Source organism: Ditibartonella apihabitans, assembly GCF_002007485.1.
Lineage (GTDB): Bacteria > Pseudomonadota > Alphaproteobacteria > Rhizobiales > Rhizobiaceae > Bartonella > Bartonella apihabitans.
The window spans coordinates 634386-749728 of the sequence record NZ_CP015820.1 but is presented as its reverse complement, the minus strand read 5'-3'; the positions used below and the strand labels follow the sequence as shown (position 1 = coordinate 749728).

The 115343-nt window shown below is 44.6% G+C and carries 86 protein-coding genes, 1 pseudogene and 1 riboswitch (2 of these 88 cut by a window edge); of the genes and pseudogenes, 46 read left to right on the top strand and 41 right to left on the bottom strand.

All coding sequences use genetic code 11. The annotated features are described in order from the left end of the window. From BBC0178_RS03315 to BBC0178_RS03270, 9 genes are all read left to right on the top strand, one after another. Window positions 1-563, top strand: partial view of a SulP family inorganic anion transporter gene (locus BBC0178_RS03315; RefSeq protein ID WP_078039202.1) — the final stretch only. Its footprint begins 1153 nt before the window's first position; only the last 563 of its 1716 coding nucleotides appear in the window; the start codon falls outside the window, past its left edge; it ends in the stop codon at window positions 561-563. A gap of 905 nt (window positions 564-1468) precedes the next feature. Next, window positions 1469-1927, top strand: a complete 459-nt coding sequence (locus tag BBC0178_RS03305) for a hypothetical protein (RefSeq protein WP_078039200.1) — start codon at window positions 1469-1471, stop codon at window positions 1925-1927. Then, window positions 1924-3510, top strand: a complete 1587-nt coding sequence (locus tag BBC0178_RS03300; RefSeq protein WP_078039199.1) for a hypothetical protein — start codon at window positions 1924-1926, stop codon at window positions 3508-3510. The genes BBC0178_RS03305 and BBC0178_RS03300 overlap by 4 nt, the downstream gene beginning before the upstream one ends. A gap of 15 nt (window positions 3511-3525) precedes the next feature. Further along, window positions 3526-5223, top strand: a complete 1698-nt coding sequence (locus BBC0178_RS03295) for a hypothetical protein (RefSeq protein WP_078039198.1) — start codon at window positions 3526-3528, stop codon at window positions 5221-5223. A gap of 300 nt (window positions 5224-5523) precedes the next feature. Next, a complete protein-coding gene (gene nhaA / locus BBC0178_RS03290; protein WP_078040334.1) occupies window positions 5524-6900 on the top strand; it encodes a Na+/H+ antiporter NhaA in 1377 nt (458 codons plus the stop codon). 313 nt (window positions 6901-7213) lie between these two features. After that, window positions 7214-8449, top strand: coding sequence for a putative DNA modification/repair radical SAM protein (locus tag BBC0178_RS03285; RefSeq protein WP_078039197.1), 1236 nt, complete (start codon window positions 7214-7216; stop codon window positions 8447-8449). Further along, window positions 8446-9921, top strand: a complete 1476-nt coding sequence (locus BBC0178_RS03280; RefSeq protein ID WP_078039196.1) for a UdgX family uracil-DNA binding protein — start codon at window positions 8446-8448, stop codon at window positions 9919-9921. Before BBC0178_RS03285 ends, BBC0178_RS03280 begins: the two co-directional genes overlap by 4 nt. 296 nt (window positions 9922-10217) lie before the next feature. Next, window positions 10218-10511 carry a hypothetical protein gene (locus BBC0178_RS03275; RefSeq protein ID WP_078039195.1) on the top strand — a complete coding sequence of 98 codons (294 nt, stop codon included), beginning with the start codon at window positions 10218-10220 and terminating at the stop codon, window positions 10509-10511. A gap of 559 nt (window positions 10512-11070) precedes the next feature. Continuing rightward, a complete protein-coding gene (locus BBC0178_RS03270; protein ID WP_078039194.1) occupies window positions 11071-11985 on the top strand; it encodes an NUDIX hydrolase in 915 nt (304 codons plus the stop codon). Between the two features lie 395 nt (window positions 11986-12380). Here BBC0178_RS03270 and nrdF read toward each other — a convergent pair whose 3' ends face one another. The 5 genes from nrdF to BBC0178_RS11810 all read right to left on the bottom strand — a co-directional run bounded on the left by nrdF (window position 12381) and on the right by BBC0178_RS11810 (window position 16381). Further along, window positions 12381-13349: a class 1b ribonucleoside-diphosphate reductase subunit beta gene (nrdF, locus tag BBC0178_RS03265; protein ID WP_078039193.1), complete on the bottom strand. Its 969-nt coding sequence runs from the start codon at window positions 13347-13349 to the stop codon at window positions 12381-12383. Window positions 13350-13361: 12 nt separating this feature from the next. Then, window positions 13362-15512 carry a class 1b ribonucleoside-diphosphate reductase subunit alpha gene (nrdE, locus tag BBC0178_RS03260; RefSeq protein WP_078039192.1) on the bottom strand — a complete coding sequence of 717 codons (2151 nt, stop codon included), beginning with the start codon at window positions 15510-15512 and terminating at the stop codon, window positions 13362-13364. Further along, window positions 15476-15892, bottom strand: a complete 417-nt coding sequence (gene nrdI / locus BBC0178_RS03255) for a class Ib ribonucleoside-diphosphate reductase assembly flavoprotein NrdI (RefSeq protein WP_078039191.1) — start codon at window positions 15890-15892, stop codon at window positions 15476-15478. The genes nrdE and nrdI overlap by 37 nt, the downstream gene beginning before the upstream one ends. Before the next feature lies 1 nt (window position 15893). Beyond that, window positions 15894-16115: a glutaredoxin-like protein NrdH gene (gene nrdH / locus BBC0178_RS03250; RefSeq protein ID WP_078040333.1), complete on the bottom strand. Its 222-nt coding sequence runs from the start codon at window positions 16113-16115 to the stop codon at window positions 15894-15896. A gap of 107 nt (window positions 16116-16222) precedes the next feature. Beyond that, a complete protein-coding gene (locus tag BBC0178_RS11810) occupies window positions 16223-16381 on the bottom strand; it encodes a hypothetical protein (protein ID WP_188317763.1) in 159 nt (52 codons plus the stop codon). Then, a riboswitch (cobalamin riboswitch) is annotated at window positions 16346-16528 on the bottom strand. (Overlaps the previous gene by 36 nt.) Before the next feature lie 293 nt (window positions 16529-16821). On the opposite strand from BBC0178_RS11810, the gene BBC0178_RS03245 reads away from it, so the two are divergent. Next, on the top strand, window positions 16822-18036 hold the full coding sequence (locus BBC0178_RS03245) for an MFS transporter (RefSeq protein ID WP_078039190.1): 1215 nt from the start codon (window positions 16822-16824) through the stop codon (window positions 18034-18036). Window positions 18037-18091: 55 nt separating this feature from the next. Here the strand turns inward: BBC0178_RS03245 and prmC are convergent, their stop codons facing one another. From prmC to secA, 4 genes are all read right to left on the bottom strand, one after another. Continuing rightward, window positions 18092-18943 carry a peptide chain release factor N(5)-glutamine methyltransferase gene (prmC, locus tag BBC0178_RS03240; RefSeq protein WP_078039188.1) on the bottom strand — a complete coding sequence of 284 codons (852 nt, stop codon included), beginning with the start codon at window positions 18941-18943 and terminating at the stop codon, window positions 18092-18094. A 2-nt stretch (window positions 18944-18945) separates the two neighbouring features. Then, a complete protein-coding gene (prfA, locus tag BBC0178_RS03235) occupies window positions 18946-20025 on the bottom strand; it encodes a peptide chain release factor 1 (RefSeq protein WP_078039187.1) in 1080 nt (359 codons plus the stop codon). Between the two features lie 193 nt (window positions 20026-20218). Then, window positions 20219-20638 carry a Fur family transcriptional regulator gene (locus BBC0178_RS03230; RefSeq protein WP_078040332.1) on the bottom strand — a complete coding sequence of 140 codons (420 nt, stop codon included), beginning with the start codon at window positions 20636-20638 and terminating at the stop codon, window positions 20219-20221. 300 nt (window positions 20639-20938) lie between these two features. Then, window positions 20939-23653: a preprotein translocase subunit SecA gene (gene secA, locus BBC0178_RS03225; protein WP_078039186.1), complete on the bottom strand. Its 2715-nt coding sequence runs from the start codon at window positions 23651-23653 to the stop codon at window positions 20939-20941. A 424-nt stretch (window positions 23654-24077) separates the two neighbouring features. Here secA and BBC0178_RS03220 point away from each other — a divergent pair, with 424 nt between their 5' ends. The 6 genes from BBC0178_RS03220 (at window position 24078) to BBC0178_RS03195 (ending at window position 29519) form a co-directional block, all read left to right on the top strand. Further along, entirely contained in the window at window positions 24078-25094 is a 1017-nt protein-coding gene (locus tag BBC0178_RS03220) for a peptidylprolyl isomerase (protein ID WP_078039185.1), read from the top strand. Window positions 25095-25192: 98 nt separating this feature from the next. Next, on the top strand, window positions 25193-26431 hold the full coding sequence (gene argJ, locus BBC0178_RS03215; RefSeq protein ID WP_078040331.1) for a bifunctional glutamate N-acetyltransferase/amino-acid acetyltransferase ArgJ: 1239 nt from the start codon (window positions 25193-25195) through the stop codon (window positions 26429-26431). Then, window positions 26400-27203: a GNAT family N-acetyltransferase gene (locus BBC0178_RS03210; protein WP_078039184.1), complete on the top strand. Its 804-nt coding sequence runs from the start codon at window positions 26400-26402 to the stop codon at window positions 27201-27203. The genes argJ and BBC0178_RS03210 overlap by 32 nt, the downstream gene beginning before the upstream one ends. After that, window positions 27200-27613, top strand: a complete 414-nt coding sequence (gene mutT / locus BBC0178_RS03205) for an 8-oxo-dGTP diphosphatase MutT (protein WP_077970681.1) — start codon at window positions 27200-27202, stop codon at window positions 27611-27613. The genes BBC0178_RS03210 and mutT overlap by 4 nt, the downstream gene beginning before the upstream one ends. 107 nt (window positions 27614-27720) lie before the next feature. Then, on the top strand, window positions 27721-27978 hold the full coding sequence (locus tag BBC0178_RS03200; RefSeq protein WP_077970680.1) for a hypothetical protein: 258 nt from the start codon (window positions 27721-27723) through the stop codon (window positions 27976-27978). A gap of 149 nt (window positions 27979-28127) precedes the next feature. Next, a complete protein-coding gene (locus BBC0178_RS03195; RefSeq protein ID WP_078039182.1) occupies window positions 28128-29519 on the top strand; it encodes an L-cystine transporter in 1392 nt (463 codons plus the stop codon). Window positions 29520-29637: 118 nt separating this feature from the next. On the opposite strand, the gene BBC0178_RS03190 is transcribed toward BBC0178_RS03195, so the two are convergent. Continuing rightward, window positions 29638-30519, bottom strand: a complete 882-nt coding sequence (locus tag BBC0178_RS03190) for a methyltransferase domain-containing protein (protein ID WP_077970675.1) — start codon at window positions 30517-30519, stop codon at window positions 29638-29640. Between the two features lie 216 nt (window positions 30520-30735). Between BBC0178_RS03190 and BBC0178_RS03185 the strand changes: the two genes are divergently transcribed. Genes BBC0178_RS03185 through BBC0178_RS03175 form a run of 3 tightly spaced genes read left to right on the top strand, consistent with a single transcriptional unit; the run spans window position 30736 to window position 32181 of the window. Beyond that, complete coding sequence (locus BBC0178_RS03185; RefSeq protein WP_078040330.1) at window positions 30736-31455, top strand: ComF family protein; 720 nt, start codon at window positions 30736-30738, stop codon at window positions 31453-31455. A gap of 43 nt (window positions 31456-31498) precedes the next feature. Further along, a complete protein-coding gene (gene grxC / locus BBC0178_RS03180; protein WP_078040329.1) occupies window positions 31499-31756 on the top strand; it encodes a glutaredoxin 3 in 258 nt (85 codons plus the stop codon). Further along, on the top strand, window positions 31756-32181 hold the full coding sequence (locus tag BBC0178_RS03175) for a DUF1178 family protein (RefSeq protein ID WP_078039181.1): 426 nt from the start codon (window positions 31756-31758) through the stop codon (window positions 32179-32181). Before grxC ends, BBC0178_RS03175 begins: the two co-directional genes overlap by 1 nt. A 38-nt stretch (window positions 32182-32219) precedes the next feature. Here BBC0178_RS03175 and ubiG read toward each other — a convergent pair whose 3' ends face one another. After that, window positions 32220-32966 carry a bifunctional 2-polyprenyl-6-hydroxyphenol methylase/3-demethylubiquinol 3-O-methyltransferase UbiG gene (gene ubiG, locus BBC0178_RS03170; protein WP_077970668.1) on the bottom strand — a complete coding sequence of 249 codons (747 nt, stop codon included), beginning with the start codon at window positions 32964-32966 and terminating at the stop codon, window positions 32220-32222. A gap of 182 nt (window positions 32967-33148) precedes the next feature. Between ubiG and BBC0178_RS03165 the strand changes: the two genes are divergently transcribed. Together BBC0178_RS03165 and ptsP are read left to right on the top strand one after the other, a co-directional pair. Then, on the top strand, window positions 33149-34402 hold the full coding sequence (locus BBC0178_RS03165; protein ID WP_077970667.1) for an aspartate kinase: 1254 nt from the start codon (window positions 33149-33151) through the stop codon (window positions 34400-34402). Window positions 34403-34503: 101 nt separating this feature from the next. Beyond that, window positions 34504-36771, top strand: coding sequence for a phosphoenolpyruvate--protein phosphotransferase (gene ptsP, locus BBC0178_RS03160; RefSeq protein ID WP_078039180.1), 2268 nt, complete (start codon window positions 34504-34506; stop codon window positions 36769-36771). A gap of 393 nt (window positions 36772-37164) precedes the next feature. Here ptsP and BBC0178_RS03155 read toward each other — a convergent pair whose 3' ends face one another. After that, window positions 37165-38544: an amino acid permease gene (locus BBC0178_RS03155; protein ID WP_078040328.1), complete on the bottom strand. Its 1380-nt coding sequence runs from the start codon at window positions 38542-38544 to the stop codon at window positions 37165-37167. Window positions 38545-38990: 446 nt separating this feature from the next. On the opposite strand from BBC0178_RS03155, the gene BBC0178_RS03150 reads away from it, so the two are divergent. The 7 genes from BBC0178_RS03150 (at window position 38991) to trhP (ending at window position 52022) form a co-directional block, all read left to right on the top strand. Then, window positions 38991-39797 carry an acid phosphatase gene (locus BBC0178_RS03150; RefSeq protein ID WP_078039179.1) on the top strand — a complete coding sequence of 269 codons (807 nt, stop codon included), beginning with the start codon at window positions 38991-38993 and terminating at the stop codon, window positions 39795-39797. 3 nt (window positions 39798-39800) lie between these two features. Further along, window positions 39801-41447 (top strand): phosphoethanolamine transferase, encoded by a 1647-nt coding sequence (locus BBC0178_RS03145; RefSeq protein WP_078039178.1) that lies wholly within the window; start codon window positions 39801-39803, stop codon window positions 41445-41447. A 3-nt stretch (window positions 41448-41450) separates the two neighbouring features. Beyond that, window positions 41451-42104: a response regulator transcription factor gene (locus BBC0178_RS03140; RefSeq protein WP_077970662.1), complete on the top strand. Its 654-nt coding sequence runs from the start codon at window positions 41451-41453 to the stop codon at window positions 42102-42104. Further along, entirely contained in the window at window positions 42098-43429 is a 1332-nt protein-coding gene (locus BBC0178_RS03135) for an ATP-binding protein (protein ID WP_078039177.1), read from the top strand. Before BBC0178_RS03140 ends, BBC0178_RS03135 begins: the two co-directional genes overlap by 7 nt. A gap of 498 nt (window positions 43430-43927) precedes the next feature. Further along, the gene (locus tag BBC0178_RS03130) at window positions 43928-49606 is read left to right on the top strand and encodes an autotransporter outer membrane beta-barrel domain-containing protein (protein ID WP_188317762.1); all 5679 of its coding nucleotides are present in this window, start codon (window positions 43928-43930) and stop codon (window positions 49604-49606) included. 191 nt (window positions 49607-49797) lie between these two features. Beyond that, on the top strand, window positions 49798-50298 hold the full coding sequence (locus tag BBC0178_RS03125; protein WP_078039175.1) for a hypothetical protein: 501 nt from the start codon (window positions 49798-49800) through the stop codon (window positions 50296-50298). Window positions 50299-50684: 386 nt separating this feature from the next. After that, window positions 50685-52022, top strand: coding sequence for a prephenate-dependent tRNA uridine(34) hydroxylase TrhP (gene trhP / locus BBC0178_RS03120; RefSeq protein WP_078039174.1), 1338 nt, complete (start codon window positions 50685-50687; stop codon window positions 52020-52022). A gap of 149 nt (window positions 52023-52171) precedes the next feature. Here trhP and guaA read toward each other — a convergent pair whose 3' ends face one another. From guaA to omp10, 7 genes are all read right to left on the bottom strand, one after another. Continuing rightward, window positions 52172-53731, bottom strand: a complete 1560-nt coding sequence (gene guaA / locus BBC0178_RS03115) for a glutamine-hydrolyzing GMP synthase (protein ID WP_078039173.1) — start codon at window positions 53729-53731, stop codon at window positions 52172-52174. Window positions 53732-53846: 115 nt separating this feature from the next. Next, complete coding sequence (locus BBC0178_RS03110; RefSeq protein ID WP_078039172.1) at window positions 53847-54476, bottom strand: 5'-methylthioadenosine/S-adenosylhomocysteine nucleosidase; 630 nt, start codon at window positions 54474-54476, stop codon at window positions 53847-53849. Between the two features lie 5 nt (window positions 54477-54481). Then, the gene (locus BBC0178_RS03105) at window positions 54482-55765 is read right to left on the bottom strand and encodes an RsmB/NOP family class I SAM-dependent RNA methyltransferase (RefSeq protein WP_078040327.1); all 1284 of its coding nucleotides are present in this window, start codon (window positions 55763-55765) and stop codon (window positions 54482-54484) included. Window positions 55766-56022: 257 nt separating this feature from the next. Beyond that, window positions 56023-56478, bottom strand: coding sequence for an NfeD family protein (locus tag BBC0178_RS03100; protein ID WP_078039171.1), 456 nt, complete (start codon window positions 56476-56478; stop codon window positions 56023-56025). Between the two features lie 112 nt (window positions 56479-56590). Then, window positions 56591-57616 (bottom strand): SPFH domain-containing protein, encoded by a 1026-nt coding sequence (locus BBC0178_RS03095; protein WP_078039170.1) that lies wholly within the window; start codon window positions 57614-57616, stop codon window positions 56591-56593. Window positions 57617-57758: 142 nt separating this feature from the next. Continuing rightward, window positions 57759-58754: a ferrochelatase gene (gene hemH, locus BBC0178_RS03090; RefSeq protein WP_078039169.1), complete on the bottom strand. Its 996-nt coding sequence runs from the start codon at window positions 58752-58754 to the stop codon at window positions 57759-57761. Between the two features lie 30 nt (window positions 58755-58784). Then, entirely contained in the window at window positions 58785-59159 is a 375-nt protein-coding gene (omp10, locus tag BBC0178_RS03085) for an outer membrane lipoprotein Omp10 (protein WP_077970639.1), read from the bottom strand. 265 nt (window positions 59160-59424) lie between these two features. On the opposite strand from omp10, the gene BBC0178_RS03080 reads away from it, so the two are divergent. From BBC0178_RS03080 to BBC0178_RS03055, 5 genes are all read left to right on the top strand, one after another. Continuing rightward, window positions 59425-60828 (top strand): sigma-54-dependent transcriptional regulator, encoded by a 1404-nt coding sequence (locus tag BBC0178_RS03080; protein ID WP_078040326.1) that lies wholly within the window; start codon window positions 59425-59427, stop codon window positions 60826-60828. A 1137-nt stretch (window positions 60829-61965) separates the two neighbouring features. Continuing rightward, entirely contained in the window at window positions 61966-63459 is a 1494-nt protein-coding gene (locus BBC0178_RS03075; protein ID WP_225868356.1) for a peptidoglycan L,D-endopeptidase MepK, read from the top strand. A 135-nt stretch (window positions 63460-63594) separates the two neighbouring features. Further along, window positions 63595-66081, top strand: coding sequence for a heavy metal translocating P-type ATPase (locus BBC0178_RS03070; protein ID WP_078039167.1), 2487 nt, complete (start codon window positions 63595-63597; stop codon window positions 66079-66081). A 423-nt stretch (window positions 66082-66504) separates the two neighbouring features. Beyond that, the gene (locus BBC0178_RS03060; RefSeq protein ID WP_078039165.1) at window positions 66505-67902 is read left to right on the top strand and encodes an FAD-binding oxidoreductase; all 1398 of its coding nucleotides are present in this window, start codon (window positions 66505-66507) and stop codon (window positions 67900-67902) included. Window positions 67903-68481: 579 nt separating this feature from the next. Then, a complete protein-coding gene (locus tag BBC0178_RS03055) occupies window positions 68482-69876 on the top strand; it encodes an FAD-binding oxidoreductase (RefSeq protein ID WP_078039164.1) in 1395 nt (464 codons plus the stop codon). On the opposite strand, the gene BBC0178_RS03050 is transcribed toward BBC0178_RS03055, so the two are convergent. Next, window positions 69842-70204 (bottom strand): DUF488 domain-containing protein, encoded by a 363-nt coding sequence (locus BBC0178_RS03050; RefSeq protein WP_078039163.1) that lies wholly within the window; start codon window positions 70202-70204, stop codon window positions 69842-69844. The genes BBC0178_RS03055 and BBC0178_RS03050 overlap by 35 nt on opposite strands. Window positions 70205-70918: 714 nt before the next feature. On the opposite strand from BBC0178_RS03050, the gene BBC0178_RS03040 reads away from it, so the two are divergent. Continuing rightward, the gene (locus BBC0178_RS03040; RefSeq protein ID WP_077970629.1) at window positions 70919-71227 is read left to right on the top strand and encodes a DUF485 domain-containing protein; all 309 of its coding nucleotides are present in this window, start codon (window positions 70919-70921) and stop codon (window positions 71225-71227) included. Beyond that, window positions 71224-72969, top strand: coding sequence for a cation acetate symporter (locus tag BBC0178_RS03035; RefSeq protein WP_078039161.1), 1746 nt, complete (start codon window positions 71224-71226; stop codon window positions 72967-72969). Before BBC0178_RS03040 ends, BBC0178_RS03035 begins: the two co-directional genes overlap by 4 nt. 184 nt (window positions 72970-73153) lie before the next feature. Here BBC0178_RS03035 and BBC0178_RS03030 read toward each other — a convergent pair whose 3' ends face one another. Continuing rightward, complete coding sequence (locus BBC0178_RS03030) at window positions 73154-74368, bottom strand: MFS transporter (RefSeq protein WP_078039160.1); 1215 nt, start codon at window positions 74366-74368, stop codon at window positions 73154-73156. Window positions 74369-74799: 431 nt separating this feature from the next. On the opposite strand from BBC0178_RS03030, the gene BBC0178_RS03025 reads away from it, so the two are divergent. Together BBC0178_RS03025 and guaB are read left to right on the top strand one after the other, a co-directional pair. Beyond that, window positions 74800-76371 (top strand): phospholipase D family protein, encoded by a 1572-nt coding sequence (locus BBC0178_RS03025; protein WP_078039159.1) that lies wholly within the window; start codon window positions 74800-74802, stop codon window positions 76369-76371. A gap of 643 nt (window positions 76372-77014) precedes the next feature. Next, a complete protein-coding gene (gene guaB, locus BBC0178_RS03015) occupies window positions 77015-78511 on the top strand; it encodes an IMP dehydrogenase (RefSeq protein ID WP_077970625.1) in 1497 nt (498 codons plus the stop codon). A 571-nt stretch (window positions 78512-79082) separates the two neighbouring features. Here the strand turns inward: guaB and BBC0178_RS03010 are convergent. Continuing rightward, window positions 79083-79997 (bottom strand): hydrogen peroxide-inducible genes activator, encoded by a 915-nt coding sequence (locus BBC0178_RS03010; protein WP_078039157.1) that lies wholly within the window; start codon window positions 79995-79997, stop codon window positions 79083-79085. A gap of 404 nt (window positions 79998-80401) precedes the next feature. Next, entirely contained in the window at window positions 80402-81271 is an 870-nt protein-coding gene (locus BBC0178_RS03005; protein WP_078039156.1) for a universal stress protein, read from the bottom strand. A 577-nt stretch (window positions 81272-81848) separates the two neighbouring features. Between BBC0178_RS03005 and BBC0178_RS03000 the strand changes: the two genes are divergently transcribed. After that, on the top strand, window positions 81849-83306 hold the full coding sequence (locus tag BBC0178_RS03000; protein WP_078039155.1) for a catalase: 1458 nt from the start codon (window positions 81849-81851) through the stop codon (window positions 83304-83306). Between the two features lie 62 nt (window positions 83307-83368). Here the strand turns inward: BBC0178_RS03000 and BBC0178_RS02995 are convergent, their stop codons facing one another. The 11 genes and pseudogenes from BBC0178_RS02995 to galU form a co-directional block, all read right to left on the bottom strand. Beyond that, window positions 83369-84448: an NAD(P)-dependent alcohol dehydrogenase gene (locus tag BBC0178_RS02995; RefSeq protein WP_078039154.1), complete on the bottom strand. Its 1080-nt coding sequence runs from the start codon at window positions 84446-84448 to the stop codon at window positions 83369-83371. 268 nt (window positions 84449-84716) lie between these two features. Further along, entirely contained in the window at window positions 84717-85568 is an 852-nt protein-coding gene (locus BBC0178_RS02990) for a dipeptide ABC transporter ATP-binding protein (protein ID WP_078039153.1), read from the bottom strand. Then, entirely contained in the window at window positions 85565-86407 is an 843-nt protein-coding gene (locus BBC0178_RS02985) for an ABC transporter ATP-binding protein (RefSeq protein ID WP_078039152.1), read from the bottom strand. The genes BBC0178_RS02990 and BBC0178_RS02985 overlap by 4 nt, the downstream gene beginning before the upstream one ends. A gap of 2 nt (window positions 86408-86409) precedes the next feature. Beyond that, complete coding sequence (locus tag BBC0178_RS02980; RefSeq protein ID WP_078039151.1) at window positions 86410-87312, bottom strand: ABC transporter permease subunit; 903 nt, start codon at window positions 87310-87312, stop codon at window positions 86410-86412. Next, complete coding sequence (locus tag BBC0178_RS02975; protein ID WP_077970608.1) at window positions 87312-88331, bottom strand: ABC transporter permease subunit; 1020 nt, start codon at window positions 88329-88331, stop codon at window positions 87312-87314. The genes BBC0178_RS02980 and BBC0178_RS02975 overlap by 1 nt, the downstream gene beginning before the upstream one ends. 62 nt (window positions 88332-88393) lie before the next feature. Further along, window positions 88394-89996: pseudogene (locus BBC0178_RS02970) on the bottom strand (ABC transporter substrate-binding protein). A gap of 147 nt (window positions 89997-90143) precedes the next feature. Further along, window positions 90144-91748 carry an ABC transporter substrate-binding protein gene (locus BBC0178_RS02965; RefSeq protein WP_077970604.1) on the bottom strand — a complete coding sequence of 535 codons (1605 nt, stop codon included), beginning with the start codon at window positions 91746-91748 and terminating at the stop codon, window positions 90144-90146. Between the two features lie 56 nt (window positions 91749-91804). Next, window positions 91805-92929 carry a M24 family metallopeptidase gene (locus BBC0178_RS02960; protein ID WP_225868337.1) on the bottom strand — a complete coding sequence of 375 codons (1125 nt, stop codon included), beginning with the start codon at window positions 92927-92929 and terminating at the stop codon, window positions 91805-91807. 371 nt (window positions 92930-93300) lie between these two features. Then, window positions 93301-94734 (bottom strand): aldehyde dehydrogenase, encoded by a 1434-nt coding sequence (aldA, locus tag BBC0178_RS02955; protein ID WP_078039150.1) that lies wholly within the window; start codon window positions 94732-94734, stop codon window positions 93301-93303. Window positions 94735-94994: 260 nt separating this feature from the next. After that, window positions 94995-95987, bottom strand: a complete 993-nt coding sequence (locus BBC0178_RS02950; RefSeq protein ID WP_077970600.1) for a KpsF/GutQ family sugar-phosphate isomerase — start codon at window positions 95985-95987, stop codon at window positions 94995-94997. A gap of 47 nt (window positions 95988-96034) precedes the next feature. Further along, window positions 96035-96916: a UTP--glucose-1-phosphate uridylyltransferase GalU gene (gene galU, locus BBC0178_RS02945; RefSeq protein ID WP_077970598.1), complete on the bottom strand. Its 882-nt coding sequence runs from the start codon at window positions 96914-96916 to the stop codon at window positions 96035-96037. A 295-nt stretch (window positions 96917-97211) separates the two neighbouring features. On the opposite strand from galU, the gene BBC0178_RS02940 reads away from it, so the two are divergent. Together BBC0178_RS02940 and BBC0178_RS02935 are read left to right on the top strand one after the other, a co-directional pair. Next, on the top strand, window positions 97212-98468 hold the full coding sequence (locus tag BBC0178_RS02940; protein WP_078039149.1) for a lytic murein transglycosylase: 1257 nt from the start codon (window positions 97212-97214) through the stop codon (window positions 98466-98468). 16 nt (window positions 98469-98484) lie between these two features. Beyond that, on the top strand, window positions 98485-99549 hold the full coding sequence (locus BBC0178_RS02935) for an SGNH/GDSL hydrolase family protein (RefSeq protein WP_078039148.1): 1065 nt from the start codon (window positions 98485-98487) through the stop codon (window positions 99547-99549). A 303-nt stretch (window positions 99550-99852) separates the two neighbouring features. Here BBC0178_RS02935 and BBC0178_RS02930 read toward each other — a convergent pair whose 3' ends face one another. The 4 genes from BBC0178_RS02930 to BBC0178_RS02915 all read right to left on the bottom strand — a co-directional run bounded on the left by BBC0178_RS02930 (window position 99853) and on the right by BBC0178_RS02915 (window position 105245). Next, window positions 99853-100275 carry a metallopeptidase family protein gene (locus tag BBC0178_RS02930; protein WP_078039147.1) on the bottom strand — a complete coding sequence of 141 codons (423 nt, stop codon included), beginning with the start codon at window positions 100273-100275 and terminating at the stop codon, window positions 99853-99855. Window positions 100276-100378: 103 nt separating this feature from the next. Beyond that, window positions 100379-100984, bottom strand: a complete 606-nt coding sequence (leuD, locus tag BBC0178_RS02925) for a 3-isopropylmalate dehydratase small subunit (RefSeq protein WP_078039146.1) — start codon at window positions 100982-100984, stop codon at window positions 100379-100381. A gap of 288 nt (window positions 100985-101272) precedes the next feature. After that, window positions 101273-103297, bottom strand: a complete 2025-nt coding sequence (locus BBC0178_RS02920) for a M3 family metallopeptidase (RefSeq protein ID WP_078040324.1) — start codon at window positions 103295-103297, stop codon at window positions 101273-101275. 448 nt (window positions 103298-103745) lie between these two features. Then, window positions 103746-105245 (bottom strand): ABC transporter substrate-binding protein, encoded by a 1500-nt coding sequence (locus BBC0178_RS02915; protein WP_078039145.1) that lies wholly within the window; start codon window positions 105243-105245, stop codon window positions 103746-103748. 783 nt (window positions 105246-106028) lie between these two features. Between BBC0178_RS02915 and mgtE the strand changes: the two genes are divergently transcribed. From mgtE to BBC0178_RS02895, 4 genes are all read left to right on the top strand, one after another. Then, entirely contained in the window at window positions 106029-107408 is a 1380-nt protein-coding gene (mgtE, locus tag BBC0178_RS02910; RefSeq protein WP_078039144.1) for a magnesium transporter, read from the top strand. Window positions 107409-107879: 471 nt separating this feature from the next. Then, the gene (gene typA / locus BBC0178_RS02905) at window positions 107880-109709 is read left to right on the top strand and encodes a translational GTPase TypA (protein ID WP_077970584.1); all 1830 of its coding nucleotides are present in this window, start codon (window positions 107880-107882) and stop codon (window positions 109707-109709) included. Between the two features lie 68 nt (window positions 109710-109777). Further along, window positions 109778-110305, top strand: a complete 528-nt coding sequence (gene ppa, locus BBC0178_RS02900; RefSeq protein WP_077970583.1) for an inorganic diphosphatase — start codon at window positions 109778-109780, stop codon at window positions 110303-110305. Window positions 110306-110867: 562 nt separating this feature from the next. Next, window positions 110868-112151, top strand: coding sequence for an MFS transporter (locus tag BBC0178_RS02895; RefSeq protein ID WP_078039143.1), 1284 nt, complete (start codon window positions 110868-110870; stop codon window positions 112149-112151). Between the two features lie 95 nt (window positions 112152-112246). On the opposite strand, the gene BBC0178_RS02890 is transcribed toward BBC0178_RS02895, so the two are convergent. Together BBC0178_RS02890 and BBC0178_RS02885 are read right to left on the bottom strand one after the other, a co-directional pair. Continuing rightward, a complete protein-coding gene (locus BBC0178_RS02890; RefSeq protein ID WP_078039142.1) occupies window positions 112247-112540 on the bottom strand; it encodes a YggT family protein in 294 nt (97 codons plus the stop codon). Between the two features lie 149 nt (window positions 112541-112689). Next, window positions 112690-114027, bottom strand: coding sequence for an MFS transporter (locus tag BBC0178_RS02885; protein ID WP_078039141.1), 1338 nt, complete (start codon window positions 114025-114027; stop codon window positions 112690-112692). Window positions 114028-114139: 112 nt separating this feature from the next. On the opposite strand from BBC0178_RS02885, the gene BBC0178_RS02880 reads away from it, so the two are divergent. Then, the gene (locus BBC0178_RS02880; RefSeq protein ID WP_075870258.1) at window positions 114140-114352 is read left to right on the top strand and encodes a heavy-metal-associated domain-containing protein; all 213 of its coding nucleotides are present in this window, start codon (window positions 114140-114142) and stop codon (window positions 114350-114352) included. A 28-nt stretch (window positions 114353-114380) separates the two neighbouring features. On the opposite strand, the gene BBC0178_RS02875 is transcribed toward BBC0178_RS02880, so the two are convergent. Continuing rightward, complete coding sequence (locus tag BBC0178_RS02875; RefSeq protein ID WP_078039140.1) at window positions 114381-114800, bottom strand: MerR family transcriptional regulator; 420 nt, start codon at window positions 114798-114800, stop codon at window positions 114381-114383. A gap of 200 nt (window positions 114801-115000) precedes the next feature. On the opposite strand from BBC0178_RS02875, the gene BBC0178_RS02870 reads away from it, so the two are divergent. Further along, window positions 115001-115343, top strand: partial view of a heavy metal translocating P-type ATPase gene (locus BBC0178_RS02870; RefSeq protein ID WP_078040323.1) — the beginning only. The gene runs 2096 nt beyond the window's last position; only the first 343 of its 2439 coding nucleotides appear in the window; its start codon is at window positions 115001-115003; its stop codon lies beyond the right edge, outside the window.

Sequence of the window (115343 nt, the reverse complement as noted above, 5' to 3'; positions counted from 1 at the left end):
TCAAAGCATCTGCGGGCGATGCTGTCGTCCTACTCGTATCGCTGTCATTAACAATTTTCCGCAACGTAACCGAAGCTATTATTATCGGTTTTGCTTTGGGTGCTTTATTATTTATCCACCGTATGTCGAAAGCCGCAAGTGTCACAGCTGATCGCCCGCTGGTTGCAGAAGACAGGGCGGATGGTACCAATACGTCAAATGCCCAGTTCGACAATGACTTGCAAAAAGACAGCCGAACCGTTGTCTACCATATTTCAGGCGCCTTCTTTTTTGGTGCGGCTGCCTCTATCGGCTCGGTTCTTGACCGGATTGGCGATAATTACCGAACCATGATTCTCGATTTCGCTCAGGTACCATTTCTTGATGCGACAGGTGCAAATACGATTGAAAGTCTTGCCGGAAAAGCAAAAAAACAAGGCATCACCCTCGTCATTTGCGGGGCCTCCGAACAGGTTCTGAAAGACCTTATGTCACATGGCATCAGACCACCTGCTGTCCATCTGGAAAAAAATCTGGGAAAAGCTGTTCATAAATATATGAAACGCGAAGCTGTTACCGCTTGACCGTGATTTTCAAACCTGCATTTCAAATTGATCGAATGCTGTATCAAAACAGAATGAGCTTTGTCGGCTTTAGTGTTTAGATTACGATGTTTTAATGCCCCGAGAATTTTAAAAAGAGCGGATTGATTAATCGGAAGTTTTTCGCAACAAATGCAATCATATTGATGGAATTTAAGATTTTAGCACATCAACAGAATTCAAGAAGTTTGGTCACAGGCAAAGCTCGGATATGTGCCGCTTTAATGGCAATAATAATAATCCTTAAAGAGCAGGTCATTTCTATCAGAAAGAAGCTCGATGACACGACAATGACAGACCGCGTGACAAGCTTGATCAAATCTTGATCAAATATTGTCTGCACCGCTGCAAATAATGATATTTCCCCGCCCCTTTTCCCTGCCAATTTCTTATTTTTACGTCAAAATCGGGAGAGAATAACCGTTGTAATTTCCTTACAGAAATACCGCCAATAAGGGTTTTATAATGTAAAGTTCCCGATATTTTCGAATATCACATGGTGCCGCCATGGAATTGTAGCCTCAAATTGGCCTATCATTGTCTCTGTCATCAGCCCGCTAACTACCATTTCCTAAATTCGAGGCCGACTTATATATTAGCAGATCAGATATACCCGCCTATGGCGTTGGCCCTTCTAAAAGACAAGCGGCCTTTCATAAGTCGAAACTGATATTATCAACAAGGATTTTATAGGGAATGCACGAAAATTGCTATCTACCGAAGCCGGTGACCGGTGAATTGACCGTTAGCAATAAAAAAAGAACAAGACTCTGTGGCTTCGTTATATTATGCATTGTTTATCCAGAATAAAGTCGCAATTTATTTCCATTATGGAAAAGAGAACAACGTGTGTTGTGTTTTAACCTTTGCAATCGAGGGGAAACGGGATGAGTGAACAAATCATTGACAAGGGAACCCGAAAGTCGCCTTGGCCAAAAATTATCATAAGCATCATTGTTCTGGCTATCATAGCGGGTGGTTTTGTTTTCTATCTCGCTCGTTCAGCACAAAAACACGTTGACAATTTTCTCAAAGAAAATGGCGTCAGCTTCAGTTCGCTTGATGTCAATTGGCGGCGTCATTTTACTATTCATGATGCCAAGATCAATTTTTCCAAAGATAGAAGTCTGCAGGCCGAGACAATCAAGGGTGAAGTCAATTTTTCCGGCAAAACCAGTAAAAAACTCGAACTTGAAAAAATCAGCTATTCGTTAGGTCAAAGCAAACTGTCTATTCCGGTTATGACTTTGGAAAACTTTGCGCTCAATGACTCAAAAACATCTGACAATCAATATTTTTTCGATATTCGAAATATTACAGCGAAAAAATTGTTGCTCCGAATGTGATCTGGACCGATGGAAAAGAAACAAATGGAGCAACCTATTCTTATAACAACGTTATTTTTGATGACATTGCGAAGGGTCTCGTCAAAAAGGTGACAGCCGATAGTATGTCCGGTGAATATCCATTAAGCAAAAAAAGTGCCTCCTCGGTAAATACAAAATTTGCCAAGACAGAATTCGGTAAGAGTGAAATAAACAACCTCGATCTCGGTTATCTGATTAGCTATTTTAACGAAGCTTCATCTGGCTCCAACGCGGAAAATCCGTTCAAGGATGTCGCAAATGGCTGGTCAATTCATGACATTATAATCAACCAACCAGACGAAGACGGAAACAACTCTCTGTCTACCGCCCAAACTATTTGGGGAACAAAACTGTCGTTGCGTCATCTACCTTTTTCATTGAGCAGTTTCATGGAAGAACTTGGCCAATCTGGTTCCATTGATAACGTCAAGGAAATAAAAGAGAACGAAATTTTTCTCAAGAGGCTCGCCATACTTTCGTCGGTCGGATTTATGGATATGGATGTTGAAGGAGTGTCTCAAAAATTTTCCGACCTAACTTCGAAGCAGAAAAATTTTTCTGTTACTTACCGGAATGGACGTGTGGATATTAGCCTGAATGGTTATGAAGCCAGCGGAGAAGACCTACGTGCTTTAGTAGTAGATAGTTTTTCAATAACGGACCTGCGTTCGGAGCAGTTGAATGACTTTATTGATGTTTTGAATCACGCCATTAGCTCGGGTAATGCCGATTATGATGCTCTTTATAAATCATTTTCGGAACCTCAATCTACGATATTCATGCCACAATTCAAAAATATCCATACATCCGGTGTTAAATTTTCCGACCCCTCATCCAAAAACAGTGAAGAGAATCTCTTTACATTGGGGGCATTTGACGCCACTGCCGATTTCGGCAAAGGAATTATACCGACATCTTTGAAAGCGGTAGTAAAAGATTTCGAGTACCCTGTTGAAAGTGATCGTGTAAAGGCAATGAATTTTATTTTATCCCCGTCTTACGATCCGCTAAAAGAGTCCAGTGTTTTGAAAGACCTCGGCTATAAAACGATCAAATTCAATGGGGCCTTTGATGCCAACTGGGATCGTGACAGCCAAAAAATTAATTTCAACAACACTCTAGGTTATCAGGACATGGCAACTGCGTCCCTCAAGGGCACACTTTCAAATGTCAGCCCGGAATTATTTTCAGACAATTTAGCGATGATAATAGCATCTGCTATGGTTATACACATAAATGATCTGCACCTGACGGCAAACGCTGATAACTTTCTTGAGCGTTATGCAAAATTTTATGATGCGAATACAGGCGAAAATTTTGCCAACAAACGCAGAGAGGCAGCTATCAAAGCCAGATTGGCAATTGCACTTTTCCTTGGTGCGGAAAATTCCCAAAAATCTGGCGAAGCAGTGCAAAACTTTTTAGAAAACGGTGGAACTATCAATGTCCATGCTGTAGCTAAATCAAAAGATGGTATCGGCATAGCCGATTTTGCGGCAATAAAGCAATTTCCTGCAACTTTAGTCGATAAAATAGACGTGAGTGCAGATACAACACATTAAGACTGGAAAAATGTAATGGCCAATTTCAGTGGCTGGTTAATAGCAACACTTAAACGCTGGTTAATTTATATCATTGGAGGCGTGGTCATTCTGGCCATATTGGGTGTCGGTGCCTTTTATATGGCCGCTCCATATCTGAACAGTTTTGTCAAAGACGAGATGACAAAACATGGTGTCAAAGCCGAACAATCAGAAGTGACCGTCGCTGGTAATGTAAACCTCAAAAATGTCACCTTACCCGTACCAGACGGTGTCTCTCTCAAAATAGGTTCTGTTTCCGGTCGCCCTCCTGTTGGCTTTGTCCCCGGTTCATTTACAATTTATGATATTGATTTGAAACGGGATAATATCCATGTCGTTGTGCCTGAAATGACATTGAGTGGTGTCACCCTCAAAGATAAGGATACATCTATCGCTTCCAACGTTTTACAAGCTTTGTTGCGCGTTGGTATATCGTCGGTCAATGCGCCGGATATAGAGGTATCCCTGTCCAATCCACAGGGTGAAACAGAAAAACTTGATATCAAGGGCTTCTGGCTTTCGAGTTTGAAGGCCGGCAATATCGGTTCTGTCGGCATTGCAGGCATGAGTACAAATGTCGGTTTGCCCAATTCCAATGTGAGCGAACACAATAACCTTCGGCTGATTGGCAAAAGCAATGCCTTGCAAGCGAGTGATATTGATCTTGCTTACACCTATGCAATTTTGGCCGGTAAAGTAAAACCGGACAAAATTGGTCGGACTATCTTCGGACCGGTCGAACTCGGCGATATTGCAATCGATGTCTTCGAGGGCACCAATCGCAATGCTCATTTTTCGCTCAACAAGTTTAAAACCGCCGGGCTAAAAATGCGTCCGATGGAAGCCGTGCCTGAAGATCTTGCACGTGCCTATCTGGAAGCTAAAAAGAGTGGTGATGAAAAGGGTGAAAAAGCGGCAAGGAATGAGTTGCTGGCAACGATAGTATCGGCAATTACGGCCATAGATGCCGAAGTTGAAAAAGCTGATATCGATTTACCAACAGTCAAAGCAAGCCTGAATTCGTTCGAACTCCAACCAAGAGAATGGAAACAAGCTGTTCCTGAAAGTTTGTTAGTGAAACTCGATGGTTTTTCATTAAACACCAGCGAAATGCCTCAGAAAAGTTTCGAAATGTTCAGGAATATGGGATTCAAAACACTGGATATCTCGGGAAAACTTGATTTCTCTTATAATTCCGGTCGTCAAACTCTTTCCCTTAATGATCTGTCATTTAACGCAGATGGCATTGGTTCAGGCGAAATGTCCGCAACAATTATCAATGCCGGTTCAGAACTCTTTTCGGGCGACAAACAAGCAATGCTTGATGCTGCAAACCAAATTGGCATCACTAAAGCGGATATGCGTTATTCCGATTTCGGCTTCATCGACAAATTGTTTACCTATCTTGCACAGAACTTGAACGACAATAAACACGATCTCAAGAAAGAACTTTATGACGATTTTTATGTGGTTATGACGAAGAGTCCGGCAATGCTTTTGAAAGATCACGAAGAAGCACAAAAGATATCAGCTGCTTTCGGTGCATTTGCAAAAAAACCGGGAACACTCAAAATATCAATCAAAGCCAAAGACGATAAAGGACTCACAGCAACAGATCTTGAAACAGCATTGCAAAATGATCTGGCAGGCGCGCTCAATAAAGTCGATCTTGTCGTAAAAAATGAAAATTAAATGGTGAAATATAATTATATAGAGAATTATCTAATGGATAATTCTCTATATATCGTGTCGTATTATTTCATATAATCAATCACACTCTTGTAAGAATCAAAATATATTTGAATTTCTCTCTTTAAGTTGGGCACTTTAGAAATTTTATCTACATATTAAAGCTTCAAATTTCGAACGCCATAAATAATATTGTTGGCTTGTATATTCTCCCTCGTTTGGATATAAAAATGTCGGGTGTCCGGTAAATTGTTTACGGGCAGGTTTCAAGCTGGTCGGGCCGCCAGCAAAAAGGAACTTGCCATGACAAATATGTCTCACCGCCTGCCGAACCGCGCATCTGTTTTTGCCGAAAAAATATTTTCAAGCTGTCGCAATCTACTTCATATCGAAGCTATGGCGGGCGTTGCTCTCGTTATTGCAACAATGGTTGCTCTCTTGCTTGCCAATTCAACTTATGCGACCGCTTACCAAAATTTCTGGCACCAAAAAATTTCAATAGAAGCCTTCGGATATTCCTTTTCCAAAGATCTGCACTTTCTGGTCAATGACGGCTTAATGACACTCTTTTTCCTTGTCGCAGGCATGGAGATAAGACGGGAAATCCATGATGGCGCATTGTCAAAATTCCGCCAGGCTTTGTTGCCTCTGGTTGCAGCTGTCGGCGGCGTTATCATGCCGGCGATTATTTATTTTTCTATCAATCATGGTCCGGAGACCAGCCACGGCTGGGCTGTCCCCACTGCAACCGACATAGCTTTTGCAATCGGGATTTTGGCACTTCTGGGCAAATCGGTTCCAAATAATTTAAGAATCGTTTTGCTTGCGCTCGCCACTATAGACGACATTATCGCCATTTTGATTATAGCGATTTTTTATTCTGGTAGTTTTGATCTTGCAGGCCTGCCCATTGCATGTCTTGCAATTATTATTCTCGTTTTTTTGCAATGGATAGGGATTAACTCGGCACTGGTTTATGTTCTTCCCGCCGCTCTCCTCTGGCTCGGACTTATGATATGCGGAATCCACCCTTCCCTTTCGGGCGTAATATTGGGATTATTGACACCGGCACTTAGCCCCCGCTCATTGATTGCGCCTGTTGATCGACTGTCTTACGCTTTGGAAATATTGAAAAATGAAAAGCCTGAAGACAGCGCTTCAACGCACCATTTTGCTCTTCTTGAAATACGAAAGAGCGAAGCTGCAATTGACGCTCCCGTATCCCGACTTGTTGCCGCCTTTAGTCCTTGGGTATTATTTGTCATTATGCCGCTCTTTGCGCTTGCCAATGCCGGTATCAATATTTCCAATGTCGACTTTAAAGATCATTTCTCCCTCATTATCATGGTTGGAACAGGACTTGGCCTTGCTATTGGTAAACCTTTGGGCATTTTCCTCATAAGTTTCCTGACTGTCCGTTTCGGGCTTTGCACTCTCCCTTCGGGAGTAAACTGCCGCGGAATGATTCTCGTCGGATTATTAGGGGGTATCGGTTTTACCATGGCGATTTTTACAGCCACTTTAGCCTTCAACGCTCCTCGACAATTGGAAGCGGCAAAATTCGCGATTCTATGTGGATCACTGATGTCTGCTATCTTCGGACTGGGCTACGGTTTATGGCTGAAATTTCTTGCACAACATAGGACGCGTAAACCGGATAAAGAACATTTCTTGCATTAAAACCTTCTTTGTGAGAACGATTTCTGCATAAAAAACTCGTCATGCTGCTCTTTAAATTTTTTACTCTCGAAAAATTGCCTTGTTATCGGTGTAAACGGGCCGGTCTCTCCAAAGTCTCTTTTGTTCAATGTCTCGCAATATCGTTACAAAGTGAAACACAATGCGAAACAGTCTGACCAATTGGAACAAAATTAACTGACTTGAATTTGCCCTCTGGAAAAATGTTGATTTGAGTTCACCGTGACTTCCTGTTTTTCCTTTACTTCCTCTACTTCACGTCTATATTCGTGCACAGAACAAATAGTGAACAAAAATGGTCAAAACGCTCAAACAAAAATTGGCAATTCTGGCAGATGCTGCCAAATATGATGCCTCCTGTGCATCAAGCGGTTCAACGCGTCAGTCGCCAACAAAAAGCGGCTTGGGGTCAACGGCGAATATGGGAATTTGCCATTCCTTCACGCCTGACGGGCGCTGCGTTTCGCTGTTAAAAATTCTACTCACCAATTTTTGTATCTTTGATTGTGCCTATTGTGTCAACCGCTCTTCAAGCAATGTCGAGCGGGCGCGTTTTAGTACCGATGAAGTGGTGTTTTTGACGCTCGAATTTTACCGCAGAAATTACATAGAAGGCTTGTTTCTTTCGTCCGGCATTATCCGTTCTCCGGACCACACAATGGAGGAATTGGTTAAAGTTGCCCGCGATTTGCGAACCATCCACCATTTCGGCGGCTATATCCATTTAAAAACCATTCCGGATGCTTCGGACGCGCTGATCAAAGAAGCCGGACGTTACGCAGATCGCTTGTCGATCAATGTCGAACTGCCAACAGAAAAAAGCATTAACCGCTTTGCTCCGCAAAAAAAGATCCTGACAATCAAGCAGGCTATGGCGAATGTTCGGATTGATATAGAAGCCTCCAAAGACGCGACATTACAGACGAAAAAAACGCAACGTTTCGCGCCCGCAGGGCAATCTACCCAAATGATCATCGGTGCCGACGATGCCAATGATGCGACAATACTGCAATCAAGCGCCGAGCTTTATTCGGGTTATCGGCTGAAACGCGTTTATTATTCGGCATTCAGTCCGATTCCGGATGCTTCAAACCTGCTTCCCGTCAAGCGCCCGCCGCTTTTAAGGGAACACCGGCTTTATCAAGCCGATTGGCTTTATCGGTTTTACGGCTTTGCAATGGAAGAGCTGACCGCGAAAACAAATGGTGGCATGCTTGATCTTGAATTTGACCCGAAACTCGCCTGGGCATTACAAAACCGGCATCTCTTTCCGGTTGACATCAATAAAGCCGACAAGGAAATGTTGTTACGTGTTCCCGGCCTTGGTGTGCGCAATGTTAAACGGATATTGGTAGCACGCCGGTTCAAGCGGCTCGATTTTTCAGATTTGAAAACCTTTCATATCAGCCTTCAAAAAATAAAGCCGTTTGTGACTGCCGAACGCTGGACGCCTAAAAACCTTCTCGACAGTTCACACCTTGCCGAGCGTTTTCGTGCGCGCCCCACTCAACTTGATCTTTTTTCATCATGAAAACGATTGTTTTGAAAAAGCAGGGAGATTTTGAAGAGTGGCGAACGATAGCGCGTTTGCTATTGCAGGAAGAAATGCGTCCGGAAGATGTTTTTTGGCATTACCATTCGGCCCCGACATTATTTGACAGCGAGCCCGCCTCTCCGCCTTCAGAAAAATATCAGCCTTCACAACGAAGCCAAGAATTTCTGGTGCCAAAGCAGTTCATCAATCTTGCGAAAAATGTCATCTGCCACGAAAGCGAAGATTCGTCGGCCCTTTTATACCGCCTTCTTTATCGCTTGCAGCACGATAAAACGGTTCTTGAAAAAATTTACGACATTGACACCGCCACAGCCCTATCACGGCAAAAAGCTGTTTGCCATGACATCCACCATATGCATGCATTTTTACGTTTCAAGGAAATTGCCAGCCTTGGCGACGACACATTCAGGCGTTGTTTTACCGCCTGGTATGAACCTCAACATTTCATTATTGCGGAAGCGATACCGTTTTTCTGTCGGCGTTTCAGCGACATGGATTGGCAAATTCTCACGCCGAAAGGCAGTGCATTCTATTTTAACAAAAGACTGTTTTTTGGCGAACCGATATTTAAAAAGCCACAAAATAAAGATGAAACCGAAGAACTCTGGAAAACCTACTTTTCCAGCATTTTCAATCCGGCAAGACTGAAAGTCAAAACCATGCAAAGTCATATGCCGAAAAAATACTGGAGCAACCTTCCGGAAGCGGAAATCATCGATAGTCTCGTTGATAATGCGGAAACGCGCATTGAAACAATGGAAAAACAACCGGTTCTGCCACCTCCGCTCTTTCATTCCCGTTTAACGGAAAGAAATGCCGAGAATGTCATTCGAACGAGTTTGAAGTCGCGGGCAACGCTTAAAACTTTGGATGATCTCAATAAAGGTATCAAATCATGCAAAAGTTGCCCATTGCATTGTTCATCAACGCAGGCTGTCTGTGGCGAAGGGCCTGAAAATGCTTCTCTAATGATTGTCGGAGAACAACCGGGCGATCGTGAAGATCTCGTTGGTCGGCCATTTATCGGTCCTGCAGGGCAAGTGTTTGACAAAGCTGCCCATAGGGTAGGACTAAAACGGGATGAGGTTTACATCACCAACGCTGTCAAACATTTCAAATATGAACTCAAAGGTCACAAGCGCCTTCATAAAAGAGCAGACAGGAGCGAGGTCGAGCATTGTCGCTGGTGGCTTTTGAAAGAAATCGACATCGTCAAACCGAAGCTTATCGTTGCCATGGGGAAAACCGCCCTGTTCTCACTCACAGATTTGAACGAGCCGTTAAGCGGTTTGGTGGGTAAAATAATCGAGACAGAAGAAAAAATTCCGGTGCTTGTCACTTTTCACCCGTCATATCTTCTCCGGATCAAATCGGAAGAATTGAAGAAACAAGAAACTACAAGGTTCGAACAAAGCTTGCAACTTGCGAAGGCAAAAATCAACTTTTGATAGGCCAGAAAAACGCCATCTAGCCCTTCTTGAAGCCACTTCACTAAAATCGTGATCCCGACTTGATAAACCTCTATTGGACGGGAATTAACAAATGTTAACTTATTGTTTTTGCTATATTTTACATTATCACTTTTCCGTGATTGATACATTTTAAAGTGATTTGAGATTGATTGCCGTGATGAAGATATAAGCGTTAGAGAGTTTGGAAAATATATCCAGATTGATCCAATTGCAATTAAAGCCGTTAGCCAAAGCTAAGGGCTCATAAAAACGGTGAATGAAATGAAAAATTAATGTTTATTGCGCTTGCAAGTTTATGTGGTGTAAGCAGCGCCTATGCCGGTGGTTATGCTTTTGACGATGGTTCACCGGTCAACACCTATGTCATCGGTTCTACTGCCCAATCCGGCATGAACAAAGGTTATACCGGCAATTCACGTGCTTATACACGTGCAAATGGATTTGGCGATGGTTCGGTCGAAGATAGCTATGTCATCGGTCACGCGCAAAAATCCGGTGAAGCAACGCATGGTGGATCTATCAACGAAGCCCATTTCGGCGATGGATCACCGGTAAATCACCATTAAAAGCATCGCGAAGTTATGTTTAACGAAAACCGGCTTTTGAGCCGGTTTTTTGTGTTCTCCCACAAGTTTTCCTGTTTCTGTATTCTAAAGCCACTGTTATCGCTACAGGGCCACTCACCAACTATTTTATCGACCATTTCCATTTAAAAACTGTGCTTTCCGGAATGGCAATACAATATTTTTCTACTTACCGGTTGCTAATATTAAATTTTCGTTTATGTTTTTAATCGGATTTTTCATTAACCGACTAACTAATAATTGTATCAACAACACCGAAACAGATAAAGCAAATTAGGAGTATTTTTAACCGAATATAAGAATTATTAAAAAGACTTTTTTATTTTTTTGAACGGGTATGAATTAGTATTTTTTATTTATAATTCAATTGAATTTTTTCTCGAATTTAGACTTGGCTGATCGGATTGCTGCGCTATATGGGCATGAAGATCAACTCTTTCCCTTGGTATCCCCGAGGGATTTCATCCAAACGAAATATTAGTTCGGATATGAAAACCGATTTATATTTTCGCATTCAATAAACTATAGATAAAAATCGAAAATGACGATCTTGACTACCCCATCAGCGCTTTCAAAAATCGAACTTATTGCCGTTATTACCGCAGTTACGAACGGTCAACCAAAAGTTATTACTGTAGGACCAGAACAAAAACTTCCATCCGGACCGTTGGAATTCGGGCAACAAAGCCTGGAGTCTTCTTTACGTGACTGGATAAATACAAAAACCGGTCATCCCGTCGGATTTCTCGAACAACTTTACACATTTTCCAATCGTTTGCCTATCTCTGCCGAGAACAGTACGCGAACAATATCCGTCAGCTATCTGGGCTTGGTGCGTGAGCAAGACGAGTTTTCTCCAAATGCCGAATGGCATGATTGGTACGAGCATTTTCCATGGGACGATTGCCGAAGTGGAAAACATCCATGTGTCGACGAAATTATAAAAGCGCTCAATGTTTGGGCCGAAAAAGATAAAGTCCATTGTGACTTCAAGAAACGCAGAATTTCTTTTCTTTTCGGATGTAACGGCTTTTCGTGGCACGAAGATTTCATTCTCCAAAGATATGAAATTCTATATGAAGCGGGTCTCATTGCCGAAGCTGGAGGCAATCTTTTTGCGGGAACGCCAATGTTTGCCGATGACCGTCGAATTTTAGCAACCGCTATTGGACGGCTCCGAAGGAAAATAAAATATAGAGCTGTGATCTTTGAACTGTTGCCGGAAAAGTTCACATTATTACAGCTACAAAAAACGGTAGAAGCGATTATAGGAAGGCGCCTTCATAAACCGAATTTTCGTCGTTTGACCGAACAACAGGGAATTATCGAAGAAGTAGGCGAACGCGAAACGCAAACAGGTGGTAGGCCGGCTAAACTCTATCGTTATCGTCAGGAAATTATTGAATCCTGTGTGGTCAACCTCTCGCGGTTTCCGATTGCCCGCTCCGGGAATTAAACTCACCATTATCCCGACCGATAACTATCCCGTTTTGATTTTGAACAAGCTCAGATGGGTATCCTTTAAACATGACCGGCGGAAGTTAATGGCTTTAGTGTCATCTTATCGCGGATGGTCCTTGCGTTTAACAAACGCCTATCTGTTCATGAATTGTTGAAGTACATCTGACGTTTCATGAGCAAAAACTCGTTGAAGATGACGCGGGGTTCATTTTTTTTCACCTGTTTTTCTGGCGAATAGTCTTCCATTACCGAGAAACCTCGTGCCTTTCAACGAAGCTTGAATTAAAATGGTTTGCGTTTTTTACCCCCTCACCTTATGACAAAAAAAGGGGAGCCTTCCCCCTCTTCTTTCGTTTTAACCGTCGATTTAAAAATGTATTAACAATCAATTCAAAAATCCCAGTCCGAATCTTCCGTGGCAACGGCTTTACCGATCACATAGGACGAACCGGAGCCTGAAAAAAAATCATGGTTTTCGTCTGCATTCGGTGAAAGAGCTGAAAGAATAGCAGGATTAACTTTGCAAATATCGGGAGGAAACAGAGGCTCGAATCCCAGATTCATTAGTGCCTTATTGGCATTATAATGCAAAAACACTTTCACTTCTTCGGTTAACCCCACCCCGTCATAAAGTTGTTCGGTGTATTTTGTTTCAATATCGTAAAGATCCATCAAAAGCCCATAGGTAAAATCCTTGATTTCATTCTGCTCGCTATGAGAAAGCTTGTTGAAGCCGATTTGAAACTTGTAACCGATATAGTAGCCGTGCACCGCCTCATCACGAATGATGAGCCTGATAAGATCGGCGGTATTGGTGAGTTTTGCCCGACTTGACCAATACATCGGTAAATAAAAGCCGGAATAGAACAAAAAACTTTCCAGAAAAACCGAGGCAATTTTTCGTTTCAAAGCGTCACTGCCATTATAATAATCAAGAACGAGCGTCGCTTTTTTCTGAAGAAAAGCATTCTCTTCAGACCAACGATAGGCTTCGTCAACATCTTTTGTGAGACAAAGGGTCGAAAATATCGACGAATAGGAGCGGGCGTGAACTGCTTCCATAAAAGCAATATTGGTAAGCACCGCTTCCTCGTGCGGCGTAATTGCATCCGGCAAAAGCGAAATGGCGCCTACAAAATTCTGCATTGTGTCAAGAAGAGTAAGTCCGGTAAAGACGCGAATGGTCAATTGCTGTTCTGCCGGTGTCAAACTCGCCCATGACGAGACATCATTGGAAAGCGGTACTTTTTCAGGAAGCCAGAAATTTCCTGTCAATCTGTTCCAGACTTCAAGGTCTTTTTCATCTTCAATTTTATTCCAGTTGATCGCCGGAATGGTTTTTAAATGGTTTGTTAGCATCGGAAATTATCCTTAAAGGCTACAGGAAACACAGGTTTCGACTTCGGTTCCGCTCAAGGCCTTTTGGCGTAGCCGCACATAATAGATGGTTTTGAGTTTTTTCTTCCACGCGTAAATTTGCGCTTTATTAATGTCGCGCGTCGTGGCGGTATCCGGAAAGAACAGCGTTAATGACAAGCCCTGATCGACATGTTGTCCGGCTGCGGCATAAGTATCAATGATTTTTTCCGGACCTATTTCATAAGCGTCCTGATAATATTCAAGATTATCATTGGTCATATAAGGTGCCGGATAATAGACCCGACCAATTTTTCCTTCTTTGCGTATTTCTATTTTTGCAACAATCGGGTGAATGGATGCTGTGGCATTATTGATATAGGAAATCGAGCCGGTGGGCGGAACCGCCTGTAAATAACGATTATAAAGCCCCCATTTTTTCACCGATTGCTCAAGCTCCTGCCAGTCTTTCACAGTAGGGATCGTGAAATGCCTATCAGCAAAAAGCTGTTTGATGCGTTGTGTTTCCGGCTCGAACTTTTGAGTGAGATATTTTTTAAACGCACGCCCATCAGCATAGGCTGATTGTTCAAAGCCTTGAAATGTTTTACCCTTTTCTTTGGCAATAAGGTTCGAGCTTCTCAACGCATGAAAGGCAATTGTATAAAAATAGAGATTGGTGAAATCGAGTGCTTCCGGAGAGCCATAATAAATGTGCTCTTTGGCAAGAAAGCCATGCAAATTCATTTGACCGAGGCCGATAGCATGCGCCTCGCGATTGCCCTTTTCAATGGATGGCACACAAACAATATCGCTCATTTCGGAAACCGCTGTTAAAGCCCGGACCGCTGTTTCAACTGTTTTGCCGAAATCGTTGGACTGGAAGGCTTTAGCGACATTGAGCGAGCCGAGATTGCACGAAATATCGTTACCGATGTGACGATAGCTCAAATCGGCATTCAATGTGCTCGGCTCATTGACCTGAAGAATTTCAGAGCAAAGATTGCTCATATTGATGCGTCCGGCAATGGGGTTGGCGCGATTGACCGCATCTTCGAACACGATATAGGGATAACCCGATTCAAACTGGATTTCGGCCAGAGTTTGGAAAAAATCACGAGCATTGATTTTTTTCTTGGTTATGCGCGGATCGTCAACGAATTTGCGATAATTTTCGCTCAAAGATATGTCGGATAAGGCTTTACCCGTGACTTTCTCTACATCATAGGGTGAGAAAAGGTACATATCCTCGTTATTGCGTGCAAGCTCGAAAGTAATATCGGGGATGACCACCCCAAGGGAAAGTGTTTTGATGCGGATTTTTTCGTCGGCATTTTCCCGCTTGGTATCCAGAAAGCGCATAATATCGGGGTGATGGGCACTTAAATAAACCGCCCCTGCCCCCTGTCTTGCACCCAATTGATTGGCGTAAGAAAACGCGTCTTCAAGAAGTTTCATAACCGGCACAATTCCGGACGACTGGTTTTGTATTTTCTTGATCGGTGCGCCTTGTTCCCTGATATTTGTAAGGCACAAAGCGACCCCACCACCGCGCTTGGACAATTGCAAAGAAGAATTGATTGCGCGACCGATCGACTCCATATTGTCTTCAACCCGCAGAAGAAAACAGGAAACAAGTTCTCCACGTTGTTTTTTACCAGCATTGAGAAATGTCGGCGTTGCCGGTTGAAAGCGGCCTGTCATCATTTCATCGACAAGCCTTTCGCAAAATTTTTTGTCGCCTGCAGCAAGTGTCAATGCCACCATAACGACACGATCTTCGTAACGTTCGAGATATCTTTTCCCGTCGAAAGTCTTCAGCGTGTAACTCGTATAATATTTGAAGGCACCCAAAAATGTGGGAAAGCGGAATTTGAACGCATAAGCACGTTTGAAAGCTTTTTTGATAAAAGCAAAATCATAACAATCAAAAACGGTTTTCTCGTAATATCCTTCACGCACGAGGTAATCGATCTTCTCTTCAAGATCATGAAAAAATACCGTATTCTGATTGACATGCTGCAAAAAATATTGCCGCACGGCTTCACGATCTTTATCGAACTGGATAAGCCCATTATCGTCAAAAAGATTGAGCATTGCATTTAATGAATGATAATTTTTGTCACTATCTAAAGTGTCTGTTTTTTCTGGGCTATCTGTTTCCATAATTTTCCTAATCCTTGTCTGACAAGGTTCACGTCTTCTGTTGTCCCCCTGAGCTCGAAACTATAAAGCCAGGGCACACGACACTTTTGAGAGATGACTTTTCCGGCAAGTGCATAAGCCCAGCCGAAATTACGATTGCCACCGGCAATAACGCCTTTAAGAAATTGCCGGTTCTCTTCATCATTGAGAAAATTGATGACGGTTTTGGGCACTGCTCCATCGCCTTTGGCACCGGCGTAAGTCGGTACCACCAGAACATAAGGTTCAAACACTTTGGGAATTGCTGTTTTTTTGAAAAGTCTTAAAGACGGTTCACCGATTTGTTGCACAAAATAATCGGTATTGCCCGTCGCGCTCGAATAATAAACAAGGAGTGCCATATCATTCGAGCCCGTTTATTTTATCAGGTTGGAAACCGGCCCAGTGATTGTTTCCGGCAATGACCACCGGCAACATTTTATATCCCAAACTTTCGATATAAGATAAGGCTTCCGCATCTTTGGAAATATCCACAATATCATAGGAAATATGTTTATTATCCAATGCTTTGTACGTTGCTTTGCATTGTACGCAAAATGGTCTGCTGTAAATTGTAATTGTCATGATTTTTCCTGATTTCTGGTTGCAAAATCCCGCCTGCTTTCTTGCTTGAGAAAGCAGCATAAGAGACGTTTTTTAAAAGTTGCGTCGATAAGGCGAACTTTATCCGGTCAGAAAAAATAATAGAGAATCTTGGACATAAAACTTCCTTCCCGAAGCAATGTGGGGGATATGGCAAAGCCCACATCCGTACAAAACTCGTCCGGAAAGGCCATAACCAGAACACCCCGTCTGTTGACATTCAATTCAAGGCAGGTCTCCTGGCTCATGGCTTGAAGCGCCAAAACCACCTTCCCGGGGTAACCCCAGTGGCATAAGGTTCTGACTTACCATTTACAGTTGCGGGGGCAGCTTCGGCTTTTTGATGAATTACCGAATTCCCTCTTAGCTCTTTCACCCGATTTTAAATCCGCGATTTCGAATCCCAAATTTCGAATCCCAAATTTCGAATCAAAGAGAACCTCAAACACTAGATGTAGTATCACTCACAAGAGTTTCGTCAATATGTTTTAAAAAAGCAAATCGGATTATGTACAATTTTTGAACCTGTTCCGAAAAAAGGATGAGGCAAATTTCCGTTTCAAAAAGTCACTTTTTGTTGACGGTCCAATTATATAAATTGAATTTAGATTTTTATGAAATTACACTAGAGCCACCCGCCGAAATAGCGGACATTTAATCGGGGGGAGGTAGATACTCGGAGTATAAAATGACTACCTCAACAGCCACAAAGGCTGAACCTGGTGTACAAAGCGGAACGACTTTATATAGACGCATAAGTGTGGCAATGTTTTTTGCCGGCTTTGCAACTTTTTCTCTTCTTTATTGCGTTCAGCCACTACTACCATCTTTCGCAAACCATTATCACATAACGCCAGCGAACAGTTCGTTGGCGCTTTCTATATCAACCGGCTTTCTGGCCTTTTCAATTCTCCTTTCAAGCGCCTTTTCCGAAGCGCTCGGCCGCCGCGGTTTAATGACCGCATCAATGATCGGTGCTTCTATTCTGAACATCGTCGCAGCGCTTGCAACAAGCTGGCATTGGCTGCTTGTCGCACGCGCACTGGAAGGCATTCTCCTAGGCGGTGTGCCAGCCGTTGCTATGGCCTATCTTGCCGAAGAAATTGCTCCACGAGGGTTCGGAAAAATTATGGGACTTTATGTCGGGGGTACGGCATTTGGCGGCATGATGGGCCGGGTTGGTATGGGCAGCCTCATCGAATGGTTCAACTGGCAGTGGGCATTGGCTATTATCGGCATTATTGACCTCATTGCAGCCATCGCTTTCTATTTCCTGTTGCCACCATCAAAGAACTTTGTTGCCGTACACGGCATCAATATCCATCATCATATCAGAGCATGGGTAGGACATATCGGTTCGATACGGTTGCTTTATATTTATCTCTTCATCGCTTTGGTGTTCGGTGATTTCGTTGCGATTTTGAACTATACAGGCTTTCGCATGAGCGGAGCGCCGTTCTTCCTTAGCCCGACTGAGGTCGGCTTCATCTTCTTGAGTTACGTTTCAGGTATTATCGTTTCACCGATTGCCGGAAATTTGACCAACAAATATCACCGTAGTTCTCTATTGTTCATTTCTGTTGCGATTCTGGCTTTAGGGCTGGTTTTGACACTGACCAATAGTCTGTTTTGGTTTATTGTCGGCATAATTTGTGTAACCATAGGCTTTTTCTCCGCCCATGCGGTGGCAAGCAGTTGGGTTGGCCGCATTGCCGTCGGAGCAAAGGGACATGCAACAGCACTTTACCTTCTGTTCTACTACATGGGATCAAGCTTCATCGGTGCATTTGGCGGCTGGTTCTGGTTCCATGGCGGCTGGGACATGGTCATTGCATTTACCGGTACGCTCGTCATCATCGCGTTCGGATTCTGCTATTTGTTACGGCGTCGTGAATTGGCCTGAATTATTCATTGTTGAGTAGCTGATCAAGTCAATGCAAAAAGCGTGAGTTTCAGGTTCAGGAAAACAACAAGGCGCGCAAAATACCATTCAGGTCTTTGCGCGTCTTTTTTAATTCAAAACCACTCTCTGAAAAAAGAGCAATCACGTCTTTTTCCTGACCTTTGCCAATTTCAACCGCAATCATTCCATGCGGTTTCAAAAATGGTCGGCCTTCTTTTGCGAGCTTCCGATAAAATTGGAGCCCGTCTTGCCCACCCGACAATGCCCTCAAGGGATCGTATTTTTTCACCTCGGTTGCAAGTGAACAAATTTGACTTTCCCGAATATAGGGCGGGTTCGATATAATCATATCGAACTTTCCTGAGAGACTAAAAAACCAGTCACTGTTTAAAGGCGTAAAACGGTCTGCTACTCCTGCATTTTTTGCGTTCAATGAAGCTGCTTCTAAGGCATTGTCACTGATGTCGACAGCCGTGGCCTTGAGCCCGTCAACATTTGCCAGAAGAGCAATGGCTATGGCGCCGGTTCCGGTTCCCATATCGACAATTCCGGCTTCGCCACATTGCCCGATTATGGCTTGAATTTCAGGTAACGCCAAATCGACAAGCGCTTCTGTATCGTCTCTTGGTTCGAGCGTATCAGCAGAAAGCTGAAACTCTATCCCGTAAAATTCCCGTTTTCCGATAATGCGGTAGACCGGTTTACCATTCAGCCGTTCAAAAATTGCCTTATCAAGCCGTTGCAAGGCTTCATCACTCACTTGAAGATCGGGATTGAGAATTTCATCTGTGCGGGTCGTTGATGTGACAAACTCGACCAGAAGACGTGCATCAAGATCGGCATTTTCCAGTTTTTTGTCGCGGAACAGTTTTCTTGTTTTTTTCAAAACATCGGAAAGACTTGCCATAATCAGCCGCTATTGCCCAGTTCCGCAAGCAAGGTCGCTTGATGATCGGCAATCAGCGCATCAATCAGCTCGTCAAGTTCGCCTTCCATGACCCTGTCAAGCTTATAGAGCGTAAGATTTATCCGGTGGTCTGTCACACGACCTTGCGGAAAGTTATAGGTTCTTATGCGCTCGGAGCGGTCACCGGAGCCAACCTGACTTTTACGGGAAGCAGAGCGTTCGGTATCTGCCTTTTGACGTTCCATATCATAAAGTCGGGCACGCAAAATCTGCATGGCACGCGCACGGTTTTGGTGTTGGGATTTTTCCGCCTGCACGACCATAATACCGGTCGGCAGGTGGGTGATACGCACGGCAGAATCGGTTGTATTGACGTGCTGGCCACCGGCGCCTGACGCCCGCATGGTATCAATCCTTATGTCTTCCGGCTTGATTTCAACGTCGATTTCTTCTGCTTCAGGTAAAACCGCGACGGTTGCTGCCGACGTATGAATGCGCCCGCCCGCTTCCGTTTCCGGAACACGTTGCACACGGTGCACACCGGACTCGAATTTCAGCCGCGAAAACACGCCCTTGCCCGTGACAGAAGCGATTATTTCCTTATATCCGCCAACATCACCTTCGCTTGCGGAAACCACTTCAACTTTCCAGCCATGCAAACTCGCATAACGTTCATACATACGAAAAAGATCACCCGCAAAGAGGGCAGCTTCCGACCCGCCGGTACCTGCACGTATTTCCAGAATGGCGCTTTTTTCATCGGCTGCATCTTTGGGCAGAAGTTCGATTTGAACATCATGTTCCAGTTTGGCAATTTTGGCTTTGATTTCGGGTAATTCTTCTTCTGCAAGGCTATGCATTTCGGAATCGATCGAATGATCTTTCAACATTGCCTCAAGATCGTCCTCTTCGTGATGAGCCTTATTGAGTTCACGTATCAGACCAACAATATGTTGCAATTCCGAATATTCCGAGGCGAGCTTCACATAGGTCTCGGCATCGGGATTATTTGCCATTTCGCTTTCGATCATCTCGAAATGTTTTTCGAGCTGATTCATACGCTCTTGCGGTAATGCAACCATATTTTTAAAAGCCTGTATGTTGATATGGACCAGTTTTCCCCGATCACCGATCAGAACCGGGCAAATGTGTGATAATGCAGCTCAAGCCGCTTGCCAATCTAAAAAGTGCTTATGTTAAATGGATAAAAAAATTACAAGCGCCTTTTTTGCGTTACCTATGTCTGATGGCTAGGACCGAAACCCGCGCGGGTCGTTATTTGTACTTGCGTTTTTTACCATAAAGTTCGAACCGATGGTGGATAATGTCATAACCCAATGAATGGGCGATTTCTTCCTGTAATTTTTCAATGAGGTCGGAGCGGAATTCGATAACCTCGCCGGTATCAATATCAATGAGATGGTCGTGATGCTCGCGGTTTTTCTGTTCGAAGCGTGACGGACCGCCTTCAAACTCGTGCCGTTCAATTGCACCAACTTCCTCAAGAGCCTTCATCGTACGATAGACAGTCGACAATGAAATTGTCGGGTCTTGTTCACTTGCACGTTTAAAAAGCTCGAAAGCATTGGGGTGATCGAGATTATTATTGAGAAGATCAAGAATAATACGCCGTTGCCTTGTTATTCTAAGGCCACTTTTACGTAATTCTTTTTCATAATCGGGTTTATCTTCCATCATATCTTTAGAACCGATAATTCAATCTTGTGCAAGGAAAAAGTAGAATTTTACATTCAAGATTATACCCCACACTTCAGTTTCAAGAAAGTAGATTACTTGTTAAAACTCTACATCAATAAAAACCTTGAGCATTGCTCGATCGTTTTGCCGGAAAACTTCCATGACAAAATAAAATGACCGCGCGAAATCACGTTGTTTATATTGACATCGAACATCTTTTGAATGCTGATATGCAGACTATACACTATCGTGATTTTAAGAATTGTCACAATAGCAACATCAGATCAATCAGGCGTGTCAAACAAAAGATCCGTGACAATGCTTGTATTTTTTGCCCGACCCGCACGGACAAAGTTCATTGCGCCCCACTTTGCCCCATGTGGTCGGATCTTTCGGATCACGTTTCGACGGTGCAACAACGGTATCACTTTCAGTACCTACCGAAATCATGCCTTCCGCATCGTCCTGACCGTTAAATTCCGGATGATCGGCATGCATTTCGGGAAGCGGAGCGGGCTCGGCCGGTTGTTCAACGATTTCAAACCGCATGAGTTTGGAAACAACGTCACGCCGCAAATTGGCAAGCATTGCCTGAAAGAGTTCGAAGGATTCAGTTTTATATTCGTTGAGCGGGTCGCGCTGGCCATAACCGCGGAATCCGACGACCGAACGCAAATGGTCAAGATTGACCAAATGTTCGCGCCATAATGTGTCAATGCTCTCAAGCAACATGGCTTTGCGGAAATAGGCCATAACTTCCGGGCCAAAGCGTTCTGCACGTTCCTTCGCACGCTCTTCCATGGCGTTCTTGACGCGTTCCAGTATCTGCTCTTCGGCAATACCTTCTTCCTTCGCCCAATCCTCGACGGGTAAATCAAGATTGAACAATTCACGCAATTTGTCACGTAGTCCGATCGCATCCCATTGTTCCGAATAGGTACCGTGCGGCACGTATTTTTCGACGAGATCCTCTATGACTTCATCGCGCATTTCGGCGATCATATCGGTAAGGTCTTTGGAATCCATAACTTCCATACGTTGTTCAAAAATAACCTTACGCTGGTCATTCATGACATCGTCATATTTCAGAAGGTTTTTACGAATTTCGTAGTTGCGCGCCTCAACCTTTTTCTGCGCTTTTTCGAGTGCCTTGTTAATCCACGGGTGGGTGATGGCCTCGCCTTCTTTCAGGCCGAGTTTCTGCAACATTCCATCCATGCGGTTGGAACCGAAAATGCGCATAAGATCGTCTTGCAATGACAGATAGAATTTTGACCGCCCGGGGTCACCCTGACGGCCGGAACGACCGCGCAACTGGTTATCAATACGTCGGCTTTCATGGCGTTCTGTCGCCAGAACGTAAAGGCCACCGGCGGCAAGCGCCTTTTCTTTCAATTTCGCAACATCTTCTTTGATTGCTGCAATTTTGGCATCGCGTTCGGGACCTTCAGGAACATCTTTCAATTCCTGTTCAACGCGCATATCGACATTGCCACCAAGCTGGATATCGGTACCGCGGCCGGCCATATTGGTGGCAATCGTAATTGCCCCCGGCACACCTGCTTGGGCAACAATATAAGCTTCCTGTTCGTGATAACGGGCATTCAATACATTAAAACCGGTAATACCATCTTTCCGCAGGCGATCAGCCAGATGTTCGGATTTTTCGATTGACGTAGTGCCAACCAGAATAGGCTGCCCGCGTTCGTGGGAGGCACGGATATCACGAACAATTGCCTGATATTTTTCTTCGACAGTGCGATAGACCTCGTCATTCTCGTCGATACGTTTGACCGGCAGATTGGTCGGAATTTCGATAACCTCGAGGCCATAAATATTGCCGAATTCTTCCGCTTCGGTTGCCGCAGTACCGGTCATACCGGCCAATTTGTCATACATGCGGAAATAGTTCTGGAAAGTGATTGAAGCAAGTGTCTGGTTTTCCGGCTGGATAGCGACATGTTCCTTGGCTTCCAAAGCCTGATGAAGCCCTTCCGAATAGCGGCGCCCCGGCATCATACGACCGGTAAATTCGTCAATGATCATGACTTCGCCGTTACGCACAATATAATCTTTGTCGCGCGTAAACAATTTATGGGCTTTCAACGCATTGTTGATGTGATGCACAATCTTGACATTTTCGATGTCATAAAGGCCATGGCCTTTTAACAGCCCTGCCTCGGCAAGCATTTTTTCAACTTTTTCTGTACCGACTTCGGTAAAAGTTGCCGTCTTCTGCTTTTCGTCGATTTCGTAATCTTCGGGCTTCAGCGGCGGAATAAAAGTATCAATCTGTTTATAGAAATCGGTACGATCTTCAAGCGGTCCGGAAATGATAAGCGGCGTTCTTGCTTCGTCAATCAGAATAGAATCAACTTCGTCGACAATCGCGTAGTGATGTCCTCGCTGAACCATCTGGCTACGATCAAATGTCATATTGTCACGCAGATAATCGAAGCCGAGTTCATTGTTGGTGCCATAGGTGATATCGCAGGCATAAGCAGCGCGACGCTGGTCGTTATCAAGGTCATGAACAATAACGCCGGTTGTGAGACCAAGAAAACCGTAAAGCTTCCCCATTGTTTCGGCATCACGTTTTGCCAGATAGTCGTTAACCGTGACAACGTGTACCCCTTTGCCTTCAAGAGCATTGAGATAGACCGGCAATGTCGCCATCAGGGTTTTACCTTCACCGGTACGCATTTCCGCAATACCGCGATTATTCAAAACGATACCGCCAATAAGCTGGACATCGAAGGGGCGCAACCCGAAAACCCGTTTAGAGGCTTCTCTTGCTGTTGCAAAGGCTTCTGGCAAGAGAGAATCAAGTGTTTCTCCCTCTTGTAATCTTTTACGGAATTCATCGGTTTTCTGCCGTAATTCACTGTCACTCAATGCCTGCATTTGCTCTTCAAGAGCATTGATCTCGGCAACTTTTGGCCGAAGAGACTTGATGCGACGTTCGAATGCCGAACCGAATATTTTGCGCGCAATGCCGCCTAAACTGACCATTTCTGGTCCTTTCCGATGTTAGTTGTTGGCGTTTATCAACGCCCGTTGAGTGACGTACACCCTTTAATCTTCAATGGCCGTCCATGCAACCGGAACCGGCTGACAAGTGCCGATGAAGTCTTGCAAAATTTAAACCCAATGTTCACGACAGAGATAGGTGTCGAGACATTTCCTGTCAACAGTAAGAGCACAGTTTGTCTGCCAATCAGACATAATAGAACAAAAGTAAAGGGGCTTTTTAACTTCGGTTGCAGTTCAAGCGTCAATAATGACGTAAAGAACAAATTTTCAACAGAAAAGATGTGAATTGCTGTGCCAAATTGCTAACATTTTTCCCAATTGTGAAAACTAAATGATATGACAGATCCCAGTTTAACCCTTTATTCCAGTCCAGAACGTAGTTGCGTTCTTAAGGAGACAGTTAATGAAATTCATTCCCGCCACATTTTTGCTGTCGTCGGCTCTGCTATTGAGCACCAGCCTAACATCAATAGCACAAAATGCTCCCCAATCCACGGCCGACAAGCAGGCTGCCACAGACTCTGCCCCCCAACCCAAGGTCCCTGATCCGGCAAGTGCACAACAAGCTGCCCCTGAAAAACCGGTTGATCCATCACATGTTATGGCTATTGTCGACGGAAAAAATATTACCGCTGGCGAACTCGATGCAATGGCAAATGATATTGATCCCGGACTTGCCCGCTTGAAAGACCAACAACGCCGGATCACAGTGTTGAAAATTTACATTGATATGAAAACACTGTCCGATGCAGCCGTTAAAGACGGTTTGGATAAGACACCTGAATACGAGAAACGTATGGATGTCATGCGAGACAATGTTCTCCAGCAACTTTATTTCAAGAGCTCGATTGTTGACAAAATAACCGATGACGATGTCAAAGCGCGTTATGAAAAAGAAATTGCCAGCCTGCCGAAAGAAGAAGAGGTTCATGCCCGCCACATTCTGGTAAAGTCCAAGAAAGAAGCTGAAGACATTATCAAGAGCTTGGAAAAGGGCGGTAAATTCGACGAAATTGCCAAGTCAAAATCCACCGACGGTTCAGCTGCTACAGGTGGCGATCTTGGCTACTTCACACGTGGACAAATGGTCAAGCCCTTTGAGGATGCCGCCTTTAATTTGAAAGTTGGCGAATATACAAAAACACCGGTTGAAAGCCCGTTCGGTTGGCACGTCATCAAGGTGGAAGATCGCCGCACCAAACAACCACCGGCATTGGCAGACGTCAAAGACGCTATTCGCAATATGATTGCGCGTGAACGTTATACCAAGTTGATCGCCGATCTGCGCACTAAAATGGATGTCAAATATCCTGACGAAGACGTTGCCAAGCTCATGACGAGTACAAAAAGCGGTAGCGCCGGTTTGCCTGAAGACCAGTCTCAGGAAGACGACCAGCCTCAGGAAGAAGAAGACCAATAAGTTTCACTTTGAAGACAATAATGCCGGACAAATGCCTTTTCAAACAGCTTGTCCGGCATTATTATTTTATTCTCTTCATTGTCATTCGGGGCATTTCTATGACCGTTAAAATTTCGCCGCTTGCACCAAAAACTTTTGCTAAATTGCCTCCGATAAAAGGTGTGCGTCTTCAAACGACTGAAGCCGGCATCAAATATAAAGGGCGCACCGATCTCCTTTTTATCATATTCGACGAAGCAGCCAATGTCGCCGGTGTGTTTACCCGTTCGAAATGTCCCTCGGCACCTGTTGATCATTGCAGGAAAATTCTTTCTCACGGGGTAGCGCGCGGCGTCGTCATAAATTCCGGCAATGCCAATGCCTTTACTGGCAAAAACGGTATTGCAACAACAGAGGCCACGGCGAAAGCTGCAGCCGATTGTCTTGGATCAAAACCGCAGGAAATCTATCTTGCCTCCACCGGTGTTATCGGTGAACCGATGGATGCTTCGCGTTTTACCGGTTTGCTACCCGAGATGGCAAAAAATGCCAAAGAAGACAAATGGCTTGATGCCGTTAAAGCAATCATGACAACGGATACCTTTCCGAAGCTTGCAACGCGGACGATCGATTTTGACGGGCATCCCGTCATTATCAATGGCATTGCCAAAGGTGCCGGCATGATCGCTCCGAATATGGGAACTATGCTGTCCTTTATCGTAACCGATGCACCTGTGGATGCTGCCATATTACAGGAAATATTGTCAGATAAAGTTCGCGACACATTCAATGCCATTACGGTTGATAGCGATACATCGACATCGGACACACTTCTCTTATTTGCAACAGGTACCGCGAATAAAGAAATCAAATCTCTCACGCAAAAAAATGACCCGCGTTATCAAGCGCTTGCCGAGGGCGTTTATGAAATTTTGCACGAACTTTCTTTGCAAGTCGTCACCGATGGTGAAGGTGCGCACCACCTGATCGAAGTCAGAGTTGAAGGCGCAACAACGAATGAAGCAGCCAAAACCATTGCCCGCTCCATCGCCAATTCGCCATTGGTAAAAACAGCGGTGGCAGGTGAAGACGCCAATTGGGGACGTGTGGTCATGGCTGTCGGTAAAGCCGGAGTCGAGGCTGATCGTGACCGATTGGCAATATGGTTCGGCCCCCATCGCTTGGCCGTTGATGGAGAACGTGATCCCCATTATAGTGAAGAAGAAGCCTCGAACTATATGAAAGGCACGCATATAGTCATTAAAGCCGATATCGGTTTGGGAAATGGCTGTGCAACAATATGGTCGTGTGATTTGACGAAAGAATATGTCGAGATTAATGGTGACTACAGAAGCTGATAATAGAGAACGCCGGAGCACAACTCTGGCCGAGATACGCAGACTTGAAGCACTCTCTGCCCGAGCCTGGCCTACAGAAAAAGAATTTTATGATGGTGTTTGGGCCTGCCGTTCGACAGAAAATATTCCCTCGGCTCGCATTAATTCGGTAACCCCGCTTGATCCTGACGATAACAAAAATCTCGAAAAAAGGGTTAAACATCTATGTTTTGATAACGGCGTCTATAAAAGGCCGTTGCGATTGACGCCGCTCGCGCCACTCGAACTTTTCGACGAACTCAAGCAAAATGGCTGGGCAAACTTTAAAGATGTGGCCGTGATGGTTCTTGAGCCAATCCCGCATATTTCAGGGTCGGATGTCAAACTTAAAGACATCAATATCGAAGACTATAGCAAATTGACTGTCAGCAACCACACACATGAAAACCGCTATGCTGAAATTTTTCTCAAGCTTCTGAAACGCATCAAAGGCAAACCCACATTTTACCAGCTTGAACGGGATAATCAGGTGATCGGCAATATCATTACTGTAAATGATTTCGGTCAAGTCGGTCTTATCGATTTTGCAATCGTGCCGAATTTGCGCGGCCGCGGGCTTGGTGGTTTGGCACTGCAAAGTCTGATCAGTACAATCAGACGTAAAACTGCCGACGTTCCCATTGAAAGACTTTGGCTACAGGTCGAGACTTTGAATAGTGCCGCCTGGCGCCTTTACACCGGTGCCGGTTTTAAAACAATTTACCATTATCAATATTGGAGACCAGGCGTTTGACCAATCTAAAAACGCTCCTCATCGTGGTTGCCTGTGCCTTGATCGATGAAGATAATAGGGTTTTGCTGGCCGAACGGCCGAAGGGTAAGTCACTCGCCGGACTATGGGAATTTCCCGGAGGCAAATTGGAACCCGGAGAAACGCCTGAACAGGCACTTATCCGCGAACTTGACGAAGAATTGGCAATTAAAGTGAAAGAGGATTGCCTTTCGCCCTTTACTTTTGCAAGCTATTCTTACGAAAAATTCCATTTACTGATGCCGCTTTATATTTGTCGGCGTTATCAGGGAATAGCAAGGGGAGCTGAGGGGCAAAATCTCAAATGGGTTCGGGCTGACGATCTTGATCATTATGAAATGCCTCCTGCTGACAAGCCGCTTATACCACTTTTAAAAGATTTGTTGCTTTAACCGGTTATTAACTTTGTTTAAGCCGGATTGTACCGGATTGAACCAGTGTTAAGTGGTTATTAACAGGTGACTTTTAGCATGTATCTCAGTTACTCTGGAGAAATATCATGCATCACCAAGAGTTTTCAAAATTAGATCATAATGACCTTACTCAATCAGCAGGGACGGGTGTTTTGCGTATCGTATTACTTTTCGGTTCTGTCGCTGTCGCACTTGGTCTCATCCTTGTACCAATGCTTGCAGATCGTAAGGATGCGGAATTCACCCAATCAATTTTTCAAAATAAAGTTGATTATTCTACAATGACAGGTTCAGTCAACCAATCGCCTATTCCTCAAATAGATGACGTAAAAAATCCTAATTAAAAGTCTGAAAGTAGGATAAAATAGCTTAAAAAGTTATTTTATTAAAATATTTTTCTTTGAGATAAGCGCCTTTGCCCCCTATATCGTCACTAAAGGGATAGTCCCTGCACTGTTGTGTTTTATACCGGATCAAAGGGCAGTTTTTTTACATGCTTATCGGATTTATTGCCAATCTCGTCATATTCATTCTGTTACTCATTGCACTTGCCAGAACGGCAAGAACAGGCTGGAGTCTTTCGCGTCGGGTTTTGATCGGGCTTGTTATTGGCGTCATCTTCGGAATCATATTGCAGTCCATTTACGGTCTTAACAATGCGCAATTAAAAAAATCCATCGAATGGTTTAATATTGTTGGCAACGGCTATGTCCTTCTTTTGCAAATGATCGTCATGCCGCTGGTATTCGCATCTATCCTTTCTGCGGTAGCGCGTCTTCATTCGGCTTCGTCACTTGGCAAAATCAGTACAATCACCATAGGCATACTTCTGTTTACCACATTGATTGCGGCTTTTGTCGGTGTGATGATGGTCAATCTCTTTGGTCTTTCGGCTGAAGGCCTCGTTCAGGGAAGTGCCGAAAGTGCGAGATTGAGTGCTATAGAGACCAATTACATGTCCAAAGTTGCCGATATGAGTGTTCCGCAACTCGTCCTTTCTTTCATACCCAAAAACCCGTTTGCCGATCTCACAGGTGCCAATCCTACATCCATTATCAGTGTCGTTATTTTCGCAGCATTTCTTGGTGCGGCAGCTATTCGCCTGATGAAAGACAATCCCGAAAAAGGAAAAGGCGTCATTTCGGCAATCGACACGTTGCAGGCCTGGGTCATGAAACTGGTTCGCCTTGTCATTCTGCTTACCCCCTATGGCGTTCTTGCTCTTATGACAAAGGTTGCAGCCACCTCCAATGCCGAGGATATTCTCAAATTACTGGCATTTATCGTCGCTTCCTATCTGGGGCTTGCAATTATGTTTTGCGTACACGGATTGCTGCTTGGACTTTCGGGCATTAATCCGCTGCGTTTCTTTTCTAAAGTTATGCCGGTATTAACATTCGCCTTTACCAGCAGGTCAAGTGCCGCCAGTATCCCCTTGAACATTGAAGCTTTGACCGAACGCATAGGCGTTCCGCAATCGATTGCCGGTTTTGCAGCATCTTTCGGTGCCACAATAGGTCAAAATGGTTGTGCCGGCCTCTATCCGGCAATGCTTGCCACCATGGTAGCACCGACTGTCGGCATCAATCCGCTTGATCCTGTCTGGATTGCGACACTCGTCGGTATCGTCACATTAAGCTCGATCGGCGTTGCGGGTGTTGGTGGTGGTGCAACCTTTGCAGCCCTTATTGTTTTGCCGACAATGGGCTTGCCGGTTACACTTGTTGCATTGCTCATCTCTATCGAGCCATTGATCGACATGGGACGCACGGCTTTGAATGTAAATGGTGCAATGACGGCCGCAACAATTACCAGCCAGATTTTACACGAAACCGATAAATCGGTTTTTGAATCCGACAATGATAAGGAACTGACCAATAGTTGAGGAAGCAAACTACCCGCCATAAAAACGGTTGCGCGCGAATTCCTCTTTATTGCCTAAGAAAAGCTGTACACGCTTAATCCAGTTTTTAAAGATAAATGAAAGTTTATCGAATGCGCTATCAATGGGCCGATTTATCTCCCAGAACATCAACAAGAGATATTGTTGCTGTTCCCGGACGAGCCGGTTTTTGCTGGCTTTTATCCGGAGCCCACCCCGAAAGCCAGATAAATGAAAAACTTGCACGGATACGGCCATCATTATCGCTAAAACGGTCCGCATAAATTTCGGCAACACGCTGAAAAAATCTCCTGCTTACCGGACGATGGGAACGACCGATCAGCGCATTCTGCATCCCCATAGCACGCAAATCATCAATAAGATGAAAAACCGTATCATAACGCACAGTCAAATTTTCCACGTCGCTCACCGGCATTGCAAAACCGGCTCTTTGAAGCAAGGCTCCGGCATCCCTAATATCAACGAACGGGTAGATCCTCGGGCTTGCTCCCCCGTAAAGCTCATTTTCAGCTTCAAGCATAGATTCCCGTAATTCGCCTAATGTCCCCGCTCCTGCCATAACCCCCAGAAAAAGGCCATCCGGTTTCAAACTGTTGCGAATCTGGGTCAGTACTCCGGGAACGTCATTCGTTATGCTAAGTGACAAAAGCGAAATAGCAAGATCATAAGCTCCGGCCGGCAAATCTATAATTTCCCGATCACGCCGCAAAAAAGCGTGTTTGCCATTCGTATAACGGTCGTCACTTTCAACACTATCGACACTAGAAACTTTTCCCGAATTGACGAGTGCTTCGGCTCCTGCTCCGGTATGTCCGAAAAGGTCTACAGCATGACTGAACTTCCGGTCAACCGTCTGCAACCTTTCCTGTAATTCCTCGGTAATACGTCTGAGTAAAAAATCGCCTTTATTACCGTAACGATTAAAAGCGCGGTTTCGGAACTGTTCAATTCTATTCTGGTCAAAAATAAGAAAATCTGTCATTATCTGCTATAGCGTGTTTTAGCCGTCATCAATTATTCTGGAAAGATTGACGGACCCGTCCGTAATCATTGATCAGAATAAACCCAAACAGGTCGTTTTAACAATATCCCGGGAATTTTCATTGCAAATGCAGTCATTTGTCTAAAAAGGTCAAAAAGATTGTTAAAGGCACAATATCTCGATCGGAAAACTTTGGTAAAATTCGGGGAACATGTCATGAATGTGCTGTTTCCTCCAACATGTCCGGGATGTGGTGCTTTTGTCGAAAAAAGCGGTACGATATGCGCAGAATGTTGGCAGAAATTACATTTCATAACCAAGCCTTATTGCCCTGTTATGGGAACGCCATTCACTTACGACCCCGGAGAAGGTTTTTTAAGCGGGGAAGCTTTGCAATCCCCTCCCCCGTTTCAACGTGCGCGCTCGGCCGTTGCCCATTTCGGACTTGCTCGCAGCCTTGTTGCACGGCTTAAATATGGAGACCGGACAGATCTTGCACCGTCCATGGCCGAATGGATGATCATTGCGGGCAAGGAACTTCTTGATGACGCCGATGTCATTGTGCCTATTCCTTTGCATTACCGCCGTTTTTTAAAACGTACATATAATCAGGCTACAGAGCTTTCCCGCCATATTGCCAAAAGAAGCGGAAAACCGTTGCAACCATTTCTTCTCAGACGGAGAAAGAACACCCGCCAGCAAGTGGGACTTCTCAGGAAAGCCCGTCAACGGAATATGATCGGCGCATTCCTTGTTCCGGAAAAGGAAAAAGCGAAAATCAAAGACAAACACGTTCTGCTTGTGGATGATGTCTTTACAACCGGTTCGACTGTCCGCTCGGCGACAAAGGCACTTCTGCGAGGAGGAGCCAAAAGCGTTGATGTCCTTACTTTTTCACGGGTATTGCCGGAATTATATGAAGATCCGACCTCTTGAGGAAAAATCGAAAGGCACTTATATAGCGACAATGGAGAAGAAAATGCCGCATGTAACGATTTACACCCGTCCCCACTGTCCTTATTGCGAGAGTGCTATCGAATTGTTGCAATCAAAAAACGTTCAGTATGAAGAAATTGATGGTTCCGGTGAAAGACGCGCAGAAATGGTAAAACGTGCACAGGGTCGCAATACTTTCCCGCAAATTTTTATTGGTGAAAGACATATTGGTGGTTGCGATGATCTTTATGAGCTTGAAAGAAGCGGCAAGCTCGACACACTTCTTTCCGGCGAAAAATAATGATCCGTTTTTCGCTTCATTGTGATCATGCTCACGAATTCGACGGTTGGTTCCGGAATAATGATGATTTTTTAAATCAGAAAAAAGCCGGCCTCATTCACTGTCCTATTTGCGACTCAAACGTCATAGATAAAACTTTGATGGCTCCTGCGGTTTCTACGTCCAAAAAACATGAACAGGTCGGAATGGGGCTTAATCAAGAGCAAAAAAGAATAATTGAAGAAATGCGCAAACTTACCCGTCAAGTGCGCAAAAATGCCGAATATGTCGGCGACCATTTTGCCGAGGAAGCAAGGCGTATTCATTTCAAGGAAGTTAAAGAACGTCCGATTTATGGCGAGGCGAGTTCGGAAGAGGTTTCATCGCTCGTTGATGACGGCATTCCGGTCATGCCGCTTGCACCTCTGCCGGAAGATGAAAACTGATCCTCCGGCAAATACCCGGTTATTTCCAAATTTTATGCTTATTTCAGCCGGCGGGCCAACAACATATAATTGACATCCGTATCTTTCGACCGGTTCCAGCTATCCTTGAAGGGATTATAGGTAATGCCCAATTTGTCTATCACTGTAAGGCCGGCAGTATTCAGCTTTTCTGTAATTTCGTCGGGCGTCAGAAACTTGTTATAATCGTGTGTTCCTTTCGGTAACCACCGTAAAATATATTCAGCTCCGATAATAGCCAGTCCCCACGATTTCAGTGTCCGGTTCAGTGTTGCAACAAACATAAGGCCTTGGGGTTTGACCATTCTGGCACTTTCTGACATGAAGAGATCAACATCGGAAACATGTTCAACCACTTCCATATTGAGGACAACGTCGAATTGTTCTCCGGCTTTTGCCAAATCTTCGGCTGTTGTAGCACGGTAATCTATAGTCAAGCCTGATTGAGTCGCGTGAAGTTTTGCCACTTCTATATTGGTGGTTGAAGCATCGGCACCCACGACATCGGCACCAAGACGCGCCATCGGTTCACAAAGAAGTCCACCACCACAACCAATATCAAGAAAACGTATTCCTTTTAAAGGTTCGGCATCCTTCGGATCGCGGTCGAAAGCCTCACAAACCTTTTCCTTGATATAGGAAAGGCGTGCCGGATTGAATTTATGGAGAGGGCGGAATTTTCCTTGTGGATTCCACCATTCTGCGGCAATGCGCGAAAAATGATCTACTTCTGCCTGATCTATCGTGGTACGTTGGGCTTCTGCCATAGGGGGCTCTCCTATAAGATTACATTTATGAGTTCTGTCTTAAATGGGGCAAAGTCAAGAGACAAACAAGTAAATATGTCAGTCTTGCGTAAATTCTCAATATTGGCTATGTCAGCATAGCCGTAAGGCCTATCGGCTCGGCGTTGGAACAGTTTTAAAAATTAGAGGCAAGAGTTGTTTAAATGGCGCGCATAGTCATGAAATTCGGTGGAACTTCCGTCGCCAATATCGAGCGCATCAAAAATGTTGCGCGCCACGTCAAACGTGAAGTTGATGCTGGCAATGAAGTTGCTGTCGTTGTCTCGGCAATGGCTGGTAAAACAAACGAGCTCGTCGGCTGGACACGTGAAGCCTCACCGATGCATGACGCCCGCGAATATGATGTCGTTGTCGCCTCGGGTGAACAGGTAACCGCCGGACTTCTGGCTATTACCCTGCAGTCCATGGGAATCAATGCGCGCTCATGGCTCGGTTGGCAAATTCCGATCGAGACAGATAATGCTCACGGTGCTGCACGCATTACAAAAATCGACGGTTCGCAATTAATCCAGCGTTTTAAAGAAGGACAAGTTGCTGTCATTGCGGGTTTTCAAGGCATCGGACCGGATAAACGCATTACCACACTTGGCCGCGGCGGGTCGGATACCAGCGCGGTTGCGATAGCTGCCGCCGTCAAAGCGGATAGATGCGATATCTATACCGATGTTGACGGGGTCTATACGACAGACCCGCGAATTGACCCCAAAGCGCGTCGTCTGCCGAAAGTAGCATTCGAGGAAATGCTGGAAATGGCTTCTCTTGGTGCCAAAGTTTTGCAGGTGCGCTCGGTCGAACTTGCAATGGTTCATAAAGTACGCACATTTGTGCGTTCGAGTTTCGAGGATCCCGATGCTCCGGGCATGGGGGACCCTATCAATCCACCCGGAACACTCATTTGCGACGAGGATGAAATCGTGGAACAACAGGTTGTCACAGGCATTGCTTTTGCCAAAGAAGAGGCACAAATTTCTTTACGCCGTTTGGCAGATCGACCGGGTATTTCGGCAGCAATATTCGGACCATTGGCCGAAGAACATGTTAATGTCGATATGATCGTACAGAATATTTCGGAAGACGGTTCCAAGACCGATATGACATTTACTGTACCGGCAACCGACATTGACAAAGCTGTTGCAACCCTCGAAGCCAACAAAAAAGAAATCGGCTTTGATGTTATCCAGTCGGAAACAGATCTCGCAAAGGTTTCAATCATCGGCATAGGTATGCGCAGTCACGCAGGAGTTGCTGCGACAGCATTCAAAGCATTGGCTGAAAAAGGTATCAATATCCGTGCGATCACGACATCTGAAATCAAGATTTCAATTTTGATCGACAATGCCTATACCGAATTGGCTGTACGAACCTTACATACGGTATATGGCTTGGATAAAGGCTAAGGGATAAACTTTCCGGTTTTTCTTGGGAATAATAAAGCGGGTTGACCTTTTAATATCATGAGCATGAGACTTAACTATCATAACGGGAGATATGATAAATTATGCGGGAGACCCATGTAGGCCCCAAAGTTATTCTGAAGCGGCTACGCGAGTTTATGGCACGTGCCATGGACTCGCAAGAACGACTTGACCTTATTGTTCGTGAAATCGCTCGCAATATGGACGCAGAGGTTTGCTCCTTCTATGTTTTGCGTTCCGACAATATGTTGGAACTTTATGCGACAGAAGGCCTAAATCCCGGCGCTGTCCACCTTTCGGAATTACGTTTGGGGCAAGGTCTGGTGGGAACCATTGCAGCCACTGCCCGTCCGCTCAATCTGACAGACGCAAGAAAACATCCGGCATTCGCCTATCTTCCCGAAACGGGTGAAGAAATCTATTCGTCATTTCTCGGTGTTCCAATCTTACGCGCCGGTCGCACCTTGGGTGTTCTTGTTGTCCAGAACCGCAATAAGCGTGGTTATAGTGACGAGGAAGTCGAAGCCCTCGAAACAGTTGCCATGGTTCTTGCAGAAATGGTTGCAGCAGGTGATCTACCGAGGCTTACCCGTCCCAATGTCGATGTTGACATGCGCCGCCCGTTCACACTTGTTGGCCAGTCACTCAACGAAGGCATCGGCCTTGGTCATATTGTTCTTCACGAACCGCGACTTGTCGTGACCAATCTGTTCAATGAAAACAGCAATGCGGAAATCGAGAAGCTCACAAAAGCGATCAACTCGTTACGTCTATCAATCGATGACATGCTTTCAAGAAGTGATGTAGCAAGTGAAGGCGAGCACCGCGAAATTCTTGAAACCTATCGTATGTTTGCCAATGACCGCGGCTGGATAAGGCGGCTTGAAGAAGCAATCAAAAACGGTTTGACTGCGGAAGCGGCAGTTGAAAAAGTTCAAAGTGATACACGTGCACGCATGGTTCACCTGACGGATCCCTATTTGCGTGAACGATTGTCAGACTTTGACGATCTCGCCAATCGCCTGCTTTATCAATTGATGGGGCGCACGCGCGAAACAATCAATGCCGATTTACCGACAGATTCAATTATTGTCGCCCGCTCGATGGGGGCGGCCGAATTATTGGATTATCCGCGGGAACGTATTCGTGGCCTTGTATTGGAAGATGGGGCCTCTACAAGCCACGTAGCTATTGTTGCGCGTGCCATGTCAATACCGGTTGTGGGGCAAGTCAAAGGGGTCGTGTCTCTATCGGAAAATGGCGACCCTGTAATAATTGACGGTGATGATGGCAAAGTTTACCTGCGCCCTGTACCGGATGTTGAAAGTGCTTTTGTTGAAAAAGCGCGGTTTCGTGCCCGTAAACAAAAACTCTATCGTGATTTGCGGGATGTGCCGGCCAATACCAAGGATGGCCGCCACATTACCTTGCTCATCAACGCCGGTCTCCTCGTCGATCTACCACAACTTGATGAATCGGGAGCGGAAGGCATTGGCCTTTTCCGCACTGAATTACAGTTCATGATTGCCTCGACATTTCCTCGCGCCCACGAGCAGGAAAAACTCTATCGCAATGTCTATAAGGAAATTGGCGACAAGCCGGTTACTTTCCGGACGCTCGATATCGGTGGAGACAAGGTGTTGCCCTATTTCCGTAGCAAAGGCAAAGAAGAAAACCCTGCCCTCGGCTGGCGTGCTATCCGCCTGACACTTGACAAACCCGCATTGATGAGAACGCAATTGCGCGCTTTGCTGAAAGCCTCCGGAGGACGGGAATTGCGCGTCATGCTGCCAATGGTGACAGAGGTCGGTGAAATATACCACACCCGCAAGCTTATCGACCGCGAGGTTGCTTATCTTACGCGTTTTGGTCATGCAATGCCAACGCGGCTGAAATTGGGCGCTATGGTTGAAGTACCGGCACTCTTGTTCCAGCTTGATGAACTCATGCGTGTTGTCGACTTTGTTTCCGTCGGCTCCAATGATCTTTTTCAATTTATGATGGCAATTGATCGGGGAAATTCTGAGATAGCCCATCGTTTTGATCAACTTTCTGCCCCGTTCCTACGCGCTTTACGCAAAATTATCGAAGCAGGTGAGCGCAATAACACGCCGGTGACCCTCTGCGGTGAAATGGCCGGTAAACCATTGCTTGCTTTGGCACTTTTGGGACTTGGCTTTACCCGCATTTCCATGACCCCGTCAGCCATCGGTCCAATCAAGGCCATGTTGCTCAGGCTTGATATCGGAGATTTACAAAAAGCTTTGCTCGCCGAACTGGAAAAAACGACCACCGCAACATTGCGATCCTGGCTGACGATTTATGCCGAAGCAAATAATATCGCGTTATAAATCCGAGATTTACCGGTCTATTTGATCTAAAGCCGTTTGCTATAGTCTATTATATTCTGCGGTTCTATACTGGCCGCCAATTGGTCGATTGACCGGTTCCCGCTATTGCAAGGCCGGTTGCGGTTCTTTTCGTCGCTTTATAGATTTTGAAAACGGGGTTGAACAAGTAAAGATTTTCAAGATATGTTGAAGAATTGTTCAGCACGATCTCAACTTTTAGCCTCTCTCGCTCACTTTGACTTACAAAAGCCTCATAATCCCCTTTTGCGATGGAGATTATGACAAAAACCTGTTTCTACCCGATAAATCTTTTGTCCTTCGAAATTTCCTCTTTGCCCTTACACCTTACAAAAAGACTTCTTGGCGGCTTGGAAACTGCTTCAAGTTTGAAGGTTATTTCAAGTCGGCATGTTTTGCTTCATTGCCTGTACGCTTCATAACAAAATAGCAGACCAACATTAATACAATCCATATGATACCGACGATGAGTGCAGGTGCTGTATCTTCAAAAAATCCGAGAAGCACAATGATAAAAATCATGAAAAGAATAGCAATGATTGGACCAACCGGCCAGAACGGAATTTGATAACGCAAGTTTTTCTGTTCGGCTTTTGACATTTTAAGTCGCATACAAACTTGTGAAAGCAAAATCATCAGCCAGACAAAGACTGTCGCAAATGTTGCCATAGCAGCGATCAGGAAAAACAGTTTGTCATGGACAAAATAATTGAGCACCACGCCAATAACCAACACACAGAACATTGCTAAAACCGACAACACCGGAATTCCGCTTTTTGAAACAAAATTGAGTTTTTTAGGGGCATGTCCATCTTCGGCAAGGCCATGCAACATGCGGCCCGCACCGTATAAGTCGCTGTTGATGGCAGAAATTGCAGCAGTTATCACAACAATATTGAGGATATTGGCCGCATATTTGATACCAAGACTTTCAAAAATCGTAACAAAGGGGCTGCCTTCAAGGCCAATCTTGTTCCAGGGATAAAGCGACATCAAAATAGCAAGCGTTGCTACATAGAAAAACAGGATACGGAATGGAATAGCATTGATTGCCTTTGGAATATTCCGGTCGGCATCTTTCACTTCGACAGCCATAAGGCCGATAATTTCAATTCCACCGAAAGCGAACACAACCACACTGAAAGAAGCAATAAAACCTTCCCAGCCATTTGGCATAAAGCCGCCATTGCTCCAAAGATTATGAATACCGGTTGCTTCATGTGTTGCTGTACCGAAGCCGAATAACATAATTCCGAAACCGGCAATGATCATGGCTATAATGGCTCCGATTTTGACGACGGATAGCCAAAATTCCATTTCACCATAAATTTTGACAGCGGTGAGGTTCAAACCGGTTATGACAAGAGTGATACCGAGCGTCCATAACCAAGGCGAAACCTCGGGAAACCAGAACCCCATATAAGTTGCAAAAGCGGTAATATCGGCAAGACAAACGAGTACCATTTCAAAAACATAGGTCCAGCCAGTAAGAAAACCGGAAAACGGGTTCATATAATTGGAGGCATAACGGCCAAATGAACCGGGAAGTGGATTGTGAAGAACCATTTCACCCAGCGCCCGCATGACCATGAAAGCCATAACACCTGAAATGCAATAAGCCAGAAGGACACTGGGACCTGCTACTTTAATGGCTCCGGCCGAGCCATAAAATAATCCCGTGCCGATAGCAGAACCAAGAGCTATAAAAAACACATGCCGCTTGCTCAGGCCTTTTTTCAGTGAACTGTTCTGCATTTCCCGTCTCTCCATGGCGCTATATTGAATGTGTTAGGCAAAAGATGATGAATATTCAAGAAAGAAAGAAAACGATTATGCGATGGTAACAAGATAATGAAAATACCGGTCCGAATAATATTGCCTCTATGACAGCTTGGAAAACCGCTACGGCGTTTTCTGGAACTTTCATTTAATCTAAAAAACCGATCTTCTAACCATTATAAAACTCGCTAACAATTTGTCTTTTTTCTAAAATCGACAAAAGCTCGCAAATAAATGAAATTCTTTAAGAGATAAAATCGGATAAAATGACCGAATTTCGCTTGTTTTATTGGGAAAATATCCGGAATTACGGCCATCTCGGGGGATCGAGCCTTTCCATTTTTTCAATCCAAAGTTTTTTTGCCATTCAGGATACTGTCAGTTTTAGCGCTTAGATAGCAGATCAAACAAGGATTCTGCGAATGCGCAAAACTCGAAAACTGACAATTGCCGTTCTTGGCTGTGCAACATTGTTTTGCAGTGGTTATTATTTGAGCGGGAACGGCTATCTGAACCGTTATGGCGAGCAACGGATGATGCTTGACGTCACCCCTCCTCCCTTTGGAAGTGCCGAGCAACAACGCGATGAAAAAATTTTTTTGAAAACCCGTAACTATACAGGCAGTGCACGTTGGAAACAGGCAATAAACGACGCTAAAGCAACTCAAGCAGAGCTTATTCAAAGCTTTAGCTGCGCGACGGGCCACCAATTAGACCCGAAAAATATGCCGAATTTTGTCAAGCTTTTTACCAAAATCGATGAAGACGCAGAAAGACTGACACGACAATCCAAGAAAGAATTCAAGATTCCTCGTCCTTATATCGCTTATGGAGGCGCTTCTTGCGCGAGACCTTCAGGTTACGATTATCCGTCCGGTCACGCCATGGAAGGATGGACAGTTGCACGCTTGCTGGTTGAATTTTTCCCTGAAAGACGCGCAGCCATTTTCACCCGTGCGCGCAGTTTTGCTGAAAGCCGCGTTATTTGCGGCGTCCATAGTGTCAGTGCCGTGGAAGTTGACGAACATTATTCGGAAAGACTTTTCGAACGCTTGAAAAAACTTAAGACCTTCCAAAATGATCTGTCCATTACACAAAGTGAAATGGAAAAACTGAAAGAATGGTCTGACAAAAACGGCAAATGCGAAAAATTTCCGGCCGAATATGTCAAACCGTTTTCTATCAGAACGTCTTTTTCCTATTCCTATCCCGCTCATGTTGTGAGGTGACACATGTTTCGCACCATTTTGAAATATCGCCTTGCAATCAGTAGCGTGGCTCTATCAATTATCGTTGCATTTTACATGCTTCTGATTTTTAACCGCACGTTCTGGCAACATGTTTTACAGGCCTTCAATTATGATTTTGCGCCGATTATGGCAATTGCTGTCGGTGTTGCCTGTTTGTTTATTGCACTCACGGTAACTTTTTCGGTTAAATATCTTATCAAGCCGGTTTTTATAATTTTCATTATGGTGGGAAGTATCGCAAGCTGGTTTACGGATGAATTCGGAACAATTATCGACCGCGATATGATTGCCAATGCTGTAGAGACCACTTCGGCAGAAGCGTCCAACCTGCTTACACCCGCATTTTTCCTCCATCTTGTATTAACCGGCATTGTTCCTTGCTTGCTTATATTGTGGATAAAAATCAAACATTTTCCACTCATAAAGAAGGTACTTGTCAATCTCTCGATTATTGTCCCCTGCTTGTTGATCGCCGTTTTTTGCACGTTGATTACATCACGTCAGTTGATTTCAACATTACGCGAGCACAATGAAATAGTGCGTATTGTCAACCCTATTCTTCCTATCGGTCATGCTGTAAAATATGTGACCCGCAGGGAACATGCGAAAATACGTGTTTTCAAACAAGTAGGGCTTGATGCCAAAGTAGTGCCATTCGAACCGCAAAACAATCGTCCGCGCGTTACCATTGTGGTTGCCGGCGAAACAGCACGGGCAGAGGATTTTTCGCTGCAAGGCTATGATAAAGAAACCAATCCGGAATTAAAAAAGCGGGATATAATCTATTTCCCGAACACCACTTCATGTGGTACCGCGACAGCACAATCGCTTCCATGCATGTTTTCACCCTTTCCTCGCAAGGAGTTCTCGATAGCTCGCGCTATATCAACCAATAGTCTTCCGGATATTTTGAAAAACGCCGGAATTAACGTCGAATGGTGGGAAAATAACACCGGTAGCAAAGGTGTTGCAGACCGCGTCAACAACGTATCTTTCTATGGGCTTAAAGATCCCGAATTCTGCATTGAAGGCGAATGTCAGGACGGCATTATGCTCGAAAAACTCGGGCAATGGCTTGATAATATTGACCATGACAGCGTGTTGTTTATCCACCAATTAGGTAGTCACGGTCCTGCCTATTTCGAACGTTATCCGGAAAAATTCAGACATTTTCGGCCAGACTGCAGAAAGACTGTCTTCAGCGAGTGCAAGCCGGAAGAAATCCGCAATGCTTATGACAACACTATTCTCTATACCGATTATTTTTTGAGCCAGATTATCGATGCGTTAAACCAGCGCGCGGGCAAATTCGATTCTGCTATGATCTATATGTCCGACCATGGCGAATCTCTGGGCGAAAACGGTTTATATTTACACGGTATGCCTTATTCGATTGCACCGAAAGAGCAGACACATATTCCATTTATTTTGTGGATGTCCTCGCCCTTTGCAAAGACGATGAACCTCGATTTGGGATGTATACGCAAAGATGCCGAATCTAAACAAATGTCACACGACAATCTTTTCCCTTCCGTCTTGACCATGATGAATGTTAAAACAACATTAAAGGATGACCGGCTTGATCTCTTCAGATCATGCCAATCCAGTCAGATAGCCTTGGAAAAATAAAACATGCGCGTATTGCTGATTGAAGATGACAAATCGCTCGGACGCGCGGTGCGTGACCACCTCGTTAACCAGAACAACGCGATCGACTGGGCGGAAAATCTTGAAGATGCCTATGCAGCCGTTTCGACCACGCGTTATGATTTTATATTGCTTGATTTACGTCTACCGGATGGAAGCGGACTGGATTTTCTGAAAAATATCCGAACGAAAAATTTAACGTCGCCTGTGGTAATATTGACCGCGCACGACCAGATTAGCGAACGGATAGAAGGTCTGAATAGCGGTGCTGATGATTATATTGTCAAACCGTTCGACCTTTATGAACTCACCGCCCGAATTGGTGCTGTCGCCCGCAGAACAAATGGTCTTTCAAAATCGGAAATAAAAATCGGCTCTATGACTTTGGACATGGAAAATAAACGGATTTTTATTGACGATAAAGAAGTCGAGTTAAGTTCCCGTGAATGGGCCATTATCGAACATATGGCGAGCCACCCGAATATGCTTGTCACCAAAGCACAGATTGAAGATACAATCTATGCATTCGGTTCGGAAGTCGAAAGCAATACAGTTGAAGTCTATATAAGTCGTTTACGCAAGAAAATCGGTAAAGACCGCATCAAGACACATCATGGTCGCGGGTATAGTCTATGTTGAATTTCAAGCAGAAGGAGAAAAGTCTCACACGGCGGGTTATCGTTTCAGCGACCTGTGCCAATCTGGTTTTCTGGGTTATTGCTTGTCTCATGGCAGCTTTTGTCATGTATGAGGAATATGGGGAATCTTTCGATGGCACACTGCAGGTAACCGCCGAACGTCTTCTTCCTCTCGCTTTGGAAGATGTGCGCGACAATGACAAAGATTCCGACCTTCTCGTTAGAACAGACAATCACTCGACACCGGCGGAATACACAACATATCAGGTCCTTGACCGCGATGGAAAAATGGTCATGCGTTCGGAAGATGCGCCTGCTAATCCCTATGGAGTACCTCTCAAAACCGGTTTTTTTAAAACAAAAAAATGGCGGGTCTATTCCCTCGTCAGTCAGGATGGGGATTATCTCATTCAGGTTGCCGACCGACTTTCCGAAAGGCGGGAAGCCGCCCGCGAGGCTATGACGGCAATGCTCATACCTGCTTTACTTCTCATCCCGCTCAGTATGCTTGCAATCGGTTTTATTGTTCGCAACCAATTGCGTCCGATAAAGAAACTGAGTGAAACGATTGCCAAAAAAGACACGGGCAATATGCAGGCCATACGCTCGCAATCCATGCCGGAAGAATTTCAGCCCATTATTGGTTCGGTCAATAGTCTTTTGGAGAAATTGAAATCGGCGCTCGAGGCAGAACGATCTTTCACATCTAATAGTGCGCATGAAATACGAACACCTATCGCGGCGGCTTTGGCGCATACACAGGTTCTTATCGAAGAAACCCCCAAACGTTATCATAGAAGAGCAAAAGAAGTGGAAAATGCTCTACAACGTTTACGTCGTTTGAGTGAAAAACTGCTTCAGCTTGCTCGTGCAGACACCCAACTCGGAACGAGTGAAAAACTTGTCGATCTCATCCCCTTTATTGATGCCGTGGTTGAGGATTTCAACCGTGCCAATCTGACAAAAGGAAGGCTTGTCACACACTATAATACCGATGTTCTCGACAAACATCTTAATGGAGATGCTTTCGGCGTTATTGTGCGCAATTTACTTGAAAACGCATTGAATTATAGTTCGGAAGGTTCATCTGTCGATATAACAATCAATCGGGACAATATTATCATATCCAATGATTGCCCTGTTGTTCCCCTTTCCAAACTGAAATTGTTGAGCCAACGTTTCTACCGTGGAGACAATCATAAAGAAGGCTCCGGCCTTGGCTTGTCTATTGTTGAAGCTTTGGAGAAAACTATGCCGATCAAAATTACCTATCGGTCTCCAAGAACCGGAAGCTCACAAGGTTTCGAAGTAACAATCGATCTCTGAGAAAAATAGCGGAGCATCGCTATCAATCTATTGAAAAACTACTGCCAATATGGATATAAGCGACAAGTTGCCGAAGTTTTTTCATTGACGATGAGTATATCATCAATGACGGGCATTTTGCTTCTATCTTTTGCACTGTGGAACGGGGATTTTTTACGTCAAACACTCTCTGTTTTTGAATTTCGAGGTCTGCTCTTTCGTTATTTCTTAAAATAATTCTCTTACCTTATCCCTTTTAATCTTGTTTAAAACTTTGATATTTTGGTTCATTTTATTGAATATTGAATTCGTAAAATATATAAAAATTACGGTTTTTTAGGAAAAGCCGAATTTGTGATACGTCTATTTCAAGTTTCACAATCCGTGATGAACATTCAATATCTATCCATCCGGGACGCATTTCCAATACCCACTTTAGTATGAGCGTCTAAGTATCTGGAAATAAAAAATTCAATCAAAACACTGTTCCAGTAAGACTGTATAATGAAGGAACTGGTGATGATAAACTTTCGTAGCCGTAAAAAGAAATATACCTCCTTTTCTTTTAAAGCCATCATCATTTGCGGCACTGCGAGCTTTTCATTCTGTTCCGGCACTTTTCCTCTTTATGCGAATTCGGTTTGCAATGTTGGATCTGACTGGTCAGGCGGAGAGGCAGCTATTGATAATACATGCACTGTTACAAGTGAAACATTCAATCCGCAAAAAAGTGATAACTATGTAGGCGCAGCGCTGGTTTCCGGAGCCGGAAACAAACTTGACATCAAAGGCGATCTTTCTTCGCTCGCACAAGGAAAACGCGGTGTAAGTGAGGAACTGAACCGGCTTGGAGATCTTGATAGCAGTACAAATGGCAAAACCCATCTTTCAATGGGAGCCAAGAATGAAATCAAGACGATAACGGATAGTGGCGGACAAATTTCTACAATAAATGTTTATCCGGATCAATCTTTCGAAGTTTCGGACTGGGGAGATGCGAAATATCTAACGCCCGAACAAGTTGATGATAATCAATATATCAGCGCCGGTTTTGGCAAAGCTGAAAATGGTGGAGAGTTAACCGTTGATCTGGAGAATTTCAAAGGAAACGGTTTTTTAAACCCCAAAAAAACCGTTTATCTCGCTCTTAAGAATTCGAATTTGACATGGGCAGATGGAGAAGGCAGTGTTGTAAACTGGGCATCGAAAAATTCATTTGAATCCCGCGCTTATACTTTAAACAAAGATGCCATTGTCCGTGAAATTTCAGTTCCTGTTTTTCCTTATTCATTCACCGGGTATGATGGAACAACCCGTGTAATTAGAAATGTCGAGGAGCTAAAAGCCTACAATCGGGAACTCGTCAACGCTTTGCAAGATAAGAGGTTTCCCGAGCTGAAAACCCAACAGGCTTACGATAATGCATTCGCTGCTGCACAACCGACATTCATATCAGTGCCTATAACAAGTCTTGGATCCACAATACCTGACAATGATAAAATTTTCGAAGATCAAGGCAATACCCGTGCTATGTATGCGAGTAACGGGGGAAAAATTGTTGTTACTTCGACGGGTCAAATTGATGTCGGCTTTGACCCGGCAACGATGTCGGGAGCACTCGTTGCAGAAGGGGGGAGTGAAGTTTTAATCGAAAAAGGCGGAATTGTTTCGGCACGCGGAAATTCTGCTGTTATTCTGGGTTCAAACCGCGACCCTAACGACGAGAACAGCACTCATACGACTGGCAACAATTACGGTGTCATCAATTCCGGATTTCGTGAATCGGTTGTACATGAGACAAACGTCAATAATAGTCAAAATGACAAAGAATTTTATTCAGGTTCGGCTGTAGAGGCATTTTACGGTGGCACATTTCATAATGCAGGAATAATAAATGTTGCTGTCAGCCGTTCGAGTGAACAATCAACTGCATATAGCAACGGAATTTATCTTCATAACTCCGGCATTGCAACGAATGACGGCATTATCAATGTTGGCGTTAACAATGACGGCCTGCCGGGAAAAGTTGCCGGAGTTGCCATAGACTCGCTTTATTCAAGTTTCACCAACAATTCTTCGGGAACTATTTATATCGGCAGGGCCGCTCAATATAGCAATACCGATATTGTGAGTGATACAACGAACGCCAATAATACCCAATTTTACGGCATTATGGCTTCAAGTAATGCAACAGCGACAAATAATGGCTCCATTATTATCGGTAAAAACATGCAAAACGCGGCCGCTATGGCTGCCGATATCCCGATTGAAGCTGAAGACTATCACGCTCTCAAACTGGTCAATAATGGTACGATAGAGATAAATGGTGCAGCAGTCCCGACGAATGGCAGCGCTACGGCACGCAACTACGGGATGAAGGTTGTTAACAACGGTACAATCGTAAAAAACGGCAACAATATTATCAATAATGTCATCAATAATGGAACGATCAAACTTAACGGGATTAATGGTGTTGGTGTTTACGTTCTTTCAACAAAAGTGCAACAAACAGGTATTAATGATGCAACCGCAACATTGACCAGCACCAGTCATGTGGTTGTTTCGAGCTCCACACAAACTGACAAATTGATACGCAATTACGGCGTATGGGTCGAAGGACATCCTGATGACACGCACCGTGCAAGGGCTTTTATTGATGGTTCCATCGACCTTACCGGTGATGGTGCTGTAGGGGTTTACGTTCGTGATGGCGGTTACGCAAGCGTAACAGAAAATGCAAATCCGACTTTTGTAACGGGTAAGCGACAAATCGCGTTTTATGTCTATGGCGCAGGAAGCCAGATTGAAAATGGCGCCAGGAACATGGAAGTGAATGCGGATCAATCCAATCTATTCCGGATGGATGGAGGTGCCAGCTTTTATGGCCATGGCGAGAATTTGACGGCATCCGGAGAAGATAGCGTCATTATTGAAGGTTCCGGTACGGATATCAATGGGAGCCAAACAACGATCGAAACCAGAGATGCTCATCTTACCGTTAATAAGAAGGGAGCTGCTGCTGTTTTTATTAATGGTGGTGCCATAGGCCAAATCAGTGCTGAAGATCAACTTGAACGTAAAATTTATCTTACCGGAGAGGGAGCAATTGGCGGCATCGTGGACGGCCGTTACCATTTGATCGATTCAAGCTATACAAATGAAGAATATAGTTCAACAAAACTCACCAATTATGCGGATATCACAACCAACGCCAAGAACGTGACCGGTTTCATCACGCGCAACAGTGCCCTTCTGGTCAATCGCGGCACCATTGACATGACAAACGGCACTAATGCTACCGGAATCCATGTGATTGAAGGTGGGCGTCTGGAAAATTATAAAAATATTAGCGTCGCCAATGGAATCGGACTCCATATTGAAGGATTGGCCGGCAGAGACACGCAGGCAAACATTGTTAACACCGGCAAGATAACTGTTAATGATGGAATTGCCGGTATTTACCTCGAGAAAAACGCTTTTGTGAACGCTTCCGGAAATCAGGGGGAAATCAATGTCTTCGGAAGCGCCCACGGTGTTTTGTTAAATTCGGATGCCAAAGGGATAATATTGGGCGGTGACAAGATAACGGTCGGAGCCGGTACAGGGAACGGGGTTGAGAATAATATTAGTTCGACAGAGCCTGATTTTGCGGCAGCTATAGCTTTCAACGGCTCTGTTATCAATGTGGGAGGGAGCGGCTCCGGTATACGCACAGCAGTCGGTCTTGTAACAGGTTATGTTGATGAAAGTGAAACATTACGTGCTTCCACGGTGACAATCAATGTTGCAGCCAATGGTGTTGGCTATGATTTCCGCAATGCACAATTGAATGGCCCTATTTTAAATTCCAATGCCATTATAGGGTCTGGTTACACAATCAATGTCACCGGGAACGCAACCGGTATACGCACCAATACAACAGGGATTGTAAAAAACTATGCAACTGTGACGATGGATAATAATGCCACCGGCTCCGGCTGGTTGGCAGGAACCTCTTCATTATCTGAAAATGCCGGAACAATCCAATCCGATACTGAAAATGCCCTGTTGGTCAATTTAACGAATAGGTCATCAAATTCGCCTGACGGAACCAAATTTATCAATAGCGGGCGTTTACTTGCAAAAGCCGATGACGTGCTGGCCGTCAAAGGCAGTCAAAATGGCGATACACTTGTTTTTACAAACCCTTTGTCCGAGGTGCGGGGGCTTGTACAGGCTGGCGATGGAAAAGATAATCTCATATGGTCGGGCGGCATTTGGTCTGGCGGATTCGATATGGGCGGAGGTGATGGCGATCAGGCGACCATTGCTAATATAGCTGATACCGGTAACTTCAAACATGCATTGGCCGGCAATGGAAACGACAAAGAACTTACCCTTTCTCGTAGTATTATTAAAGGTGGTTCATTTACTGCCGATGATCTCGCACGGGGTGTCAACTTCGGCGATAATTGGAGGAAAATAAAACTTGCCGACGGCGCAAAACTTACATTAACCGATGATATAAAAAGTAGAGATAATCTTGATTTTCTCATTGAGAACAATAGCGTATTGGCTATCAACCAGAATGATTATCAAGGAAATAACTCTGCTCCCACCATCTTTAGCGAAAGCGCGTTAAGAGCTTCCTCGAAGGTTAGTCTTACCAATGGCGGTATAATCGATATGGTAAGCAGGAGTAATGACAATATTATAGACAAACTGATTGTCAAAGGTGATTATATCGGAAACAATGGTGGAATTCGCCTTAACAGCGATCTTAATGGCGACGGCGCCGCTTCTGACCGGCTTGTCATTGACGGCGGAACCGCTTCGGGAAAAACGAAACTTTATATCGATGATTTAATTGTCGGCAGGTTAAGTAAAAAAACCGCATATGAGGGCATAAAAGTCGTTGACGCAATCAATGGCGCAACAACCGGAGAAGACAGCTTTGTTATCGGTTGCGGCTGGGGACGTGGATATCAACGTGATGACGGCGTCATGGCTGTTGCCGGTTCCGACACTGCTTATGCCTATTTGCTCAAGCGTGGAGCGGCAAAAAAATCCGGTAACCGCGATGTTTATGGGGACGATGAATTCACTTATGACTGGTATCTTCGTTCGCCGGAAGACACCGACGACGCGGGTGAAGGAAATAGTGGCACAGGTGGCGGTGATGCAGGTGGTGAAACCTTGCCTACGAAACCTTCTTATGGTCCTTCGGTTCCGCTCTATGAAGCTTATCCTCAAGTGCTCACAAGTCTCAATCGTTTGTCTACCTTGCAGCAACGAGTTGGTAACCGCTTTTGGACGGATGGAACCGATAATACGGTGAATGAAGTTCATCTTTCCGATCAAGCCTCAACGCTTATTGAACATAGCGGTTTTTGGGGCCGCATGGAGGGAAGCACAGGCAAAGTAACCCCCTCACATTCGCCGACAGATGAACATTATGATCTTGATCTATGGCGCATGCAAAGCGGGATTGATGGTGCACTCGTCGAAAATGCCAACGGAATCCTGATAGGATCTTTGAGCGGTCATTTCGGTCGTGCAGAAGCCTCTGTGCGCTCCGATGACGGGCATGGCAAAGTCGAGGCGGAAGGGTATGGTATAGGGGCTGCAGCCACATGGTATGGCTTCAATGGCAGCTATGTCGATTTACAATCGCAAGCCACCTGGTATGAAACCGATTTCAATTCCAAGAATTTTACCCGTTCGGATACAAAAAACGAAAACGGTTTCGGCTACGCTCTTTCGGCAGAGGCCGGTCATCGGTTAAAATTGACGGAAACATGGGATATAACACCGCAAATCCAACTTTCTTATTCGTCAATAGATTTTGACAGTTTTCGCGATGGCTTAAGCACAAAAGTATCTCTGAAAGATGGTGACAGTCTGGAAGGCCGTGCCGGTGTCGCTTTCAGCAGAGATAAAACGTGGATATCCGATAGCGGAGACCGGCGTCGCACACTCCTATATGGCATCGGCAACCTTTATTACGAGTTTCTTGATGGAACGAAAGTGGATGTTTCCGGCACTTCGTTCCGGAATGAAAATGAAGATTTTCAGGCCGGACTTGGGTTGGGTGGCAGTTATAATTGGAATAACGATAATTGGTCACTTTATGGCGAAACAAATATACGCGGTGCGTTCAAAAATGTCAGCGATAATTACAGCTTTGGCGGCACAGTAGGTTTAAGAATTAAATTCTGAGTTTGAGGAGGGATTGTTCTTCATCCATGCGATGGGGAATAATCCTTCAAAACCATTCCGGTTGAAAAACCGAAAACCTCAATTGTCGTGAATGCAACGACCCCGTTCATTCTCTTTTTGTCCAAACACTGGACTTTTTATCTTCCGACATAACTATTCGTTTATTCGTTCAAACAATGGAGCAATATTCCATGTCTTTATGGGTAGAGGTTAACGATAAAATGCAACATGGCTATCGCTATGAACGCGTGTGTGAAGAGGGAAAAAACTTTTCAGCCGATTTTGAACCGCAGTTAACCCCTAGCCAAATGTTGGAAATGGGCGTTTTCGGCGGAAAATATATGACCGATTGCAGAAACGAGTTTCCTTCAAACTGGTTTCAAAACGCAAAACTATCGCCGGAAGGCAAACGGGCTGACATGAATTATTATGGTGTATTGGCCGGTAAGCCCCTTTCCTACTGGAAGGCTAAAGGCTGGATTTATGACAATGATCCGCGCGGCTGGTTCCAGTGGTATTGCCGTTATTATTCGGGCCGCCGTATCGAAGGCGAAGACGAGCGGCAGATCAAACGTTGGAAACAGATGCGCCGCCATCTCGCCCAGCTCAGAAAAAATTGTGACCCCGATGATTTTTTCTGTCGTCCGCGCCAGCGTCAGGCACTTCTGCAATGGGCCTATTTTTGTGATTAAGGATTACTTCAATCCTGCTTCGATCAAATTGGCTGTCTACGCCATGGCCACCAACTTGGACACCTTAGCCGCGGCCGTCTATGGGATGGAATGATAATTTCTGCATGGATAAAAAGTTTGATCGTGATAGCGCATATTTTCTTAACCCGCACACTTTTACCCATGCATTTTTACCCTCGCAGTTTAACAGCTGCATTTTTACCCACATGTTTTAAATTATATTCTTTAAAATTCTGCATGCTGTTTACTCTCGCTTCAACCTTCAATTCCGGTAAAACCGGATGTTGTAATGAAGATTAATCTTCTGAAATTATGTTTTCTGAAAGGTTGAACGGATAGGCCAGTTCTGCTAAACAACAGCTCAATTTTCAAGGCTCTTTCAATCAATGTCAAAACTTCATAAAACCGAATTGTTAAGTCCTGCGGGCACATTGAAATCTATGCGTTACGCTTTTGCCTATGGCGCGGATGCGGTTTATGCAGGCCAGCCCCGCTACAGCTTGCGGGTACGCAATAATGAATTCAATCATGAAGAAAATTTGAAAATAGGCATTGACGAAGCCCATTCCGAGGGCAAAAAATTCTATGTTGTTGTCAACATTGCCCCCCACAACAGCAAGCTTAAAAGTTTTGTGAGTGAATTAAAACCTGTTATCGACATGAATCCTGATGCTCTCATCATGTCAGATCCGGGATTGATTATGATGGTGCGGGAAAATTTTCCCGATGTCGATATTCACCTTTCGGTACAATCGAATGCTGTGAATTGGGCAACCGTCAAGTTCTGGAAAAGCATGGGATTGACACGCGTCATTCTCTCAAGGGAATTGTCACTGAAGGAAATTGAAGAAATCCGTGAAAACGTTCCCGACATCGAGTTGGAAGTCTTTGTTCATGGTGCATTATGCATGGCCTATTCGGGGCGTTGCCTTCTCTCGGGCTACATCAACCACCGCGATGCCAATCAGGGAACATGTACGAATGCCTGCCGCTGGAAATATGGTGTCGAAGAAGGCGTCGAGAATGAACTGGGCGAAATTGTCAAAGTTGAAGAGACGGTAAGCGCGGAAATTCAGCCCGATCTTGGCGAAGGGCCAACCACCGACAAGGTATTTGTGCTTCATGAAGCGAATCGTCCGGAAGCCGAAATGACCGCGTTTGAAGACGAACACGGCACATATATCATGAATTCAAAAGACCTTCGCGCGGTTCAATATGTCGAAAAACTTATCAACATCGGTGTCAATTCGTTAAAAATCGAGGGGCGCACCAAATCGCATTATTATGTTGCCCGTACTGCACAAGTTTACCGCAAGGCGATTGATGATGCTCTGGCCGGACGCCCCTTTGACGACAATTTGATGGTGGTTCTGGAATCCCTTGCCCACCGCGGTTATACCGAAGGCTTTTTGCAACGCCATAAACATAAAGAATACCAGAATTATGCTACCGGCTCATCGCTTCCCGGCCGTCAGCAATTTGTTGGCGAATTTAGCGGAAAACGCGTGAACGGACTTGCGGAAGTTGCTGTCAAAAACCGCTTTGAATTGAATGACAAAGTGGAAATGATGACGCCGGATGGCAATATCAATTTTACAATAAAATCACTGAAAAATAAAAAGAACGAAGACATTACTGTAGCACCCGGTGACGGGCATATTGTCTACATTCCCATCCCTGAAGATGTTCAATTGAATTATGCTTTATTGATGCGGTATGTTTGAAGTTGCCCGATAAAACAACCTTCCTGAATTTATCATTCAAACCTGAAACCGCTCAATAAAGTCACTTTAACAATATAACTTAAGAAAATGCCATTGAAGAAATCTGTTCTTCAATGGCATTTACAATATTCTCGAATATTCAGTTTATTTTATTCCCACTCGATGGTTCCCGGTGGTTTCGACGTAATATCATAGACGACGCGATTGATGCCGCGCACTTCGTTAATAATGCGATTTGCAGCTTGTGCCAGAAAATCCATATCGTAACGATAAAAGTCGGCTGTCATTCCGTCGACCGATGTCACAGCTCTTAACGCACAAACATATTCATATGTTCGCCCGTCACCCATGACACCCACCGTTTGTACCGGAAGGAGAACAGCAAAAGCTTGCCAGATTTTATCATAAAGGCCGGCTTTACGAATTTCATCAAGATAAACGGCATCCGCCTCACGCAAAATATCGAGTTTTTCTCTCGTCACTCCACCGGGGCAACGAATAGCAAGGCCGGGACCGGGGAAAGGATGACGCCCGATAAACTTTTCCGGCAAGCCAAGTTCACGCCCCAGAGTGCGAACTTCATCTTTGAACAGTTCGCGTAACGGTTCGACCAGTTTCATATTCATGCGTTCCGGCAAGCCGCCAACATTGTGATGGCTTTTGATCGTGACCGAGGGACCACCCGAGAATGACACGCTCTCAATCACATCCGGATAAAGTGTGCCCTGTGCTAAAAATTCCGCACCACCAAGCTTTTTGGCTTCTTTTTCAAAAACTTCGATAAACAGGCGGCCGATAATCTTGCGCTTCTTTTCGGGGTCGCTCACCCCTTCAAGCGCATTGATAAAAAGATCGGATGCGTCAACATGAACAAGCGGAATATTATAGGTCTCGCGAAACATCGAGACGACCTCTTCAGCTTCATTTTTGCGCATCAAACCATGATCGACAAAAATGCATGTCAACTGATTGCCAATGGCTTCATGAATAAGCACCGCCGCAACGGACGAATCAACCCCGCCTGAAAGGCCGCAGATAACGCGCCCCTTCCCCACCTGCCGGCGAATGGCAGAAATGGCCTGTTCGCGATAGGTTTTCATAGACCAGTCGCCTTTGATACCGGCGATATTGTGGACGAAATTCTGCAAAAGACGTGCGCCATCCAAGGTATGAACAACTTCCGGATGGAATTGCACGGCATAAAAATGGCGTTTTTCATCAGAAATCGCAGCAAAAGGCGCACCTTTCGAGGTGCCGATAACTTTGAAGCCTTCCGGCAAAGCAGTGACCCTGTCACCATGGCTCATCCAGACCTGATGATGGGTTCCTTTTTCCCATATGCCTTGAAAGAGAGCACTATCTGCTTCAACGGTAAGATCTGCGCGCCCGAACTCGCGTTCATGCCCCGCTTCGACTTTGCCGCCAAGTTGTGCGCACATTGTCTGTTCGCCATAACAGATACCAAGAACAGGAATCCCTGCATCGAATATCTCTTGCGGTGCTCTCGGAGACCCTATATCAACGGTTGAATGGGGAGAACCGGAAAGAATAACCGCTTTCGGCTTGATACGCTTGAAAGCGTCTGCAGCAGACTGGAACGGTACGATTTCGGAATAGACACCGGCTTCACGCACACGGCGTGCAATAAGCTGGGTTACTTGCGAACCGAAATCTATAATCAGAATTGTGTCAGGATGTGTTGTGCTCATAGAAAGCCTTTAAAGAGTCTTTTTAAGAAATGCAATCGGGTGATAGATGACAAAACAGTTTTTAAACCGCAAAGCTTGCAAAATAACGGCTCGTTATTTTGATAGCCCGTCAATTTCATTTTTCCGGATGTTCCAGCACCTTATCAAGCAGCATCAAAGCATTTGCCAGTTTTTCATCAACAATATGCAAATATTGGCGCCAATCCATTGCATGTTCCAGCTCCTTTTGACCATCGGAGATACCGCGCAATCCGAATAAAGGAACATTGAATGTCTGGCAGCTTCGCAATACGGCATAGGTTTCCATATCAACCATATCGGTTTCGATAGTTTTATAACCATCACCGGAAACAACATCGCCGCCGGTCGATAGGCTTGCAGACGGGAAATCGGGTATCAATGTCGGCATTTTCACAGTTGCGGGCAGATCAACAAAAGGCGTTACCCCCTTTTCAACACCCAGTACCGTTGCATCCATATCGCGCCAGCTCACAGATGACACCTGATAAACTTCTGTTTGTTTGAGCTTTTGTGAGCCACTCGAACCGAGCGAGACAACAAGATCGGGCAAGCGATTCTCGTTTTTCATAGCACTTAAAATTTTTGTCGTATTGATCGCGGCCTCGATCGGCCCCACGCCAATAATGTGCGGTTTAATGAGCTTTTTGAGGTGCTCGCCATATTCCAGTTCGGTTGCCATCAGAAAAAGAACCGATTTTCCACCCCACATGCTTGACCTCGTCATTATGTTTAACGTTTTTCAAGAACCGATATAAAAAAGCCGTCTGTATCTGTACTTGCCGGAGATAAAACCAGCCCATGTTCAGGAAATACCGGCCTTGGTGCATCTTTCCCGAAATGTTGCTGCCACAAATTTTTCATGTCGATTTCTTTGAATTGCGAATTTTCCTTGAGAAAAGCCGCTATTTGTTTGTCATTTTCGGAAGAAAGCAGCGAACATGTAATATAGACGAGATGACCGCCAACTTTAAGATAAGGTAAGGTCGCGTTCAAAACGGTTTTCTGTTCTGCAATACGGCGTTCAAGCTGGCCTTCTGTCAAGCGCCATTTGGCATCCGGACGGCGGCGCCATGTTCCCGTACCTGTGCAAGGTGCATCAAGCAGCACAATATCCATTTGACCTCTCAATGCGTCGAGTTCGCTTATATTGACGTGCGGTTGAACATTGCGCACACCGGAGCGACGCAGACGTTCAAAAATCGGAGCAAGACGGGCTTTTTCCGCGTCATAACAGTGAATTTGACCACGGTTTTCCATATCCGCCGCCATAGCCAATGTTTTTCCACCAGCGCCCGCACAATAGTCAAGCACTTGCATACCGACTTTTGCTCCGGCAAGTCTTGCGACGATTTGCGATCCGAGATCCTGCACTTCAAAATAGCCTTTTTGGAAGGCCGGCTCTGCCTGCACATTAGGGTGCCGTTTCAATTTCTCGATCGGTGGAATGCGTAAAGCGATATCAAACCATGAGACCGGTTTGGCACCTGTTCCCGCAAGTTCGCGCATAATCTTTTCGGGTTTTGCCTTCAAGCGGTTCACACGTAAATCAAGTGGTGGGCGTTTTGCCAATGCGACAGCTTCATCAAGCCAATGGGAGCCGAAAATATCCTGAAATAGAGGAACACACCATTGCGGCAGGTTTCCCCGAATATAATCGGGCGCTTCGTCAATATTTTTGGTGAGCCACATATTGCGGCTATGTTCACCCAATGGTTCCGGTGCAAAACGGTCTCCATCAAGACTACGCGCAAGTTCATCAAGCGAAAGCCCGCCATCTTCCAACAATGCACCAAAGGCTGTGTCATGAGGATCATCGCTATCCATGCGCCATTCAAGTAAATAACGTTCCCGCAAGGCGTCATAAACAATATTGCCGATTGCAGCCCTGTCACCGGCGCCAGCAAATCTATGCGAAAGCCCCCAATCTTTAAGTGCTTCCGCAGCCGGACGCCGACGCGATTTGATATCCTGCAATACTTCAATTGCCGCCTGAAGGCGCCCACCCAGTCGCATAGTTTTTTCAATTCCTGCTTGATGTTCCAGCACAGGGAATAAACGAATTTATTAAAAAGGAAAACCGTTCACGAAAAAAAAAGATCACGTTGATAGCTTTATTTATCACAGTTTAAAAAATGAAATCCGAAAGCTTTGTCGGAAAAGAGGAGAGCCTGACCGGTCGAAAATGAAGCCCATCAAAAAATGTTCGGCATTGACAAGGTTTTATCAGAAAAACACATCAAAGACAGGCGGATCACAACGTGGCCTTGAATTCAGGCCTTTTCAATTGTGAAAACACCATTATCGAAGGCAACCACTTTGACTTCCGTACCTTCAGGAAGATCAGGCCCTTTGATGCGCCATATCGTATCATCAATACGGACGCGCCCTTTGCCATCCCGAACGGGTTCCTCAAGAACAACTATTTTGCCAATGATCTGGTCGGTTCTCCTGTTTAATAATGGCTCGTCGGTTTCGCGATCGCGGCGAAAAAAATTACGACCTATCAACACCATGATGATAGAAAATATCAGGAAAAAGATGACTTCAACTTCCCAGTGTGCAATCCATGGCAAGTTATAAAGAAGCAAAGAAACAAGTGCCGTTAAAAGAGCCCCGAGACCGAACCAGACAAAAAATACGCCTGGGAAAATGAGTTCAAGAAGGAGCAGGATAAATCCTAAAACCACCCAGTTCCATGCTCCCAAGGTCATCAATAAATCAAACATCCTTGTTCCTTCTGAAGGCCAGCTTTTAACGCTCGTTCTATGAAGTAATGCTCACTCTATGAAGCTTGGCAGCTTGTCTAAAAATTCAACCTTTTACAAGCGATGAAACTCCTTAGGGTTTTACCATATGCCGACTGGTCAAAACCGCTTGCTTAAGCCTCATATAACAACCACGAGAGAAAACATCGTCTCCTGTCCTGCTTTCAACTTTATTTTTCTCTTGTGAGGAACCGAAAACTTCTTTTGCAATGGCACCGATGCCACCAAGAGAGCCGATAAGCGATGAAGCTTCCATTGGCATCAACACAACCTTCTGGTTATTGGCTGTACCAATAGAGGCAAGGGCATCGGTATATTTTTGCGCAACAAAATAATTGATTGCCTGAACATTTCCCTTCGCAATGGCTTCGGACAAAACCAATGTTGCTTTTGCCTCTGCTTCTGCCAGACGTTCACGTGCTTCTGCCTGCCGATAGGCGGCTTCCCGCTTTCCCTCTGCTTCCAGAATCTGTGCCTGTTTGAAACCTTCCGCCCGCAAAATATTGGCATTGCGGTCCCCTTCGGCTTCAAGAACTTGTGCGCGCTTGTCGCGTTCGGCTTTCATCTGCCGGCCCATAGCGTCGACCAGATCACGCGGCGGCTGGATATCTTTTATTTCAATTCGGGTCATCTTCAAGCCCCATGGATGGGCTGCTTCATCAACCACATGCAAAAGCTTTTCATTGATCGTATTGCGGTTGGATAAAAGCTCGTCAAGATCCATTGAACCGACAACAGTACGAATATTCGTCATATTGAGGTTTAAGACCGCATAATTCAAATCCGATACCTGATAGGCGGATTGGGCAGCATTCAGCACTTGGAAAAACGCCACTGCATCAACCGAAACAGTTGCGTTATCGCGGGTAATGACTTCCTGAGTGGGAATATCAAGCACCTGCTCCTTCATATTGACGCGCGCGCCTATGCGGTCAAAAAACGGAACAATCAAATTAAGTCCCGGCATCAAGGTTTTGGTATAGCGGCCGAAACGTTCAACTGTATATTGATAGCCCTGCGGAACCTGCTTGATACCCGCAAACAATGTTGCAACAACCAGCACAACCAACAACAATAAGGCGATATTAAAACCGAACACATTCTTCTCCCTTAAAAAATATCGAGATCAGTATTCGTATCGTTACAGTTTTATTTGCCAGCGGAAAGCTACAAACAGCGATGGAAGGCAGCTTTCCCCCGTTTAATGATCAATGCAAAATTTTTTTAATTTCAGCAATAGTTCAAATCCAGCCCTGAAGCTCTCTTTTTACAAGATGGGCGATGACTTTCATGCCGTCTTCACTGTCATTCAGGCAGGGAATATGGACAAAATTCACTCCGCCATTTTCTTTGAATGTCTTTTGCGCTTCATGGCCCATTTCATCGACTGTTTCCAAACAATCAACGACAAAACCCGGATTGAAGACTGCGATAGATTTGACGCCTTCTTTCGCAAGTTTTTCAACGGTCGCGGCTGTATAAGGCTGCAGCCATTCCTCAGGGCCAAAGCGTGATTGGAAGGACATAATGAGCTTGTTCTCATCCATTCCAAGGCGTTTACGCAAAGCTTCCGTTGTGCGCACGCACTCTTCCGGATAAGGGTCACCCCTTTTTGCGTAGGATTGAGGAATACCGTGATAGGACGCAATGATTTTTTCCGGAACAAATTCGAGCGTCTTCAAATGTGTCTCGACCGAATGGGCGAGCGCATCAATATAAACCGGATCATCGCTATAGGGCGGAACAGAGCGTATAGCCGGTTGATAACGACGTTTTTCAAGGCTTGCGAATACTGCGTCGAGTACCGTCGCCGTTGTTGTTGCAGAATATTGAGGGTAAAGAGGGAAAAACAGAACTTTTTCGCACCCCTTCTCGATCATAGTGCCGAGCACCTCGTCAATCGAAGGCTTGCCATAGCGCATGGCCCAATAGACCTCGACATTCGTCTCATCAAGGAGCGGACCGAGCTTTTCAGCTTGAGCACGTGTATAAGTGCGCAAAGGCGACTCGTTCAATTCATAATTCCAGATACGCTTATAAAGTGCACCGGACTTTTTCGGTCGTACATTGAGAACAATTCCATAAAGAATCGGGTACCATAAAATGCGTGGCCATTCTATTACCCGTCGATCTGACAAAAATTCACGCAAATATTTGCGAACATTTGTTGAATCGGTACCTTCTGGCGTTCCCAGATTAATCAGGAGAACGCCAACCTTACTTTTTTGATCTGCCATAAAATTCCAGTCTGGTCTTTCCGTTTTTTATTAAATTTTTCTGTTTAAAGAAAATTGCGAACCGCTGCTCTTGGTGCACAAGAGCTGCATCGAGTTGTTCGATATTGCGCAATTGACGCGTGAAACAGTTCCGCGCACGATGGAGCGCATCTCGATTTCAACAAGTTGCGGATTACTGAAACGATAATTTCCTTCTGAAAGCTTTTCTTTTGTATCGGACGAACGCGTCTCGAAGATACCGTTTCTGAACGACGATACGACACCATTTTTATCGACCCACTGGCCATCAATTCCTGTCGGAATATTCTGCACCGAAGGACGCTGGCCATAATTTTGTGAAAGATTACAAGCGGCAAGGGCAAAAGCCATTGCAGTAAGACAAAGAGTGGACGCAATAGGTTTCATCAGGTTTGCTCCAAAAAACCGACATCAAGCGGCAAAAAAACAACTGATAACAGCTGTATCAACATGTTATAGCTCAATCAATATGTCGCTTTTGATGGAAATCAACGGAAAAGCTTTTTTTTTGGAAAAAATTCTCTTTTCTGTTGCATGTAATCATCAGATTGATAGTAGTCTGACGCTTGCGGGGCAAACGAGGTACACCTATGTTTTGCAACCAAACGCCTATCTATGCGTTTTCGTCCTCACAAAGGAGATGATGAAAGCAATGATGGGTCCTATACTAGTAGCAGCCGAAGACTATGGTAAACGAGCCAACACTTCTTCCATTCTTCGTGCTCTCGGATATCGTGTAATTGAAGCAGAAAATGGATTACGCACACTCGATTTGTTGCGTAAACGCCGTAATATTTCATTTGCATTGGTCGATTTGATGATGAGTGACCTTGGCGGAACCGATCTCATTTCAACAATCCGCGTTACCGGATTTGCCGCCCCACTCGTTGTCATGTCCGATGTAGAAAATGAGGAACTCCTTCAGAAAAGTCTGAAGGCGGGTGCCGTTGATTATCTCGTTTATCCGATTACATCACTAAGATTGAGTGTGACACTCGGCAATCTCTCAATCAACAATACCTATGAGCGTGAAGTGCATTATATTCGTCGCCAACAGGAAAACCACTTGCGGTTCTCTGACCTTTACGCAAATAGTGAAGCAATGAAAGAGCCTTTTGAACGGGCAAAACAAGCTGCTTTATCGACTAAAAATCTTCTCATCGAAGGAGAAAAAGGAACCGGTAGAGAGACACTTGCCCGCGTTATCCACCACGAAAGCCCTTACGCAACCGGTAAATTTGTTCGTATCCAATGTGTGCCGATTTCTGATCCCCTGCAGGACGCAAAAAAGTGGGAAACCAAGATTCTGCCGCATATCAACGCGATTGACCATGGAACAATTTGTCTTTGCGAGATCGATCGTCTTGAAATTAATCAGCAGAGACGCTGGGTTGATTTTCTCAAGAAACGCAAGGAAACTGAAAAAGGTGAAGAGCCCAAGTTCCGTTTGACAACTATTTCAACGTCACGGCTTCAGGGGCTTGTCGAAGACGGTCTGTTTTTGAAGGAATTCTATGATCTGTTGAGAGAATGTCACGTAATTATTCCCCCGCTTCGCGAACGGCGTGACGATTTTGCCGATATTGCGCAGCGTGCCATTGAACATATTGTCGTTGAAAGTGGGCAGCCGCATGTTCACGGGGTGGCAGGTTCTGCACTTTCGCTTTTATTGCAGCATGATTGGCCAGGGAATGTTGGTGAACTGGAAAATGTGCTTTTTCGCGCTGTATTGCTGAGCCAAGGGCCACTTTTGACAATTCGTGACTTCCCGCAACTAACCGGAAATCAGCTTGCCGATTTCAGAAGCAATGCACCGGTAGAAATAGCCGAAAAAAATGATCGTTATTCCGTTCATCTAATTGATGATAACGGTCAGGTGCGTGCTTATAATGAACTTGAACGGGAAATCATTGAACGCACAGTGAACCACTATCGTGGACGCATGAGCGAAGCGGCCCGTCGCCTCGGGATCGGTCGTTCAACACTTTACCGCAAGCTTGATGAATATCATGCTGAAAGTCGGAAAGAGACCGAGACATTGCGTCGAGCAAGTTGAAAACGGGCAAGCTGAAAATAAGACTAAATAAGACTGGCCGGAAAAGGTCGGCACCGCATAATTTTAATGCGGCATGATGATTTGGTGGTGACAAATATCTTTGTCACCACTTTTTATTTGTTTTTCATTGACGACAAAACGCAAGAACCAAAATTGCACTCGTAGTTTGCTAACCTCAATCGATTTTTTCTATTTTTCTGTATAAGCGAAAGAACCGCCCGCCCCCTTCGTTCTCCCGCTTATATAACAAAACGAAACTGCCTTTTTTATCAAAACGAAACTACGTTTTCGATTTCCAACACGGAAGCACCCGAATTCGGCACTTTTCCCTCATGCTGTGTTTAAATGCAAAATAAAATCCGCTTTTCACACAGCCGATTGTTAAAACCAGGCGATTGTTAAAACTGGCCGACTGTTGAATGTGCCGATTGATGGATATGGATTGACGATTTTTCTATTGGACGAATTCTCTATTATTTGTGCTCCAGAAAACAACCAAAAGAGATAAAATTAAAATTTCATTTGCAAGTTCTGGTTGGAATATCCGTTAGAGCATATTTACAATGATAATCTGTTCTGCATCGGCCGCTTTTATGATATATTATTTGCACACTATTGTCAGGACATGTCGCGATTATCATTGCTTTCCAACGCCGTCATATCGCCCCCGTCAAGGCATCTCAAAGGCATCTCCAAGGCATCTCATTGTCTCCACATAGATCAAAAAACGAGGATTTTGACTTGTCTTGGGACGCTTCAATCCCAATATTAAAAATGAACCGGCAGAGGTGCTGCTCGAGAATGTGTCAATAAAAAGAAAAAATTAACCGTAGTAACAAAAAGTTACTGAGTTTGTTATAAAAGTTCTCTTCTGTGGCATTTTTGCCATGGTATGGTCGTATTTGATTAGCAGGATAAAATTGCTAGCTCATAATAAAGCTGCTGTTAACCATTCTGGATTATACTTTGATAACTATAAAGCCTAATTCAGGTGGCCCTGAGGCGAGACGATCAAACAATAGAAGTTTGGTTATTGCGCCAATTGGCGGGATAACAAGACAGGTTTTACGAATGGTGGTTGACGGATTGAGAAAATCATTTTGGACATTTCGTCGTTTGTCATTGGCCTTTGTGGCAATGGGCACAGCTCTGTCCTTTATGTTAGCACCTGTATCGGCGAAAGCCGAGACGAGGTCTTTGAAGCTCTATTACGTCCATACCGGTGAAAAAGCCGAAATTGTTTTTAAACGCGATGGCAAATATGATCAGGCCGGTTTGAAGCGGCTGAACGTGTTCTTGCGTGACTGGCGGCGTAATGAACCAACAAATATGGATCCGCGTTTGTTTGATCTTATCTGGTCTGTTTATCGCACCAGCGGGTCGCGCGAATATATTAATGTTGTTTCCGCCTATCGCTCGCCTGCAACAAACAATATGTTACGTTCTCGTTCGGCCAATAGTGGCGTTGCCAAAAACAGCCAACACACTCTTGGTCATGCCATGGACTTCTATCTACCGGATGTCAATCTCGCCAAATTGCGTGCTATCGGATTAAAGCAGCAGGTTGGCGGTGTCGGCTATTATCCGCGTTCAGGTTCGCCTTTCGTCCACATGGATGTGGGCAATGTACGCCATTGGCCGCGTATGAGCCGCAGCGAGTTGATGGCATTATTTCCTGATGGCAAGACTATGTATATACCAAGTGACGGCAAACCGCTTTCTGGATATAATGAGGCGAAAGCCGAGTGGCTCGCCCGTCGCGGGGCACCGGTTGTCTATGCCAGTGCATCACCTGCCCCTCAAAAACGTGGGTTTCTCAGCAGTCTTTTCGGGCGTAAAAATTCGCAAGAACAGTCAACCGAACAACCTGTGCGTGTTCAACCGAGTGCTCCGGTCGTAGCCGAAGAGCCAAAGACAACCACAGTGGTTTCATTACCCAAAAAGGACGCACCGCTTCCCGAATCTTCGCCTTTGCGCGGCAAGGGCATGAAACCGACAGACGAAGACGAGGAAGAGACCAACGAAGCACCGGTTATGGCTTATGCTAATGTACCGGTACCGACCTTCAAACCGGATGAAGGTGAAGATAATGAGACGACAGTCAAATTGGCATCGGTTCCTTTGCCGGAATCAAGACCTTTGCGGCAGGATGAGGCTGATAAAGTTGCCCTTGCTATTGCCAATAATGGGGGCGAGACCGGAAAGTTGTCTGACAAAGTTCCGGGTGACGATTTGACGGCATTGATCGAAGCAAATGAAATCATCGCTGTACCGGATGACGATTATGAAGAAGACGATGATTATGCCGATGCAGATGATGCCCAATCTCCGGACGAGTCAACTGTTGCAGCGCTTGAAACAAATAAATCTGCAGAAGCACCCAAAACTGCTCCGAAAGTCGACCGCCCCGATGAAGAAGACGTGAAAAACATTATTTCGGAAAATGAAAATAGAATACCGGCTTCTTTAACAAATTCGGATATGCTCGCTCCCGATGAGGAATTGCGTAAAGTACCGAATGTGGTCTTTGTTTCCGGTCTGGAGAAAAAGCAGGAAGTTTCGCGGGTTGCAGAACTCAGAGGTCGTGCAATCGACTTCCACGCTGTAGCACGTATCAACGACACATATTGATTTTAGTCGTCGTAAATATTTGATCTTTTATCAAGGCCTTATCCGGTTCACTCCGGATAAGGTTTTTTCATCTATTTTTTCTCTTGACCTTCCCATAAGGGGAACCATTATCTCTTGATGTGAAAGGTGCGTTTCATGACAACAACTTCACAAACGGAAAAAACCGGTCAATCTCCGGCAAATGATAATTTTCATATCGAGCTTGATATTGAAGGGATGACTTGTGCATCTTGTGTTCGCCACGTCGAAAAAGCGCTCAAAAAAGTTGAAGGCGTAGACAATGCTGTCGTCAATCTGGCAACAGAAAAAGCGGACGTTACGAGCAAAAATAAACTCGGTATCGACGAGCTTGTGCAAGCGGTCGAGAAAGCCGGTTATGAAGTAGGTTACCAGCCGGTTGACCTTGATATTGAAGGTATGAGTTGCGCTTCTTGTGTGCGGCGCGTTGAAAAGGCACTGCTTTCGGTAGACGGGGTAAAGACTGCTGTTGTTAATCTCGCAACAAACCGTGCCCATGTCGAGATGCTTAAAAATGTTGCGACAATTGATGCGCTGGAGAAAGCTGTTGCAAAAGCCGGTTATGGTGCAAAGCCCGTCAATAATCATAAGCAAGTCGACAGACAAGCCATTGAAGCGCATAAACTTGGCCGCTCTCTGGTTATAGCTCTTATTCTCACCATTCCGGTTTTCGTTCTCGAAATGGGCGGCCATATCATACCGCCGTTCCATCATTTTGTCATGACGACGATTGGTATGTTCCCCTCCCGCCTCGTCGAATTTATTTTGACAACACTTGTGCTCTTCGGCCCCGGTTGGCGTTTTTTCAAATCCGGCATCCCCAATCTCTTTCGTGCCACTCCGGATATGAACTCTCTTGTTGCTGTCGGCTCCTTTGCTGCATGGTCCTATTCCACTGTTGCGACCTTCGCCGGCGCTTATATGCCGGAAGGAACCAATAATGTTTATTTCGAGGCGGCAGCCGTTATTGTTACTTTAATTCTGCTCGGCCGTTATCTTGAAGCAGGTGCACGTGGACGCACCAGTGAAGCCATCCGTATGCTTGCCGGTTTGAAACCGAAAACAGCACATGTTTTAAGAAACAATGAAGAAACAGATGTTGCGCTTGATGATGTTGCTGTCGGCGACATTATTGTGATGCGGCCGGGAGAAAAATTCCCTGTTGACGGTTCTGTCACAAGTGGCAACTCGAATGTTGATGAATCCATGATGACGGGCGAACCTTTACCTGTTGCCAAGAAAGAAGGCGACAATGTTTATGGCGGAACTGTCAATGGCAATGGCTCCTTGACATTTCGTGCTGAAAAGATCGGTGGCGATACACTTATTGCACAAATCCAGAAAATGGTCGAAGACGCACAAAGTGCAAAACTACCCATTCAGGCTTTGGTCGATAAGGTAACAGGCTGGTTTGTCCCTGCGGTTTTTGCAGCCGCAATTGTTACGTTTTTTATCTGGTTTTTCGTCGGCCCTGCTCCACAATTTCCACATGCTCTTATTGCCGGTGTGTCGGTACTCATCATCGCTTGCCCCTGTGCAATGGGTCTTGCAACGCCGACATCTATTATGGTGGGCACAGGTCGGGCAGCCACTCTCGGTATTTTGTTCCGTCGCGGTGATGCATTACAAACATTACGTGATACCGATATTGTTGCTTTTGACAAAACCGGCACACTGACGGTCGGTAAACCGGTTTTGCATAAAATAATCACAGCCGAGGGATTTGATGAAAAACAAACATTGGCAGATGTTGCAGCGGTAGAACTTCGCTCCGAACACCCGATTGGCGAGGCTTTGAATGAAGCTGCAAAAAAAGCCGGAATATCCCTTTCGACTGTTGAAGAATTCTATTCCAAACCCGGATTTGGTATTTCCGGCAAAGTTAATGGAAGAGAAGTCATTATCGGAGCCGACCGTTATATGAACGAGATAAATGTCGATATCTCCGGCTTTGCCAAAGATGCCGAGATTTTCGGCAATGAAGGCATGACGCCATTTTATGCCGCGATAGACAATAAGGCGGCTGCAATTTTTGCTGTTGAAGACCCGGTCAAACAAAATTCGGGGAAAACGATAGCCGAACTTCAAAACATGGGCATCGCAACAGCGCTCGTCACAGGAGATAATCGTAACACAGCAAAAACAATCGGCTCAAAACTCGGTATTTCAGAAATCGTCGCAGAAGTGCTTCCGGCAGGAAAAGTGGATGCTGTGAAAAAAATACGCGGGTCTGAACGGCAGGTCGCCTTTGTTGGTGATGGCATCAATGATGCGCCGGCACTTGCGGCTGCCGATACCGGTATCGCCATTGGAACCGGTGCCGATGTCGCTATTGAAAGCGCGGATGTTGTATTGATGTCGGGCGATCCGACAGGCGTTGTCAATGCGATTGCCATTTCAAAAGCAACAATCCGCAACATCAAGCAGAATTTGTTCTGGGCATTCGGTTATAATGTTTTACTCATTCCTGTTGCTGCCGGAATTTTCTATCCGGTCTGGGGCGTACAATTGTCGCCAATGCTATCTGCCGCAGCAATGGCAATTTCAAGTGTCTTTGTGCTTTCCAATGCATTGCGTTTGAAACGTTTCAAACCCCGTTTATAGGCTAACGGTGTTTTCGGCAACCTTATTAGATCAGGTCAATCTTCGCCGCTCATCATATTGAATGAAGAGTTTTAAAGTGGATTGATCAGAGGTCAGAGCATTCACAAAAAGCATGGAGATAGATGTGAATTAAGTCTGTCACTCGCATCCTCTTTGAACAGCCAAAATAATCATGCTGGAATGACGGGTGAAGTTGACATTCACCAAAACATTTTGTCATCGAACCGGTGTGCATTAACAGAAACGATTTCACAATGGATAAACAAATGCGCTCATTGAATTTGAATAAATTTTCAATCCTTTGAAAAAATTTTCGCAGAAGACCGAAATCAATCATAATATTTTGAAATAACATTGCAATTTCTTGCGCTTGGCGCGAAAGTGGCAAAAGAAAATTGCCCACCCAAAGAGAAAGTAAAAAGAATGGCAAAACACTGCGATGAAGCGACAATAGATCGTGTTTGTGAAGAATTGAAAGCGGCTTTCGGAGACCGGTTCAGCCGCAATCTTTCTGTCCGTCAGGCTCATTCCCATAATGTGACCGCCCTTTATCAACAAACTCCTAATGGCGTTGTCTATGCGACCAACAAAGACGATGTTGTAAAAATCGTAAAGATTTGCGCCAAGCACAAAATGCCGATTATTCCCTTCGGTGCCGGAAGTTCCATTGAGGGGCAGCTTAATGCGCCTAAAGGTGGCATCAGCATCGATTTTTCAAAAATGGATCAGGTTGTTTCTTTTTCACCTGAAGATATGACGATAACTGTCCAGCCCGGAATTACCCGCGAAACCTTAAATAGCTGGTTGCGCGACAGTGGTCTGTTCTTCCCGATCGACCCCGGTGCCGATGCATCTATTGGTGGCATGGCCTCGACACGTGCATCCGGAACCAATGCCGTGCGCTATGGCACGATGAGAGAAGCTGTTTTAAGTGCCGAAGCGGTTATGGCAGACGGGAGAATTATCCGCACGGCAAGCCGCGCAAAAAAATCGGCCGCCGGCTATGACCTGACCCGTCTTCTTGTCGGTTCTGAAGGAACACTCGGCATTTTTACCGAAATTACTTTGCGTCTGCATCCGGTTCCGGAAGTGGTTTCGTGTGGCGCTTGCACTTTTCCGACTGTAACCGATGCCTGCAATGCTGTTATTGAGTCAATTCAATGTGCCATTCCCTTCGCACGTGTCGAACTTCTTGATGAGTTCATGACAAAAGCCTGCAATGCCTATTCGGGATTGAAACTTGATCCCCTTCCAACGCTTTGTGTCGAATTTCATGGCGATAAAACCAGCGTTGCCGCACAAGTTTCACTGTTTGGTGAAATAGCAGCAAGCCATGGATCAAAAGATTTCAAACATTCGACCGATCCTGACAAACGCGCCGAACTCTGGAAAGCACGCCACGAAGCCTTCTGGGCAGCGCAGGCAAGCCTGCCGGATTGCGATGTATTTTCCACTGATGCCTGTGTGCCTATTTCAAGGCTTGCCGATTGTGTGGGTGAGACACAAAAAGATCTTCAGGAGCACCACCTTATCGGGCCAATGGTCGGTCATGTCGGTGATGGAAACTTCCATGTTCTTCTCGGCTATCACAAAGGTAATAAAGAAGAAGAAAAGAAGGTCTATGAATTTTCCGAAAGATTGTCCGAACGGGCAATTTCGATGGATGGAACATGCACAGGTGAACATGGCATCGGGCAAAGAAAAGCAAAATATTTGCGGCTCGAACTTGGCGATGCTGTCGATTACATGAGAGCTATCAAAAAAGCTCTCGACCCTGACAATATTCTCAACCCCGGAAAATATGGATTTGAAGACTATTGATAATCAATGGTGAAGCGGCTGTCCAACCAATAACTTTGAAACGATCGTTATAGCGTCACTTCACTCCGATATATCTGTTACAAATTGATCTGTCATCGGCTGCCTGTTTTTATGAAATGGGCAGCTTTTTTATTTCCTGAGGTTATTTTTGTTTTTCGGATTTTATTCCGGTTTGTTTATTTTCTTGAAACTTACAATCCGCATAACGCAATATCTAAACCGCTTTTAAAACGCGTTCCTGCGTTTAATTGCTCAAGTAATCTCTGCTTTTAATTTCTTGAATGATAACAAAACGATTTTTTTCAGAGGAACATGTTTCGACCCGCCATTGGTGAAAATGCGATAATCGAGACCCGTTGATGTCCGTTACCCTTAACATGTGTATTTTTCTGGAATAATGGTATTCCACATTTTTCGTTTTTTTATAAAATCATTCTAATATAAAAATTAAAAACAACAAATATATTATAATGAATTGACATAATACATTTATTTTACGAATATTTTTATTGAAAAATAACTCTCAATCGTGCCAACATTTTAAATCAGCTATCCAATACAGGGAGAGGAGTGTAGAGAATGGCTAGATTAGATCAGAAGACCGTAGATCAAGTGTGTAAAGAATTGGAAACGGCCTTTGGCAATCGTTTCAGCAACAATCTTTCAGTTCGTGATACCCACTCGCACAATGAAACAAAATTACGACACGAAGTGCCTGATGGCGTTGTTTATGCATTGTCAAAAGATGATGTGGTCAAGACGGTCAAAATTTGCGCCCGTCATAAAATGCCGATTATCGGTTTTGGCGTGGGAAGCTCGCTTGAAGGGCAATTGAATGCTCCCGTAGGTGGTATCAGTATCGATTTTTCAAAAATGGATCAGGTTGTATCTTTTTCGCCGGAAGATATGACAATTACAGTACAACCGGGTATTACGCGAGAAAAATTGAACAGTTGGTTGCGTGATAGCGGTTTGTTTTTTCCGATTGACCCCGGTGCAAACGCATCAATCGGGGGGATGGCGGCTACACGCGCATCAGGTACCAGCGCTGTTCGTTACGGAACAATGAGAGAGGCGGTTTTATGTGCAGAGGCTGTCATGGCCGACGGCCGCCTCATCCGCACTGCAAGTAGAGCCAAAAAATCTGCCGCCGGTTATGATCTGACACGGCTCCTCGTTGGCTCGGAAGGCACACTCGGGCTTTTTACCGAACTCACAATAAGGCTGCATCCGATACCTGAAGTCGTTTCGAGCGGCATTTGCACTTTTGCAACAATTGGAGACGCATGTAATACAGTCATCGAGTCCATCCAGTGTGCTATACCCTTTGCACGTGTCGAATTGATGGATGAATTTATGGTCAAGGCATGTAACGCCTATTCCGGTTTGAGCCTGGAGCCACGCCCGACGCTTTGCGTCGAGTTCCATGGCGATGAGGCAGGCGTTGCAAGCCAGGCCGCCACTTTCAGCGAGATCGCTGCGGCCCATGGTTCGAACAATTTCCAGCAATCGACCGATCCGGAAAAACGTGCTCAACTTTGGAAAGCCCGTCATAGCGCGTTATGGGCTGCCGAAGCGAGCCTACCTGACTGCGACGTATTTTCTACAGATGCCTGTGTGCCTATTTCACGTCTTGCCGATTGCGTTACGGAAACGCAAAAAGACTTGAAGGAACACAATCTGATCGGTCCAATCATCGGCCATGTCGGTGACGGTAATTTCCATGTTTTTGTCGGTTACCCGAAAGATAACGAGAGGGAAGAAAAACGCATCTATGAATTTACCGAAAGGCTGTCAGAACGGGCCATATCAATGGGCGGCACTTGCACAGGTGAACATGGTATAGGACAACGCAAGATAAAATATTTGCGTATGGAACTTGGAGATGCTGTCGATTTCATGTGGACAATCAAACAGGCTCTCGACCCTGACAATATTCTCAATCCCGGGAAATACGGTTTTCCAGATAATTGAGAAGTACAACCGCATTGTTATGTTCTTCGTCATGCGCTGCATATAATAAAGTTACATGCGCGTGTTTCTTCAGGGAAGAAAGAAAAAGTTCTATTGCATCCGATTGTGTATTGAGTTCTGCAATATAGCGGCTTTTGAATTCTTCCCATTTTCTGACATCATGGTTGAACCAATGACGTAAATCATTGCTCGGAGCCAATTCCTTTTGCCAATCATCAATATGGGCTTTCTCTTTAGAAAGCCCTCTTGGCCAAAGACGATCGCTTAGAACCCGCCACCCGTCATCTCCCGAATATGGTTCATAAACCCGTTTGATTGCTATCTTCATTCTGTGTCATCCCAGTCGTTTTATAAATCCGGAAGTTCAAACCAGTACATTTCCAATGGCAAATGTCATTTTCTATAAATGTCATTTTTTCTATAGAACATTTTACATCGTTTCACGCTATGCATATTTCTTAAAAATAGATCAATTGATGATGACAATTCTTTTAGGTTTGGGATGGTCTTTGAAACTGCGGTATTTTCCTCTTTTTATAGAACGACGGATGACTTTGACCGCTTTTTTAAAAGAACATTTTCAATAATAAAAACAATGTGTTAAAACAGTTATACGAAAAGTTGAATAATGAATACTAATAAAAAACCGAATTACGTTAGTGCCTATATTGACATAAGAGCATATTTGAATAATTCTTTTTAATAGAACGAAAGGGATTAAGAGGAGGCCTTAAGTTCGTTTCACTTATATACGTAAAAAACAGGTATACGTGAAAAAATGGGAGATTTTGTTACCTGAGCTTAAAATATTTTTGTAAAAATTATAATGGTTCACTGTCTCTATTAAAAATAGAGATAGTATTTATTTATCTAGAACGTGGATGAATGCGGTTAAAGCATTCAGTTTTCGTTTTGAATATTCATTAATAGCCATAGCGAGTAAGTGTTATGGCGAGTAACAGTTATAGCAAGTAACAGCTATGACAAGTAACAATGTCTACCTGACCTTGAAAAACTTTCCTGTCACGGAGGAGGAGCCGTTATGGATAAAGAAACTATTGCCCGAATTGAGGCGAACCCCGCTTATATAACGTTGAGAAAAAAGCGTAATAGGCTTGGTGGTGTTCTTACTGTTATTGCCCTGATTGTTTATTATGGCTGGATTGCACTCATCGCCTTTGACAAGCAATTTCTGAGTTTACGCATTGGTACCGGCGTTACAACGATAGCCATCCCGATTGGCATCGGCGTGATTGTGGTCATGGTTCTGTTGACTGCAATCTATATTCTGATCGCAAATAGCAGTTATGACCATTATACCGACGAGATTAAAAAGGAGGTGAAGAAATGAGCCTCTTTTATTTTTATAAAAAACCGGTTGTTTCAGCGATCAATGTGGCTGTTTTTTCTCTTCTCACCGGAATGAACGCAAAGGCTGATGCGATTGGCGGCGAGCTTCCAAAACAAGCCACGAACTGGTCGGCAATTATCATGTTTTTTGTATTTGTTGCCCTGACTCTCTGGATTACCAAATGGGCTGCAAACAGAACCCGGTCACGAGCCGATTTTTATACAGCGGGCGGAGGTATAACCGGCTTCCAGAACGGTTTAGCCATTGCCGGTGACTTTATGTCTGCCGCTTCCTTTCTCGGAATTTCGGCTATGGTCATGAGCGTCGGTTATGACGGTTTGATCTATGCTGTCGGCTTTCTTGTTGGTTGGCCTATCGTGATGTTTCTTATCGCGGAAAGGCTACGTAACCTTGGTCGCTTCAATTTTGCCGATGTTGCGGGGTTCCGTTTTGCCACTGTTCCTATACGTATCTTTGCAGCCTGCGGGACACTCGCTGTTGTTGCTTTTTATCTGATTGCACAAATGGTTGGTGCCGGCCAGCTTATCAAACTTCTGTTCGGGCTGGATTATCTTTACGCCGTTGTTCTCGTCGGTGTTTTGATGATGATCTATGTGCTTTTTGGTGGCATGACGGCGACAACATGGGTGCAGATTATCAAAGCCGTATTGCTTCTTATCGGTGTCACCTTCATGGCGTTTATGATCTTGTTGAAATTCAATTTCAGCTTTGAAAATTTCTTTCAGGCGGCCGTCAATGTCAAAGCGACATTGTTTGCCCAAAAAAACGCTGTTGACGCCACTTCGCCTGAAGCGATTGCTGCCGGACAATCCATTATGGCTCCCGGCGGTTTTATAAAGGATCCGATTTCGGCTATTTCCTTCGGTATGGCATTGATGTTTGGTACCGCCGGCCTTCCCCATATTCTGATGCGTTTTTTCACTGTTCCGAATGCAAAAGAGGCAAGAAAGTCGGTTTTGTGGGCAACTGTCTGGAACGGATATTTCTATATCGTTATCTTTATCATCGGTTTTGGTGCTATTGCACTTGTCCTCTCCGACCCGATACTTTCAGCGCCCCTTTCAAGTGGTGCAGGAGCGGCGAATATGGCCGCAGTCATGGTCGGAAAGGCGGTCGGCGGAAATATGTTCTACGGTTTTATCTCGGCAGTTGCTTTTGCGACTATTCTGGCTGTCGTTGCCGGTCTCACCCTTTCGGGTGCAACAGCAATATCCCATGACATTTTCAATATGGTTTTGAAAAAAGGAGCTGCAACGAGTGACTTGGAACTACGTATCTCCCGTATTGCTACGGTCATCATCGGCATCGTCGCTATCCTGCTTGGCATTGTGTTCGAGCAACAGAATGTGGCATTTATGGTGGCGCTTGCTTTTGCTATTGCCGCATCAGCAAATTTCCCTGTGCTTTTGCTCTCCATTCTGTGGAAAAAATGCACAACACGAGGTGCGGTCATCGGAGGTTTTCTTGGTTTGATATCTTCCGTGGGGCTGACAATTGTCTCGCCGGCCGTGTGGGTTTCAACATTCGGTTTCTCGCCGGAGTCAGTCCTCTTCCCCTACACATCACCAGCGCTCTTTTCCATGATTTTAGGCTTTGGCGGTGTTTGGTTATTTTCAATAACCGACAAGTCCAGTCGAGCACAGGAAGATCGTGCCGGTTTCCCTGCCCAGCAAATCCGTTCTGAAACGGGCATCGGAGCGTCAGTTGCCTCCGACCATTAAAACGGTTTCTGTTTAACCGGATTGTATAAATAAAATCCGGTTTGGAAGAACATCCTGTACTCAAGAAAAAGGCGGTCCCGAACCGCCTTTTTCTAACAGTGTTAGTGTTTGAATTCATCATTCGCCGTTTTCTCGGCACGTTTCAAGCTGTGGCTATAAACATATTTCCGATATTTGTGTGGTTTCACGCCTTTTCACGTTTTTGATAAACTCTCAGGTTTACGACAACTGCAAAGAGAATAATGAGGGCGGTCACAAAAAAGACCGGTCGAACGCCGAACCACCCACCAATAAAACCACCGCAAACAGGCCCCAGAACCTGCCCCACATATTGCGACGAAACAGAAAGCCCCAGAACTGCCCCCACAGCATAATCCGGCACGATATGACGCAAAATAGCAGTGACACAGGGAATTAGACCACCAAGTGCCAGACCGAGCAGAAACCGCAGCACAACCAACATCCATGCGGTTTCAACAAATGCTTGTGGCACGACAAGAATTGTCGATAAAATCATCGCCCCGACCAACATTTTCCAATGACCGACACGATCTGCGAGCCGCCCGACCAAACTTGCCGATAATGCGCTTCCTAATGCTGTCATTGACATAACAAGCCCTGCCCAGAAAGTTACACTCGCACCTCCTCTCGACAGAGTATTGACGTAAATTGTTATAATCGGCTCGATTGACAGATTGGCAAATGTTAGAAGCGCTCCGGTTAGCAACATTGCACAAACACTGTGATTAAAGAGACTTCGCGTGAGCATGCCCTTGTCTTTTTTACGACGCCGGTCAACAAAAACCTTATGATTTTCACTGATCGCAAATGTCGTAACGATAAAAGTTATAAAAATCAGAATACCGATAGCGACAAAACATGTTCTTATGCCAATATAATTCGGCAAAATACCGCCAATCAAAGGGCCGATAAAATTGCCCGCCATAACACCGGACGAAATAACGCCCAATGCCCATCCGGTTTTATCTTTCGGCGTTTGTGTGGCCGCAAGAATAGCCGCTCCCGAAGCGTAACCTCCAGCGAGCCCCGTCAACAATCGCAATAAAACCAATTGTGAAATGCTTGTAACAAAGCCCATCAATCCGATCGAGATTGCCATTCCGAAACTTGCACGAACCAACATGAGCTTACGTCCGTAACGGTCGCCCAAACGCCCCCACAAAGGCGCAACAAGAGCCGCGGAAAAAAACGTTGCGGCATAGGCGATGCCTGACCATTCCGAAATGGCTTTTGTGTCGCTCACTCCGATTTCTTCAACAAAAAGTGGCAAAAAGGGCAAAAGAACAGTCATTCCGACAATCGTCGTAAAAGCACCAAAAGCCGATATGACGAGATTTCGCCGCCAATAAGGCGACAATTCCTCCGTTTGCTCAACCATTTGCTCACCAATAGAATATTTTTATGCCGATATGTTTTGCAACTTTTATAAGATAAGAACAATTGGCAATATCGGGTGAATTCATTTCCGTTTTGTCATCCATTCCTGTCGTTCATCCACCGTTTGCCGGTTCCTTGATTTTCATCCATTATTTTATGAAAAAATGAAAATCGAATTATTTCTTCGGTTCAATAGCAATTTTTGCTTCCAGATTGAAAGACACTTTTCGAAGGCCGTTATGTCGAAACGGACATGTCTTCTCCATCTCTCCTCCAAGAGGATAGCAAGGTTATTTCGCGTTACTATATGTCTTTTATAATGCCTCGAAGCGTTTCAACATTTTTTTAAAATTGTTAATTCAGGAAATGAATAGACGACTTTGAGCGATTATATTAGATTACCTTGTTTTCTGAAATAAGAGAGCCTTTTCTTTGAATATTCTACATTTCGCAATCGTCATTGTTATCGTCTTTGCGTTGGCCTCTATGCTGGCTGTCTATGCTTATGGGCGCTTTGCCAAAAGTGCGCGCGGCGAAAATTCTTTTGCGTTGAAGATAGATGGGAAAAGCACGAAGATAGACCTGAAAATTGAAGATTTGGCCAAACGTGAAAACGGATTAGGTGTTGAAAAAGACGGTTTGTCGCTTTTCATCAGTAATCTTGATGCTTTTGCCGGTCGCGCTGTCGGAACCGAGCTTGCCGGTCGCAGTCTCGATCTCATGTATTATATCTGGGATGATGACCTGACAGGCCGTCTTCTTTTGAAAGAAGTGATGGATGCTGCCGATAGAGGTGTGCGCGTTCGTATGTTGCTTGACGATATTAATGCACAGGGGCGTGATCCTGCCTATGTTGCGCTTGATAAACATCCGAACATAGAAATACGCATGTTCAATCCCGGACGGGCGAGAAACGGTGGTTTGAGACGCGGTCTTGAAATGATGTTACGTGCATTGACAGTCACCCGCAGAATGCACAACAAAGCTTTTATCATTGATGGCCGCATCGCTTTTGTAGGCGGGCGTAATATTGCCGATGCCTATTTTGGTGCAGGCAAGGCCTCCAATTTTCGCGACCTTGATTTGATGCTTGTCGGCCCTTCGGTCAAAAAGGTTGAAACGATTTTCGATTCATTCTGGAACAGTGCCGTGGCATTGCCCATCCATGCCTTGGCCGTTCCCAAAAAAGCCCGCGATATCAATTATTGGAAAAACAAACTCACGCAATTTCATGACTCGGAAAACGCAAAACCTTATCTTGACTATGTCCGCGCCCATATGAATTTCGAGCATTTTATCAAACCGCAACATAAGCTTTTTCCGGTTGTTGCGGTTGATGTTGTTTCCGACCCTCCTGAAAAAGCTCTGGGACATAGACCGGAAAACTGGTTAATGACGGTATTTTCGCCATTAATTGATAGTGCAAAAACCGAGTTGCAGATAACATCGCCCTATTTTGTTCCCGGAAAAGCCGGAACCGAACGGCTTTGCACGCTCGTCAGAAATGGTGCCGATGTCCGCATCCTTACCAATTCATTGGCAGCTACCGATGTCGCAGCGGTCCACGGCGGATATGCGCCTTATCGCAAGCCACTTCTTAAAGGCGGCGCAAAACTCTACGAGCTGAAACCCAATGGTGGCCCGCATCGCTTGCGTCTGTTCGGTTCACGTCGCGCAAGCCTTCACACCAAAGCGTTTCTGATCGACGGTAAAACAGCTTTTATCGGTTCTTTCAATTTTGACCCGCGTTCGGCTTCGCTGAACACAGAGATGGGAATATTGTTTGAATGCCCTCCTATTTCCGAAAGGTTGAACAAACTTTTTGTCGAAGAAACAACCGAGGAAATGAGCTATCATCTTCATCTTGATAGCAAAAACCGGATTTACTGGAATTATGTTGAAGATGAAAAGCCATGTACTGCGAAGCGTGAACCGGAAAGCCCCATATGGCGGCGCGCTTTTGCAAAATTGATTAGTTGGTTGCCTATCCAGTCCCAATTGTAAGAAAAATAATCTGCGCGACAAATTCCTGATTTATTAAACAAGGCTTGAAACCGACAAGTTTGTCTTGCTTGAACGTTGACACTTCGAGAAGTGCAACAAAAAGCATCACGAACGGATAACAGTCTTCCAATAATTTTCGGGAAATCTTGCGCTTTAATGAGGTGCGCATCACGCTATTCAATATGCAAAATATTTTGCCAGTCCTTCCATTACATCGGGACCATCTGATCTTAACCTTTCTCCACAAGACCGCCCATCAGGTCTCTTGTCGCTTACCGCATAAACAACCTTATGGTGACGGGAGTTAAGAGCCTCAATATGGTCTTCCACCCTCAACTTTGTCGAGTTCACGCGTGCTTCATCAATAAACTGCTTTTGTTCAACAACGTCGATAAGCTCGCCATGATAACCTTAAAAATGAAAAGAGAAGCCCGATAGATCACAACTTTTTTTCGTGAGGTAATATGCCGGTCTGACTGATAAAATTCGGGAAATTTATAAATAAACGTTAAAAAAAATATGATTACTCTTTTCAATTTTAATCCCGCGTGGTACAAACCAGCGCCAATCCATAAGAAGCAATACGAATATGCCGCGGTACTTTTGTTCCAGCGGCGCGTTCGTTTTAAAAGGAATATTGGACATGGCAAAAATCATCGAAACAGCTACAGGTAGAGAAGCACTGACATTTGACGATGTGCTTTTACAGCCTGCCCATTCTGAAGTTATGCCGGGACAGGTCGATCTTAAAACGACCGTTGCAACCGACATAGTCTTGAACATGCCGCTTTTATCGGCGGCAATGGATACGGTAACCGAGTCGAGATTGGCGATCGCCATGGCACAATCTGGCGGGATGGGCGTTATCCACCGCAATATGACACCGTCAGAACAGGCTGAAGAGGTCCGTCAGGTCAAGAAATTCGAATCCGGTATGGTTGTCAACCCCGTCACCATCGGGCCCGAAGCCACCTTGGAAGAAGCCAAAGCGCTTATGGCAGCACACGGCATTTCCGGCATTCCTGTTGTTGAAAATGGCGAGAAAGGCCCCGGCCGCCTTGTCGGTATTCTGACCAATCGTGATGTTCGTTTTGCTTCCGATCCAAAACAGAAAATTTACGAATTGATGACACGGGAAAATCTCGTGACTGTGCGTGAAAATGTTCAACATGACGAAGCTAAAAGACTCCTTCATCAAAACCGCATTGAAAAGCTTCTGGTTGTTGATAATGAAGGGCGTTGCGTTGGTTTAATCACCGTCAAAGATATCGAAAAGTCACGCCTCAATCCGAATGCAGCGAAAGATGCGCACGGGCGTTTGCGTGTCGGGGCAGCAAGTACCGTTGGTCACGATGGTATGGAACGCGCAGAGCGGCTTATCGATGCCGGTGTCGATATTCTGGTGATTGATACTGCTCATGGTCATTCACAGCGTGTACTTGATGCTGTTAAAGAAATCAAAAAGATTGCCGGTTCAACAGCTATTATGGCCGGTAATGTCGCAACACCGGAAGCGACGCAAGCGCTTATCGATTGCGGAGCTGATGCAGTGAAAGTCGGCATTGGGCCAGGTTCCATTTGCACAACCCGTATTGTAGCCGGTGTCGGCGTTCCGCAACTTTCCGCTATTATGGGAGCTGTCGAAGTTGCCGATAAAGCCGGCATTCCGATCATTGCCGATGGCGGTATCAAATATTCGGGCGACCTTGCCAAAGCTTTGGCAGCAGGTGCCCGCGCTGTCATGATTGGTTCACTCCTTGCCGGCACGGAAGAAAGCCCCGGTGAAGTTTATCTTTATAAAGGTCGTTCGTTCAAAGCATATCGTGGCATGGGATCCGTTGGCGCAATGGCTCGCGGTTCGGCCGACCGTTATTTTCAGGCAGATGTGAAAGACGAATTAAAACTTGTACCCGAAGGTATTGAAGGTCAGGTTGCTTATAAAGGTCCAGCCGCCTCTGTTCTTCACCAATTGGCTGGCGGCCTGCGCGCATCAATGGGATATCTCGGTGCGCCTAACCTCGAAGAATTCCGCAAAAAAGCGACATTTGTTCGCATTACCAATGCGGGTCTTAACGAAAGCCACACCCATAATGTGTCGATTACTCGTGAAAGCCCGAATTATCCAAGTGCGATTTTGTAATTGACGTTTTTTAAAATGTAATCCCCCTTGTCTGTCTGAAATGCCGACAAGGGGGATTTCAACTTCGGTTCGGCCGAGCAATCTGTCTGACCACTTCCTCTGATTTCTTCTTGTCTTTTTAAAAAGCGGCTGATGGTTGAAGGCTACGAGCTTGATCGTTCATGAGACACAGAACGAAATCATGGAAAATTGATTTTAAGCGTTCATCCTGAACAGACAGCTATTTCAAATCCAATTGATGAAACATAGGCTATGCTTTTGTCTGTCGAGCTTCACCGAAACAGATGTGAATCTTGAAACGGATAGTCTCAATCTTCTACGTAATCCGGACAAATCCGTTTGACCGTTTTGGCGAGGCCTTAAAGCCAAAGTCCCTAGCACCTGACGTCATTTAAAAAAAGCGGATTTATTTTGCTAATCGGGCTTGCTCCCTTTTAACAGGAAAATTCCCGTTTCAATTTAATTTGTGATTACTTTCTAACAGACAAAAGCGGTTATGCTGCAACGCCCTCAAGTTTTCACTTTGAAAAGGAGAGGTTTTTCATAATCAAACAAGGTTTTCCCGCGAGCATCACAAGATAAAATTTCTTGCCTGATCAAGAATCGGGATGGCCATTGACTTTAGAATATCAGCCAACAACTTGAAGTCCTTGCTCCGGCGCGAACGTCTTCTCCAGAAGAGGCAAATGTGGCGCTGCGGCGTCTCGCCTTCGAAAGCGACAACGCTGATATTATCCAACCGTGCTTCCGTCGAAACAGCAATTTGGGGAATAATCGTTATACCAATACCATTGGCAACAAGTTGCATCAAAGTCGTCAAAGATGAGGCTGTGATATCATGTCGATATTTTTTGGTCTGGCACGCTTCGAGCGTTTGATCGCGCAGACAGTGCCCTTCCTCCAGCAACAACAATTTCCCGGTATCGACATCTCCCTCCCGAACATTTTTATAGACAGATTGCGGGTCGTCCCGCGGCAAAGCATAATAAAAATTATCGTCGAAAATCGGTTCGGAGACAAATTCTCCATCTTCAACTGGCGTTGCCGCCACGATCGCGTCTATATGACCATTGCGCAGCAATTCAACAAGCCTCTCGGTCTTTGCTTCCTGAATTTGAAGTGCCAAAGAAGGATATAAATGACGCACTTTCGGCAGAACCGACGGCAATATATAAGGTGCGACCGTCGGAATAATACCAAGTTTGATCGGATAGCTTAGCGGCGATTCATGCGCCGCAACAATATCCCCCAAGACAGATAATCTTGCCAGAATATCATTGATGATCGGGAGAAAATTGCAACCAAGTGGCGTCAATATAATGCGCTTGGATGTCCGTTCAAAAAGCGGCGATCCCGCTAATTTTTCCATTTCAGCAATTTGCACGGAGAGTGCGGGTTGTGAAATGCCCAATTTTTCGGATGCCTCTCCGAAATGACCCGTATTGGCTAAAATCTGAAAATAACGAAGCTGTCTTATGGTAAACATGATAATTTTTTCTTATACAATTTAAAACAAAAAGCAATTGGATTTTATTCTATTCATTGCATAATAATACTAATGTTCTGAAAAAGAACCGGGCAGTGCCTTGCCGGAGGGTTGACTGCCAATTACAGAGATTGAGAGCTTGCTGTCTAATTTTCGTACCGAATTTTTTCGGTTAGGGAATATAGCGAGCGCTCAATCTGTAACTGTGTCATTTTTTCTTTGGTCATCTTGTAAGAGAGATGATCTTTGGAGGCCGAAACATTTCCCCCTATGTTTCGGCTTCCTGTCTTTTTATGAACTGCTGCTCCAAATACCATGCGTTCACTGGTTCATGTGCTCCCTACCTAAGGCAAAACAGCGTTCGTTAGGAGTATTTTTCAAGCTAATGTTATTCTTGGATTCATTTATCTAACAATAAGTATTGGAACTTTTATTTTCTGTATAAGTATTTTATGCACCGAACCAAATAGCATATTTCTAATTTTTGATTCCGTAAACGCATTAATGATAATAAGATCTATGTTATTTTCATAAGCAATATTATTTAGAATTTCTTCATTGAAGTCTTCATTAACCGCCAATAATGACAAGGCAATATTTTCTTGTTTTGACACTTTTTCGATATAATCAATATCTTTCTCTACCAATTGGAAATTGTTTTGTGAAACCGCAATCATAACCGGTTTATCAAAAATACTATGATAACGTTTAAGATAATCAACAACCAAATTGAGACCGAAATTTTCATCATAAAGCAACAGTGCTTTTTTGATCGGCCTTACCTCTATTGACGCCGCCAAAACCGGCTTCCGGGCAGCACGTACGATTGTTTCGAAATTATTACCTACTTTGCTATATCCGTCATTGTTAGACGTTTGCTGACCTTGCTTGCCGATGATGATCAATGAAGACGTTTTGCCGTAAAAGCCGATTGCATCAGCAAGGCTGTCATAGCGCAATCTGGTATCAACAATAACTTTCTCACGTCTTTCAATGTAGGATTTCGCATTATCAAGTACGGTTTGCCCCAATTCCTGCATCAATCGAGCATAGCTCGCCGTCTCGTCCCGAACTTTATCGGCAAAATCGGATAGAAAACGATTATCAATATCCTTGGCAATCTCGTCCGGAACTAAAACATCATCAGACATTTTATCAAGAACATTCAGCAATCGGACAGGCACATTGAATGTCCGGGAAGCCCAGATTGCGAGGTCGCAAACCGATTTCCAATAAATTGAAGAGTCAACCAGGGCAAGTATCGGCTGTTCCATAAAGTTCCCCGTTTTCTTGTCAATCGAATATAGAATAAATTTTATGAAAATAAATCATATAGATAGCTATCAAATTACCGTTTTTCCAACTATCTATTGTTATCAGCAATGATATTATTCGTACAATAAAATTAAAATTTTATTGTAAAAACAAATCAAAAATATATATTTTATTATGGTATATTAATTTTAAATTCTTGTAAAATCATATTTTTTTGAAAAAATTATTATTAATCGTTTTATCAATTCCAATTGATAGTTGAACGTACTGTCTATACTTGTAAAAACTGTTATCGAGAAAGCGCGATCTTTCGAAACACGCGTCGTGAAACACTGCTATCTCCTGTAAATATATGAACTAACCGCTTTTTTCCCTCTTAAAAAAGCGTCCCCCCTCGTCTTTTGCAAGTACATGAAATTGAACGTTGTCAACGCATCCATAAATTACGCCAATAACGATGCGTTCTGTCATAATTTTTCCTAATAGGAATTTAAACAAATTAAAATTAGAATTAATTTAAATTTGCCCTATCTTCTTTGGTGAGACGATTTGAACATTCACAGACTGGAGGCTTTCATGAGTGAGCGGATTACATTAACGACAACAGCAGGTGCCGCTGTACCTGATAATCAGAATTCTATTACGGCTGGTCCTCGTGGCCCGGTATTGATTCAGGATTATCAATTATTGGAAAAATTGGCGCATCAAAATCGGGAACGTATCCCGGAGCGCACTGTCCATGCCAAGGGTGTCGGTGCACATGGTGTATTGAAGATTACCGGCGACATTACCCGCTACACAAAAGCCGCCGTTTTCAAACCTGGAACGGAAACGCCGATGCTCGGCCGTTTTTCTACTGTTGCCGGAGAGCGCGGCGCAGCAGATGCGGAACGTGACGTTCGTGGTTTTGCGCTGAAATTCTATACATCCGAAGGAAACTGGGATCTCGTTGGCAATAACACTCCGGTGTTTTTCGTTCGAGATGCTTATAAGTTTCCCGATTTCATTCATACGCAAAAGCGCCATCCGCGGACAAACTTGCGTTCGAACACTGCCCAATGGGATTTCTGGTCGCTTTCTCCGGAAAGTCTGCATCAGGTCACTATTCTGATGTCCGACCGCGGATTACCGATTGATACCATGCATATGAACGGCTATGGCTCGCATACTTATTCATTGTGGAACGACAAAGGCGAACGCTTCTGGGTCAAGTTCCACTTCAAGACGATGCAGGGGCATAAGTTCTATACCAATGCCGAAGCCACGGAACTCGTAGGAAAGACGCGTGAAAGCTCACAAGAGGCACTCTACAATGCTATCGAAAGTGGCAACTTCCCGCGCTGGAAAGTTCAGGTTCAGATTATGCCTGAAGCAGATGCGGACAAAACACCTTATAACCCGTTCGATCTGACAAAAGTCTGGCCTCATAAAGATTATCCGCCAATGGATATCGGTATTATGGAATTAAACCGTAATCCTGACGATTATTTTGCAGAAATCGAAGAGGCTGCTTTTTCGCCTTCCAACATCGTTCCCGGCATCGGTTATTCTCCCGATAAAATGTTGCAGGCTCGTATCTTCTCTTATGCAGATGCGCATCGTTATCGTTTAGGCACGCATTATGAACAAATTCCGGTAAACAAACCCGTTTGCCCTGTTCATAACTACCATCGTGACGGGCAAATGAACACATATGGCGGTCATTCCACCAATAATGTCGATGCGTATTACGAACCGAATTCCTTCAATGGACCGGTTGAAGACAAATCGGCACAAGAGCCGCCGTTAAAAATTACCGGTGACGCTTATCGTTACGATCATCGGGCTGGTAATGACGATTACAGTCAGGTAACGGCACTGTTCAATCTGTTCGATCAGGACCAGAAAAACCGGCTTTTCTCCAACATTGCCGATGCAATGGAAGGCGTTCCTGATTTCATCATCGAGCGTCAACTTGGACACTTTGAAAAAGTCCATCCTGACTATGCAGCAGGCGTACGTGCTGCCATAAAGCGTAAAAAAGAAAGCAAATAATTTCCATGCATTGAAAAAGCGGGCTTTTCAGCCCGCTTTTTTATAACTTATCCCGAACTTGTTCAGGCGCCTGTTTTGATAGCGATTTTCATGACCCCGTCGCGCTGATGGGCAAACAGATCATAAGCCTTTTCTATATCATCCAATTTAAAAGTATGTGTCACGAGCGAGCGTAAATCAACGCTGCCATTTTCAACAACATTCATTAAACGGCGCATACGTTCTTTACCACCGGGGCAAAGACCACTCACAATATCAATATCTCCGAGACCTGCGCGATAACCTGCGAGCGGTATTTTCAGGTCATTGGAATAAACTCCGAGACTGGACAATGTGCCACCGGGGCGAAGAACATTAAGGCAAGACTCGAAAGTCGGTTGTGTCCCTAAAGCTTCAATAGCGACATCAACGCCACGCCCATCTGTCAGGCGCATGATTTCTTCAACGGCATTGCAGGCTTTGAAATCGACAACATGGGTGGCACCGAGCTTTTTAGCCATTTCCATACGTGCCGACACAGTATCTACGCCAATAATTGTTGTTGCACCGCATAATTTTGCACCGGCAACAGCACACAAGCCGATCGGTCCCAATGCCCAGACAACAACAATATCACCGATTTTAACTCCCCCACGTTCGGCACCGGAAAAACCGGTCGACATAATGTCAGGGCACATCAATACCTGTTCATCGGTGAGATTGTCGGGAATGGCGCACAGATTTGCTGCCGCATCATTGACGCGTAAAAATTCGGCTTGTGCACCGTCAATAGTGTTACCGAATTTCCAACCGCCCATCGCTTCAAAGCCATGTTTCGTATGCGGGCCATCTTGCGAACCGCATCCGCACATACATGCATTCGAAATACCACTCGGTGTAATGGCACCGGCAATAACACGTTGCCCCTCACGAAAACCTTTGACTTCTGAACCGAGCTTTTCAATAATACCAACCGGTTCATGCCCAATCGTCAAACCTTTTTCGACCGGATATTCGCCTTTTAAAATGTGGATATCGGTTCCACAAATCGTCGTTGTTGTAATACGGATCAAAGCGTCCAACGGACCAATATCCGGAACGGGTTTATCTTCCAGAACAATCCGGTTTTTTTCTACAAATACTGCTGCTTTCATTTTTGCCATAATGCACCACCTTTCAGCTTCAATTACAGAACCTTCTAACGTGGAGATTATACTAAATTTTTTATAAAATTTAAATTATATTTTTAATTTATTTAACGATTTTAGATTTTTTATAATAATTATAATTACAAAATTGAAAAATTATTTTAAATATATTATTTATGGGTTAATTTCATATTTTTCATAGTACGAGTATAATTATTTTTAACTAAATAATATACTAAATTATATAAATATAATATATATTTAAAATAGTATAAATGAATTATCAAAATGAATTAATAGCGTTTTGAACATTATTTTTCTTTTCAATTCGTGCACGTATAGCCTCTACACTGGCTATTGGTGTGGCTGCAAAAAGTTTTTTAGTATAATCATGCTCGGGATGGGAAAAAATTCTGTCTCTTGTGCCATATTCGACAATTTCCCCAAAATACATGACCATGACTGTGTTGGCGATATAGCGCACGACCGACAGATCGTGACTGATAAAAACATATGTAAGGCCGAATTCCTCCTGTAGATCGGCAAGCAAATTGAGCACCTGAGCCTGAACGGACAAATCAAGCGCTGAAACCGGCTCGTCAAGAACAACTATTTTCGGGCGAAGCATTAAAGAACGCGCAATTGCAATGCGCTGCCTCTGACCACCTGAAAACATATGAGGATATCGATAGTAATGTATTTCCGAAAGCCCCACTCTCTCGAGCATTTGCTTTGCTTGCTGCTCACGTTCTTTGGCCGACAATGTTGTGTTCAACAATAAGGGTTCGGTGAGAGCATCGCCGATTTTTTGTCTGGGATTGAGTGATCCATAAGGATTTTGAAATACGATCTGCACCTTCCGGCGCATCGTTGTTGTTACTTTTTTTTGCGCAATATCAATATTTTCCCCGTCAATGACGAGCTCGCCGCTCGTTTGCGGATCAATCAGGCTCAGAATCCGGGCTAAAGTCGATTTTCCGCATCCGGATTCGCCGACGACAGCCAAGGTTTTTCCACGTTCGACACCAAACGAAACATGATTGACAGCATGTAAAATTTTTCTTTTTCCGAGCAAACCGCCGGAAATGGGATAATCACGTACGATATCTTTAGCTTCTATTATGAAATCGCTCATAAAGCATCTCCGTGCGTGTGCATAAAATCTGCAACCGTTACAAGTCGATTGCCATGGGCATTTTCCGGAAGGGCTGCCAGAAGAGCTTTGGTATAGGCATTTTTTGGCGTTTCGAACAAGGAAAGCACGTCGGCCTCTTCCATTTTTTCTCCCTTATACTGCACCACAACGCGATCTGCCGTTTCAGCAACAACGCCCATATCATGGGTGATAAGAATAACGCCCATATTCTGGCTTTTTTGGAGATCCAAAATAAGATCGAGAATCTGCTTCTGTATAGTAACGTCAAGTGCAGTTGTCGGCTCGTCGGCAATCAGTAATTTCGGGTTACATGCAATTGCCATGGCAATCATAATTCGTTGGCATTGACCGCCGGATAATTGATGAGGAAAACTCTTCAATCTGCGTTCGGGCTCGGTCAACCCGACAAGGTGGAACAGTTCGATAATTTTCTCAATCCGTTGTTTACGACCGAGCTTAAGATGGGCTTTCAGTACTTCTTCAAGCTGATAACCTACTGTAAAACAGGGATTGAGGCTTGCTATCGGTTCCTGAAAAATCATTGAAATTTCATTGCCGATGATCCGGCGTCTTTCATGATCGGTAAGCTTCATAAGATCGATATTTCCAAACATCATCTTGTCGGCACTAATCTTGGCACTTTTTGGCAATAGCCCCATGACAGCCAACATGCTCACCGATTTACCGGAGCCGGATTCACCAACAATTGCAAGTATTTCGCCATCATTTACGGTGATGTCTATGCCTTTGACTGCATAAAAAGGCCCGCTTGCGGTTTCGAAATATACACTAAGATTACGGATTTCGAGTAACGCCATCTTCAGCTCCTTTTCAATTTCGGATCGAGTGCGTCACGTAAGCCATCCCCCATGAGGTTGATTGCCAAAACAAGTACCAATATTGCAAGACCGGGAAATGTAACAATCCACCATGCGCTTGAAATAAATTCACGCGCATCGGCCAACATTGTTCCCCATTCCGGTGTGGGCGCTTGCGCCCCCATACCAAGGAACCCCAAGGCAGCTACATCAAGAATGGCATTCGAAAAAGAAAACGTTCCCTGTACGATAATGGGAGCCATACAATTCGGGAGAATGGTCTTGAACATCAAACGACCGCGGCCAGCACCTGCAAGTTTTGCGGCAATGACATATTCACGATTTTTTTCCGAAAGGACTGCAGCGCGTGCAAGGCGGACAAAATGCGGCTGGAGCGCAACCGCCGTTGCAATAATTGCACCTTGCAAACCATAACCGACGATACTCACGAGCACCAAAGCCAGAAGGAGCGAAGGAAATGCAAGGATGATATCCATAATACGCATGATGATGACTTCAATCATGCCTCCTATATAACCGGCAATAACGCCGACGACGATACCGACGATCATAGCTGCAAGGGAAACAACTACTCCCACAAGCAGTGAATAGCGCGCACCATGGAGGAGGCGAGATAAAATATCACGTCCAACCGCATCAGTTCCCAGAATAAAATTCCATGTTCCGCCTGTTTGCCAAGCCGGTGGTCTTTGCATTGCATCACGAAACTGCTCGTCATATCCATAAGGAGCAATCAACGGCGCAAGGACTGCAAGAAGGACAATAGCACAAAATACGACAAGCCCCATCACAGCGCCACGATTCATACTGAAAGAGAACCAGAATTCGCGCCAAGCCTGACGTCGGATATCGGCCGATATATTTCTGTCAGCTTTACTATTCATTACGATACACCCTGGCTATGTCTGACCCTCGGATTGATAAATCCATAAAGCAAATCGACGACGAGATTGACCACCATCACGAGCATAGCAACTATGAGTAATCCACCCTGTACAGCTTCGTAATCTCTTCTCGAAATTGAATCGATCATCCACTTTCCAATTCCCGGCCAAGAAAAAATTGTCTCGGTAAGAATTGCCCCGCCCATCAACATTCCGATCTGCAAACCGATTGTTGTTACAATCGGAATAAAGGCGTTACGCAATGCATGAATTGCAACGACACGAAAAGTGCTCAAGCCTTTTGCTTTTGCTGTGCGAACATAGTCTTCATTCAAAACTTCGAGCATGGCCGAACGCGTTTGGCGAGCGATCACTGCGAGAGGAACCGTTGCCAAAACCAATGTCGGTAAAATCAGGTGGGAAACGGCAGAGGCAAAAGCCCCCTCCTCACCCGATAGCCAGCTATCAATCAGCATAAAACCGGTGGGTTGATCGAAATAATAGAGTAGAGAAATCCGCCCTGAAACCGGCGTCCAACCCAATTTTCCACTAAAGAGCATGATCAGCAAAAGGCCCCACCAGAAAATTGGCATAGAATAGCCTGTAAGAGCCAATCCCATTGAAGTCTGGTCAAACCACGAGCCACGTTTGACGGAAGCAATAACGCCAACAACAATTCCAAGAAATATAGCAATAGTAATGGCACAAAATGTCAATTCCAGCGTCGCCGGAAAAAGTGTAAAGAACTCTTCGGCTACGCTTTGTTTGGAAACGAAAGAAGTGCCCAGATTGCCATGAAGAACACCCCACAAATAATCGAGATATTGTTGCCAATAAGGACGATCGAAGCCGAATTCGGTCATCAGTTCGGCATGGCGTTCTTCTGAGATGCCACGGTCACCTGCCAACAAAAGCACAGGATCACCCGGCAAGGTATGTACAAAAATGAAAGAAACAAGCGTAATTCCTAGAAAAGTAGGAATGATATAACCTATTTTTTTCAACAAATATTGAAGCATATTGCCTCCGCACCCATACTGCCTGGTCTAATGGCTGCCATCATTCACGCATCAACCGAAAGTTATTTTTCGATATCGACATGTTCAAAACGATAGCCCGCTACCGAATAGAGTTTGAAGCCGGTTACGTTCTTTCTCATTGGCATAAATACGGTTGAATGATCGAGCGTCAGCCAGGGAGCCTGTTCTTTGAATATCAGTTGGGCTTGTTCGTAAAGTTTCGTCCGCTCTTGCTGGTCGGTGACAGTCCTACCCTTTTCAATGAGATCATCGAACGGCTTACTGCACCAATTCGCATAATTCGTAGTCCCTATTCCAATGCATGAAAGCAGAACACCAAGGAAGTTATCAGGATCACCATTATCGCCTGTCCAGCCGATAATAATGGCACCGTCTCGATCCCTTGCTTTACCCGCTTTCATATATTCACCCCATTCCATAGAGACAATTTCGGCCTCTACACCAACTTTTTTGAAATCGGATTGAATAAGCTCGGCAGCGCGTCGTGCGTTAGGCATATAAGGCCGACTTATCGGCATTGCCCAAATCTTCATTTTGAAGTTCTTGATACCGGCAGCTTCCAACATCTGTTTGGCTTTCTCCGGATCATATGCATCATCCTTGACATTGTCATTGTAACCCCACATTGTCGGTGGCATCGGATTTTTGCGACTGTTGCCGAACCATCAAAAACGGCATCAATAATGGCCTTTTATTGACCGCCATATTGAGTGCGCGTCTTACATTAACATTGTCAAAGGGAGGCACTGTCGTATTGTAAGCCATATAGCCGATATTCAATCCCGGTCGCTCGACAACTTTCAAATCCGGATTCGATTTCAATTCACCAATATCGGCAGGAGCCGGATAAGACATGATATCACATTCGCCGGCCTTCAGCTTTTGTGCGCGAACGGCCGGATCTGTCGTGATCGAAAAAACAAGATTGTCTATCTTCGGCTTTCCCGCATAATAATCACTATTTGCCTTATAGCGTATCAGTGCATCTTTTTGATATGTGACAAAAGTAAATGGGCCAGTTCCAACCGGTTGAAGATTGAACTGTTCCCGTTTTCCCTGCTTTTCCAATTGTTGCGCATATTCTAGCGAATTAATCGACAAAAATGGCATAGCGAGATCGGCAAGAAAGGGAGCATCCGGTCGGTCAAGAATGAATTTGACTGTTTGGTCATCGACTTTCACGATATCCTTGATGAGCGTTCTAAACCCCATACTTTCAAAATACTGATAGCGAATGCCGGACGTATAGGCATGCCAAGGACTGTCCGGATTTTTAGCGCGCTCGAAAGTAAAAATCACATCATCCGCATTCAATGTTCGCGTGGGAGTGAAAAAAGCAGTCTTTTGGAATTTTACATTTTTCCGCAAGTGGAAAGTGTATTCTTTCCCGTCATCGGATATTTGCCAGCTTTCAGCAAGCCCCGGGAAAACGCCCGGTTTATCCGGATCAAATTCTACCAGCCGGTTATAGACAGCCCATGCAGATGCATCAAATGCTGTTCCGTTTGAATAAAGCGCGGGGTCGAACCCCTCCGGAGATGCTTCCGAACAATAAACCAGATTTTTTGCCGACGCTTCATTGGAAATTGCAAAAAATGCTGTTGCTACTCCAACAGAGAATACGAACTCTTTCAGTAATTTCATGGTTTCCCCTATATTATTCTATAAAACGTTTATTTGAGTCTGATTGTTACACATGTTTAAAATATTGGAACAAAAAGACAAACCTTTGTTATATTCAAGTTTATATTGACCATAGTTTTTATGTCTATGGCCAATATAAAGCTTCTATTACTCATCTATATCTACATTAACGAAGCGGTGGGCACCAACCGGATCAATAACATAGTTTTTTACTTTTTTTGACATTGGCATAGCCACCGTTGAGTTGGCGATGACAAACCAAGGAGCCTGCTGTTTGAAAATAGCCTGAGCCTGTTCATAAAGTTCTATGCGTTTTTCATGATCTGCCGATTTTTTTGCTTCCGAAATTATTTTGTCAAATGGCTCGTAACACCAATTTGCATAATTATTGCTCCCAATAGAAGCGCACGAAGCTAGAACACTCAGGAAGTTATCCGGATCACCATTATCGCCTGTCCACCCCATTATAACAGCCCCGTCGCGCTCTTTTTCACGCAACTGTTTGACATATTCACCCCATTCCATTGTGGCAATCTCGACCTTGACACCAATTTTTCCCAAATCGGCCTGCATCAACTCTGCGGCGCGTCGGGCATTTGGCATATAGGGACGGCTGACCGGCATTGCCCAAATTTTCATTTTCAGGTCTTTTACACCTGCTTTGTCGAGTAGTGCTTTGGCCGCTTCAGGATTATAATTATCTTCTTCAATGGATTTGTTATAGGACCACATTGTGGGTGGTATCGGTGTCTTGGCAGGAGTGCCTGCCCCTTCGTAAACGGCTTCGAGAATAGTCTTCTTATTGATGGCCATATTCAAAGCCTGACGCACTTCAACCTTATCAAAAGGTGGTTGAAGAGTATTATAAGCAAGATAAGCAACATTAAGACCCGGTTGCTCTTTTACAACCAAATCCGGATTTGCCTTCAATCCTGCGACATCAGCCGGTGCCGGATTTGATATCACCTGACATTCGCCGGCTTTCAGCTTTTGTGCACGCACTGACGGGTCTGTTGTGATGGCAAAAACCAAATTATCAAGCGGTTGTTTGCCTTCAAAATAATCAGGATTTGCCTTATAACGGATCACCGCATCCTTTTGATAGGAAACAAAGATAAATGGTCCCGTTCCCACAGGTTTTGCATTGAGCTCGACCATTTTTCCGTCTGCCTGCAGCTTGTCCGCATATTCCTTCGACATGATCGAAATAAAGTTCATTGCCAAATCGGCCAAAAACGGTGCTTCCGGCTGGTTCAGTGTGATTTTGACTGTATGATCATCAACCTTCTTTACATCCTTGAGAAGTTTTCCAAATCCCATGCTATTAAAATATTGCCATGATAGCCCCGGAGCATAGCTGTACCAAGGATGATCTTTCTTCCACTGTCGTTCAATCGAAAAGACGACATCGTCAGCATTAAAGTCGCGCGATGGCGAAAAATAGGAGGTTTTGTGGAAATGTACCCCCTTTCTCAAATGAAATGTATATTCCAAACCATCCGGTGAAATATCCCAGCTCTCGGCCAGAGCCGGTATAACTTCGGTTGTTCCTTTTTTGAAATCGACGAGGCCGTTATAAACTGTATGCGCACTGGCATCGAATGTTGTTCCGGTTGTATATGCAGCCGGATCAAATCCCTCAGGCGAAGCCTCGGAACAGTAGACGAGCGTTTTTGCATTTGCCGACAAAGAAAGTGTGGCAAGGCTTGCCACTGATACGCTTGCCAGCGCAATTGTCCGTAATATTTTCATAATGGTTCCTCTCTCTTTTCGCGTGTTCGTTCTACTATCGAAATCCAATACCGGCATTAAACAGCGACAGGGCTAAGTGCCGGTTGCGTAAACCACTTCGGCCCGTCTTTTGTCATATAGATCGCGTCTTCCAGACGGATACCGAGCTTACCCGGGAAGATAAGGGTCGGCTCGTCGGAAAAGCACATACCCGGCTTCAAAATAGTGTTGTCATGACGGGAAACATAAGGCTCTTCATGAATATCAAGACCAAGGCCATGGCCAATGCGATGAGGTATCCCCGGCAGTCGATAATTCGGCCCCAGATCGAACATTTCCAACGCTTTTCGTCCGGCATTGTCCACATCTGCCGCACGACCGCCAACTTTGCAGGCATCAAAAACAATATTTTGCAATTGCTTTTCTATATCCCATTTTTTAGCGAAATCGTCCGCCACATCACCAATCATATAGGTTCGTGTAATATCGGAATGATATCCTTCTACTGTTGTGCCTATATCAATCAGCACAGGATCCTGTTTTTGCAATATTTGTTCGCTTTCAACGCCATGAGGTATCGAAGTGGCCTTGCCAAATGAAACTATTGCAAAGCTCGAACCATTTCCGCAAAGCTTGCGATGGGCTTCATCAATAAACTTTATAACCTCGTATGAAGAAATTCCTGGACGCAAAAAATCACGCACATGTTTTTGCACTTCCAAAGTAACATCCATCGCATATTGGATGAGTGCAATTTCGTTTTCGGATTTTTCCATCCGCAAAGTCGTCGTGAATTGATTGGCACCGGTTAAACGGGATTGACCGATCAAAGATGCCAGAGCGAGAAAGAAATTCGCGGGAATTGCTTCATCGACAGCCAATATGCCTTTCGGATGCAAAAGTCTGGTTATTTTGTCGAATGGGCTTTCGTCTTCCTGCCAGACGACAATATCTCCCGACAAATGCGGCAGTTCTTCCAATCTCGAATGTTCAAATGCCGGAACAATATAGGTCAATTTGTCATGAGAGATCAGTACACCGCACAGTCGCTCGCTCATACCCCATTCAAGACCGGTAAAATATCGTAAATTGGATGTTGCCCCCAAAAAAACCGCATCAACATTTTTAGCCGCCATTCTTTCACGCAAACGACGGATACGCGTTAGCCGTTCTTTATCGGCAATTGGTTGCGGCCTGAGCAATATGAACTGTCCTTTTTATATGGTCGCTTTATTTACCCCTTTTCTTTAAAAGAAATACAGGGATAATTATTACTTCTAGCAACAATTGAATAAAATATATATATCTATTTTTCATTTTAATTAGAAAAAAATCCTATTTAGTTTGAAAAACGTCATAAAATTCAATTGTATAAATATAAAATAAATATCGTTTTATATCTATTCTGTTTTATAATAATATACGTCCATTAAAATTTTATTCGAAAAATTATTTTCAATGCGATAAATTTTCATAATAAATAAATTTTATATTTTTTAAATATATTATTTTTTATTGGAAGCAACGCTCTTGGTTGCTTCCAATGATGCTAAAACTTGAATTTATCCGTTATTTAGTTCTGTATATAAACAACATGGGTATGGGTATATTCAAGTATGCCATGCTTGCCGTCGGCTCCACCAATACCTGATTTTTTAGTTCCTGCATGGAAACCTTGCATAGCTTCGAAATTTTCGCGATTGATATAGGTCTCTCCAAAACGGAGTTCGTTTGATGCACGCATGGCCGTCGAAAGATCTTTTGTATAGATCGACGATGTGAGGCCATAAATCGTGTCATTGGCCATTTCAATAGCGTCATCAATTGTATCAAATGCAACGACCGGCAAAACTGGCCCGAAAACCTCGTTTTGGACAATTTCCATTTTCTGTTTGCAGTGGGCAAGCAATGTTGGCTCATAGAAGTTACCTTGTTTTATGTCAGCAGGTTCACCACCAACAAGACATTCGGCGCCTTCTTTAAGGGCTCTGTCAACAAAACCGGAAACCGAAGACAAGGCCGCTTGATTAATCAACGGCCCCATATCGGCATCGGCCATTTTTTCCGGATTGCCATAGCGTACCGCTTTCATAGCTTTGCTCATTCGCTCGAGAAATTCGGCCTCGACAGCTCTATCAACATAAACCCGTTCTGCACAGTTACAAACCTGTCCCGTATTGATAACACGTGAAGCAAGAATAGCACGAACCGCAAGGTCAAGATCGGCATCTTTCGCAACAATTGCCGGTGCTTTACCACCGAGTTCCAGATTGACTTTGGTAATGTTCTTTGCCGCAGCAGACATAATGCGAACGCCGGTATCGACAGAACCGGTAAAGCTTACAAGCCCTACATCCGGATTTTCGCAAATATTCTGACCGGTGGTCGAACCACGCCCGAAGACCATATTGAACACGCCTTTCGGCAAATCTGTATTGGCAACGATTTTAGCAAAAATAGAAGCATTGAGCGGCGTTTCGACACTTGGCTTGATGACAATCGTATTGCCGACAAGAAGTGCTGGAGCCATTTTTCTGGCAATCAGGAAGAACGGAAAATTCCACGGCAAAATACCGCCCACAACGCCGATCGCCTGTCGCATCAATAAAATGGTTTCACCCGGACGGTCCGAAGGGATAATTTCCCCTTCAATGCGGCGCGCCCAACCTGCCATATAATCCATATAGTCGGCAGTAAAATTCGCTTCCACCTTGGCAAGTGCCTGGGTTTTTCCCTGTTCTCTCACCAGAATGTTTGCAACCTCGTCCGCATGCTCGCGCACCTTCTGGGCAATCTGTTTTAAAAATTTTGCGCGTTCTATCGCCGGTAATTTCTCCCATGCCGGTTGCGCTTTTTTGGCTGCTGCAACTGCCCTGTCAACTTCCCCCTTCGGCGTTTCATAAATTTCTCCAATAACTTCATCAGTTGAAGGATTGGTAACAGGAATCGTGTTGCATCCTTTGCAATCAACAAGCTTCCCGTCGATAAAATTAAGTTCAGGTGTCATCAAAAATCCTCCACATAATAGTTTTTATGCTTAGCCCCATACCGGACTTCGACATGGGGATTGAAGGATAATCTCAATTTGCAAATAAAGCAATTTTCCGAAATAAAAATTTATAAAAATAAGTCATTAAAAGACAAAATAGATAAAAATATTTCAAACTAAGTAAAGTTATAAATAAAATTTAAATTTATTAATTATATAAAATCAATTAATGCTTTTCATTAGTCAACAAAATTATAGTTGAAGTAGTGACAATATTTTTAAATCGCGCCAATTCGTAACAAATCATGGAAATGAACAAGACCAACCGGTTTTTTGTTTTCAACCACCAGAAGTGCGCCAATTTTATGATCGTTGATCAAAGCAGTTGCTGCACCGACCATCATATCGGGAGTGACTGTTTTGGGGTCTTTTGTCATAACATCATTGACCGTAAGTTTTGAAAGGTCCCGATTGATATTTCGAGCAAGATCACCGTCTGTGACAATGCCTTCCAAATTGCCGTCGCTATCGACAACTGCAACACAACCAAAGTGTTTTTCAATAAGCACTTGCATGGCATCTTTCATCGGTGTTCCGCTTTTGACAATGGGAATACGGTCGCCACGATGCATAATATCACGGATAAACTTCAAATTTGCTCCGAGAGAACCGCCAGGGTGGAAAATTTTAAAATCGCTGGCGGTAAAGCCGCGCATTTCGAGAAGTGCAACGGCTAATGCATCCCCCATTGCAAGTTGCATTGTGGTAGACGTTGTCGGAGCAAGGCCATGCGGGCAAGCTTCTTCCACTTTTGGCAAGAGTAATAAAATATCTGCTGCTTGCCCCAAAGCCGAATTTGCGCCGGAAGTGAGCGCAATGAGGGGGATACGGAAGCGGGCAGCATGATTCAATATTCCGCCAAGTTCAACAGTCTCGCCCGACCATGATATTGCAAGGATGACATCCCCCACCTCAATCATTCCCAGATCGCCATGGTTTGCTTCCGCAGCATGGACAAAAAATGCCGGTGTTCCGGTAGAGGCAAGAGTTGCGGCTATTTTCGTACCAATATGGCCACTCTTCCCGAGTCCGGTAACAATGACCCTACCTTTGGATTGAAGAATGCTTTTAACCGCTTCGGCAAAAGGCTTGGAAAGGCCATCTTCCAAAGCTTTTTTTATGGCTTCAAGCCCTGCACTCTCGATAGAAATGGTATGTTTTGCAGATTTGACTGCGTCATCAGCAGAAAAATGAGGGGTTTTATTTGTCATCATGACCCGATTTGATAAAGCAAATCGGGTCTAACGTCTACTCTGTTTTATTTTTTTATATTCGCGATCAATGTCGTTAACGGGCCAAGAACCTTATCACGCATATCGTCTCGCGAAAGAGCAAATGCTACATTTGCTTCGATAAATCCGGTTTTGGAGCCACAATCATATGTCGTACCTTCAAAGCGGTACCCATAAAACTTCTGATCTTGTGCAAGTGAACGCATACCATCCGTCAACTGGATTTCGTTGCCTGCGCCTTTTTCCTGCCGTGACAGAATATCGAAAATTTCCGGCTGCAAAATATATCGCCCGTTAATATAGAGGTTGGAAGGAGCCGTACCTTTTGCCGGTTTTTCCACCATCTGGGTTATTTCAAAGCCGTGAGCGACCGCTTTGCCTTTGCCAACAATACCGTATTTATGCGCTTCTTCCGGATCGCATTCCTGAACAGCAACGATATTGCCGCCGGTTGCCTCATAAAGGCGAACCATTTCCGAAAGACACCCTTTTTCTGCCTGCATGACCATATCCGGCAAGAGAAGAGCAAAGGGCTCATTTCCAACAAGTTCGCGTGCACACCAAACTGCGTGCCCTAACCCTAAAGGTTGCTGTTGACGGGTAAAGGATGTTGTGCCCGGTTGTGGCTGTAAATCCTTGAGATGAGCCAACTCTTCCTTTTTTCCACGTTCGGCAAGCGTCGTATAAAGCTCGACCTGCGCGTCGAAATAATCCTCGATAACCGCTTTATTGCGCCCCGTTACGAAAATCAGGTGTTCAATTCCGGCTTCGCGGGCTTCGTCGACTACATATTGAATAACAGGCTTGTCAACAACGGTGAGCATTTCCTTCGGAACTGTTTTGGTTGCCGGTAAGAAACGTGTTCCAAGTCCCGCCACGGGGAAGACTGCTTTACGGATTTTTTTCAAACTGCTCTCCCGAATTTATTCCGTTTAATTCAACGTTTTTCATTGTATAATGCGAAAGGTGACAAAATTAGGTTTTCTCTCATCATCTTTTTTCGCAAGCTGCAATCTTAAGTGATGACATTTTACTGTCCAAAGGCTAAATAAATAGTCAATTTCACAACAGGAATGCTATTTTCCGGATTTTATCAACTTCATTAAAAATTACGATAAAATATTCAAAAAATTCGGAAAACCGGTTTAATATGGGGATGAGGCATTTTTAATTGAATTGTTGCTTTTATCAGGCGGAGCACAGATGAAAATAAAAACAAATAGTTTCCCTCAAATAACCGATAGCCGGATAACCAGACGGTTTGCAGTTTTCGGCGGCGCATGTTTCATCGGTGCATTTTGTTCTTTGCCTGTTTTGGCAAACGGTTCGGATATTGCCTTTAGGCGCTGGATTGCTGCCTTCAAAACAACTGCTTTGAACGCCGGCATTACGCCTGCAACTTTCAATCTCGCTTTCAAGGGGGTTGATTCTCCGGATCCGGAAGTCTTGAAAAAAGCAGCTTATCAACCCGAGTTTACCGATCCGACATGGAATTATTTTGACAATCGGGTGCAGGACAATGCGATTGCAACCGGTCGTGCCCATGGGAAAAAATGGGCAAAGTGGCTTGGTGCAATTGAAAAACGTTTCGGCGTCGATCGCAATATACTTTTGGCAATATGGTCAATTGAATCCGATTTCGGTGAAGCAATGGATCGAGACACTGCTATGCGCGATGCCATTCGATCGCTTGCTACCCTCGGATATGGTGACAAACGCAGAGCAAAATATGCGCAAACGCAGCTTATTGCTGCTATGAAAATTCTTCAGTCCGGCGATATTGATCGCGCCCATTTACAAGGTTCATGGGCGGGAGCACTCGGGCACACACAATTCATTCCGACAAGTTACCTGATCTACGCTGTTGATATGGATGGGGATGGAAAGCGCGATATCTGGACGTCGGTTCCTGATGCTCTGGCAACGGCGGCCAATCTTTTGAAGAAAAATGGTTGGCAAGAGGGGCGTCCTTGGGGCTATGAAGTTCTCCTTCCTGAAAATGGTAAATTCCCCCCGGGCTCGTTGCCGCTTTCCGAATGGACGAAAATGGGTGTAAAGCGGGCGAATGGCAAACCCTTCCCCTACCCTTCCGATAAAGCAAATCTGAAATTACCTGATGGCCGGAAGGGACCTGTATTTCTGGTTACAAAAAATTTCTTTGTCATAAAGCGGTACAATAGTGCCGACCGTTATGCTTTGGCTGTTGGTCTACTTTCCGACCGCATTGCCGGCCGTCCGGGATTGGTCAAAGATTGGAACAGACCGTTTTCTCCACTCAATATCCAGGAACGTCAGGAACTACAAACGAGACTGAATAAAATGGGGTACTATCACGGCAATATCGACGGTAAAAACGGAGAGGTAACCAAAAAAGCGATCGAGACTTATCAAAGTCGCAATGGTTTGCCCGTTGATGGAAATCCGAGCCGTGAATTATTGACAATTCTTCGTAGCCGTTAATTCCGGAAAATTGTTGATGAAAAGACTTGTACGTTTTGGCCTCTTTCTGTTTCCAGTCATTGTATTGGCATTTGCACCGGCAGTCGCAGATGCAAGAAATATTTTTGATATTATCTTCGGGCGCAAACAGGAAGTGCAGCCGGTCTATCCACCGGCACCACCGCCGGTGAAGAAAAAACGCGTTACCAAAACGCCTGCACAGCAAAAAGCCAACCAGAAGGCACAGAACGCGAAACGCATTCTGGTGATAGGGGATTTCGTCGCCAATGCTGCCGGTGACGGATTAAGCCAGCTTTACGCAGAAAATTCCGATATTGTTGTTTTGATTTCAACAAATCTGTCATCCGGTCTCGTTCGCGACAACCACTATAATTGGATAGATAATATTCCGAAGCTCATAGCAAAAGAAAAGCCGGATGTCATTGTCATGGCACTTGGTGCAAATGATGATCAACCTATCAAAACCAATGGCGAAACCATCGATGTCAACGCCAGCGAATGGAAAGACAATTATCGTCAACGGATTACCGCACTTACAAATGCTCTCAAGCAAACAGGCAAACCGTTCTTATGGTTAGGCAACCCGTCTTTCAAAGATCGCGACTTGAGTATTGCAATAGCTTCTTTCAACAGACTTTATAAGCAACAGGTGGAAGCAGCTGGCGGACATTTTATCGATGTATGGGAAGGTTTTGTTGATGAACAGGGAAATTTCGCGCTTTCCGGTTACGATGTAAACGGACAGACAGCCCGATTGCGCGCCAATGACGGGATAAATTTTACCACTGCGGGAAAAAAGAAACTCGCTTTCTACCTTGAAAAACCGTTGGACGGCATTTTCAATTTGAATTCCAAGGATGACAAGGACAATATCAAAGTCGATCCGAACGGACCTGTTATTTCTGTTTTACCACGCGATGTCGACCGGATTGCACCTGTCGGCTTTTATGACATGGCGGGACAGAATAATGGTCTTCTTGGTGATCCTGACAACCCGAAAACTCTGAAAGATGAAGATTCCTGGGTTCCACGAAACGGTAAACATGCAGGGCGTGCCGACAATTTTTCGACGGTTCAATAGACCGATGTAAAATTGTTCATAAAAGCAACGAGCGCCCCTCTACTCATTTTCATAACCATTTATTTCAGAGGATTGATTGCGAACCGCCTTGGTGAACAACAATGTTTTCCCGACTTTGTGGCGATTGGCCGGAAAATTTTTGAATAAAACAGTTCTCAAAACTCTGTCCGCGTTTTACGCTTGGTAATGATATGGAAATGAGTGAGCGTTAAAGAAAATAACAATCGGGAAATACCGGAAAAACCTGTTGCAGCAAATGTGAATAAGCCAAGAAAACGATGATCGTTACTTTGTAATTCGATCTTATTCGACAGCTTCTTCTATTTCATCCAATGTGTCGTCCGACAAACCGAAGTTACGGCCGATTTCCTGAATAAGAACATGGGTTACAATATCGCCTAGTGCTTCATCATTTTCAGACCAATAATCAAGAATTGGTCGCCTGAACAATGTAATCCGGTTCGTTTCATTGCCAGTATTCAGAGAAAACCGCTCGCTAATGCCTTGTCCTTCAAACAAGCCCAAAAGCTCGAACGGAGATTCAAGTCCCATATCATCCATCATCTGGTCATCAGGAAAATCCGTGACACTTATAACAAGGTCCTTACAAAGAACCCGAAATTTTGACGGCAAATTGGCAAAAGAATTTCGGGCAATAGAATCTATTTCATTCAAACTTGGAGAGAGGCGAGAGGCCCAGTTATGACTATGGTCTGGTCTAGCCATATTAAATTACATGCTCCATTGCAGCTATCAAAAACGTGTTTTATTAGCTCGCTCTCAAGCGGCTAATTCAAAATCCGGTTTAATTTTTTTAAAGCCCGTTAATTCAGGCCCATGGATGTTCCTTTGCATTCTTTTTTTCAAAAGAATCAATTTCGGACACCTTGCGCATAGTCAATCCAATATCGTCAAGTCCGTTCAACAGGCAGTGCCGGCGAAATTCGTCAAGATCGAACTTCAATGTTCCACCGTCAGGTCCATGGATTTCCTTTTTCTCAAGGTCGATGGTCATGGTTGCATTAGCACCGCGTTCTGCATCCTCCATCAGTTTTTGCAAATCTTCCGGACTGACAATAATTGGCAAAATACCGTTTTTGAAGCAATTGTTATAAAAAATATCGGCAAATGAAGTCGAAATAACACAACGTATCCCGAAATCGGCCAATGCCCAAGGCGCATGTTCACGCGATGAACCACAACCGAAATTATCTCCCGCGACAATGATTTTGGCGTGACGGTAAGCGGGTTTGTTCAAAACGAAATCAGGATTTTCAGATCCGTCATCACGATAACGCATATCTGCAAAAAGCCCTTTGCCCAGCCCCGTCCGTTTGATCGTTTTCAAATAGTTTTTTGGAATAATCATATCGGTATCAATATTGACAACCGGCATTGGGGCTGCAACACCCGTCAGTGTTGTGAACTTTTCCATTTTTCAAAATCCGAATTTTAGAGTTTTTCCAATAATTCTTACTCCTGCATGAGTAAGCTGTCAAAGTGATGGAGACAAGCTCATCCTATGCGCCATTTCCCCGGCTTTTTATATCAAATTCAGGTTGGCTTCTTTAATTTATAACTGCAATTTGAATGACGAATTTTCAAAAGAAGCATCTTCTGGCGGATTTTTAACCAAAAAACACCACAAGATAAAACCCTTAAAACCGAAAGGAGTGAATTTTCCTCCTTTCGGTTAATCACACCTCTAACAAGGCCGTACTACTCAAATACCGCGTTTCCTCATTAATGCATCCGGGCTCGGCAAGCGGCCGCGGAAAGCTTTATAAAGTTCTTCCGGATCACGACTGCCACCGGCCGAATAAATATATTTTTTCAGTTTTTCAGCTGTTTTCGGGTCAAAGGCATTGCCGGTTTCTTCAAAAGCCTCGAACGCATCTGAATCAAGAACTTCTGCCCACATATAGGAGTAATAGCCCGCAGAATAACCGTCACCGGTAAATACATGCGTGAAATGGGGTGGACGGTGGCGCATAATGATTGCCTTCGGCATACCCAATTTTTGCAATTCTTTTTTCTCGAATTCGGTCGGGTCATCAACTTTTCCGCCTTCATGGAAGGCCATGTCAACAAGCGCGGAAGCCGTAAATTCGACGGCGTCAAAGCCACCATTGAACGTGCGTGCAGCGAGAACCTTGTTGAGCAATTCTTGCGGCATTGGTTCACCGGTTTTGACGTTCCTTGCGTAAGTTTTCAAGGTTTCCGGAACAGTGACCCAATGCTCGAACAATTGTGAAGGAAGTTCGACAAAATCTCTTGCCACAGAGGTTCCCGAAACAGATGGCCATTTAACCTCCGATAACAGACCATGGAGGGCATGTCCGAATTCGTGAAACAGGGTTCGCGCATCATCCAATGACAAAAGTGCCGGTTTTCCCTTGGGCGGCTTGGCAAAGTTACAAATATTATAGATGATCGGTTTGCGCCCTTTTTTAAGATGATGTTCGGTTTGTAATTCGCTCATCCATGCACCTGAGCGTTTGCTCGGGCGGGCGAAATAATCTCCAATGAAAAGCCCGCGTAAGCTTCCGTCAGGATTTTTGACCTCGAAAAGCCGTGCATCTTCATGCCAAAGCGGTACGCCATGCTTTTCTTCAAAAGTGACACCGAAAAGCTTCTTTGCGGTCGCAAAAGCGGCTTCAATCATTTTATTCAGTTCAAAATAGACTTTGACCGATGCTTCATCGAACGAGAATAATTTGGTGCGCAGTTTCTCCGCATAATAGCGCCAATCCCAAGCAGCCAATTCGTCATTGCTTCCTGTCTCAGCTGCCAGTTTTTGCAGCTCTTCTGCTTCTTTTTCGGCCTTGGCAACAGCTCGCTTCCAGACAGGCATTAAAAGCTTCATGACATTGTCGGGCGTTTTGGCCATTGTGTTGTCGAGTTTGAACGCAGCAAAGGATTTAAAGCCGAGAAGCTTTGCCTTTTCATCACGCAATGCCACAATCTCGCTGATAATCTTCCGATTGTCATTTTTATTGCCATTTTCGCCACGCTTTGCCCAGGCCTCAAAGGCAATCTGGCGCAAGTCCCGCCGGTCGGAAAAAGTCAGAAACGGTTCCACAACCGAACGCGCAAGCGTCAGTGCATAGGAATCCGGCTTTCCTCTTTCCTTTGCCGTCTCTTTCATTGTCGCAATAAGATCGTCCGGAAGTCCGGCCAAGTCTTCTTTTTCAAGATAAAGAACCCAATCGGCTTCATCATTCAATACATGTTGGCCGAACTGTGCGCCAAGCAAAGCCAATCGCTCGTTTATCTCTGCCAGTCTTTTTTTATCCTTTTCATCAAGAAGTGCACCGTTCCGAACAAACCCTTTCCATGTGAGTTCGATCACACGCGTGGTTTCGGCATCGAATTTTGCTTTTTTTGCTTCCTCATGGAGGGCATCAATTTTTGCAAAAAGTCGCGGATCCATAAGCAATTTTGAAGAATAACGCGATAGCTTCGGTACAAAATCCTGTTCCAATTGCTGGATCAGATCATTGCTATAGGCACCCGAACGGAGAAAGAAAACCGAACATACATGGTCAAGAGACTTGCCTGCAAGCTCGAACGACTGCAAAAAACCGTCAATCGTGGCAGGTTCCGGAGAGGCCGCAATTTGTTCAATTTCGGCTTCGGCATCTTTTAATGCTTCTTCAAAAGCTGGCTTGAAATCTTCATCATGAATTTTTGAAAAATCAGGCAGACCTTCAAAACCGGTCCACTCCAGCAACGCCGTTTTTGACATATTTTTTATCTCCAATCTTTTTGCTGCAAATTGTTTGCAATGATCAATGTGTACCACATGTAATAATTAAAACTATGAATGCCAGCGTCTCTCAAACTCTTTTTACCCTTAAATGCGTATCCATTCTTCTGTCTTTCGGATGAAGAAAGACAGAAACGGCGTTTATGAAGCGGCGTTTTCGTTAGGTCATTTTCGAAATTACTTTTCTTTGAAGCCGCAAAACATCGGAATCTCCCCCTCGATAAAATTCCTCGTCTTAAAAAATTCCCCGTCTTAAAAAATTCCTTGTCTTAAAAAATTCAATTCCCCAGAAAATTCCCTATCTTGGGAAATTCATTAACTTCTCCAAGACGTTTTTCCAAATTATGAAAACGGGTTCTAATCATGCCGGTTCCAACCGTGGAACAAAACTTTTCTTTCTGCCCACACTTCAAAACAGGGGCGAACGTCAATTTTTATACATATTGGAAAAACGGATCAATCCATCCGGATAAGGTTCAAAACCGTGGAGTTTTTTGGTGTAGGCATAGATATAATCGGGATGGCCGAGATAAATGATCGGCATATCATCTTGAAGAATAGCTATAGCATGATGATAGAGATCGGCACGTTCGGCAGGATCGGGGGTCTTTCTTGCCAAAGAGAGTTTGTCATCGAGAGCGCGATTACAATATCTACCTATGTTGCCTGCCCCCTCACAGGTAACAAACCGGAAGATATTTCCATCCGGATCAATCCGGCCGCTCCACCTTTGTGCAGAAACTTCGAATTTGCCGCTCTTATTATCGATAGCAAGTTTGGTTTCTTCTTTAGGACGAAGACTGACATTGAAGCCGGCTTCATTGGCCATCGTCCGGATTGCCTGCATCACCTGAACAATTGTCGGGTCGTTACTATGGGAAATCTGGACATCGATTTTCTGATTGGCAAAACCGGCTTGTTCTATTAACTGACGGGCTTTTTCCAGATTGCGCGGGGAAACCGGAAAACCTGAATTGTACCAGATTGTATCCGGTGCCCAAGGCTGGTTGCCGACAATCATTGCACCGTCATAAACGGTGTCACGAATAGACGCACGATCAATAGCAAACGAAAATGCCTGACGCAGCAATTTCTGTTGTCCGAGCGGCGTCATTGCTTTGTCACCATTTGCGATATTGATTGTCAACGCAATATAAGCTTCGCTCGCTATTCTGTTCGTTTCTAATCTGGATGCCGTTTTAGCTTTGGCAAAATCGCTTGAAGAAAGCCGGTCAACCATATCGACAATTCCGGCACGCAAATTCGAAAAACGCACCGACGGATCTTCGATCGACAAAAAAGTGAGATGGTCAAGTTTGATTTGTTGGCTGTTCCAATAGCGATCGAATTTTTCCAAAACAATTCTGTCATGTGGAACGCGCTCGACAAAGCGGAACGGCCCCGCACAAATAGGCTTCAACCCGAAATCTGTGCCCATTTCACGCGCTGCTTTGGGCGACACCATGACCCCTGCCCGATCTGCGAGTTGCGATAAAAGTGACGCATCAGGATATTTTAATTTGATCGTCAATTCGAAGGGGCCTGTTGCGTCGACAGAAGCAACAGAATCAAGTTCGTTTTCCCGAACGGATTGCAAAAAACCGATTGTACGTTTTAAAGAATAGACTGCTGCATCGGCATTAAACGGAGTGCCATCCTGAAAGACGACATCCTTTCGTAAACTCATTTTCAAAATCTTGCCGTCTTCAGAAAAAGACCAACTTTGAGCAAGTTCGGGAACAAAACTGGCATCAGGGGAAATATCAACAAGTTTATCGCATATCGCCGTATAAACTAGCCGTCCTGAAAACGTTTTCGATAAGGCCGGATCCAAACTATCAGGATCGTCTTGAAGTGCAATTTTGAGTTCGGAAGCTGATGATGCGAAGACAGGTGAAACAAATAAACAGAAGAAAAACAAGCACATCAATATCCCCTCATTGCTGTGCTCATTGTTGGGCTTGTCAATGAGGCGGGTTCTCCGGATATTTCAGCAAAATCTTTAGAGTGACTCACTTTGATCTCTATCCAAGTTTATGTTTCAAAAATCCCCGAGCTCTGAACCTTGTTCAAAACAAGCTATTAATTTTCATCTATCATGGCGCAATCAATGTAACATAACGCATTTGTTATTGAATGCTATAATTGCAGCGGAAGGCCAAAAACGGAAAATTATTATCAAATTGGGCTAAATCAACTCGTTGTTGATTATTATTTGTTATGTGGTATCAAAAACTAAATTCATTATACGTTGTCGACTAAAATATTTTTCATTAATTAAATAAAAATCATAGATTATCTTATTTATACAATTTATCAGATTGCATAAAAATATGAATTTGTGTTTATATTAAAATTATAAATGTTTTATATTATACTTTTATTATTAATAACGTATTTTTAAATAATTATATTATAATTTTATATAAAACAAGCAGCATATCTCGAATACAATAGCTCAATACAGCTTGTTCCTTTAATGGGACAGATCCAGCCTTAAAAAAAGAAATTATCCATCAAGTTTCCACTGTTTTTTGAAGTTATAAGAATAAAAGTGACTGATAGCCAAACAGTGCTTGACTTTCGTTCAAAACATAACAATTGAAACATCTGCGTAGGGAAACGCTCCCCCCACAAATGATCTGCCGGGATGTCAAACCTGCCCGACAGGTTCAATGCCCATCAAGAACTGTTCTTAAGGAGCTCCATCATGACTGAAAACCAGACTTCAGCATTTGATGTCAAAACGCTGTCTGCTGAGGCGCTTGCCGAGCGCTTGAGCCGTCTGCATTTTGCCGACGCTGTCGATGTCATTAATGATCTCGACATTGTCGAACGGGTAAATGTGTTCAAATTTTTGCCGATAGAATATGCTATCGAGCTGTTCGACAAGCCGGAACTTGACGAGCCGGGGCAGATTCTTGAAATGCTGCCGACCGAGCGTTCTGTCACAATTCTTGACGGAATGTCTGCCGACCAGGCAGCCGATGTATTTCAGGAAATGGAAGAGGCGACTCGCGCCAAACTTTACCCGCTCCTGAAGCCACTCACCCGCGCCGAAATGAAAAAGCTGTCGAGTTATCCTGATGGCAGCGCCGGCGCGTTAATGACAACAGAATTTATCGCTGTTCCTTCAACCTGGTCGGTTCGTCAAACGCTTGATCATATCCGCGATGTCGAGCGTACACGCGAGACAGTTTACGCAAGTTATGTCATTGATCCGGAAACCAGCGTTCTGATCAAAGCGGTATCACTCAGGAATCTTATTCTGGCAAATCCCGATGACACGATTCTTAATGCTGCCACCAATGGTGAGCCGATCAAGATTGGTCCTTTGACCGATCAGGAAGAAGTTGCGCGTCTGTTCCGGCGTCACGATTTGCTCTCGGTTCCGGTTGTAGACGAGACCGACCATGTGATCGGCATTGTAACAGTCGATGACGTGCTTGATGCGATGACCGAAGAAATGAGTGAAGATGCTTATAAATTCGGTGGTATGGAAGCGCTCGACAAGCCCTATATGGATATCGGCTTTTTCGATATGATGAAAAAGCGTGGTGGCTGGCTTGCCGTCTTGTTTCTGGGCGAAATGTTAACCGCCAGTGCCATGCAGCATTTTGAGGTCGAGCTTGAAAAAGCGATTGTTCTCACCCTCTTCATTCCGCTTATTATGAGTTCCGGCGGTAATTCCGGTTCTCAGGCAACATCTCTTATCATTCGTGCACTTGCCTTAAGAGAGCTTGAACTCAGAGATTGGTGGAAAGTCGCTTTAAGGGAAATACCGGCTGGCGTATCTTTGGGAGCCATGCTCGGATTGATTGGCGTTATACGCATTATCGTGTGGCAAAAAACCGGCATCTACGATTATGGCGAACATTGGGTGCTGGTGGCAATAACGGTGGGAGCCGCCCTTATCGGCATTGTTATGTTCGGCTGTCTCACAGGTTCGATGCTTCCCTTCCTTCTGAACCGTCTGGGATTTGACCCGGCGAGTGCTTCTGCACCTTTTGTCGCAACACTGGTCGACGTAACCGGTATTGTTATTTATTTTTCTGTCGCCGCACTTATTTTAAGTGGCACACTTTTGTGAGTCCTTTTTTAAGTGTGAGTCCCTGTTTAAGGCCGTTGTTCTATTTTTCGACATTGAACGACGGCCTTCATTATTCAAATGCACAATCGGCATTAAAAAAACACAAGCCAGATTAAAGCGCACAATCTGCTTGTGCCGATATAGACGGCCTCGTCATTGAGAAACTATGGCTGAATAGAATAATGCCATTACGCTTCTTCTCTTTTGCAATTATTTTCTTGATTTTTTAATAATTATTTTCATTGAGAGAAGGCATTTTATGGTGAGATATTGATTAGCCAACCGACTATTCTCATATAATCGGAAGAATGCCTTCGAAGGTTCAAAGTTATGATAATGCGTTTATCTTAGCTAAAAAAGGTTTCCCCCTCTTCCAAAAACCGTAAAAAACTTGTAAGAGGCATGCAACACCATGCGGCAGCTTGTTGTTGCCGTATTTTCGAAATTTCAGTGAACGAAAAGAAGATTTACATGCAATTGCGCAATATTGCAATCATTGCCCACGTTGACCACGGTAAAACAACCCTTGTCGACGGGCTACTAAAGCAATCAGGAAATTTCCGCCAAAACCAACGCACTGGCGAGCGTATGATGGATTCCAACGATATTGAAAAAGAACGTGGAATTACCATTCTTGCCAAAGTTACCTCTGTCGTTTGGAAAGATACGCGTATCAATATTGTTGATACACCCGGACACGCCGATTTCGGCGGTGAAGTGGAACGTATCCTTAATATGGTGGATGGAGCCATTGTTCTCGTGGATGCCGCCGAAGGCCCGATGCCGCAAACAAAATTTGTTGTTGGCAAAGCCTTGAAAGTTGGCCTGCGCCCGATTGTTGCCATTAACAAGATCGACCGCCCCGACGCACGTCCTGAAGAAGTTATCAATGAAGTTTTTGATCTGTTTGCCGCACTTGACGCGACAGATGAACAACTTGATTTCCCGATCCTTTATGGTTCCGGTCGTGATGGCTGGATGGCCGAAAGCCCTGACGGCCCGAAGGATCAAGGATTGGCACCGTTGTTCGATATGGTCGTGCGCCACGTACCGGCTCCGACTGTCGCTCCGGGCCCCTTCACGATGATCGGTACTATTCTGGAAGCCGATCCATTTTTGGGTCGTATTATCACCGGTAGAATTCACTCCGGTAAAATCAAACCGAACCAGGCTGTAAAAGTTCTCGACCAGCAGGGTAATCTTGTTGAAAGTGGCAGAATTTCAAAAATTCTTGCTTTCCGTGGACTTGAGCGCCAACCGATTGAAGAAGGTGATGCCGGCGATATTGTTGCAATTGCCGGTCTACAAAAAGGTACCGTTGCCGACACATTCTGTGACCCGTCAGTAACCGAGCCTTTGAAGGCCCAGCCGATTGACCCGCCGACGGTCACAATGAGTTTCCTTGTCAATGACAGCCCGCTTGCAGGGACAGAAGGTGACAAAGTTACAAGTCGTGTCATTCGTGACCGTTTGCTCAAAGAGGCCGAAGGGAACGTTGCTCTGAAAATCGAGGAATCAAAAGACAAGGATTCCTTCTATGTTTCCGGCCGTGGCGAATTGCAGCTTGCTGTTTTGATTGAAAATATGCGCCGTGAAGGCTTTGAACTTTCAGTTTCCCGTCCACGTGTTGTCATGCATACCGACGAGAACGGCAACAAGCTTGAACCGGTCGAAGAAGTTGTCATTGACGTTGACGAGGAATATTCCGGCATCGTCGTCCAGAAAATGTCGGAACGCAAAGGCGAGATGATCGAGCTTAAGCCGTCAGGTGGAAATCGTGTCCGCATGGTCTTTTATGCGCCCACACGTGGCCTTATCGGCTACCAGTCGGAATTATTGACCGATACGCGTGGCACTGCCGTCATGAACCGCTTGTTCCATGACTATGAACCATATAAAGGCGATATTGCCGGACGTACCAATGGCGTCATGATTTCCAACGATAATGGTGAATCGGTAGCCTATGCCCTGTTCAATCTTGAAGACCGCGGCCCGATGATCATTGATGCGGGTGTCAAAGTCTATCAGGGAATGATTATCGGCATCCATTCACGTGATAATGATTTGGATGTAAACGTCTTGAAGGGTAAAAAGCTTACCAATGTTCGTGCTGCCGGAAAGGATGAGGCTGTGAAACTCACTCCTCCTATCAAAATGACATTGGAACGTGCGTTATCGTGGATTCAGGATGACGAGCTCGTCGAGGTTACGCCAAAGAACATTCGTCTGCGCAAGCTTTATCTTGATCCGATTGATCGTAAAAGAAACGGAAAGCCACGTCCGTCGGACAGTGCTGCCTGATTTTTGACCATTTATGCCGGATACTTTAGAAGGTGTCCGGCTCTTTTTATTCTGGAAAGGATGTCTCTATGAATATTGATTTGATCCCCATCGGCAAAAACCCGCCGGAAGATGTTAATGTTATCATCGAAGTGCCGGTCGGCGGTCAACCAATCAAATATGAAATGGATAAAAAGTCGGGTGCGCTGTTTGTTGATCGTTTTCTCTACACCCCGATGACCTATCCGGGCAATTACGGTTTTGTTCCGCACACTTTGTCGGAAGATGGCGATCCGATTGATGTTCTCGTTCTTAACACCCGTCCGCTTGTTCCAGGATGCGTTATCAATTGCCGTCCGATTGGCGCTTTGATTATGGAAGATGACGGCGGCAAAGATGAAAAAATCATTGCTGTTCCGACACCCAAAATGACACAACGTTATGTCGATGTTCACGACTATGCCGATATGCCGGAAATAACCTTGAAACAGGTCGAACATTTCTTCCAGCATTACAAAGATCTCGAACCCGGCAAATGGGTCAAGATTGGTGGATGGGAAGATGAGGATTTTGCCCGCGAGCTCATCAACAAAGCAATCAAGCGCGCTAAAAAATAATCCTTGGAAATAATTGATAGTCTTCTATCAATCAGCTTTAAAAATATTTGATTAAAGCGCCCGTCAAACTTTGTCGGGCGTTGTTTTTTAGCATCATGGCAAGTGGTTTTAACAGCAACACGTCCGTTGTCCTCTTGTCCACTTTGAAGCCTGTCCCGCTTGGTTTTTCCGGGACAATGTCCTGCCTGGTTTTTTTGTACAAGTTTTATTTATACGGGGTGTGATTGTCATTGACTGCTTATGGGAGAGCGGCATTCCGATGATCGACTGTTTATGCGTTGTCCCGAAAAAGAAATTGCCGACAAAAACTTGTTATTGACAAGCTGCTGATTTGGCAACCCGTATAAATGTCCTATAAGCTTGGAATGATAATCACACAAATTGCTGAACAAATCATATTTTTTGCTTATTAAAGCGAGGCCTCATCAAAATGCCGTTACGCACCAAAAAACTTGTTTTGTTATCTGTCCGTAACCGGTCTTTTTGATTAAAAGGTTGATAATAATTGGTGCAAAACTGGCGCCCAATTCCGATAAAGAGAGTGCAACGGGATTTTTGACGTATGGATGCTGCAGTAAAAGCCCCTGAAAAAAGCCACACCATCACCAAAGGTGATGTAGCCGCTGTTGCTATCGGTAATGCTGTCGAATTTTACGATTTTATCGTCTACACAACATTCGCTTTCATGATCGGGAAAACTTTTTTTCCTTCTGACAACGAGTTTGTCAGCCTGATGTCGTCGGTTTCAACATTCGGCATAGGTTTTATAGCCCGCCCCTTGGGGGCAATCCTCATCGGCACCTATGCCGACAAGGTCGGACGCAAACCCGCAATGATCCTGACAATGTTGTTAATGGCAATCGGCACTGCAGGGCTTATTCTTCTGCCCGGCTACGAGCAAATCGGAATTGCAGCACCCATATTGCTGGTGATTGCCAGATTGGCACAAGGGCTTGCCTGGGGCGGCGAAGCAGGGCCTGCGACAACGTTCATCATGGAGGCTGCTCCAGAAGGAAAACGCGCTTTCTATGCGAGTTGGCAGATTGTGGCACAGGGCGCCGCGGCAATAACTGCCGGTTTGGTCGGCTATATCTTAAGCCTTTATCTGACACACCAACAACAAACCGATTGGGGATGGCGCATTGCTTTTGGTCTGGGACTTTGCATTTTACCGATTGCAATTTTGATGCGTCGCCATCTTGGTGAAACATTAAAACTTGAAGACAAAGCCGAAAACAACTCGACAAAGGGACTGCTAAAAGAAATATTCGAGCATCACAGTGCTCTGATTTTTATCGGGATATTCGTCCTTTCCGGCAGTACCGTTACGCAATATTTTTTAAATTACACAACGACTTATGCCCTGACCGAACTGCACTATGGCGAAAATTTTGCGATGCTTGCCACTTTTGTTGTCGGGTTGGGGGTTGTTATTTTTGCATTGATTGGCGGTTATTGTGCCGACCGGTTCGGACGGCGAATAACAATCGTTGCTCCCCGCATCATATTGCTCGTTATCCTGTGGCCGGGACTTTATCTCGTCAACCAATTCAACAGCATTTGGGTGTTCTTCGGCGTCATTACCATTTTTACAGCCTTGCAGAACATTAGCGGTGCCGGAATTGTTATATTCTTATGTGAATGTTTCCCGAAAAGATTGCGAGCCACCGGATTTTCTATCTCTTATGCTTTGGGAATTTCCCTCTTTGGCGGAACCGCTCAAATCGTTGTTACATGGATATTGGAGCTCACCGGCAATCCCGCCTCGCCGGCCTTCTACCTCATCTTCACCAACATTTTGTGTTTAGGTGCAGTATTTTTAAGCCGGAACAAAAAAGTTCACTAATGGCCGCAGAAACGATCACATAAATAAGGGATGCCAACCACATCCCTTACCATCTTCTTTGGATACTTTTTTAATCCCGCATATACCGTTCGGATTTAGAAAAAGAGTCCGTCATAGGCGCGCCGCATAAAGGTGCGAATAAAATAGATAATCAGCAATACGACAATTGGCGAAATATCGATTGATCCCAAGTTTGGGAGAATACGCCGGATCGGCGCGAGTACCGGTTCGGTTATCTGATAAAGAAAATTGCCGATTGCAGCTATCAGCGGGTTGTGCGGATTGACGATATTAAACGCATAGAGCCATGAAAATACAGCGCCCGCAATGAGAATGAAAATATAAACATCAAAAACACGATCTATCACATATAGCAAAGCATAAATCATTCTCTATTCCTTCGAAAGTCGATGAACAGCAAAATTGCCATTCAAATATTTGATGAGCAAGACTTTTTTAACGAGCATTCAAGCTTTTCGTGAAAACTGCCGAGAACACCGGAAAGTTTTGAATTTGATGCACATTTCGGTCGGAGCAATTACAAATCCTTTGTTTCAAGCTCTTCAATCCCTATCGGCATTTGTTTCTTTTCCCCGTAAAAAATCAGGTAAAGCCCGACAAGGCTTGCTAGAAGGGAAATGATAATCAGATACCACATATGGAACATGGGAAAAACCGGTTGCATCAAATTGATTGCCCATGGCGTCAAGCCACCGAAAACTGCATAGGCAATATTATAAGAAAAAGACAAACCGGAAAACCTCACTGTTGCCGGGAAACTACGAACAATCACATAAGCGACCGAACCGACATAGCCGGCGAAAAAACCGAGAAAAGCCGAAAGCACAAAGAGCAAGCCCGTTGAATAGCCGGCACAATGATAAAAAATGTAGGAAACGACTGCAAAAACAATTCCGGAAAACGTAAAAAACTTGCCGCTACCGAAGCGGTCACACAGAAATCCTGCAACCGGCGTTCCAAGAATGAGAAAAAAACTGGTTATCGAATTGGCCGCAAGGGTGATATCACCCGAATAATTATAAGGCGCAGCTTTCATATAGTTCGGGGTGAGCAAGGTACTAATCATAATTGTTGCCGATAAAGTCCATGTCAAAAGAACTGCTACGACAACGCTTCCCAGATATTTCGTCAAAACTACTTTCAAAGGAATTTCTTTGGATAGAGCTTTTTTCCTTTTCAGTTCTTTGAATATTGGCGTTTCTTCCAGAAAGCGCCTGAGCCAGACAGCAATCAGCCCGAAAATCCCGCCAATGATGAAGGCAACTCTCCAGCCCCAAAAATCGGTTACATTTTCAGGCCACGGCAAAACATTGTTATGAACAATATGATTGATCGCAAAAGCAATAAAAGAACCGATCAGAATGCCGAGAGAAAGACCGGAGGTGAGAACACCTGTTGAAAGCCCCACGTGACGCTCCGGAACATGCTCGGCTACAAATGTCCATGCACCGGGAACTTCGCCGCCGACGGCCAACCCTTGCATCATCCGGCAGGCCAAAAGAATAAGCGGAGAAAGAATACCGAAATGGTTATAGGTCGGCACAAAAGCCATGCCCAAGGTTGCAAGCGACATCAAAAGGACCGAGAACGTAAAAATACGCTTGCGCCCAAGTTTATCGCCAAGATGTGCCATGACGACTCCCCCGATGGGCCGCATCAGATAACCGGCGGCAAATATGCCATAGGTCCACGTTGTGGCCAGCCAAGGCGACATTTCTGACGGGAGAACCGTATGGGAAATTTCGGCTGTAAAAAACACAAATATAATGAAGTCATAGAACTCGAGTGCTCCCCCCAAAGAGGCAAGCGCCAGCGTGCGTATGTCATCACTATTCAAATTACGTGCAGACTTCATCTTTTTCCTGTTTTACGGGCTTTATAAAAATAAACAACCCCCCGCCCTTGACCTTACCCTATAGGAACCCCTCATATTATAGTAAATAGTCAATAGGCAAAGGAATATAAAAATGTCTGATCAAAACACAAGCTTGTTCAAGGTAGAAGATATGACATGCGGGCATTGTGTAAAAACAATCACCAATGCAATCAAAGAAAAATATCCGTCTGCCGATGTCAATATTGAGCTCGACAAACATCTCGTCAAAGTCAAAGGTGTGGCCGACAAGGCAAGTTTGGCCGACATTATGAAGGAAGAAGGCTATACGCCTCAAGCCTTGTAAAAATCAATAAAATTCTCTCTTCAAGCGATCATGCTTGAAGAGAGCTTGTATCCGCGAGGCTTTCAATAACCTTGCATTCATGTATTTTGTGGCCGACGCACGGCTTTGTAATCCTCTCCAGCTCTTTTTCCAGAATTTTCAATCGTGCAATTTTCATACGTGTTTCTGCAAGTTGCTTATGGGCAATGGTATCCGCTTCCCCGCATGGATCATCCGGATGTTTGGATAATGCTATAAGCTGGCGGATGGCTTCAATAGAAAAGCCAAGATTTCTGGCTCTTAAAATAAACAATAGGCGCTTGTAATCAGCTTCGACATAACGGCGCTGATTGCCTTCTGTACGCTCAGGCTCGTCTAGGAGGCCAATTTTTCCATAATAACGGATGGTTTCTATATTGCAGCCGCTATGTTTTGAAAGTTCGCCAATTGAAAAATAAATTTTCTGCATTTTTCCTCTTGAAGCTGTAGTTACTACAGGAATTATATAATTATTCGACAATGAATTCCACCATCGGAAATGTCCTTTTTTGAAATTTCAGTTGGCGGATTTCGAGAGCCAAATTTTAACGACGAAATTCAACGCTCATCAATTTTCGAGTGTCGAGATTTTCGCTGCATGACGGAAAAGCCAAAACAGGAGACAGACCCATGGCTGAAGTCGAAAAAGAAACTATTCCACATGGTCATGATCATCAAAAGAATAGTGCCAATGAGGCCGGATATGATGACAAACATCATGAAATTATCTCTTCGTCAATAGAAGCCGCACACTGTAGAACCGAGGCAGAACCGGCGTCCGAAAATAAAAAAGAACATGATCACGAACATCACGCGCATGCCGGACATCATCATGACGACCACCATGAACACACGCATGATCATTGCTCTGATGACCATTGTCACGATCATTCACATGAACACCATAATCATTCCCATGAACACGATGATGAAGATGAAGAAATCATTGATGATGACCCGCGGTTAGAGGCGG

Coding starts and splice junctions, on each gene's coding strand:
- BBC0178_RS03305 (WP_078039200.1), top strand. CDS start 1,469: ATGAGTGAACAAATCATTGACAAGGGAACCCGAAAGTCGCCTTGGCCA.
- BBC0178_RS03295 (WP_078039198.1), top strand. CDS start 3,526: ATGGCCAATTTCAGTGGCTGGTTAATAGCAACACTTAAACGCTGGTTA.
- nhaA (WP_078040334.1), top strand. CDS start 5,524: ATGACAAATATGTCTCACCGCCTGCCGAACCGCGCATCTGTTTTTGCC.
- BBC0178_RS03285 (WP_078039197.1), top strand. CDS start 7,214: ATGGTCAAAACGCTCAAACAAAAATTGGCAATTCTGGCAGATGCTGCC.
- BBC0178_RS03280 (WP_078039196.1), top strand. CDS start 8,446: ATGAAAACGATTGTTTTGAAAAAGCAGGGAGATTTTGAAGAGTGGCGA.
- BBC0178_RS03275 (WP_078039195.1), top strand. CDS start 10,218: ATGTTTATTGCGCTTGCAAGTTTATGTGGTGTAAGCAGCGCCTATGCC.
- BBC0178_RS03270 (WP_078039194.1), top strand. CDS start 11,071: ATGACGATCTTGACTACCCCATCAGCGCTTTCAAAAATCGAACTTATT.
- nrdF (WP_078039193.1), bottom strand. CDS start 13,349: ATGCTAACAAACCATTTAAAAACCATTCCGGCGATCAACTGGAATAAA.
- nrdE (WP_078039192.1), bottom strand. CDS start 15,512: ATGGAAACAGATAGCCCAGAAAAAACAGACACTTTAGATAGTGACAAA.
- nrdI (WP_078039191.1), bottom strand. CDS start 15,892: ATGGCACTCCTTGTTTATTATTCGAGCGCGACGGGCAATACCGATTAT.
- nrdH (WP_078040333.1), bottom strand. CDS start 16,115: ATGACAATTACAATTTACAGCAGACCATTTTGCGTACAATGCAAAGCA.
- BBC0178_RS11810 (WP_188317763.1), bottom strand. CDS start 16,381: ATGAGCCAGGAGACCTGCCTTGAATTGAATGTCAACAGACGGGGTGTT.
- BBC0178_RS03245 (WP_078039190.1), top strand. CDS start 16,822: ATGACTACCTCAACAGCCACAAAGGCTGAACCTGGTGTACAAAGCGGA.
- prmC (WP_078039188.1), bottom strand. CDS start 18,943: ATGGCAAGTCTTTCCGATGTTTTGAAAAAAACAAGAAAACTGTTCCGC.
- prfA (WP_078039187.1), bottom strand. CDS start 20,025: ATGGTTGCATTACCGCAAGAGCGTATGAATCAGCTCGAAAAACATTTC.
- BBC0178_RS03230 (WP_078040332.1), bottom strand. CDS start 20,638: ATGGAAGATAAACCCGATTATGAAAAAGAATTACGTAAAAGTGGCCTT.
- secA (WP_078039186.1), bottom strand. CDS start 23,653: ATGGTCAGTTTAGGCGGCATTGCGCGCAAAATATTCGGTTCGGCATTC.
- BBC0178_RS03220 (WP_078039185.1), top strand. CDS start 24,078: ATGAAATTCATTCCCGCCACATTTTTGCTGTCGTCGGCTCTGCTATTG.
- argJ (WP_078040331.1), top strand. CDS start 25,193: ATGACCGTTAAAATTTCGCCGCTTGCACCAAAAACTTTTGCTAAATTG.
- BBC0178_RS03210 (WP_078039184.1), top strand. CDS start 26,400: ATGTCGAGATTAATGGTGACTACAGAAGCTGATAATAGAGAACGCCGG.
- BBC0178_RS03200 (WP_077970680.1), top strand. CDS start 27,721: ATGCATCACCAAGAGTTTTCAAAATTAGATCATAATGACCTTACTCAA.
- BBC0178_RS03195 (WP_078039182.1), top strand. CDS start 28,128: ATGCTTATCGGATTTATTGCCAATCTCGTCATATTCATTCTGTTACTC.
- BBC0178_RS03190 (WP_077970675.1), bottom strand. CDS start 30,519: ATGACAGATTTTCTTATTTTTGACCAGAATAGAATTGAACAGTTCCGA.
- BBC0178_RS03185 (WP_078040330.1), top strand. CDS start 30,736: ATGAATGTGCTGTTTCCTCCAACATGTCCGGGATGTGGTGCTTTTGTC.
- grxC (WP_078040329.1), top strand. CDS start 31,499: ATGCCGCATGTAACGATTTACACCCGTCCCCACTGTCCTTATTGCGAG.
- BBC0178_RS03175 (WP_078039181.1), top strand. CDS start 31,756: ATGATCCGTTTTTCGCTTCATTGTGATCATGCTCACGAATTCGACGGT.
- ubiG (WP_077970668.1), bottom strand. CDS start 32,966: ATGGCAGAAGCCCAACGTACCACGATAGATCAGGCAGAAGTAGATCAT.
- BBC0178_RS03165 (WP_077970667.1), top strand. CDS start 33,149: ATGGCGCGCATAGTCATGAAATTCGGTGGAACTTCCGTCGCCAATATC.
- ptsP (WP_078039180.1), top strand. CDS start 34,504: ATGCGGGAGACCCATGTAGGCCCCAAAGTTATTCTGAAGCGGCTACGC.
- BBC0178_RS03155 (WP_078040328.1), bottom strand. CDS start 38,544: ATGCAGAACAGTTCACTGAAAAAAGGCCTGAGCAAGCGGCATGTGTTT.
- BBC0178_RS03150 (WP_078039179.1), top strand. CDS start 38,991: ATGCGCAAAACTCGAAAACTGACAATTGCCGTTCTTGGCTGTGCAACA.
- BBC0178_RS03145 (WP_078039178.1), top strand. CDS start 39,801: ATGTTTCGCACCATTTTGAAATATCGCCTTGCAATCAGTAGCGTGGCT.
- BBC0178_RS03140 (WP_077970662.1), top strand. CDS start 41,451: ATGCGCGTATTGCTGATTGAAGATGACAAATCGCTCGGACGCGCGGTG.
- BBC0178_RS03135 (WP_078039177.1), top strand. CDS start 42,098: ATGTTGAATTTCAAGCAGAAGGAGAAAAGTCTCACACGGCGGGTTATC.
- BBC0178_RS03130 (WP_188317762.1), top strand. CDS start 43,928: ATGATAAACTTTCGTAGCCGTAAAAAGAAATATACCTCCTTTTCTTTT.
- BBC0178_RS03125 (WP_078039175.1), top strand. CDS start 49,798: ATGTCTTTATGGGTAGAGGTTAACGATAAAATGCAACATGGCTATCGC.
- trhP (WP_078039174.1), top strand. CDS start 50,685: ATGTCAAAACTTCATAAAACCGAATTGTTAAGTCCTGCGGGCACATTG.
- guaA (WP_078039173.1), bottom strand. CDS start 53,731: ATGAGCACAACACATCCTGACACAATTCTGATTATAGATTTCGGTTCG.
- BBC0178_RS03110 (WP_078039172.1), bottom strand. CDS start 54,476: ATGACGAGGTCAAGCATGTGGGGTGGAAAATCGGTTCTTTTTCTGATG.
- BBC0178_RS03105 (WP_078040327.1), bottom strand. CDS start 55,765: ATGCGACTGGGTGGGCGCCTTCAGGCGGCAATTGAAGTATTGCAGGAT.
- BBC0178_RS03100 (WP_078039171.1), bottom strand. CDS start 56,478: ATGTTTGATTTATTGATGACCTTGGGAGCATGGAACTGGGTGGTTTTA.
- hemH (WP_078039169.1), bottom strand. CDS start 58,754: ATGGCAGATCAAAAAAGTAAGGTTGGCGTTCTCCTGATTAATCTGGGA.
- omp10 (WP_077970639.1), bottom strand. CDS start 59,159: ATGAAACCTATTGCGTCCACTCTTTGTCTTACTGCAATGGCTTTTGCC.
- BBC0178_RS03080 (WP_078040326.1), top strand. CDS start 59,425: ATGATGGGTCCTATACTAGTAGCAGCCGAAGACTATGGTAAACGAGCC.
- BBC0178_RS03075 (WP_225868356.1), top strand. CDS start 61,966: ATGGGCACAGCTCTGTCCTTTATGTTAGCACCTGTATCGGCGAAAGCC.
- BBC0178_RS03070 (WP_078039167.1), top strand. CDS start 63,595: ATGACAACAACTTCACAAACGGAAAAAACCGGTCAATCTCCGGCAAAT.
- BBC0178_RS03060 (WP_078039165.1), top strand. CDS start 66,505: ATGGCAAAACACTGCGATGAAGCGACAATAGATCGTGTTTGTGAAGAA.
- BBC0178_RS03055 (WP_078039164.1), top strand. CDS start 68,482: ATGGCTAGATTAGATCAGAAGACCGTAGATCAAGTGTGTAAAGAATTG.
- BBC0178_RS03050 (WP_078039163.1), bottom strand. CDS start 70,204: ATGAAGATAGCAATCAAACGGGTTTATGAACCATATTCGGGAGATGAC.
- BBC0178_RS03040 (WP_077970629.1), top strand. CDS start 70,919: ATGGATAAAGAAACTATTGCCCGAATTGAGGCGAACCCCGCTTATATA.
- BBC0178_RS03035 (WP_078039161.1), top strand. CDS start 71,224: ATGAGCCTCTTTTATTTTTATAAAAAACCGGTTGTTTCAGCGATCAAT.
- BBC0178_RS03030 (WP_078039160.1), bottom strand. CDS start 74,368: ATGGTTGAGCAAACGGAGGAATTGTCGCCTTATTGGCGGCGAAATCTC.
- guaB (WP_077970625.1), top strand. CDS start 77,015: ATGGCAAAAATCATCGAAACAGCTACAGGTAGAGAAGCACTGACATTT.
- BBC0178_RS03010 (WP_078039157.1), bottom strand. CDS start 79,997: ATGTTTACCATAAGACAGCTTCGTTATTTTCAGATTTTAGCCAATACG.
- BBC0178_RS03005 (WP_078039156.1), bottom strand. CDS start 81,271: ATGGAACAGCCGATACTTGCCCTGGTTGACTCTTCAATTTATTGGAAA.
- BBC0178_RS03000 (WP_078039155.1), top strand. CDS start 81,849: ATGAGTGAGCGGATTACATTAACGACAACAGCAGGTGCCGCTGTACCT.
- BBC0178_RS02995 (WP_078039154.1), bottom strand. CDS start 84,448: ATGGCAAAAATGAAAGCAGCAGTATTTGTAGAAAAAAACCGGATTGTT.
- BBC0178_RS02990 (WP_078039153.1), bottom strand. CDS start 85,568: ATGAGCGATTTCATAATAGAAGCTAAAGATATCGTACGTGATTATCCC.
- BBC0178_RS02985 (WP_078039152.1), bottom strand. CDS start 86,407: ATGGCGTTACTCGAAATCCGTAATCTTAGTGTATATTTCGAAACCGCA.
- BBC0178_RS02980 (WP_078039151.1), bottom strand. CDS start 87,312: ATGAATAGTAAAGCTGACAGAAATATATCGGCCGATATCCGACGTCAG.
- BBC0178_RS02975 (WP_077970608.1), bottom strand. CDS start 88,331: ATGCTTCAATATTTGTTGAAAAAAATAGGTTATATCATTCCTACTTTT.
- BBC0178_RS02965 (WP_077970604.1), bottom strand. CDS start 91,748: ATGAAAATATTACGGACAATTGCGCTGGCAAGCGTATCAGTGGCAAGC.
- aldA (WP_078039150.1), bottom strand. CDS start 94,734: ATGACACCTGAACTTAATTTTATCGACGGGAAGCTTGTTGATTGCAAA.
- BBC0178_RS02950 (WP_077970600.1), bottom strand. CDS start 95,987: ATGACAAATAAAACCCCTCATTTTTCTGCTGATGACGCAGTCAAATCT.
- BBC0178_RS02940 (WP_078039149.1), top strand. CDS start 97,212: ATGAAAATAAAAACAAATAGTTTCCCTCAAATAACCGATAGCCGGATA.
- BBC0178_RS02935 (WP_078039148.1), top strand. CDS start 98,485: ATGAAAAGACTTGTACGTTTTGGCCTCTTTCTGTTTCCAGTCATTGTA.
- BBC0178_RS02930 (WP_078039147.1), bottom strand. CDS start 100,275: ATGGCTAGACCAGACCATAGTCATAACTGGGCCTCTCGCCTCTCTCCA.
- leuD (WP_078039146.1), bottom strand. CDS start 100,984: ATGGAAAAGTTCACAACACTGACGGGTGTTGCAGCCCCAATGCCGGTT.
- BBC0178_RS02920 (WP_078040324.1), bottom strand. CDS start 103,297: ATGTCAAAAACGGCGTTGCTGGAGTGGACCGGTTTTGAAGGTCTGCCT.
- BBC0178_RS02915 (WP_078039145.1), bottom strand. CDS start 105,245: ATGTGCTTGTTTTTCTTCTGTTTATTTGTTTCACCTGTCTTCGCATCA.
- mgtE (WP_078039144.1), top strand. CDS start 106,029: ATGACTGAAAACCAGACTTCAGCATTTGATGTCAAAACGCTGTCTGCT.
- typA (WP_077970584.1), top strand. CDS start 107,880: ATGCAATTGCGCAATATTGCAATCATTGCCCACGTTGACCACGGTAAA.
- ppa (WP_077970583.1), top strand. CDS start 109,778: ATGAATATTGATTTGATCCCCATCGGCAAAAACCCGCCGGAAGATGTT.
- BBC0178_RS02895 (WP_078039143.1), top strand. CDS start 110,868: ATGGATGCTGCAGTAAAAGCCCCTGAAAAAAGCCACACCATCACCAAA.
- BBC0178_RS02890 (WP_078039142.1), bottom strand. CDS start 112,540: ATGATTTATGCTTTGCTATATGTGATAGATCGTGTTTTTGATGTTTAT.
- BBC0178_RS02885 (WP_078039141.1), bottom strand. CDS start 114,027: ATGAAGTCTGCACGTAATTTGAATAGTGATGACATACGCACGCTGGCG.
- BBC0178_RS02880 (WP_075870258.1), top strand. CDS start 114,140: ATGTCTGATCAAAACACAAGCTTGTTCAAGGTAGAAGATATGACATGC.
- BBC0178_RS02875 (WP_078039140.1), bottom strand. CDS start 114,800: ATGCAGAAAATTTATTTTTCAATTGGCGAACTTTCAAAACATAGCGGC.